Below are 90291 nucleotides of genomic sequence, written 5' to 3' on the forward strand. Positions count from 1 at the left end.
GACGGCGGCATCAACGGCAACGGCCCGCTGGACGTCGATCTGGCCGACGTGAACATCGACGGCCCCGACATCACGGCGGGCGGTGCGAACCTCACGGCCACCGGTGCGGACCTCACGGCGGGCGGCGGCACCTCCTCGGGGCCGGGTGGCGTCCGCACCCAGGGTTCGGCCACCGACAGCCCGGCGTCGCAGACGGCTCCGACGCCCGGGAACACGGCATCCGGCGACAGCACGGGGCTGGACGGGAACACGGTCTCCGGGGACAGCACGAGGCCGAGCACGAACACAGCCACGGGCGGGAATACGGGGCCGGGCAGCGACTCAACCACCGGCGCAGACACAATGCCCGGCGGGAACACCACCACCGGCGGAACGAACCCCGGCGGAAACACCACCACCGGCGGAACGAACCCCGGCGGAAACACGACCGCCGGCGGAACGAACCCCGGCGGAAACACGACCGCCGGTAACACGCCCCGCCCGGGTACCACAACGTCTCAGCCGCAGGGCGAGGGGGACGCCCAGGACACGGACACGTCGCAACAGCTGCCCTCGTCTGCGGTGCCCGACGACGACACCCCCGCGCCGGTCAGCACCGTTCAACAACAACCGTCCGGAACCGACGACGACAGCACCACCAGCAACGAAACCCGCACCGACATCCCGGACAGCGCGCAGGACACGCCGCTGCAGTCCGGGAACGGCGAGCAGACCGGCACCCCGGTCACCACCACCCCGGCCCCGCTGCCCTCCACCGCCTCCGGACCGACCGGAACGACGACCACCGGCAGTCCCAGCCCGGCCTCCTCCCCCACTCCGTCCACCACCAACCCGCCGCGCACATCGACCCCGGACCAGCAGGACGACACGGTCACCCCCACCACCCCGGCACCGACCCCGGACACGGACACGGACACGGACCCCGCGGTCTCCACGAACCCCAACGCGCCCACCGCCTCCGACCTCCCGACACCGGTCACCACCACCGGCGGCGACCACCAGTTCAGCGACCCGGGTGACCTTCAGGGCGGACACCCAGGCGACCTCTCGAACAGCCCCGCATCGACCACGCCGGACGCCACCCCGGCCGGCCGGGCAGAAGCCCCAGACACCGCCACCGACACCGTCGCCGTCGTGCCCCTGGACGACGGCCAACGGCGGTTCATCGCAACTCAAGTGACCGCCGCCGACGTCCCGGAGGCCCTGCCGGGGCCGGCCCCCGACGTGTCGGTCACCGTCCAGGATCTCGACCGTGCGGGCGTCCCGCTCACCTCCGAGCAGCGGGTGCGGTCCGTGCTCAGCGGTGGCCCGCTGTCCCTGACCCTCGGCGACCTCCCCGTCGTCGACCAGGTCAAGGTGCTGATGGCCGGGCCGGGTCCCTGGCCCGCGTCCCTCGACGCCGTGGCCGCCAACGCCACCCGGCGTCTGTGGCAGGACGCTCACGCGGACTTCACCCGGACCGCCCCGGCCGGCGCGGACGCACCCGGCGCGCGGCGCGACTGGGACACCGCGGTCGACCTCGTACTGCCGGCCCAGTCGCACCCAGTGCTCGACGACCCTCGGTACGCGGACGAGCCGTACCGGGACGCCGTACGGCAGGTCGCCGAACTGCTGGCGGACGGGGGCGGACTCGACGCCGCGGCGGGTCTCGCCGATCAGCTGCGACAGGGGCTGGGACTGCCGGACCGGGCAAGTGCAGGGCTCCCCCGGACGCACGGGTCGCCCGAGCCCGTCGTCACCACGGGTACCGCCGGCGCACACGTTCCCGTAACCACCGGCACGGCGTCGTCCCCGGTTCCCAGCGACCCGGCCCTGACCCCCGTCGCGGACCCGGCTGCCCCGGAGTCGCCCACGAGTTCCCTCGGCTCCGCCGCCATGGATCTCGACACTCCCGAGCCCGAGGACCAGCACCCGGCCCACGCCGCGGAGCACGGGCCCGGCCCCTCCACCGCGCAACGGCCCGACCCCGGGTACTCCGCCGAACTCACCCGCGTCTTCGGGGCCGGCATCACCAGTAACCCCCTGCACGCCTCTCTCCTGGACGCCGTGGGCCGGCTCGACGCGCTGCGGCAGGCCGGCCACGGCCCCGCGCTCGGCCCCGGGCCCCTCGATCTCGACGCCGTCGCACGGCATGTGCTGCTCCTCGAACCGGGCACCCCCGTCACCCACGACCACCACGGCGACCTCTTCCGGATCGCGCTGGACCCGGCGACGGAACAGGCCCCCACCCTGGCCGCGTTGGCCGCCTTCGGGCTCGCTCTCCGGGGCGGTCTGGCCACGCCCAACGCGCTCACCGGGCCGGACGGCACCCCGTACGGACGGGTGTGGACCGGTGCCGCCGGGGCCGGCCACGGGCTCGACATCGACCCCGGCACCACCACCGTGAAGGTGCGCCGTCCCGACGGGCAGGAGGAGGAGAGCCCGCCGCGCCCCGCCCCCTGGAGCCCGCGACCGGGACAGCCGCGGCCCTACGTCGTCATGGCGTCGGGCAACTCCCACGCGATTCTCGTCCGCACCAAGGACGGCACCCGGGTCTCCGCGCCGCCGGCCGTCGTCGCCGAACTACTTGCCCTGGACCCGGCGTTGTCGTCCCTGCCGCCGGAGGCTCCCGTCCTGCTGGTGGTGCCCTACGCCGGTGGCCGGCAGTTGGAGCTGCCGCGCGCGCTCGCCGACCGGCTCGGGCGCGAGGTGTGGTCCACGAGCGGTCATCCGGTCCTGGGCCGCCGGGACGGGACCGCCCGGGTTCCGCTGTCCCTCCAGGACCGGCCCGGCGTGCCCCGGGGCGACTGGATCCGCAGCCGGCCGGGCGAGGTGGTGCCGGAGGACCGGGGCGACGTTCCGCAGTGGGAGCGCCGCATGATCAGCCACACCATCGTCGCCGACGAGAGCGGCAACCCGCAGCTCGGCCGGATGGCCTTCAACCCGTCCGAACTGGCCGGTGTGCGCGAGTTCCGGGCCCGCAACGTCCACCGCATCACGAGTTTCGCCCGGCGGCACCCCGGCGCTCTCGGGGTGACCTCGCAAACGCCGCTGACCGTGGGGGCGGGCCCCGACGAGCAGGTCTACCACCTGATCATGCACGCCTCGCCGCACACCGTCTCCGTCCCGCAGGAGGACGGCAGCACTTACCACGCGTCCGGCGAGGAACTCACCCGCTGGCTCTCCCGCCGGCCGAGCGTACGGCGCCTGCGCGAGTCGGACTGGATCTACCTCGACGCCTGCTGGACCGGCGGCAGTTACCAGCGCGGCAAAACCGGGAGCACCGTCGACCTGGCCGGTCGGCCGCAGCCGGCCGCCGACCCGCTCACGGACGTCCCCACCGCCCAGACCGTGGCCAACGGCACCCGCAAGCGGGTACGGGCGGTCGACCGTCCCGCCGGACACCACAACGACCCGGGCGACACCTCGCACTTCTGGCTGGAGGCGTACACCGACGCGCGCGGGCGGGGCGGGCAGGTACGGGAGTTCCGGCCCGAGCCGTCCGCCGGTGAACTCGCCGCCCACGCCCGGACCGCGGGCCTGCACACCGGCCCGGGGCCGGTGCCCGCCGAGACCACCGCGCGGACCCTGCGCCTGGTGCGCGCCCTGCGCCTGGCCCTGGGCCCCGGCATCGACGACGACCCGTCCTACGGCGATCTGCTGCGCGGCATCGGCGCGCTGGAGACGATGCGGCAGGCCGACCCGGCCCTGCTCGGCACCGGGCCCTTCACCATGGACCTCTTCCAGCGGCTGGCCTTCGCGCAGCTGCGGGACCACGGCGGCGGCCCGGGCCCGGTGGACGCCACCGCCTACCGGGACCTGCTGGCCCGGGCGGCCGCCGCGCCGGCCGGCACCCCGCTGAGCCGGTTCGCACGCGTGCCCCACCTCGTCGGAGTGGCCCAGCAGACCCGGAACCTCGCGGATCTGCCCGCGACGACCCGAAGAGTGCTCCGCCTGGACGCCGCCGAACCGGTCGGCGAGGCGGAGGTGGCCCGGCTGTACTGGGCGCGGGTGAAGGCCGTCGAGTGGCTCAACGGGCTGCCGGACGTGGCCGGCACCGCCGCCCGGGTGCTGCACCTGCCCGCGCCCGACGCCGGGCGCCGCGCCGAGCTGGGCGGGCTCGCCACCCGGGCGATCGCCGTCGGGCGGGACCCGTCCGATCCGGTGGAGCTGGCCGCCTTCCATCTGGAGGAGCTGGGCGCCTTCGCACCGCAGACCCTGCTGCCGGGGGCCGATGGCCGGCCGGCCGGCCGCAACTGGGTGTCCCCGGTGCCGGGCGCGCCACTGGACGGTTCGGTCCTCGGCACCACCACGCCCCAGCCGGACGGCACCCACCGGCGTACCGGCACCCAGGCGGCACCCTGGGCGGGTACCGGCCGGGGCCCGGCCTACGTCGTCGCGGCGGCCGACGCCGGGCACGGCCGGGTCCTGGTCACCCTGCCCGGCGGCCGGCGGCTCGCCGTGCCGTACGCGGAGTTCGCCGAGCTGGTCGCCCGCGACCCCGAGCTGACCGGCCGGAACCTGTGGAACACCGACGTCGTCCTGGCCGTCCCGCACGCGGGCGCCGCGGCGTTGCCGCAGGCCGGTGTCCCGCAGCCGCAGCCCCTGCGACTGGCGGTCGCCTCGGCCACCGCCCGGTCCGTCTGGGCGCCCGGGGGCGCGGCGGGCCTGGGACGGCAGGGGAACACGGGACCGCTCACCGTGGGCGCGGACCTGAACGCCGCCTGGACCCGCACCCATCCCAGGGACCTGTTCCTGCCCCGGCCCCCGGCGCCCGCCCCCGCGTCGGTACCGACCGGCTCCGCGCAGCCGACCACGACCGCCACGCCCCTCGACACAGGCACCCAGCCGACCACGACCGCCACGACCCCCGCCGCGGACGCCCGGCCGAGCGTGACGCCGCCCTCTCCGACGACCCTGCCCCCGACAGCGACGCCGCTCCCGCCGACGACGCTGACCCCAACAGCGGCACTGACGCCAACCGCCGCAGACACGGACTCCGCGGGCGGGGCCGACAGGCGCGGCACGAACACCACCACCCCACCTGCCGCCCGCAGGAAAGTCACCACGGCGGTGTCCCGCGCTCCCCTGGCGACCATCCCGGAGGACGGTCCGCCGCCCGGGCCGCCGGACCTGCCCGCGCCCCCCGGCCCGCCGGCGCCGCCGGTCCGGCCTCGCGGCGCGGACCGGGCCGGCTGGGTCGGCCGCGACCTCGACCTGCGCCGTCCGCCGCGCGTCGACCGGGACCTGCCCCCCGCGCCGGTGGACGGCGGCGGGCCGGTGCGGTTCTCCGACGGCTCCCGGCTGCCCGCGTACATGGGCGGTGTCGCCGCGCTGTACCCCGGTCTCGCACCCGAACTGCTGCGGCGGTCCTACGCGCTCGGTCAGAGCGACAGTGTGCTGCGCGGCACCGATCAGGTCGCGGCGGAGATCACCGGGCAGCTGGGCCGGGCCGGGGTGCGTCCCGGTGCGCCCGACAAGCGGTGGGGCGGGTCCGGGCGGAGCCTGGAGGAGGACCTCCGGCGGCGGCTGCGGGAGCGTCCGCAGGGCTTCTTCGGCGACGGCCAGCAGTTCACCTACCGGACCGCGAACGGCCGTACCCGCGTGCTCCGGGTGACGGCACGCCCGTACGGCAGGTGGAGCCGGTTCGCCTTCGGCTTCGCCAACCCGGTCAAGGTCGACACGATGGCGCGCACCACGACCACGACCGGTCGCACCGCCGTCAACAGCACCTCCACCTCTCTGGTGCCGACCGTCCCGCTGGGCCCCGCCAAGTTCAAGTACACGGTGTGGGGCCGGGTCTTCTTCCGCAAGAACTGGGGCAAACAGATCCAGTACGGTCTTCAGGACCAGACCATGAACCAGAACGAGACCCGCACCACGGACGGCTCGCACGCCCATCTCGACGACGTCTGGTACGACATCGAGGTCACCGACCGGCGAGGCCGGCCCGTCGACGCGGCCGACCGGAGTCTGACGGCGGACAGCCGGAGCGGGGTGGCGTTCGGCTTCGCGGTCCGCGCGGGGCTGATGGCCCGGCTCGCCGACAGCCTCACCCAGGACAAGCCGCCCGCCGACCGGCTGCCGCAGCACATGGACCTGGGCGGCCGGCCCGCCTACCGGCTCGTCACCACCGAGGCGTTCGGCCCCATGGCGCACGTGCGGGACTGGACGCTCCAGCAGCTCGGGGTCGCGTCGGACAGCCTGGCCGGCGCGCAGCTGACCGACTTCTTCTCCACCGACGGCTTCCAGCGCATGAGCCGGGTGCAGAACGCCGGCCGCACCACCACCCCGCCGTTGTTCCGTGACTCCGCGGGCTCCGCGCCGCTCGGCGTCTTCACCGTGGAGGTGCGTTCCGGCGCGGCGCAGCTGATCAGCGAGACCACCGCGGCGGAGCTGCGCGACATCACCCAGGCCACGGTCCGCAACGAGCGTGTCGTCGGCCACAGCAAGAGCACCGAGGCCGGCGGTGCGCTCGGCCCGTCCTTCCAGTTCTTCGGCACCGGCCACGGCAAGTTCGACCTGCGGATGCTGCTCGGCGGCAACATCCGCTACGGCAGTTCCCGCGGCCGCAGCGGCACCACCGGCGGCACCGGGGCCGTCAAGACGGCCGGGCAGGCCAAGGGCGACCCCACCGGTCTGTACTTCGTCCAGAAGACGGTCACCGTGACCGCGCCGCCGGACACCAAGGCCCCCCTGCCCGACCAGCGCGGCGACGGGGGCACCCGGCCGGGCAAGCTGCGCAAGAACCCGCCCGCCCGGTGGAGCGCCGCGCCGCGCACCCGGACCTTCCACACCTGGGCCGTGGAGCGGATGACCCGCACCGAGGCCCGCCGGCTGGCCGGTCTCGACCAGGGGCTCAGCCGCGGCACCGAGCCCGCCGTGCCGCCGTACCTGGCCGCGGACCGGCCGACGACCCTCGGCATGGCGCGCCCGGAGGAGTTCACCTTCGACGACGGCGCCTTCACCCGGACCGTCGACGGTGCCCAGCGCAGCTTTCCCGAGCACTTCGCGGAACAGGTGCTGACGCAGGTCGCCCGCGCCTATCCGGACCTCGTCGCCCCGCTCGCCGAACTCAACCCGGACAACCCGCGCTGGCGGGGTGCGGACCACTTCCAGATCGTGCTGAACAACACCCTGGAGGTACTGAACACGCTCAGCCACCACGGCATGGCGGGCAACCTGGAGGCGATGATGACCACCGGGCTGCGGATCCCGCTGGTCGAATCCGGCCGGATCGGACGCGGACTGCGGTACGTGTGGATCGACGCGGAGCTGACCGGGCGGCGCTACGAGGGCCGGCAGAAGGACCTGCGGCTGCGGTTCAGCGCGCCCGGCAGCGAGAACCTGGGCGGCCGGCAGAGCGGTGGCCGCGGTCTGCACGCCGGCTTCGAGGGCCTGCTCTCGCTGCGCGACTCCCGCACCGACGACATCGGCGGCCCGTCCCAGGCGGGCACGGGCAGCGCGGGCGTCCGGTACGGCGTCCGCGGCGACTCCGACAGCGGGTACGGGCCGAGCGTGACGCACGAGGCGATGGCCATCAACGCCAAGGGCGCGGACCTGTACAGCTACCGGCTCACCCTGACCGCGCGGCGCGGTGGCTTCTGGCGGTTCCGCAGCCTGCTGCGCGGTGTCCTCTTCCTCAACCTGCTCGGCACCCAGCCGTTCGTCTTCCGCGAGCGGGAGACCGATCTGCTCGGCGGTGCGGGCACCACCGCACCGCCCCCGGGCGGGACGCCGGACGCGGTGCCGCCCGGCGCGGCGGTGGCCGGCCGGGTGCTGCTGAGCATCCCGGTGGAACACGTTCCCACCCGCGGCGCCGGCCGTGTTCCCGGCCCGCTGCACGGTGTTCCGCTGCCGGTCCCGCGCCGGTCCGCCCGCGATCTGGCGCTGACCACCCGCACCCTGTTCGACCAGGCGGCCCGCCGCCGTACCCCGGACCACCACAAGCACCCGTTCCTGACGCTCACCGTCACCTCGCACCCCGGGCTCGCCGAAGCCGCGGAGCAGGTACTGAAGGAGGCGTCCGGCGGGTCGTGGCTGCTGACCCAGCAGGGCGCCCCCGCGCACGACGCCGCGATGCGGGCCTTCCAGAGCCAGTACCTCACCGCCAACTTCGACCAGACCTCCGCCGCCACCGGCTGGCGGGCCTCGGGGCTGTGGGCGAAGGCGCCCTACCTCAACCGCTCCTCGGTACTGGCCCACCGCACCAAGGTCGTGCCCGGCACCCTGACCGCGCTGACCGGCCCGGTCGGCGTCGACACCGAGACCACCCTCGGCGGCGCCACCCAGTCCGCCGGCCGCAACAGCCGCACCAGCACCCTGTTCGTCGGCGGCCAGCTGGTCTTCCTCAAGTCGCACGCCACCGGCCCGGGAGTGACCGGCAGTTACGGCGTCGTCGTCAGCCCCTACCGTCTGGACCGCTCCCGGGCCCGGCAGGTCTCCCGGATCGCTCTCGCCGAGATCAACCGCAAGGACTTCAACCGCCAGGTCCTGGTCACCGGCGACGTCCAGCACGAGATCGCGGCGGCCTCCACCACGGTCGGCCGCGGTGCCACCGGCCTGCGGCATCTGCCGCGCCGGCTGGCCGGTGCCGCGGGCCGGCGGGTGCTGGTCAACGACGGCTGGACGGCGCACATCCCGGAGCAGAGCGCCTACCGGCTGGGGCTGCTCAGCGACCGCTGGGGCGATGTGCCGCGCTACACCCGGCGCACCTGGTCGCCGCAGCCGTGGCTGCTGGACAACCCGTTCGGCGGTTTCACCGTCAACACCCTCAACACCGCGCCGGTCCTGCGCGACTTCGATCGCCGACTGCGTCCGCTCGGGCTGTCCAAGGCCGACCGGGACACCGTCCACCGGCTGGTCTCCGACCGGGTGGTGCGCGCCCTGGGCAAGGAGATGACCGGCTCCGGCGTGTCGGTGCCCGCGGAGATCGGCCGCTGGGGCTCGGACACGGTACGGACCTGGGTCGGTGACCGGCAGGTCGCGGTGCGGGCGGAGCTGATCCCCGTCAAGGTGCCGCGGTCCGCGGTCAGCGACGGCGACCGCCCCGGGTTCGCCGGTCTGGGACACAGCGTCGAACTGGAGGAACACCGGCAGGCCGTGGAGACGGTCGCCGAGACGCGCGGCCGGGCCTCCGGCGCGAGCGTCGGCACGACGGTCACCGAGGGGGTGCACACCGGGAACTCGGTGGCCCGGGCGGCCGGCCCCAGTTACTCCGAGGTCGGCGCCACCCAGCAGAGCGTGTCGCAGACCCGCGCCGAGGGCAGCGTGCGGATCGCCACCGCCACGACCACCCAGGCGCACGGCGAGTACGTCACGCGTTACCGGCTCCGGCTGAGCCTGGACATCACGGACACCGGCACCCCCGCGGGACCCGACGACACCGACCGCTCCGCCGCCGACGACACCGGTCGCGGCACTCGCGGCGGACCCTTCGGCGCCCTCGGGCGCCGCACCGGGCGGTGGTGGCGGAAGGTCACCGGCCGGACGCGGCTGACCGTCGACGCCGAGGGCGACGTCGGAGACCTGATCGAGCACTACCCCCTCAGCCTCATGCGCCCCGACCCCACCCCCGACCCCGCCTCCCCGGTACCGGCCGACGACGCCGAGTCGGCGCCGGACCCGCTCGCCCCGCCGGAACTGCCGCCGCCCGGCACGCCCCGCAAGGTCGCCGTGCCCCGCACCATGGGTCCCGGTGGCTGGCGCGACGTACGGCACCCGGGCGACGGCGGCACGAAGCCGTTCACCTTGCCGGAGGACGGGTTCAAGGTCCGCCGGATCGTCGGTCTGAAGCAACTGCGCGAGGCCAACACGCTCGCGCTGGCGTCGGCGTACGACACCGGCCTGGACCTGCCCGAGCACGGCACACCGAGCGCCGAGCTGCTGGCCCGGGCGGCGGACACCCCGCTGACCCGGGCCGGCACCGGCGCGGCGCAGAACCTGGAGGACGGTACGGGCAACGGAGCCCTCAGCGCCTTCTACGACCACACCCTCGACGCCGACGGCTACCGCATACCGGGTCTCACCGACCGGGGCTTCCTCGGCGGCGCCGACGGGGAGCTGGCGATGTACTCCAAGCCGGACCTGGGCCGGGCCCAGCTGCTGGCCGTCGCCGACGGCATGAAGCACGAGGCCCCCAAACGGGACACGCAGGGCGGCGGCATGTCGGCCGCCCGCGTCGGCACCACCGAGTCCTCGCTGGGCGGCGGGCCGCTCACCTCCTCCCAGACCACCGGCACCAACCAGATGGGCGCCACCGGCCCCGGTGACTCCGCCACCGACTCCGACGCCCTCGCCCAGCAGGGCGACCGGCTCGGCTCGGTCAACGTCAAGCCGAACACGACCCGTTCGTTCCTCTTCGCCGTCCCCACCACCTGGCTGAGCGTCGCCGGCGTGCACCACCACGTCAGGGACAGCCGGGTGGGGCGGGCCGTGCGCAGCCCGTTCGGCAATCCGCAGCGGGGACCGCAGGCGATGGAGACCGAGACCACGGTCCTGGCCTGGGTGCGCGAGGACGTGGCCCGGGACCTCGGGCTGATCGACGACACCGGTTTCCCGCCCAAGGTCGCCAAGGCGTGGGACGCGGTCACCAAGGCCGACAAGGAGTGGACGGCCGCCGACAAGAAGTACTGGGACCGGCGCCGCGCCGAGGGACCCGTGCGGGAGGCCGCGCTGGCCGGGGCGGAACGCACGCTGGCCGCGCTCGCCGCGCGTGACGTCGAGGGCCTGCCCGAGGTCGCCGCGGCCCGCGCCGCGCTGCGCCGCATCACCGACGAGGCCGCCTCCGCCGAGCCGGAGCACGACGGCTGGGCCCAACTCCAGGACGAGCAGCGGGAACAGGCCGCGGCACGGTTGGACGGCCTGCTGCGGGCGGCCGCCGAGGAGGTGTCGGCGGCCCGCGCGGCCAGGGACGCCGCTCAGCGACAACTCGACGGCCTGGGTGAGGAGTTGCGGCAACTGCGCGCCACGGCCGAGGCGCTCGCCGACGAGTACGCCCGGGTCCGCGAGGGAGCCGACCGGCTCACCCGCTGGCACCAGCTGCACGCCACGGAGGCCGGCCGCCGCACCCTCGGCAGCACGCCGGAACCGTCCGAGGTCGTCTTCACCCCGCCGGCCCCGGACGGGAAGAAGGATGACGGGAAGAGCAGCGACAGCACGAAGGACGACGGGAAGAAGGGGGACGCGAAGAAGGACGACGGGAAGAAGGCGGACGACGGCAAGGAGAAGGCGAAGGGCGACGGCGACGGTCCGCAAGGACGGCCCGCGCACGCCGGACCGCCGTGGCGACCCGGCGATCCGGGCTCCGCCGTGACCTTCGACGCCGCCTCCGACCACCGCACCCTGACCGCGACCGGGCTCGACGGCCGCACCCGCACCTACGACCTGCGGCGGCCGGACGGCGACGGCAACGGCTTCTACGCCGCCCTGGCCCACGCCCTCGGCGGCAACCGGCAGCCGGACCGGCTGGCGAGCCAGATCTCGGCGAGCCGCGCGCTCCCCGCCGACGCGCCCCTCGACCCCGGGGCGACCTTCCGCCTGCGCGAGCTGGAACTCAGGGCCTCGCTGGCGGGTCCGCGCAACGCCGCCAAGCGGGCCGCCGTCGAGGCGGCGGGGGGACGCCTCCCCGACGCCGTACGCGGCGCGCTCACCCCGTTCCAGCGGGAACGGCTGGTCCGGCTGCATCTGCGCCAGGGCCGGCACTGGGACAGCGCGACCGCCGACCTCGCGGCGTCCACCACCGCGCGCACGCTCGGCGTGCACCTGACGGTGGTCGGCGAGGACGGCTCCCACCGGCGTTTCCCCGCCGGTCCCGAGGTGCCGGCGGCACCGGAGGTGACGCTGTACCGACAGGGGGACAGCTATCTGGCCGCCCTGCCCCGCCCCCTCGATCCGGCCTCCGGCCGGCCACCGGTCCTGCCGGAAGAGTCTCCTCCCGCACCGCCGAAGCAGACTCTTCCGGCACCACCGAAGGCGTCCGCGCCCCCCGGCACCGGGACCGGAACCGGCACCACGGCCGGGACGCGGGCCCCGCTCACGGAAGCGCGCGTCACCACCGGTGACCGTTCCTTCGTGCTGCGGGAGGTGCCCGCCGACGGAGACTGCCTGATGCACGCGGTCCTCGGCGGCCTGGCGTCGCAGGCGCCCGCCTCGCCCGCGGCCGGTCTGACGGTACGGCAACTGCGCGACCGGCTGGTGCGCTGGTACTCCGGCGCCTCAGCCGCCGGGCTGCGCGCCCAGCACGCCCAGCGGGACCCGCTGGAGACCCTGGTCCAGGACCTCTTCCCGGACCTCGGCAGCCTGCTGGGCATCCTCGGTCAGACCCGCCCGCCGGAGCTCACCCAGCGGCAACGCGACCGGGTCGACGCGCAGCTGGCCCAGGCTGTGCGGCGCCGTCGGCTGCTCGCCCTGGCGGACCGGCCGGGGGACCGGGATCTGCTGGCCGACCTGCCGGGCGACGCCGTACGGGCCGTGCTGCCGGCGCCCACCGCGCCGGAGGTGGCGGCGGCCGCGGACCGGCGGCTCGAACAGCGCCTGGTCGCACGGGAGCAGGCGGACACCCTGCGTACCCGGCTCATGGACGTGCTGCGCACGCCCGGTCCGGACCCCGTCGCCGACGCCTTGTGGCGGCGGCTGCGCACCGGGCCGCTCGGCCAGGTCGGCGCCCGCGGCATCCCGTACGGCCGGGGAGAGTTCCTCGCCCTCGGCCACGACGCCCTCGTCGCACGCGCGCTGGCCGCGCCGGACCTGTGGCACACGCCGTTCTACGACGAGGTTCCGCTGCTGGTGGCCCGCGCGCTCGGCGTCGACCTGGTCGTCGTCGAGCCGGACGGCACCGGCGGCTTCGGCACTCGCTCGCTGGATCCGGCGGCCACCGGGCCCGCCCTGCACGTCCACTACAACGGCACGGACCACTACCGGTCGCTGGACCCGGACGGCACGACCCCGCAGCCCTCCCCCGCCGCGCCCGTCCCGGCCCCGCCGGCCCCGCCGCAGGCGCCGCCCGCGCCGCGCCCCGACCAGGGCGACCGCGACTGGCTGGCGGAGCTGGCCCGTCGGCACGGGGCGAGCGAGGCGTACGTGCGCCGGCTCACCGAGGGGCTGTCCGCTCCGCTGCTCGCCCGGCTGCGGGCCCAGGACCTCGAACGGGACGGCGACTTCGGGGACCCGGTGCAGCCCAAGCGCGTGAAGGACGAGGAGCGGGACGACCAGGGTGACGTACGCGTCAATCCGCTGTGGACACCGCTGGACGAGATCGATCCCGACCTGCTCCTGACGGGCGACCGGGACGCCGTGTGGCTCTACACGGTCACCCCGGACGGCCGCGTACTGGTGGGCAGCGAGGAGCCGTCCACCGTACTGAGCGACGACCAGACGGCCGCCCTGCTGGCCGGACTGCGCACCAAGCGCCCCGGTCTCACGGCGGAGCAGCTGACAGCGGAGCTCGACGGCCTCGGACACACCGGCATCGCCGCGGAGTTCGGCGGTGACGGCCGGGCCCGGCCGGGGGCGAGCCGGGTCTCCGGCGAGTTCCGGTGGAACGCCGCGCTGCGCTCCTGGACGGTCAACGACAAGTCCGGCCGCTACATGAGCAAGTCGGTCCGGCCGGGCGTGGCTCCCGAAACGGCCGCGGGCTGGCTGGACAACGTGGCCGGACTGTTCACCGAACGGCTCGGCGTCCATGTCCGTCCCGACCAGGTCAAGTCCGCGGCACCGCCGGTCACCGCCGAGCCCGCGGCCGGCTCGGCCGCCGTCCCCGCCGTCCCCGCCACCGCGCTGACCCTGACCCGGCCCGCCGGCACCGCCGACTGGCTGCCGCAGGCGCTGGCGGCGGCGGTCGCCGACCGGGCCGCCGACCGGCTGGAGCGGCCCGGCCTGGGCGCGCTGCTGGCCGGTCCCGACGCCGCCGACGCGCTGCACCGCTGGGTCGAATTCCGGCTGGCCGCGCCGGACGCCGCGACGCGCGTGCCCACGCGGCTGTCCGACCAGGGGTGGTCCGGCGCGCACACCACCCTCGCTCCCGGCGAACTGGAGGCGGTGGGGGTGACGCTGCCGGAGGACCAGCACGCGTTCGCGGCGCTGACCGGCGGGCTGCCGGTCGCGGAGGTCACGCTCACCCCCGCCCAGCGCTACCGGCTGCTGCGCCGCTGGGGCGAGGCCGCAGGGCTCGTGACCGTCACGGAGGTCGCGGCCGCCGTGGCCGCCGCGGACCTGGGGCTCGACCTCACGCTCGTCGGGCCGGACGGGGAGGAGACCCACTACGGACCGTCGTCCCCTGACGGGGCGCCGGGCGCCGCCACGGATCCGGTGCCGTCCCCGGCGGTCACCGGACGATGACCTCCACCGGCCGGACGTCGGCGACCTCGCGGCAACCTCCACGCCACCCGCGGCCCCTAGCGTGCGGAACGTCATGATCACAGCACACGACGACAGCACGCCCCGGGGCGTCGCCTCCGGCGGCGGGGCGTCCCAGGCCCTTTCCGCGTCCCAGGCCCTCCCCGCGTCACCGCCGCCTGCCCCTGCGTCTGCATCCGCGCCTGCGCCGCCCCGGGCGCCGGCGGACGTCGAGGAGATCGCGCGGCTCGCCCCGGACCACTGGATCAGCTCGGTCGACCCCGGCTGGCACGCCGGGAGCCCGCCGCCGGCCTCGGCGGTGGCCGGGCGCTGGCGGTCGGGGCCCGACGGCAGGGTCGAGGAGTGGGAGGGCAACGACACCTACCGTCCGACACCCGAGGCGCTCGGCTGGCCGGAGCCGACCGACCCCGTGGACGCCGCGCTGCACCTCGCGGTCACCGGCTACGGCCCGCTGGACGCGGTGCTCCACGCTCTGGCGGAGGCCCGGCTGCTGGTGCTCACCCTGCCGGACGGCGCACCGGTGACGGCGACGGTGACGGACGGCGGCCCGGTGGTTCCCGCCTACACGGCACCCCAGCACCTGGCCGCCGCCGGCGCCTTCGCCTTCGTCCGGCACACCGTGCCCGAACTGCTGTCCCGCCTTCCCCAGGGCCACCGCCTGTACCTGAACCCGACCTCCCCGGCGGGCACCGTAGTGGACCTCGACCACGAGACTCTGACGAAGGCGCTGGCGGACCTCACCCGGCCGGACCCGGACGCGGCCCCGCGGCGCGTGAGAACGGTCGCCCAACCGGCGGCCGGGCCCACCGCACCAGCGCCCCGGCCGCCGCGGCGGGCGGAGCCGCCGCCCGCCCCCTGACACAGCCCGGCGGGGCGAACCGGAGAGGACCACGTACCGGGTCGGACAGGTGCCGGCGCACCGTGCGCCGCCAGGGACCGAAGTGGGCCGCGCCGTCCGTCGTCCGTAGCAGGTGCACGCTGGGTGCGTGCGGAGTGCCAGCGCCTCGTCGGTTCGGCGTCACCCGCTTGCGCCGAGACGAGCCCCGCGGGGGCTACACGGTGGTGGCTGATCCGGAGGGAAGCGAGTTCTGCGTGGATTGAACGACGGGGAACCGCACCCCGGTGAGGTCTTCGGAGACGGCCCACAGTCGCTGCTGGACGGCTGCCTCGTACGACTGCGGGCTGGAGGTGACCAGCCGGGGGTGCCCCTTGACCTCCATGCGTCCGCCGGGGCCGTAGTACTGGCCGCCGAACGCGGCGGGGTCGGTGGCGGCGCGCAGGGTCGGCAGCGCGCCCATCGCCGGCGGCTGGGTGATCAGCGGTGCGAGCCAGGTGAGCGGAAGCCGGAGGGCCGCGGGGCTGTTGCGGGCGAGCTCGGTGCTGGACATGCCGGGGTGCGCGGCCAGCGCGACGGTGGTGCCGTGCGTGGCGAGCCGACGCTGGAGCTCGTAGGTGAACATGAGGTTGGCCAGCTTGGACTGCCCATAGGCGGCGACCCGGCTGTACGACCGCTCCCACCGCAGGTCGTCGAAGTGGATCGCGGCCCGGATGCGGTGGCCGGTACTGCTGACCGTCACCACCCGCGAGCCGGGTACCGGCAGCATCCGGTCGAGCAGCAGTCCGGTGAGTGCGAAGTGGCCGAGGTGGTTGGTGCCGAACTGCATCTCGAAGCCGTCCCGGGTGGTCTGCTTCGGGGTGTACATCACGCCGGCGTTGTTGATCAGCAGGTCGATGCGGTCGAGCCGGGACCGCAGCGCCGACGCCGCGGTCCGGACGGATTCGAGCGAGGTCAGGTCCAGCTCCTGCACGGTGACGTCGCCGGTCATGCGGGCCGCGGCCTGCTCGCCCTTCACGACGTCGCGCACGGCGAGCACCACGGACGCCCCGCGCTCGGCGAGCGCCTTGGCGGTCTCGTATCCCAGTCCGGTGTTGGCCCCGGTCACCACGGCCACCCGCCCGCGCTGGTCCGGAATGTCCGCCGTCGTCCACTTCTTACGCACGCCAGGCTCCCCACTAGATAACGTACCGGAAGTATCTTGCACCGACGACGTTAAAGTACTCCCGGTACGTTGTCAACGTACCGCAGGTACCTAAGTTAGGCTGGTGACCGTGAGTTTCCAGCGGGCGCGAACCGAAGAGCAGCGGGAGATCCGTCGACGGGCGATCCTGAACACGGCGTCGGCGATGCTGGATGAGATGCCCGTGGCCGCGGTCACCTTGAACGAGCTCAGCCGCCGGGTAGGACTGGCGAAGCCGAACGTGCTGCGCTACTTCGAGTCCCGCGAGGCGGTGCTGCTGGAACTGCTGGACCGCCTCCTTCAGGAGTGGCTGACGGAACTGGCAGGCGAGTTCGCCGCCGGCCTCGACGAGAATCTGCCCATGACCGAGCGAGCGGCAGGGGTGGCCGAGATCCTCAGCCGCTCACTGTCCGGCCGAGTGGTGCTGTGCGACCTCTTCGGCGCGCAGAGCAGCGTCCTGGAACGCAACGTCTCCGTCGAGGTCGTCGCCCGCTACAAGCGCGCCTCCCTGGACCGCTTGACGACCATGACCGACCTGCTCCTGAAGTACCTGCCGGAGCTGGGCGAGAACGCGACGCCGTTCAGCCTGCAGACCATGCTCGTGGCCGGCGCGCTGCCGGCGTACACCACACCCCCACCCAGCCTGCGGGCGGCCTACGAGGCCGAGCCCGACCTCGCCCGCTTTCACCTGGACCTGAAGGACTCCTTGAAACTGGGCCTGACCACAACCCTCCTGGGCGCGCTGCCCCGCAACTGACCTGCGACGCAGCGGACGTCCGGCAGCGCGGGCCCGGTCCGGCGGCAGCAACTGCGGTGCGATCACGAGAGAGCCCCGGGCCAGATCGTCGGGGCTGACTGGACGGTCCGCGCCGGAGTCACCAGCACCGCCGCACGAAGAAGAACGAAGCGCACATGACGACCACAGTGCCGGCACACGTCGCCGAGCTGACCGAGATCATGGCCTGCGACGGGCACCCGAGCCCCCTCCCCCCTGTCTGACCTGTCCCCGACAGGGTCCGGGTCAGCGGGCGAGGGAGACGGCGAAGGGCGTGAAGCCGTTGCGGCGGATGATGTGGGGGACGACGAGAATCATGGCTTCGGTGGCGCGGGCGGTGGTGATGTCACCGAGGTCCTCGATCCAGCCGGGCTGCCAGCCCAGGTCGCCGAGGAGAGCGGTGACGGTCTTCTTGGCCGGCTCGTCGTTCCCGGAGAGGTAGGCGGTGGGCGGGGTGGTCAGCGCCCCGGGGGCGGTCATGACCATGAACAGCATGGTGTTGAGGGTCTTGACGACATGGGTGCCGGGCAGGGCGGCCTGGAGCTGCTCGGCGAGGCTGCTGCCGGGGTAGCACAGGTCGCCGGGCAGTCCGTCGGCGGCATCGCGGGTGGCGTTGGAGACGTCGATGAGGATCTTGCCCGCGAGTTCGCCCCGCAGGGCGGTGAGTCGGTCCAGGGTGCTGTCACCGGGGGTGGCGTTGATCACGACGTCCGAGGTGCGGGCGGTGGTGGCGTGGTCGGCGTGGTGGAGGGCGGCGGCCCGCGCGGGCGGTGTGAGCGTCTCGTCGCTGTTCTCGCGGCGGCCGAGGGTGACGTGGTGTCCCGCCGCGGCGAGGGCGTGGGCGAGGGCGGTGCCGACGCGGCCGGCGCCCAGGATGCCGATGCTGGTCATGATGGTGTTGCTCCTTGCGGACTGAGGACTGAGGAGTTCGGGAATTCGGGAGTTCGGGTTGGGTCGGGTCGGGTCGGTCAGATCCGGGACAGGACGTCGAGCGCGGCGGTGTGGAGGCCGGGGGCGGCGGCCAGGAAGTCGCGGCTGCCCGCGTTCCAGGGCTTGCCGTCCAGGTCGGTGACGGTGCCCCCGGCCTCGGTGACCAGCAGGGCGCCGGCGGCCAGGCCGGAGCGGACGTCGGAGAACTGCCAGAAGGCGTCCATGCGTCCGGCGGCGACGTGGATGAGCTGCAGGGTGGCCGGGACGGAGACCCGCACGACGAGACCGGCGGTGAGCATGGCGGTGACCGACGCGCCGATCCGGCGGAAGGTGTCGGTGCTCTCGCCAGGGCGGGCCTGACCGGTGCCGATCAGCGCGGCCCCCAGGTCGTCCTTGGCCGACACGGTCAGCGGACGGCCGTTGAGACGGGCGCCGCCGCCGGCGGCGGCGGTGTAGGTGTCACCGGTCAGCGGGAGGTGCACCACCGTGAGCACCGGCTGGTTGTCGCGCACCAGAGTGGCGGTGACGGCCCAGTCCGGCATGCCGTGGACATGGTTGATGTTGCCCTCGGCCGGGTCGGCGACCCACCACTCGCCCGGCGGGAGCGCCCCGCCCGCCAGCTCGTCCTCCACCCACCGCGATCCCGGCCGGGCCGTCAGCAGCGCCTCGCGCATCACGGCCAGCACCGCTTCGTCATTGGCGTGGATCTCACCGACGACCTCCGCCAGGCTCACGCCCCGAGCATGGATCGTGTAGCGCTCCCGCAGGACGGATCCCGCGGCCTTCATCGCGGCCGTCACCGCGGGCAGCAGCGTGCTGTCGAGGCCGGAAGGCATGGCTGTGGTCATGACGTACTCCCTGGTTTCCGTTGGCAGCGAGGCGGCTTCGGGCGTTTTCCTCCCGGCCCCGCACCTCGACGGTAGAAGTCGCGACAGTTAACAACAAGTGCATGCTATTCACTTGTACAGTTACTGCCATGCAACTGGATTTGAATCTGCTCACCGCCCTGGACGCCCTGCTGGAGGAAGGCAGCGTGGCCGGCGCGGCAGCCCGGCTCCATGTCACGGCGCCCGCGATGAGCCGCTCTCTGGGCCGCATCCGCAAAGTGACCGGCGACCAGATCCTGGTGCGCACCGGCCGCCACATGACCCCCACCACCCGTGCGCTGGCCATGCGCACCGAAGTGCACGCCCTGGTGCAGCAGGCGCACCACCTGCTGTCCGCTCAGACCGAACTCGACCTGGCGAATCTGGAGCGGGTGTTCACCGTCCGCTGGCACGACGCCCTCGCCACCACCTGCGGGACCGCCCTGATCGCCGCCGTGCACCGCCAGGCCCCCGGCGTGCGGCTGCGCCTCACCGCCGAGCCCGGTGCCGACACCCCCCAGTTGCGCCGCGGCGAGGTCGACCTCGCCTCCAGTGCCGGTCCACCGTCCCAGCCCGACATCCGCCACCGCCTCATCGGCCGGGACCGGCTCGTCCTCGCCGTCCGTCCGGGCCACCCGCTCACCGGACAGCCCGTGACCGCCGAGGGGTACGCGGCCGCCGAACACGTCACCGTCTCCCGGCGCGGCAGCCTGCACGACCGGATCGACGACGCCCTGGCCGCCCTCGGCCACCGGCGCCGTGTCATCGCCTCCGCCCCCACCACGGCCACCGCTCTGCAACTCGCCCGTGACACCGACCTCGTGGTCACCCTCCCCGACGCGGCCACCCGCTCCTTTCGCCACCAACTCGGCCTGACCACCCTGCCTTCGCCGCTCGAACTGCCCGAAGTACCCCTCCACCTGCTCTGGCACCAGCGCCACGACAACGACCCCGCCCACACCTGGCTGCGCGAGACAGCCACCCGGACCCTCCAGTCCCTGTTCGCCCCGCCACCGACCCCGGACCGGTGACAACCGGTGCCGGACCGGAGTCGCGCGCACGGCGCCGCTGACCGCCGCCCTCGCCGGAGGCCGCGGTCCGTGTGGTGGAAGCGCCGAACAGCCGGGCACCACCCACCTGTTGCCGGGTAGCGTGGGCACTCGACCGGCTCGGTACGGCTGAGCCCGGCGGGACAAGGGGAGGTCTCAGGGATGGCCGGTGATTCCTCGGTGCACGGCGGCGGGCTGTCGCGGCGCGACCTGCTCGCGTCGTCGGCCGTCGCGGGCGGCGCGGTGTGGCTGCTGCGCGGACTGGTCCGGCCGGACGGCGCGTACGCCGCCGACGCACCCCCGACGCCGCCGGATTTCCCGGCCGGACCCGACCTCTACCGACGCGTCTACGAGAACTGGGCCGGCGAGATTCACACCGACCAGCTGTGGACGTGCGCCCCGCGCACCCCCCAAGACGTGCTCGACGTCGTCAACTGGGCGCACGGCGCGGGCTGGACGGTACGCGCGCAAGGCAAACGGCACGGCTGGGCCCCGCTCACGGTGGCCGACGGCACACCCGCCGCGGCCCAGGTCGTCCTGCTGGACACCACCGCGCACCTCACCGCCATGTCACTGGAGCGGCGGGCCGCCGACGGCTCGGCCGAGGTCCGGGCCCAGACCGGGGCCACCCTGGAGGACCTGCTCGCGCTCGCCGGCGCCGCCGGATACGGCGTCACCGCCGCGCCGGCCCCCGGACAGCTGTCGGTCGGCGGCGCGCTCGCCATCGGCGCGCACGGTACGGCCGTCCCCGCCACCGGCGAGAGCCCGCCGCCCGGCCACGGCTACGGCTCGCTGAGCAACCTGGTCACCGAACTGACCGCGGTCGTCTGGGACGCGGGCACCCACCGCTACGTCCTGCGGACCGTCGGCCGGGCCGACCCCGACTGCGACGCGCTCCTCACCCACCTCGGCCGTTCGCTCGTCGTCGAGGCCATGCTGCGCGTGGGCGCCGACCAGAACCTGCGCTGCCAGTCCCTCCTGGACATCCCGGCCGCCGAACTGTTCGCCGCCCCCGCGACCGCGGCCGGCAAGCGGACCCTGGCCCAGTTCGTCGACCGCACCGGCCGGGCGGAGGCGATCTGGTTCGCGTTCACCGACAAGCCCTGGCTGAAGGTCTGGAGCGTCACTGAGCGACAGCCGCTGGGCTCCCGCGCGGTCGACGAGCCGTACAACTACCCGTTCTCCGACTCCCTCCCCGAACCGGTGGCCCGGCTGGCCGGATCCCTGGTCTCGGGGGCCTGGGCCAGCGCGCCGCTCTTCGGCCAGGTGCAGTACTTGCTGGCCAAGGTGGCGCTGACCGGTGACATCACCGACGTCCTGCTCTCCGGCGACCTCGTACGGGACGTGCTGACCGGTGACGTCCTCACCCATCTGCTGGCGGGCGGGCTGCGGTCGGACCTGTGGGGCGCCTCCCGCAACCTGCTGGAGTACATCCGGCCCACCACGCTGCGCGAGACGGCCAACGGCTACGCCGTCCTCGTCCGCCGCGCCGATCTGCAATGGGTGGTCAGCCAGTTCGCCGACTTCTACCGCACGCTGCTCGCCGAGTACGCGGCGCGCGGCGAGTACCCGGTCAACGGCCAGGTGGAGATCCGCGTGACCGGCCTGGAGGACCCGTCGGTGTGCGGCGTGCCCGGCGCGCGGCCACCCCTGCTGTCCGCCCTGCGACCGCGCCCCGACCGGCCGGACGCCGACACCGCCGTATGGATCGACATCCTCTCCCTGCCGGCCACACCCGCCCTGCACCGCTTCTACCGGGAGATCGAGCAGTTCCTGTTCGCCCTGGACGGGGACCGGGCGACGGTCCGGGTGGAGTGGTCCAAGGGCTGGGCCTACACCGACACCGCCGCGTGGTCCGACCCGGACGTCCTCACCCGGGCCGTCCCCGCCGCCCTGCGCGCCGGGGACGATGCGGGCTGGGACGAGGCGGTCTCGGCCCTGGAACGGCTCGACCCGCACCACGTGATGTCCAGCCCCTTCCTCGACACCCTGCTGCGCTGATCCGCGCACGGGCCGGACCCGGACGGCCCGTGCGCGGGCATGACCTGGCCACCGCGACCGGGGCCGCGGTGAGCGGGCCGGGTCAGCGGTGGCCGAACCAGCTCGTCGCCGGCAGGGCCCGGTCGTCGTAGCCGAAGAGGGCCTGGTTCTCCCAGCCGTTGCCGGAGGCGGGGTCGGTGGGGTCCCAGCCGTTGCCGGTGACGGCGGTCCAGGTGGCCTCCCAGTAGAAGACGCCCAGTCCGCGGCCGTTCGGGACGGCCTCCACGACGCTCGCGATGTCGTTCATCCACCGTGTCTGCCCGGCGGTGGTGGCCGGGTAGCCGGCGACGAGTTCCCCGTCGAGGTCGATGATGTTCTCCTGCCCGTCCTCGCTGTCGAGCCGGAAGGGGTAGGCCGTCTCGGCGACGAAGACCGGCTTGCCGTAGCGGCTGGCGGCGTCGTCCAGGGTGGTCTGGAAGTCGGCCGGCGCACCGTGCCAGTACCCGTAGTACGACAGGCCGATGGCGTCGAACCGCACGCCGTTCGCGACGGCCGAGTCGAACCACCAGCGGGTGCCGTCCAGGTCACCGCCCTCGGCCAGGTGCAGTGCCACGGTCGTGGTGGAGCTGACCGCCTTGACCGCGTCGTAGCCGGAGTTGAGCAGGCCGGCCAGTTGCGGCCAGTTGCTGGTGGAGCCCTCGTTCCACAGCATGCCGCCGTTGATCTCGTTGCCGACCTGGACCATGTCGGCGGTGGTGCCCTGGGCCTTCAGCGCGTTCAGCACGTCGTACGTGTGGGTGTACACGTCCGTCTTCAGCTGCGCGTAGGAGTGCCCGGCCCAGGCGGCCGGCTTGGTCTGCTTGCCGGGGTCGGCCCAGGAGTCCGAGTAGTGGAAGTCGACCAGCAGCTTCATGCCCTGTGCTTTGATCCGCTTGGCCAGGGCGAGGACGTGGGCCTTGTCGTTGTAGCCGTCGGTCGGGTTCACCCAGACCTTGAGCCGGGCGTAGTTCATGCCCGCGGAGCGCAGAACGGTGAGCGGGTCGGCGGTGGAGCCGGAGGCGGTGCGGTAAGTCCCGCCCTGCGCCTCGCTCTTGGCGAGGGAGGAGATGTCGGCGCCGTGCACGGTGGTGCCGCCGGTGCCGGGGGCGAAGGTCAGGTCGTCGACGTTGATCCAGTTGCCCGCGTCGGCGTCGCTGGTGATGCTGACGGTGCACTGGTTGGTGGTGACGGTGACCGGTACGACGATCCGTATCCAGCCGCTCGCGGAGACCGGGAGATCGGTGCGCTGCTCGGTGCCGCCGCAGTTCCGCAGGGCCAGGTACGCGGAGTTCTGGCCGCCGCTGGAGCGGACCCAGGCGGTGAGCCGGTAGCTGCCGTTGGTGAGGCCGGACAGGTACTGGTAGGTCTCCACCTGGTAGGCGGTGGACGCCCAGTGGCTCAGCCGGTGGCTGCCCGCGTGGCCGCCCGCCTCGACGTAGGAGGCGCCGGCCGAGCCGTACTCCGACCAGCCGGCGGGGACCGCCGCGCCGGTGCCGTCGGCTTCGAAACCGCCGTTGGTCAGGGTGCTCGCCGCCTGGGCGGTGGGCGCGGGTGCCAGGGTGAGGGCGAGCCCTGCGGCCAGTGGCAGCAGCAGGGCTCTGAGGGTGCGTCTGGGATGGAACATCGTCGTTCGTCGTCCCTTCGACGTACGGGGAAACAGTGCCGGACCGAGGGCGGGTGGTCCCGCCCCCGGGTGGTGCGTTCGGTCAGCCGTCGAGCCGGACGACCCGTACGGCCCCCGCGGGAACCTCGAAGCGGCCCGCGGCGTTCTCGCCCGTCAGCAGTTCGGTGCCGGGCGTGTCCAGGGGCACCTTGACGTCGGTGCCGGTGTGGTTGACGGCGAAGAGGTAGCTGCCCGACTCGCCGGTGCGGCGCACCACCTCGACGTCCCGGGGGAGGTCGGGGCGGGCCGGGACGTGGGCGTCCTCGGTGGCCCGGGCCAGCACCGCGTCCAGGCCGTCGGCGGCCAGGCGGGTGGAGACGTACCAGGCGGTGCCCGCGCCGAGCCGGTGCCGGGTGACGGCGGGGTGGCCGGCGGCCGGGCCGTCCGCGTACGTCCACACGGTCTCGGCGCCGCGCGGGACCACGAACTCGGTCCAGACGTCGGCGGCCAGGCCGGTGCCGCCGGGGCCGGTGACCTCGACCGTGTCGCCCTTCAGCAGCGGTGCGAACTCCTCGACGGTCAGCCCGAGTACGTCCCGCAGTACACCGGGGCAGGCGCCCTCGTGCACGGCGTCGTGCTCGTCGACGATGCCGGAGAAGTACGACACCAGCAGCGTGCCGCCGCTCTCCACGTACTGGGTGAGGTTGCGGCCGGCCGCCTCGGTCATCAGGTACAGCGCGGGCACCACGACCAGCGGGTAGGCCGACAGGTCGGCCTCCGGGTGGGCGAAGTCGACCGTGAGGTGGCGGTCGTAGAGCGCCTCGTAGAAGGCGTCGGCGCGTTCCCGGGCGTCGTGGTCCTCGCTGGGCCGCCACTCCAGGTTCTGCGCCCACCACGAGTGCCAGTCCCACAGAACGGCCACGTCGGCGACCGTGCGGGTGCCCCGGATCTCGCTCAGGTCGTCGAGTGCCGCGCCGAGTGCGACGACCTCGCGCCAGACGCGGGTGCCGGTGCCGCCGTGCGGCAGCATCGCCGAGTGGAACTTCTCGGCGCCGCGCCGGGACTGCCGCCACTGGAAGAACATCGCGCCCTCGGAGCCGCGGGCCACGTGGGCCAGGGAGTTGCGGGCCATCTGGCCGGGGGACTTGGCGGGGTTGCGCGGCTGCCAGTTGACGCCCGAGGTGGAGTGTTCAAGGAGCAGCCAGGGGGCGCCGCCCGCCACCGAGCGGGTCAGGTCGGCGGCCATCGCGAGGTTGACGTGGGTGCGGCGGCCGTCCGTGATCAGGTAGTGGTCGTTGGTGACCAGGTCGACCTCGCGGCCCCAGGCCCAGTAGTCGATCGAGTCGCACTGGCTGAGGGCGGTCATGAAGTTGGTGGTGACCGGGACGCCGGGTGAGAGGCGGTGCAGGATGTCGCGTTCGGCGCGGAAGTTCTCGCGGATGGTGGCGTCGGCGAACCGCTTGTAGTCCAGTGCCTGGGCCGGGTTGCCGACCGTGGGGGTCAGCCGCGGCGGGTTGATCTCGTCGAGGCCGCCGTAGCGCTGGCCCCAGAAGGCGGTGCCCCACGCCTCGTTCACCGCGTCGGCCGTGCCGTACTCCGTCGCCAGCCAGCGGCGGAAGTGCGCGGCGCAGGAGTCGCAGTAGCAGGCGGAGACGGGGACGCCGTACTCGTTGTGGACGTGCCACAGGGCGAGTGCGGGGTGGTCGCCGTAGCGCTCGGCGAGCTTCGTGGTGATGTTGGCGGCGGCGGCCCGGTAGTCGGCGTTGCTGTGGCAGAGGGCGCCGCGGGAGCCGAACTCGTAGCGGCGGCCGTCGGCCGTGACGGGCAGTGCCTCGGGGTGCGCCCGGAAGAACCAGACCGGGGGGACCACGGTGGGCGTGCCGAGGTCGACCCGGATGCCGTTCTCGTGCAGCAGGTCCAGCACCCGGTCGAGCCAGCCGAAGTCGTAGGTGCCCGGGGCGGGTTCCAGCAGCGCCCAGGAGAAGATGCCCACGCTCACCATCGAGACGCCGGCCTCCCGCATCAGCCGGACGTCCTCCTGCCATACGCTTTCCGGCCACTGCTCGGGGTTGTAGTCCCCGCCGAAGGCGAGCCTGGCGAGGCCCTTGGGGGCGGTCTCCGGCATGTAAGTCTCCCGGTTCGGTCGATCATTTGGGAACGTGCACACACATGGTTGAGGGCGCGAGGCCAACATAACCGCACAGCAACAACCATTGACAAGTGTCCGGGACGTTTCTCTACTGTGAACGCTCACAGACGCATGGCAGGTCCCCGCGACGGGCGGGGGCTCTGTTTTCAGGGTTTCAGGGAGATTTCCATGCCGCACACGAAGCACCGTCGCCTCGTGGCCACCGCCGTCGCCGTCACGGTCGGTGCCACCGCGCTGGCCGCCTGCGGTTCGCAGGACGACGAGGCCCGGTCGGGTCCCGTCTCGCTCACGTACTGGACCTGGACGCCCGGCATGGACCAGGTCGTCGACCTGTGGAACAAGGGGCCGGGCAAGAAGCAGCAGATCACCGTCACGGTGAAGAAGCAGGCGTCCGGCGACACCCTGGTCACCAAGATCCTCACCGCGCACAAGGCCGGCAAGGCGCCCGACCTGGTCCAGGCCGAGTACCAGGCGCTGCCCACGCTGGTCAGCAACGACGCGCTGGCCGACATATCCGGCGAGGTCGGCGACGCCAAGGGCGACTTCGCCGACGGCGTCTGGCAGCAGACGACGCTCGGCACCGACGCGGTCTACGCGGTGCCGCAGGACATCGGACCGATGATGTTCTACTACCGCGCCGACCTCTTCAAGAAGTACGGCCTCGACGTCCCCACCACCTGGGAGGAGTTCGCCGACACCGCACGGGCGCTGAAGAAGAAGGCCCCGGACACCGACCTCACCACCTTCTCCGCAGGCGACTCCGGTCTCTTCGCGGGCCTCGCCCAGCAGGCCGGCGCCCAGTGGTGGACCACCGAGGGCGAGAAGTGGAAGGTCGGCATCGACGACGCGGCCACCAGGAAGGTCGCCGAGTTCTGGGGCGGTCTCGTCGAGGAGGGCGCCATCGACAACCAGCCGATGTACACCCCGGCCTGGAACAAGGCGCTCAACACCGGCAAGCAGCTCGCCTGGGTCAGCGCGGTGTGGGCGCCGGGCACCCTGACCACCGCCGCCCCCGACACGGCCGGCAAGTGGGCCATGGCGCCGCTCCCCCAGTGGTCCGCCGGCCAGAACGTCACCGGCAGCTGGGGCGGTTCCTCCACCGCCGTCACCACGGACTCCGGGAACAAGGACGCCGCCGCCAAGTTCGCCGCCTGGCTGAACACCGACGCCGAGGCACTGAACGCGCTCGCCAAGGAGAGCGGCATCTACCCGGCCGCCACCGCCGCCCAGACCAGCGGCGCCTTCGCCGAGCCGCCGGAGTACTTCTCGAACCAGGCCGACTTCTACACCAAGGCCGCCGAGATCGCGGGGACCACCGCGCCGTCCGCCTGGGGCCCGAACGTCAACGTCGCGTACACGACCTTCAAGGACGCCTTCGGCGCCGCCGCCAAGAACAAGTCCGACTTCACCGCCGCGCTGGCCGCCATGCAGCAGGACACCGTCGCCGACCTGGAGAAGCAGGGCTTCGAGGTCGCGAAGTGAGCGGTACGGCACGCCGGAGGGGGTACGGGGCCAAGGCCGCCCCGTACACCTTCCTCCTCCCCGCGACGCTCCTGTTCGCCCTGTTCTTCGCGCTGCCCATCGGGTACGCCCTCTGGCTCAGCTTCCGCAAGGTGCAGGTCTCCGGCCTCGGCCTGGGCTCCGGCGCCCGCACCGAGGTCTGGGCCGGCCTGGAGAACTACACCGACGCCCTCACCGACAGCGAACTGCTGAACGGCGCGCTGCGCGTCCTCGGCTACGGCGCGATCGTCGTCCCCGTGATGCTCGGTCTGGCGCTGCTGTTCGCGCTGATGCTCGACTCCGAGCGGGTCCGGCTCGCCCCGTACACCCGGCTCGCGATCTTCCTGCCGTACGCCGTCCCCGGCGTGGTCGCGGCGCTGCTGTGGGGCTTCCTCTACCTGCCGGACGTCAGCCCGTTCTATTTCGTCCTCGACCGGCTGGGCCTGCCGCAGCTGGACCTGCTGGACAGCGGGCCGCTCTACCTCGCCCTGTCCAACATCGCGGTCTGGGGCGGCACCGGCTTCAACATGATCGTCATCTACACGTCGCTGCGGTCCATCCCGGCCGAGGTGTACGAGGCGGCGAAGCTGGACGGCGCCACGCCGCTCCAGACCGCGCTGCGCATCAAGATCCCGATGGTGGCGCCGTCGCTGGTGCTGACCTTCTTCTTCTCGATCATCGCCACCCTCCAGGTGTTCAACGAACCGACCACCCTCAAACCGCTCACCAACTCCGTGTCCACCACCTGGAGTCCGCTGATGAAGGTGTACCAGGACGCCTTCGGCAACGGCGACATCTACGCCGCCGCCGCTCAGGCGACCATCATCGCCCTGGCCACGCTGCTGCTGTCGTTCGGCTTCCTGCGGGCCGCGAACCGTCGTCAGAAGCAGGAGGCGACCCGATGAGTTCCCTCGCGCTGCGCAAGTCCGTACCCGCCGCGGGCACCACCCCCGGCACCGCCCAGGGCCCCCCGCCGCGCCGCCGGATCGCCCTGATCCCGACCGTGACACTGCTGCTCGGCGCGGTCTACTGCCTGCTGCCCGTGGCCTGGGTGGTGATCGCCTCCACCAAGTCGGGCAGCGAGCTGTTCTCCACCTTCACCTTCCTGCCGGGCAGCGGATTCACCGAGAACCTCGCCGACCTCAGCGCCTACCGCGACGGCGTGTACTGGCGGTGGATGGGCAACTCCGCGCTGTACGCCGGGGCCGGGGCGCTGCTCTCCGCGGCGGTGTCGGCGTGCGCCGGGTACGCGCTGGCGGTCTACCGCTTCCGCGGCCGGGAGGCGATGTTCAACGTCCTGCTGGCCGGGGTGCTGATGCCGCCGGTGATCCTCGCCATCCCGCAGTACCTGCTGCTGGCCCAGGCCGACCTGACGGACTCCTACCTGTCCGTGCTGCTGCCGCAGATCCTCTCCCCGTACGGCGTCTACCTGGCCCGCGTCTACGCCGCCGCCGCGGTCCCGGCGGACGTGGTCGAGGCCGGTCGGATGGACGGCGCGAGCGAGTGGCGGATCTTCACCCGGGTCGCGCTGCCGATGATGACGCCGGGCCTGGTGACGGTCTTCCTGTTCCAGTTCGTGGCGATCTGGAACAACTTCCTGCTGCCGTACATCATGCTCAGCGACGACGAGAAGTTCCCGATCACCCTCGGTCTGTACACGCTGCTGGAGCAGGGGGCGAATACTCCCGCCCTGTACACGCTGGTGGTCACCGGCGCGTTCCTCGCGGTGTTCCCGCTGGTGGCGCTGTTCCTGGTAGTCCAGCGGTTCTGGAGTCTGGACCTGCTGTCCGGGGCCGTAAAGTCATGACCATGAGCACCACGGGGGGCCGGCCCAGACCGCCGACCATTCACGACGTGGCGCGCGAGGCGGGTGTCTCGCGCGGCACCGTCTCGCGCGTCCTCAACGGTGGGCACTACGTCAGTGCGGCGGCGCAGGAAGCGGTCAACGCCGCGATCCGCAGGACCGGGTACGTCGTGAACCGGCACGCCCGCTCACTGATCACCGGCCGCTCGGACTCGGTGGGCTTCCTCCTGACCGAACCCCAGGAACGCTTCTTCGAGGACCCCAACTTCAACGTGCTGCTGCGCGGCTGCACCCAGGCGCTGGCCGCGCACGACATCCCGCTGCTGCTGATGCTGGCGGGAACCGACGACGAACGGCGCCGCATCACGCGCTACATCACCGCGGGGCACGTCGACGGAGTGCTCCTGGTCTCCAGCCACTCCGGCGATCCCGTGGCGCAGGAACTGCGGGAGGCGGGGGTGCCGCTGGTGGCCTGCGGCAAGCCGATCGGGCTGGGTTCCAAGGTGAGTTACGTGGCCGCGGACGACCGGGACGGCGCCCGGGAGATGGTCCGGCATCTGCTCTCGCTCGGCCGGCGCCGGATCGGCGTGGTCACCGGTCCGCTCGACACTCCCGGCGGTGTCGAGCGGCTCGCCGGCTACCAGGAGGAACTGGCCGGGTCGGGACTCGCGATCGACGACCGGCTCATCGTCTCCGGCGACTACAGCCGGGCCAGCGGCGAGGCGGGCGCCGAGCTGCTGCTCGACCGGGCGCCCGACCTGGACGCCGTGTTCGTCGCCTCGGACCTCATGGCGCAGGGCGTGCTCTCGGCGCTGCGGCGGGCCGGCCGGCGGGTGCCGCAGGACGTGGCCGTCGGCGGCTTCGACGACTCCCCCGCCGCGCTGGCGGCCAGCCCCGCGCTGACCACCATCCGCCAGCCGTGGGACCGGATCAGCTCGGAGATGGTACGGGTACTGCTCGCCCAGGTGGGCGGCGAGGACCCGGCAGCGGTGATCCTGCCGACGGAACTGGTGGTGCGGGAGTCCACCTGAGCCGCGGCCCGCGCCCGAGCCGGCAGCTCCGAGCAGGCGGAGATCGAGTGACAGGCGTACGCTCCGCAGTTCGCGCGGTGGTGTCAGGAACGAAGAGGGCGCAGGCCGGTGCGGATTTCGCTGACCAGGGTCGCCGGCTGTTCCAGGGCGGCGAAATGCCCGCCCTTGTCGGCCTCGCCGTAGTGGATCAGATTGCTGTAGGTGTCTTCGATCCAGCTTCGCGGCAGGAGTGGGATGTCCTTCGGGAAGACGGTCACCGCGACCGGCAGCGTCAGCTTCGGGCCGGCGAGGGTGCCTGCCGCGTTCTCCCAGTAGATGCGGCCGGACGACGCCGCGCTGTTGGTGAACCAGTAGAGGGATATCGCGTCGAGCATGTCGTCCAGACTGACGTCCTCGGCGAGCCCGTTGTTGTCGGTCTTGGACTGGAATTTCTCGTAGATCCAGGCGGCCTGGCCGGCCGGAGAGTCCGCCAGGGCGAATCCGACCGTCTCCGGCCTCGTGCGCTGAAGGTGGTTCGACCCACCGAGTTCGCCGGTGTAGCGGGCGAGGGTCTCCACGGCGTGGCGCTGCTCGGGCGACAGGGTGTCGGGGATCTGCGCGGGAAAGGCGTACTGCGTATTCAGATGAATTCCGAGCAGCCCCTCGGGCCGCATGGCTCCGAGGGCGGTGGTGACGACGGCGCCCCAGTCACCGCCCTGCGCGGCCCATTGCGTATAGCCGAGGCGCTTTATCAGCTCCACCCACGCGCTTGCGACGCGCGACACGTTCCACCCGGTCTCCGTGGGCTTCTGGGAGAACCCGAACCCGGGGAGCGACGGGACGACGACGTCGAATGAGTCGGCGGCGTCTCCGCCGAACGAGACCGGATCGGTCAGCGGGCCGATCAGCTTCAGGAACTCGACGATCGAGCCGGGCCATCCGTGCGTGAGTATCAGCGGCATCGCGCCTGGATTCCTGGACCTGACATGGATGAAGTGGATGTCCAGCCCATCGATCTCGGTGAGGAACTGGGGGAAGCGATTGAGCTCGAACTCGAAGCGCCGCCAGTCGTAGCCGCGCTCCCAGTACTCGACCAGGGACCTGGCGTTCTCCACGCGGACCCCTTGCGACCAGTCGCCCACCGTTTCCGGAGCCGGCCACCGGGTCCTGGCCAGTCGCTGCTTCAGATCGTCGATCTCCGCATCCGGGATCGAGACGGTGAACGGGCGGACGGCGGCCGAGGCCGGCGGTGTCGGTGCGGTCATTGCCTTCTCCTCTTCTCCTGCGCTGCGGAGCACAGCACACCTGCTCGCTGCACACTGCTGTGCAACGTACTCCGCTGCACATGGGTGTGCAACACTGGTGGCCATGCCCACCGAGTCCTCCCGTGCGCGCTCGATGAACGAGACACGCGACCGCATCCTCGACGTCGCCCTCGATGTGCTGGGCGAGAACCCCGACGCCGGCATGGGGGACATCGCCGCCGCCGCCGGCGTCGTCCGCCGCACCGTCTACGGCCACTTCCCCTCGCGCCTCGACCTGATCCGGACGCTCACGGAACGGGCCGTCGCGGAGATGACGGCCGTGCTCACCGAGGTCAACGCCGCCGACGCGGAAGCGGACGCGGCGTGGGTCGCGTTCATCGCCCGCCTGTGGCCGGTGGCGCACCGGTACCGAGTGCTGCTGGCGCTGCGCCGCGGCGAGTACGGCGAGGCGATCCACGGTCTGCTCGGGCCCGTCGACGAGCTCCTCGCCGGCCTGGTGAAACGGGGCCAGGACAGCGAGGTGTTCGCACGGCACCTGCCGGCGGACATCCTGAGCCAGGTCGCCTACGGCGTCGTGTTCGCCATCGCGGACAGCGACCTGTCGGACGGGACCCGCGGCGCCCGTGCGGCGACGATCACGAGCCTGCTGATGCTGGGAGTCCCCGAGCCGCGTGCGACCACTCTCGCGGGCGACCAGCCCTGAGGCGCAGCCCTCGGGCGGACCCGGGCGGACCGGGGCCGCGACGGCACGGACGCGCCGACCTGGCCAGTGTCACTTCTGGAGTTCGTTCAGGTCCATGACCTCATCGGCGGACAGCGACGGGAGCGTCACAGGCTTGTTGAACGCCGAGAACTCGACGGTTTGCGGCTCGTCACCGCCCTTGGTGATCATCTTCAGCGCGTACGGCTCGCCCTGGGCAGCAATCACGAGAGACCGCGTCTCGGCGCCGTCCTTTCCTTTGAGCGTCACCGCCTGCGTGCCGTCGACCTCGGTGTCGTCACCCCGGGTGAGGCTGCTGTCCGTCTTGTCCTTCGTGAACATCGTGGTGGTGTCGCAGAACGGGAACTCCTCTTCCGCGCTCGACTCCTTGAGCCAGCGCCCCTCGATCACCTCGACCAAGGCGTCAGCCTGTTCGGAGGACATGCTCCCTTCACCGGCGGACTGCTGCCAGAACGCCTTGTCACCCTTGAGGTAGGTGGCACCGCCGAGCCAGCGGACCCGGACGGTCCCACCCTCGACCCCGAATGTTCCCAAACAGTTTCCCTTCCCGGCCACCACTACGTCGACGGTCATTTCCTTTCCTTCGGAAGTCATGTCGCCTTTGACTCTGAACGACTTCAGCCCCACCATGGCCAGCCGGGATTTCTCGGATATCTGGGCCGCACTCAGACCTTCGAACGGCTCCGCCGGCGAGGGGGCCGCCTTCTTGTCCTCTCCGCAGGCGGTGAGCGTCACCATCGCCGTCACACACAGGAGAACTGCTCCCAGAAGGGTGCGATTGTTCACTTTCACCTCTCACGTAATAGCTGGATTCCGAGGAGCAGACTCGACTGTCACGTAAAAGGATGCGGAAACCAGCCCGTGATCCGGATCACTCCCGGCGGCGCATTCCTGCTTCCCCGTTTCCACGGCCCCGGCGTTCTCTCCGCCACCGCGGACTCGTCAGCTGTCGGTGGGCTGGGCTCGCGACTGAAGGACCGCCGGTACGCGGTCGGCGTGGTGCTGAGGGTGCGCCGGAAATGCAGCCACAGGTGGGCGGCCGAGCCCAGGCCCGATGCGCGGGCGACCACGTCGACGGAGCGGTCCGTGGCTTCCAGCAGTCCGCGTGCCAGCCCCATCGACCGTAAGGGCGTGGCGCCGGTCTCATCGACGAACCGGCGCAGGAAAGAGCGTTCAGACATACCGGCATAGCGGGACAATCGGGGCACGGCGAGCGGCCCCCTCAAGCCGCGGCGAGGCCCTGCTCGGTGCAGCTCCCGCTCCCACTTGAAAACCGGAGCACTGCTCCGGGCCAGCGCAGGCTGGCGTCGACGGCGGCGCGGATGTGCGCGGGCCGGCCGTCGCGGCGCAGCCGGCTCTCCCCGGCGACGAAGCCGGCCTGGCCGGGCGCTCACCGGCCGGCGCGACTCGACGAGGTTCGCGCCGAGGTCGAGGGCGCGGTGCAGGACGGCGGTCGAGGTGGCGTCGTCGCGGCCGGCGGGGTCGTAGGCGTAGGACATGCCCATGCAGCCGAGGCCGACGGCACCCACCGGGGTGCCGTGCGGGCCGCCGATGTGCCGGGTGTGCACACGTGGTCCTTCCTCGGCGCGGTGCGCGCCGGGTGGCCGGGGCCCGGACCGGCCGGGCCCCGGAGGGGAGTCGCGCGGGGCACGGTCAGGTGACGGCGCCCTCGGTCCAGGCGCGCTTGAGGATCTCGTCGACGGTCTCCTCGACGGTCTGCTCTGAGGTGTCGAGCCACAGCCCGATGCGGGGGGTGCTGTCGCGCAGCACCTGGTCCATGGCGGCGGGCTGCCAGTCGGGGCCGTAGCCGGACTTGGCACGCCGCGCCTCGCGCCGGGCCACGACCTCCGGGTCGGGTGCCAGCATGACCACGGCGAGCGGGCGGCTGCGGATCAGCCGGGGCAGGTCGGCCAGGTACTCGCCGAGGAAGAGGTCCTGGACGACGGCCGTGAACCCGGCCTCGACGTAGGCGTCGGCGGTGGCGGCGGCCAGGCGGTAGCGCAGCCGCAGCTGGGCGACGGCCTCCGGCGGGGGGTCGGCGGTCATGTGCTCCTGGCCGTTGACGATCATGCGGCGGAAGGTGTCGCCGCGCACGTGGGCCGAGCGGGGCAGGCGCTCGGCGAGGGCCTGGGCGACGGTGGACTTGCCGGAGGCGGAGATACCGGAGACGACGATGACGCCGGGGGTGCCGTCGACGGGGGTGGAGGCGGGGCTGGTGAGGTCGGTCATGGGCGGTCGGGAGGTCCTTAACTCGTGGTCTGTGGTCTGTGGTTGGGGGAGGTGGTCGGGGGCGGCCCGTCAGTCGCGTTCGAGGACGAGCAGGTCCATCGAGGCCAGACGGCTCGGGGAGGTCCCCCAGGTCCCCGGCCAGGGTTCACGGCGCAGGCGCAGCCCGTGCCGGGACGCCATCGCCAGCAGGTGATCGGGGCGGTAGGCGATGGCGTACGTGGGTTCCTCCGCGGAGTGCACGTGGTGGTCGCCGCGGTCGTACGGGAAGGTGAACGCGGTCATGCCGCGCGCCATGTTCGCGGCGGCCCGGTCGGTGAGGAGGTAGGCGGTGGCGAAGCACAGCCCGCCCGGCCGCAGTACCCGGGCGCACTGGGCCAGGTAGTTCTCCGTCTCGGCCGGGCGCAGATGGCTGATGAGTCCGACCAGCGCGGCGATGTCGTAGGCCGCGTCCTCGGCGGGGAACCGGAAGCCGGCCGCGTCCAGTGTGCCGCCCGGTTTGTAGATCTCCTGGCGGATGTCGACGTGCGCGAAGCGGAAGCGGGGGTGGCGGGGGGGTGATGGTGCGCGCGCACCACTCGATGGCGTGCGGCACGATGTCGAAGCCGAGGTAGGAGCCCTCGGTGAGGACGTCGGCGAGCGGCACCGCGATCCGGCCCGGACCGCAGCCGGCATCGAGTACGTCGTGGCCGGGGCCCAGGCCGAGTTCGTCCCGCATGTACGCGGTGATCCGGCGGCCCACCTCCAGGAAGTCGCCGTTGCCGACGAAGCGGCGGTGGCGGCGGGGCGGCAGCAGCGGGTGCTCCTTGCCGCGCACGGCGTCCCATACGTCGAGCGCGCGCAGGCCGGTGTGGTAGCCGAGGCGCGCAGGCGTTCGGGGTGTCCGGCGGTGCGTTTTGACGAGGTGTACTTGGTCGCCCTGAGCGCGCTCAGTTCGGGCTTGCTGCCTGCCAAGGAGCGGCCCCTCTCGGTGGTGTGGTGCACCGGTACGGGTGCGAGGGGCCCGGCGCGGGCGTCCGGGCGACTCCCCGGCCCGGTGTTCAGGATGTCGGGCACCGGATGGGCGGTCAACCGGACTTGTCCGGACAGCGAATAGTTTCGCCCGTTACCCGGGGCTTTGGACGGACGGGTCGCCGCCCCGCGCGGACCGGCAGATTCACCTGTCCGGTGCGCCGTACTACATCTCTTCGATTGCGGCCGGGCAACGGGCGGGGGGCGGCCTCAGCAGCGATCTCCGGCTGCTCATGGTGAGTGCGCGGCCCGGCGTTGGGAAGATCAACAACTGCCTGCACCACTCCCGTGCCCTCTTGAAGTCACGCACCGCGATCCCCGAGGAGGAAACCACTCCTCCCGGAGGAAGGCAGACTCCATCGGCCGGCAGATCTCATCGGGTCCCCGGTGTACCGCAGCGTCCCGGGACGCGGCATGATCGCGGCCATGCTGATCGCTCATGAGGGTTGTTCGCCGACGGTCCATCCCACGGCCTATGTCGCTCCGACCGCCACGCTGTGCGGAGACGTGCGGGTGGGGGCCGGGTGCCGGGTGCTGTTCGGCGCGGTGCTCACCGCCGAGGGCGGGCCGGTGGAGCTGGGTGAGGGCAGCATCGTGATGGAGAACGCGGTCCTGCGCGGCACCCGACGGGATCCGCTGACGGTGGGACGGCAGGTCCTGGTCGGTCCCGTCTCCTACCTGACCGGCTGCCGGGTCGAGGACCAGGTCTTCCTGGCCACCGGCAGCCGCGTCTTCAACGGAGCGCGGATCGGCATCCGCTCCGAGGTGCGGATCAACGGCCTCGTGCATCTGCGCACCGTGCTGCCCGCCGACTCGGTGGTGCCGATCGGCTGGGTGGCCGTCGGTGACCCGGTCCGCATCCTGCCGCCAGACGATCACGACGCGATCTGGGCGGTGCAGAAGGACCTGGACTTCCCCGGCCATGTCTTCGGCCTGGCCCGCCCGGCGGAGGGCGAGAGTCTGATGCCGGGCATCTCCGAACGCTTCGGCCGCAGCCTCGGCCGTCACCGCGACGACCAGCAGATCTGAACCCGGCGGGCCGCCACCCCTCGCCCAGAGCGAACGTTCTACCTCACCTCTGTGTATTCTGGCAGGATGAGTACGCGTCCAGCGAGTGGCACCACCTCCGAAGCCCGGGAGCGGCTGCTCAACACGGCAACCAGGATCTTCTACGCGGAGGGCATCCACTCGGTCGGCATCGACCGGATCACCGCGGAGGCGAAGGTGACCCGGGCGACGCTGTACCGGCACTTCGTGGGCAAGGAAGACCTCGTTCTCGCCTATCTCGACCGGGCCGACCGGATGATGCGGGGCCAGGCCGACGCCGCGCAGGCGGGCGGCCGGTCGGCCGTCGACAAGCTGCGGGCGGTCGCCAGGTCCATCGCCGACGGCATCCAGTCACCCGGTTTCCGCGGTTGCGCCTTCCTCAACGCGGCGGCCGAATACCCCGATCCGGCCCACCCGGTCCATCAAGCCGTGCTGGCCCACCGCGAGTGGTTCCTGACCACCGTCACGGACCTGCTGGCACAGGCCACCGACGCCCCAGCCGACCCGGCCGCCCGGCACCTCGTCATGCTCAGGGACGGCGCCATGGCGGCCGGCTGCCTCTTTGACCCCGAGTTGATCCGCGAGACCTTCCTGCGGGGGGTCGACGGGCTCCTGCGGGTGCACGTCGGCGAGGCGGCGGCGCCCCCCGTCGCGGACGGGGCGGTCTGAACTCGCGCCAGGTGAACCGGGGGGGGCGATGGCTCCGCGAACCGAGCCGGCCGAGTCCGGCGTTCAGGCTTCCGACACCGATCGGGAGGCGGCCGCGGCCGTTCCCGACGTGAACGATGAGATCGGCAGCGGGCTTCTGGATCGCCACGAGCGGCCGCTTCCCCCGCACTCCCACCAGCACCAGTCGGGCCGCCCGCCCGGAGCGCCGCCGGACTCGCTCCGCAGCCGTGCCGTGGACGGCGGGCGAGCCCAGTAGGAGCACTCGCCGGCGCCCGATTCCCTCAGTCCTGCTTGGCGGCGCGGCCCAGGCGCAGGGCCGAGATGAGGAAGAAGACGGCGCCCGGAACGGCGTAGCCGATCGCGCTGGAGAGTGTCGGGTCGTCCGCGCCGGCCGACGCGAAGATGGACGCCCCGGCCAGCGTCGAGATGCCGCCGCTGAGGATCATCGGCCACTGGCCGCCCAGCTTCCGGCGCGGGACGGCCACGATCAGCTGGACCAGCCCGGCGACGACCGCCCAGGCGCCCCACACGCGCAGCACCGCCGGTATGCCGGACGCGCCGGCGACGCCCAGTCCGAGGGCCGCGGCGAGGCTGACCGCCGTGTTCACGTAGAGCAACGCGGGTGATCCCGTGCCGCGCGAGGCCTTCGCGTCGACGAGGGCCGCGCCGACATCGAACAGCGGATACAGCACGAGCAGCACGACCACGACGGGGCTCAGTTTCGAGGCCATCGGCAGCGTCACGAGCGCCCAGACGACGGCGAACGCGAACCGGACGAAGTACAACCGCCGCAGGGCAGCGGCCGTCCCGGTGCTGCGGGACGGCGCGGTGAGGGTGCTCACGGAGTTCCTTTCGGTGGATGAGCGGAGCGGCAGGCGGACCGCGTCGGCGCGACGTGCCTGACGTGGGCGCGGCGTTGCCCTGCCCGTGGGTGCCACGACGGGATGGCGTGGCTGACGGCCGGACAGAAGCGGCCGACCGGGCATCCGTTCCGCAAGACTGAACGTTCTGTATCGCCAGAATGGCAACGAGGGCAGGGAAATGTCAAGACCGAACGTTCTACCTCATCAGGCGTCGAGGTCGCCGGTCCACAGCGAGTGCTCCCGGGCCGCCCATTCCTCGCCGACCGAGCCGGTGCGCATGCCCCGGCGGGCCTCCGGATCTCCCAGGGCCATGCCGATGTGACCGGCCAGGACGATGCCGAGGGTGAGGGCCAGCCAGTCGTGGACGAACGTGGCCGAGGTGCGCCACGTGAGTGGGGTGAGGTGGGTGAACCACATCATCAGGCCGGTGCCGAGCATGACGAGCGTGGCACCGGCCGTCCAGGACGCGAAGAGCTTCTGTCCGGCGTTGAACTTGTGCGCGGGACGGGCCCCGGGCCGCTTGTCCCGCCGCAGGACGGCACGCAGCCACCGGGTGTCGTGCGGACCGAAGCGGTTCAGCAGGCCCAGGTCCGCGCGCAGGGCCCGGGAGCCGAGGCCGATCAGCACCGGGACCGGGAGGGCGACTCCCGACCACTCGTGCACGGTGACCACCAGGGCGCGGCGGCCGACGAGTTCGGCGAACAGCGGCAGATACAGGAAGGCCGCGGTCAGCACGCACACGCCCATCAGCACTGCCGTCGCGCGGTGGGCCCAGCGTTCGGCCCGGCTGAACCGCGGCAGCCGTCCGGCGGCCGGCCCGGACTCAGGTCGTGGGCTCATCGTCCCGCCCGTTCGAACGGCCCACCCAGGCGTCGATGTCGTAGCCACGCTCTTCCCAGTACCCCGGTCGCACGTGCTCGGTGACGGTGATGCCGGAAAGCCACTTGGCGGACTTGTAGAAGTACATGGGCGCCACGTAGAGGCGGACGGGACCGCCGTGGGAGTGCCCGATGTCCTTGTCCTGCATGCGCAGGGCGACCAGGACGTCCGGGCGGCGCGCCTGTTCCAGCGTCAGGCTCTCCGTGTAGGCACCGTCGAAGCATGTGAAGCGCACCGCGCCGGCGGAGGCGCGCACTCCCGCGGCGTCCAGCAGCCGGGACAGCCGCACTCCTTCGAACGGGGTCCCCGGGACCCGCCAGCCGGTCACGCACTGCACGTCGCGCACCATACGGGTCTGGGGCATCGCCTTGAGATCGGCCAGGGTGTACGTCGCCGGGCGGTCGACCAGGCCGTCGACGCCGAGCCGGTAGGTGTCGGCGTCCTTGTGCGGTACGGACGAGGTCACCGAGTAGTAGCGGAAGCCGCCACCGTTCGGCAGCAGGCCCGTCAGTCCGGTCGGGTCCCGCTCGGCGGCACCGCCGAGAAAGGACTCGAAACCACGTTGCAACGCGGGGGCGGCGAGGACGCCGAGCGTACCGGCGCCGAGCGTGCCGAGGAAGACCCGCCGTCCGACAGGCACACCACCCGGCTTCTCCGGCCTGTCCCGCCCGTCCGGCCTCTGTGGCCTCTGCGGCCTTTCGGAGCTCATGTTTTCCCCTCCCGTTGCTTCGCCGACCGGAGGGGCCGGTCCGCGTCAACCGGCTCTCGCCGACGCCACGCACGGCGCGTGTCGCTGCCTTGAGCGCCCCGTCGGGAGTGTATCCAGCCGGTCCGGCGTCGCTGTGGGCCCTCGGCATGCGGACAGCGATTCGTCATAAGTGACAGGGCAACGATAAAAATCGACGCGGTGTAGAGTTTGTGGCAAGGAGGCCGTCCTGCTTCCTCACCGGAGCTTTCTGGAGCACCCATGCAGCAGCGGAACTGGCTCATCACCGGCGTCAGCACGGGCCTCGGCCGGGCCTTCGCGCAGGCCGCCCTGGCCGCCGGCCACACCGTCGTCGGCACCGTCCGCGCGGAGAAGGACCTGCGCGCCTTCGAAGAGCTCGCACCCGGCCGCGCGCACGGCCGCATCCTGGACGTGACCGACGACGACGCCGTCTCGGCCGTGGTCGCGGAGGCGGAGCGGAGCGTCGGCCCACTGGACGTCGTCGTCGCCAACGCCGGCTACGGCCTGGAGGGCACCTTCGAGGAGACACCGCTCACCGAGCTGCGGCGGCAGTTCGAGGTCAACGTCTTCGGAGCGACGGCCACCCTGCGGGCGGCGCTGCCCCACATGCGCCGGCGTCGCCGCGGGCACCTGATGGCCGTCACCTCCATGGGCGGGCTCATGGCCGTACCGGGCATGTCCGCGTACTGCGGCAGCAAGTTCGCCCTGGAAGGCATCCTCGAGGCACTGGGCAAGGAGGTCGCGCAGTTCGGCATCCATGTGACGGCGATCGAGCCCGGCTCCTTCCGCACCGACTGGGCCGGACGCTCCATGACCCGCGCCGAGCGCACCATCGACGACTACGACGACCTGTTCCGCCCCATCCGCGAGGCACGGCAGAAGGCCAGCGGGAATCAGCTGGGCAACCCGGTCAAGGCGGGGGACGCCGTCGTACACATCGCATCCGTCGAACGGCCGCCGGCCCACCTCGTCCTGGGTTCGGACGCGCTGCGCCTGGTCACCGCCGCGCGCGCGGCGGTGGACGAGGACATCCGCGCCTGGGAGACCCTCTCCCGCACCACCGACTTCGCCGAAGGCGCGCAGCTCTGATGCCCGGCCGAGAACCCGCGCGGGGCCGACGTCCCACCGAACGCAAGGGCGATGTCCGGGAGCGGGCCATCCTCGACACCTGCGAGGTTCTGCTGGCGCAGAAGGGCTACGACGCCATGACCGTCGGCGACATCGCCCAGGGCGCCGGCATCACCCGTGGTGCCCTGTACTTCTACTTCGGCTCCAAGCAGGAGGTGGTCACGGCGCTCGTGGCCCGGACCGTCGAGCATCTGTGGGAGCGGTCCCGGGCCACCGCGCGGGCCGAGGAGCCGCGCCAGGCCGTCGCGGCGGCCATGCACCGCACGGTCGAACTGTGGAACGAGCACGGTCTGGTCATGCGCACGGCCATCGACCTGTCGTTGACCGTGCCGGAGATCGGTCAACTATGGAGCCACACGGCCGACTTGTTCATCGCGGCCATCACCGCCGTCCTGGAACGGGCCGGCGTGCCGGCCGGCACCCGACCGGATCAGGCCCCGGCGATGGCCCGCGCCCTGTGCTGGATGATCGAGCGGACCTTCTACCACGCTTCGCAGGAATCCCGCGAGAAGCTGCAAGAGGCGTCCGCGACCTGCGCGCACATCTGGCTGACCAGCGCCGGCCTGACCGGCTGAGGCACGCCGGGCGTCTTGCGCCGCGATCGCCACTCCGATCCGCGATTCCACGCACTGACGCCCGAATGGTACTACTGGTACCGTGGGTGCCATGCCGGATCCCAAAGCGATGAACCTACGCTTCCCCGACCCCGCGCAGCGGGCGGCCATCGCGGCGGCCGCCAAGCAGGCCGGGGTCAGCATGCAGGAGTACATCCTCTCGGCCGCCTACGACCGGGCGACCGCGGTGGAACAGCGGTTCCTGGAGGGCTTCAAGGCGTCCATGGCCCGCAGCGGCGCGGCTTTCGCGGCCGAGCCCAGCACCGTCGACGCCGACGCGGAGCAGCGGGCGAGCGAGCAGGAGGCACTGCGGGAACTGGCCGAGCAGGGGCGGGACCACGCCGCGTGAGCGAGCAGGAACCTCCGCACCCCCTCGACGTCACGTTCCTGCTGCACGCCGCCGAGCTGCTCGACGGTGATCCGCAGGTCGACGACTACGGACCGCTGTACGCGGCCGTCGCCCGGGTCAACGCCCGGGCGATGGAGCGGGACATCTACGGATCGCCGCATCTGCAGGCCGCCGCCCTGCTGCACACCCTGGCCAGGCTGCCGTGCCTGGAACACTCGAACGAGGCCTTCGCCTGGCACGCGACCGAGGCCTACCTGACCCTCAACGCGCACGCCCTCGACTACCCGCCCAAGGCAGCGGTCACGCTGGTGCGCGACGCGGCCCGCGGAGCGCTCGGCGTCGCCCGGATCGCGCGGCAACTGCGGGACTGGGCTACCGCTTGAGCCACTGCGGGCGGGCCGGGACATGAGATCCATGGACGGACTCCCCGGCCACCGCGGTCGCGTCTCGACCGTCACACCACGGGCACCATCCCCATCCCCGGCTCGGGTTCTGCCGCGCGCCCCGGTCGCCAGCGCCCCGCCGACGGCGCCCGGTACCTGATACTGGGCCTCGGCCCGGAGCAGGAGACCGGTCCCTGCCTGCCGCCCGACAAGGACGACCTGATCGCGTACGGCCCCCTGCTGTCCGACGACGCCACCGCCTGGCTGGGTACTGCGGTACTCGTCCGGGCGACGGACACGGCCGCGGCGCGTGCCGTGCCTTCCTGGCACCGGTCGGCCACGCCCATGTCGAGGTGCACGCCTGGCGGCCCGGCGGGCGTCCGTGACACACCGGGCGCGGGTCGGCGCGGCGTCGGCGGGGTCGTGGCCGCGGGCCCCGGCGCGGACGCCCCCGCGCGGTGCCGCGTCGGGCGATGGCCTCGGCGGCCTCGTCGACGGCGGTGCGGATCAGTTCGCCGCAGGGGCCGGGCCTGCCAGGAGGCCGGGGCGTGCGGCCGGGCCGTGCCGATGTGTGCGGCCACGCCGGCGGACCAGCTGTCCGCCGTGCTCGCCCTGCTGGGCCGCCACGGTGCAGTCCCCGGAGCCGTCCGGACCACCGGACCCATCGCCGTGATCACCGGAACCCCTGCGGAAGGCGGAACTGGGCGCGGTTCGTGCGGGGTTGCACGGCGCCGCGCACGGTGCGGGTCTGCTCGAATCCGTCCCTGACCACTACCAGCCCGTGCGAACCACCGGCAGGAGGCAGCGGTGAAGCCCTGCCCCCGGCGCGCGGGGCTTCGGCCCGGTGCGGTCCGGGTCACGTGCGGCGCGGGCACGGCGGGGCGTAGTCGAGACGGGGGAAGTGCCGGGTCCACTGGGTGCGGCTGATGGTGCGGTGGACGCGGTCGCAGGCGTCGGCGAGCACCCGGTCCAGGGCGGTGTACCAGATCTGGACGCTGTAGTGGGCGGTCACGGTGAGGAACGTGCCGTCCGAGGTGAGGTAGCGCACCTCCTTGACCGTCCCGCGGGGATTGATGAGGTGGGCCAGGGGGGCGGGGCGGGTGCGGTCGGTCACGTCCCAGATGTTCACCACGCCGTCGATGCCGACGGTCGCCGCCGTGCGTCCATGGGCGGCGAAGGCCACGCCGGTGACAATGTCGGCGTGCCTGGCCAGCTCACCCAGCTCACGGGGCCGGGAAAGCTCGCTGATGTCCCACAGCTTCGCCGTGTGGTCGTCGCTCCCGCTCAACAGGGTGCGGCCGTCTGGACTGTAGGCGAGGGCGTCGATGAAGTGCCGGTGCCCCTTGAGGATGGCGAGGGGGGCCGCGTGGCGCGGGTCGGTCACGTCCCAGAGGCGGACGTGGCGGTCGTCGGAGCCGGAGGCCAGAGTTCTTCCGTCGGGGCTGAACACCACGGGTTTGACATTGCCGCCGTGTCCGCTGAGCGCGTCGAGCATGCGGGGGCGGGCCGGGTCGGTGATGTCCCAGAGACGGATGGTGTCGTCGTAACTGGTGGTGGCGGCCATCCGCCCGTCGTGGCGCACGGCGATGGAGTAGACGGCGTCGGTGTGCCGCGTGGGCGGCTTCGACAACAGCCTGGGGTGGCGCGGGTCGGTCACGTCCCAGGACCGCAGTACGCGGTCGGCGCCCGCCCCGAGCAGTGTGTCGCCGTCCGGGGTGAACTGGATCGGGCCCACGCCGACTCCGCCGAGGTCGGTGCCGCCGAGCCGGCGGGGCTGTCGTGGATCCTTCAGGTCCCACAGGACGACGCGCGAGCCGTCGGTCATGGCCAGCAGGCGGCCGTCGGCGGTCACGGCCGGCGTCTGTCCGGTAGGGATGTCCAGGACGGGTGTGTGCCCGGCCGGTGTGGACCCGGTCGGTTCGGGGCCGGGCGGTTCGAGTCCCATCGACGTGACGGACAGGGTGCTGAGCAGGGCGTCGTGTGTGCGTTTCTGCGGGGTCTGGCGGTAGGCGGCCAGCGCGATCTGGACGGCCAGTGACGGATCGTGCGGGCTGAGCCGCACGGCCTCCTCGCCGGCCCGCAGGGCCACGGCCTCGTTGCGCTGCTGGGCGACGGTGCTCTCGGCCCGTACGGCGAAACCGGCGGCGGCCACGGCACACACGAGCAGGACGGCCAGCGCCCCGACCAGCCGGCGCAGGCGGCGCAGCCGGCGGCGGTCGCGCCGCTGCGCCTGTTGTGCCGCCGACTCGCCGGCCTCGAGGAAGGCGCGTTCCCGGGCGGTCAGCGTCTGCGCGGGGAGGTCCCTCGCCGCGGCGAGGCGTACGCCGCGGTACAGGGTGTCGGGGTCGTGGTCCAGGGATTCCCAGAGGGTGGTGGCCTCGGTGAGCGCGCGTCGCAGACGTTCCTGCCCGCGGTCCTCCTCCAGCCAGCCGCCGAGCCGGGGCCAGCAGCGGATCAGCGCCTCGTGGGCGATCTCCACGTGGTCGGTGTCAGCGGTCAGCAGCCTGGCCCTGGTCGCCTGTTCGAGGACGAACGCGGTGTCCGGACCGCTGTCGAGTTCCTGCCGCGGCACCCGGCGCTTGGTGTCCTCGGTGCCCTCACCCAGCGCGACAAGCCGCAGGAACAGCCGCCGCGCGGCCGTCTGCCGTACGTCGTTCAGCGCGCCGTAGAACTCCTCGGCGGTCTGGGTGAGGGCGCCCTCGATGCCGCCCGCCGCGCGGTAGCCGGCCAGCGTGAGCGCGTTGCCCCGCCGGCGCTTCCAGGTTTCCAGCAGCGCGTGCGACAGCAGCGGCAGCGCCCCGGGCCGGCCGTGGGCGTCGGCCGTGAGGGTCGTCAGCAGGGCACTCTCGACGGTGAGCCGGGAGCGGACGGCGGGCTGGACGATCGCCGCCCTCAGTTCCTCGGCGGTCATCGGGCCGACCGGATGGTGGGCCCGGGGCAGGGCCTCGACGAGGCCGGTCAGCCGGGTGCAGTGCGTGTAGAAGTCGGACCGCACGGCGATGGCGACCCGGGTGCGGCTGTCGGGGACCCGCGTCGCGTGCACCAGCGCGGCGACGAACCGCTCCCGTTCGTCCGCGTCGTGGCAGACGGTGAACACCTCCTCGAACTGGTCGACGACGATGAGCAGTTCGTCCGCCGCGGAGCCCGCCTCCTGCTGCCCGGCGAGGATCTGCCGCACCATCCGGTGGAAGGTGTGCGGTCCGGCGGCGAGTCCGGCGTGCACCGGCCCGGGAGCGGTGCCGGCCCGGGCCGCCAGTCGTACGGCGCATTCCTCCAGCGGGTGCGGGCCGGGAGTGAAGACCAGTGCGGCGTCGTCGGGAAAGGCCGGGAGTACTCCCGCGCGCAGCACCGACGACTTACCGGATCCCGATGCCCCGAACAACACGAGAAGCCGGTTTCCCTTCACATGTTCGACAAGGGTGCCGGTGAGTTTCTCGCGCCCGAAGAAAAACCCGGCATCGGCCTCGCCGAACGGGAACAGACCGGCATAGGGGGGCTTGGCGGCGTTCCTTTTCCGGTTTTCCGCGTCGGCCTCGGCCGACGGGTTCGTGCCCGCGCACGCGTCAGCCGTCCGTTGCCAGATCAGCTTCCATTCCCGCTCGTCGCCGCCGCAGGCACGGACGTAGGCAAGGGTGACGGCCAGGCTGGGGAGTTGACGCCCCGCCGCGGCCGAGGACAGCGTCGCGATCCCGTAGTGGGTGTCGCGCGCGAGATCCCGGTAGGTGGGACGGCCGGCCTGCTCCCGCAGTTTCCGTAACCGCGCGGCGAATTCGAACAGAGGACCGCCGTCCGGGTCCAGAGGACTTTCCCCCCGTGGCACGTACTCGTCCTTTCCCCCGGGACACGCCGATTGTTCGGCATCCGTTTGTTCAGCGTCGGGCGCCCCGACTTGAACAACAGATTAGCGGCTACAAACGGTGCATCAGGTCCCGCACCGAGGACCGGACAACGAACGGAAACGAGGAATCCCATGAACATGCGCACGCTGGCCGCGGCCTTCCTGATCAGCGGGCTCGCCCTGACCGCCGGCCCCCTCGCCCAGGGCGCGCAGGCCGTGACGGCGGCCGTGCCGTCCGCTGCCGCGCAGCAGCAGGTCATCATCTGCACCGTCAACGACAACGGGGTCAACTTCCGCGGCGGCCCCGGCACCGATTACCCGGTCCTGGGCCAGGTGAACAAGGGGCAGCAGCTCAACTACCGCGACCGCAAGGGCGAGTGGGTCATGGGCGATCTGGTGGGCGGGCGCACCGGCGTCTGGATCCACGACGCCTACCTCGACGGCTGCTGACCGCACCGTCCCGTAGGTACCGCGGGGTGCCGTCGCCACGTGTGACGGCACCCCGTGCCCTCCTTGACCCGTTACCCGTTGCCCCAGCCCTTCCACGAAGGACCGTTCATGCACGACAGCACACCGGGCGGCGGCGCCGCACGTCCGCCCCAGGCCCCCATCCGCCCGGTCCACCCCATCCGCCCGGTCCACCTCAGCCGGGCCGGTTTCCTGCGCGCGGCCGCCACGGCGGCGCTCGCGGGCACTCCCCCGCTCCGCACTCCGGCCCACGCGGCGGCCGACCCCCTGCGCGTCTCCAAGGTCGCCGACCTCACCGGTCCAGGACTCACGAACCGGTTCCGCATGGCGGCCACCGACCTGGGCGTGCCGGCGCGGACACCCGACGGCCGGCTGCTGTTCGTCTTCGGCGACACCTTCGAGGAAGCAAGGGTCGGCGGCGGGTGGTGGCGCTCGCCGGTGGCACTGTACGGGCGCTTCGGCGGTCCCGGCCGCCCGGTCGTCTGGACCGGCGCGGTAGGCGGACGGCACGCCCGGCAGCTGTGGCCGTACGACCACGACAACCCCGAGTACTCCACCGTGCTGCCGTCCGACGTGATCACCCTCGGCGACGCCATGTACCTGCACGTCATGGTGAACAAGGGCCTCGGCAACGTGGTGCGCACCGAGATCTGGCGGTCGGACGACTCGGGCGCGACCTGGGCTCCCACCGGAGCCGTGTTCGCCCCGCAACTGCACGGCGGCATGTTCCAGCTGCTCACCTGGGCCCTCGGTGACGACGGCTACGTCTACGTACTGTCCACCGGGTTCCAGCGGGACAAGCCGGTCATCCTGCACCGGGTCCGTCCCGGCCGTCTGACGGACCCCGGCGCCTACGAGCCGTGGGGACGGGCCGCCGACAGCCGCTGGGGCTGGGGCAACCCGCCCACGCCCGTCCTGGACGGCGCGTTCGGCGAGCTGTGCCTGCGGCCGCTCGACGGCCGGTGGCTGCTGACCTGGTTCAACCAGGGCGACTACCGGATCGAGGGCCTGGTCGCGGACCACCCCGCGGCGGACCTGCGCACCGCCCACCGCCGCACCCTGCTGCGGGGCACGTCCTGGGGCCACGAGGACGACACCCACGTGGCGCAGCTGTACGGCGGCTACGTCATTCCGGGGTCGACGCTCGACGACCTCCACCTGTCGGTGAGCCAGTGGAACACCAAGGAGGGCTGGCCCTACCGCGTCATGCAGTTCCGCGTTCGCGGCCTTGCCCGCTGAACACCGGAACGGACCGTCCGCGTCTGCGCCCCCGGGTCCGCGTCCGATGACGCCGCCGGGGGTACTCGGCCGCGTGATCATCACTGGGCGACGAGGAGGCGGGTGGGTCATGGAGCAGCACGTGCGGCCGGACGGCTGGATCGAGGCGATCGGCTGGTTCAGCCTCTGCGTGGCCTTCGCCAGTGCCCTGGTCATCGCGGCCGACGTGGTCCTCCTGGGGCGCCGCCAGAAGATGTGGATCATGAATCTGGTGTATCCCGTCACGGCCCTGTACTGGGGCCCGGTCGCTGTGTGGTTCTACTTCCGGCACGGGCGGCGCACCTCGAAGGCGGCGGTCGGGGAACACGGGATGCCCGACCCCGACGAGCTCGCGCCGTGGAACGTGCGGTCCAAGGCCGTCAGCCACTGCGGCGCCGGGTGCACCCTCGGTGACATCGGTGCCGAGTGGCTGGTCTTCGCGGCGTCGCTCACCCTGGCCGGCAAGGCGCTCTACGCGGACTTCGCCCTGGACTTCGCGTTCGCCTGGGTGCTGGGCGTCGTCTTCCAGTACTTCTCCATCGTGCCGATGCGGAACATCGGCAGGGTCAAGGGCATCTGGGCCGCCGTGAAGGCGGACACCCTGTCCATCGTCGCCTTCCAGATCGGGCTCTTCCTCGGGATGTGGCTCTACCAGGAGGTGCTCTTCTCGCCCGGTCTGCCCAAGACCACCGCCGCGTACTGGATGATGATGCAGCTCTCCATGGTCCTCGGCTTCTTCACCGCCTGGCCGGTCAACGCCTGGCTCGTGCGGGTGGGCTGGAAGGAGAGGATGTGACCCAGGGCGTCGTGACGGGCGGCGGCCGTCAGCCCTTGCCGCGTCCGGTCAGGGCGTCCCGCACGCGGTCCACCATGCCCGCGCCGGGAGCCAGCAGCTTGTTGGCCGGCGGGGTGTCCGAAGCCGACGGGTGCGGGCGGGTCGGCGCGGTCTTCTTCGCCTGCCGGACCTTGTCGCCCAGCTTCATCAGCTCGTCCGCGGAGGCCGCCGTCCGCAGCCGGGGGAAGAGGGTGTCCTCCTCGTCCCGGACGTGGGAGCGGATCTCCGTCATTCATCGAGTCTCGTCGAGCGGTACGGAGCGCGGGCTGGGTATCCCTGCCGCGGCCCACGCAAACCCCGAAGCCATACCGACCGGGTGGTATGCAGACGGGTCCGCCGTCGCCTAACCTCCTACCAGCCGCCGGCGCGAAGCCGCCGCGCCTGAGCCTCCGACGACGACAAGGAGACGGCCATGGCTGTCGATCCCTCCGGGACGGCCCTCAGCGAGCTCGGGGCGCACGGCCCCGGGGAGCCCTTCGTCATGCTCAACCTGCTTCGGTTCGCACCCGACGGCCGTGCGTCCTACGAGGAGTACTCACGCCGTGCGGCCGTCTTCCTGCGCCGGTACGGAGGCGAGCTGCTCTACGCCGGAGACGGAGCCACTCCCCTGGTCGCCGAGCAGGGGCAGGCGTGGGACGCCGTGCTCCTCGTGCGCTATCCGAGCCGGGAGGCGTTCAGCCGCATGGTGGCCGACCCCGACTACAGGAAGATCACCCCGCTCAGGTCCCGGGCGCTCACCGAAGCCGTACTCCAGCCGACCACCCCGTGGACGCGGCAGACCGGTGACGGCAGCTGAGCCCGCCGGCCCGGGTGCCCGCGCGCGGTATCCGTGGCGGGAGGCGCGTCACGGGGTCAAGTCGCGCTGCTGTCCGCCGCGCCACTCGGTGAGGAGCACGGTGGCGTCGTCGTCGAGAAGGCCGTCATGATGGGCCATCACGGCCGCCATCAGCCGCCGCAGCGTCTCGTGCAAGGTGTGCCGGCCCGAGTGCTGGCGCAGGACGAACTCGATGAACCGGTCCCGTCCGAACTCCCTGCCCCGGGCGTCCCGCGCCTCGACCACCCCGTCGGTGTAGAGCAGCAGCCGGTCCCCGGGCTCCAGCTGATGGACGCACTCGGTGACCGGCAGTCCGAGGTCGGCGCCCATGGGACCGGCCGGCGGGCACGCCGGCTCCGTGGTCCACCGGTTGCCGCGCAGCAGGATCGGCAGGTGGTGACCGCGATTCACCCAGCTCAGCCGGCCGGTCTCCAGGTCGAGATCAGCCAGGATGCCGGTGACGTACCGGCGGCCGCCGAACTGCTCGATCAGGGTCTTCTCCACCTGCCGGCTGGTCTCGGCCAGGGACGCGCCCTGGCGCCGGGCGTTGCGGCAGGCGGCCACGGCGACGTTGGCGGTGATCCCCGCGGCCGTGTCATGGCCCATGGCGTCGAAGACGCTCAGACTCAGCACGCGGTCGGCCACGGCGTAGTCGAAGGCGTCCCCACCGACCTGATAGGCGGGCTCCATCACCGCGCCGACCGTGACGTCATGACCGGCGAAGGCGGGCGGCGGGGTGAGGTTCCACTGCATCTCCGCCGCCACGTTCATCGGCTCGGTCCGCACCAGTCGGGCGAAGGAGTCGCTGAAGGAACGCTTGCTCAACAGCAGCAGCGCCGTCATCGACGCCCAGTGCCGCAGTGTCTCCCGGACGGCCTCCTCATCGGTGCCGGTGTCCGTGTCGGCCCGCAGCACGCCCAGGCGCTCCACACCGTCGGTGACAGCCACCCACCACCGGTGCCGCCCGGCACCCGCGCTGTGCTCGGGGAGTACGTCCACACGCTGATAGGCCCGGCCGGGCAGGCTGTTCTCGACGGTGAACGACTGCCCACTCTCTCCTGCGTCCAGCCCCTTGCCGGTGAGCCGGCGCAGCACCGTCTCACGCACATCGACGACGAAGACGGCGACGTCCCACAGACCGGCTTGCGCCGCGTGCGCCGAGATCGCCTGCGGCAGTTCCTCGAGAGTGGCGGTATGACTGAGCTGCATCAGCCGGATCAGCGCTGCTGAGGATGGTTCGTTCATGCGTCACGCCTCTCGACGGGCCGACCCGGGACCGTCCCCCGCTCCCGCCGGACACGGTCCTGCGCCCCTGGAGCGGCCCCTTCCGCAGCGGCTACCCCTCTGCCGCCGGGTTACGCGGACACGTGGCGGCCGACGGTGGTGGGCCGGCCCCGGACGACCAGGGCCAGGGCCAGGGCCAGGACCAGGGCCAGGACCAGGACCGGGACCGGGACCGGGACCGGGACCGGGTCAGTGGCGAGGGGTGGGGCGGATCGTCGGCCCGTTCGCGGGGGCGGCGGTGGTTCCGCTGTTCCAGCGGAGCAGCAGAGTACCGGCCGTGACGGCCGGCACGGTGAACGTCGCGGGCACCAAGTCGTCGGGCCACCGGCAGGTCGAGGAGGAACAGGCCCAGGCCGGTCGGCCAGTGGCGGCGAGGGGACTTCTCCCTGACGCCTGAGACGATCAGGACCGCGGGGACGACCAGCATCAGCAGCGTCACCAAGGCCCGGCTCGGGCGGGGCTCGGAACTGTCGCCGGGGATGAACAGCGCCACAGCGGTCAGGCGAGGCCCAGCAGGATCCGGCCGGTGCCGGGCCGTATCTCCCGGGGCGGGCCGGGAGGCGGCGTGGGGGCGAGGGCCGGAACCGGAGGGGGCGGAGCCGGTGCCGTGGCGATGCGGCGGGCCGAGAAGTATCGCCGACGCGAAACTGACCGGGCCCGGCGGCGGCCCTCCGCCGGCATCGGCCTGCACCTGGCGCGGCTGCGCGAGACGTTGCGCCCGGCGGGCGGTGCGGAGCGGCCCGTGCGGCGGTGAAGTGTCCTTTCCCCGTGGGGGCCGGACCACGCAGCTGACGTGATCACGTGCTGCTCGGCGGCAGTTGCGCCGGGCTGACCAGTTCGCCGAGCACCCCGGTCATGAACTGGACCAGCCAGCGTTGCGCGGGGCTGCGCGACGACTCGTGCCGGGCGTAGAGCGCCACCTCGATCGGCTCGGTCTCGAAGGGGAGTCGCACCAGGCGGAGCCGGTGGGCGGCGGTGAACACCTCGCCGACGTACTCGGGGACGATCGCGATGAGGTCGGTCCGCTCCAGCAGGTAGGGGAGCATCGAGAAGCGGGTGGCCTCGACGGCCACCCGGTCCAGGAGGCCGTACGCCGCGAGCAGCGACCGAGGCACCACGTGGCCGCCCGCCGCCCGGCGGGCCCGCGCCAGCACCCTGACCATGACCGGCTACCACACCGGTGCGGTGATCACCTCGCTGCTGGCCCTACAGGTCACCGAGAACTGGCAGGTCCTCTTCTACGTCCTCGGCGTCGCCGGTCTCGGCATCGCGGTCGTGCAGTGGTTCCGGCTGCCGGAGTCGGAGGCGTTCGTCCGCGCCAAGGAGGCGTCCGCGTCCCAGCGGGTGCCGTTCTCCGAACTGCTCAATCCGGCCTACCTCGGCGCGGGCATCGGCATCTGGGTCGCCTCGTTCATGGGCCTGCTGCTGGTCTACGGCCTCAACACCTGGCTGCCCAAGCTCATGAACGACGCCGGCTATCCCGTCCCCACGGCCGTCACCCAACTGCTCATCCTCAACGTCGGCGGTGTGGCCGGCCTGATCCTGGGCGGCTACGTCGCCGACCGGCGGGGCATCAAGCTCACCACGCTCGGCTGGTTCGCGGTCTCGGTGGCCATGCTGGCGTGCCTCAGCATCAAGATGCACAGTGATCTGCTGCTGAACGTCGTCGTCTTCCTGACCGGCGTGTTCGTCTTCTCCGCGCAGGTGCTCGTCTACGCCTACGTCACGAACTACTACCCGGCCGCCGTCCGCGGCACGGCCCTCGGCTCCGCCTCCGGCATCGGCCGGATCGGCTCCATCGTCGGCCCGTCCATCACCGGCGCCCTGGTCGCCTCGGGCATCGGCCACCCCTGGGGCTTCTACTTCTTCGCCGTCGTGGCGGTCGCGGGCTTCCTGGCCGTACTCACCCTGCCCGCACGACCCGCCGGCGCTCCCGCGGCGGCCGCCGAGCCCGCCGTCTGATCGCGAACGGGAGGCGGCACGTACGCGGGGAGCGTCCGTGCCGCCTCGGTACGCCAGGCAGGCGAGTACGAAGTCCGTCGTGCTCGGTGTGCCGAGTTGAGCGCGGCGTCAGCCCGTCAGCCCGTCCGGACGATGAAGCGCTGGTCGGCCGCGCCGGTGCAGGGTTCCTCGATCGCCTCGGCGCCTGCGGCGGTGTCGTCGCCGACGATGCCGATGCATCCGCTGCTGGTGGCCGGCCGCAGCCGGAACGCCCCCGTGGTGGGCTCCAGATGGAAGAGGGTGCCCTGCGCGCAGTCCTCCCGGGGCTCGAGCATGCCCTTGATCTGGTCCTCGCCCATGACGGTCAGGCAGCCCTTTCCCAGCTGGGGGTGGTGCCACTGGATGCGGTACAGCTCCTCGCCCATGGGCTCGAGGTACGTGCGGGGCACGGGCGCCTGCGCGCAGGGGAGCTGGACGGCGACGGCACTGTCGTAGGCGCCGTCGCGGTCGCGTCCGTCGGTCAGGCAGAGGTCGGCCGTGCGGGCGGGGCGGATGGTGACCCAGCCGTCGGGGGAGCGGCGGCCACTCCTGACCTGGCGGAGTCGCCGGAAAGCAGTTGTACCTCGCGGTCCGCTTCCGCCGGCGCTTCGGTGCCGCGCCGTCGGCGCGCTTCCCCACGACGTGCTCATTCTCGTCGGTGGCTTGGCCTGGCTCGGCAAGCCCGTCGACGGAGTCTTCCTGGCCGCGGTGCTCACCGTCATCGGCTACTCGGTCAACGACTCCGTCGTCCTGTTCGACCGCGTCCGCGAACCGCTCGCCCGCGACCGCGCCACCGAGCTGTCGCGCCCGACCGACAACGCGATCCTCCAGACCCTGCCCCGCACGGTCAACACCGGCGTGGGAGCGGCCATCACTCTCACCGCCCGCGCGGTACTGGCCGAGGACACCCTCACCGACTTCGCCCCTTCGGGTCGCGGGCCGGCGAGAGGCGAGGGCGCCGAGGCTCACTCCTCCACCACGGGTGCCGGTGTGTGCGTGATGCCGTTGACGAGGACGTCGAAGCCCCAGCGGAACCTCTCTTCCGGGGTGCCGCCGATCAGTGCGGGCAGGTGCGCGGCGATCGCCGGATGCGTGGCCGCGCTCGCGGTGCCCAATGCGTGCACGGTGGCGTTCCAGTCGTCCGCGGCGGCGGGATCGTGTTCGCGCGTCGACTGCTCGGCAGCGGTGGCCGTCGCGCTCTGAAGCAGCTTGTCCACCCCCCAGGCCGCCTGTTCACGGCCGGCCCCGCCGCGGGACAGCAGGCCGAGGGCGCGCTCCACCAGGCGCAGGTAGTTCTCCCCGCTCGGACGGGCGACCAGCGCGGACCGCGCGAGCTGCGGGTAGGCGAACAGCACCAGGGTGTACGACCTCATCACCGCGCGAAGCTGCTCCCGCCAGTCCTCGCCGCCCTCGTCCCCCGACAGGTCGACCTCGCCCAGCAGGGCGTCGAGCACTGCCGCGTGCAGAACGGCGGTGTTGGCCACGTAGACGTACAGCGAAGCCGGGCCGGTGTCCAGTTCCTGGGCGATGCGGCGCATCGTGACCTTCTCCAGCCCCTCCCTTCGCATGATCTCCACTGCGGTCTCCACGATCCATCGCCGGGAGAGGGCGGGTTTCGCCGGACGGTCCCGGCGGCTCGTCGGTTCTCTTCTGACGGTCATGTTTCCGATCGTAACGAACACGTTCGCCGCAGCCGGCAGCCCTCTTGAGCGGCTGATAGAACTTGTTCGTAACGAACATGTTCGTTACGGTGTAGGTGTCGCGCCCGTTTCCCACACCTTTCGAAGAGGCATCCATGAGCACCAGCCATGTCCCCGTCGCGATCATCGGTGGCGGTCTGGGCGGCCTGACCGCCAGCCGTGTCCTGCATGTCAACGGCATCGAATCAGCGGTCTTCGAACTGGAGGCATCGCCCGAGGCCCGTACCCAGGGCGGCATGCTCGACATCCACGAGGCGAACGGCCAGAAAGCGCTGCACGCCGCCCACCTGTACGACGCGTTCCGCAAGATCGTCCACACGGGCGGGGAAGCGATGCGCCTGCTCGGCCCGGACGGCACCGTGCGGGTGGACGAGGCGGACGACGGCACCGGCGACCGGCCGGAGGTGGACCGCGGCGAACTGCGCGACCTGCTGCTGCGCTCCCTGCCCCACGGCACGGTCCGCTGGGGCCGGCGGGTCACCGGAGCCCGGGCGCTCGGGGACGGCCGTCACGAGGTGACGTTCGCCGACGGCTCGACCCTCACGACCGACCTGCTGATCGGCGCGGACGGCGCCTGGTCGCGCGTCCGGCCGCTGCTCTCGGACGCCTGGCCCGCGTACACCGGCATCTCCCTCGCCGAGACCGACCTGTTCGAGGCCGATGCCCGCCACCCGGACAGCGCGGCGATCGTCGGCACCGGCTTCTTCATGGCCCTGGGCGACGAACGCGGAATCCTCGCGCACCGCGAGAGCGACGGCAGCCTGCACGCCTACACCGCACTCAAGGTGGACGAGGGCTGGCTGGACACCGTCGACTTCTCGGACCCCGCCGCCGCCAAGGCCGCGGTCCTCGCCCACTTCGAAGGCTGGAACGAAGGACTGCGCAAGCTGATCGCCGACGCCGACGCGATCGCCCCGCGCCGCATCCACGCCCTGCCCGTCGGGCACCGCTGGGAGCGCGTCCCCGGTGTGACCCTGCTCGGAGACGCCGCGCACGCGATGCCGCCGTTCGCGGGCGAGGGCGCCAACCTCGCCATGTTCGACGGCGCCCGGCTCGCCCTGGCCCTCGCCGCCCACCCCGGCGACACCGAGGCCGCGCTGCGCGCCTACGAGAAGGAACTCTTCCCGCGCAGCGAGGAGACCGCCCGCGACTCCGCGGACAGCCTGGCCACGATGTTCGGCGAGCGGGGCCTGCGGGAGATGGCCGCGTTCTTCACCGCCGGCCCGGCCGGACACCAGGAGTACTCCTGATGCGCGCGCCCCGCTCCGTTTCCGTACGCCCGGGACTCGACCTCGCCATACGTGAAGCAGGTCATGGCAGCCCAGTCCTCGTCCTGCACGGCGGCCCCGGCCCCGCCGGCATCGCGCCCATGGTCGACCACCTGGCGAAGGACCACGCGGTCGTGGCGCCCACCCACCCGGGCTGGGACGACACCGTACGGCCCGACGACCTGGACTCCGTACCCGCACTCGCCGCCGGCTATCTGGACCTGCTCAGCCGCCTCGCCCTGCACGGCGTCACCGTCATCGGCACGTCCTTCGGCGGCTGGGTCGCCACCCAGAGCGTCCTGGACGACCGCGAAGGCCGGATCGCGCGGCTCGTCCTCGTGGACGCCATCGGCCCCGTCGTGCCCGGCCAGCAGGTCACCATGCCCGCCGGGCCACCGCCCACGGCCCGTGTCCCCGTCACGGGACCCTCGCCGGCACCACGGCGCGGCCCCTCCCCCTCGTCGATGGCGGCCCTGCGCGCGTACGCGGGACCCGCGATGGCGGACCCCGGTCTGCTGGCCCGGCTGCCGTCCGTCACCTGCCCGGTGCTGGTGCTCTGGGGCGGAGACGACACCGTCGTCAGTCCCGACTTCGGCCGTGCCTACGCCGCGGCCTTCCCCCACGCACGGTTCGAACTCATTCCAGACGCGGGGCACCAGCCCCTGCGGGAGAGGCCCGAAGCGGTCCACGCCGCCCTGGACTCCTTCCTCACCCGACAGGACCGGACCACCCGCCACTGACCTGCCCAGCGGGCTCGGGGTGACCCGCCCACCCATCGGCCATTCTCGTCCTCTTGACGATAACGACGATCTCCCCTTATCGTCGAAGCGACGAGAAAAAGGAGTTCTCCATGGCCGACATCACCCGGCGCCTGGGCTGGCGCCATCTGCGCGCCACGCCCACGGCCCACATCCGGCACCACCGCGACGGCAAGCTCGTGCACGACGGGACCGGACTCGGCTTCTGGTTCCGCCCGTTGACCGCCGCGCTCTCCGAGGTGCCGGTCGAGGACCGGGAACTGGCCATGACCTTCCGCGCCCGCACCGTCGATTTCCAGGACGTGTCGGTGCAGGCGACCGTCACCTACCGGATCGGCGACCCGGCCCTGGCCGCCGCCCGCCTGGACTTCTCCGTCGACCCCGACACCGGGGCCTGGCGCGGGGCCCCGCTGGAGCAACTGGGCACCCTGCTCACCGAGACGGCCCAGCAGCACGCGCTGGACGTGCTGGCCCGCACCTCGCTGGCCGCGGCGCTGGTCGACGGGGTGGCCGCAGTGCGCGACCGGGTCGCGGCGGGCCTCGGCGCCGAGCCGCGGTTGCCGGCCACCGGGATCGAGGTGGTGACCGTACGGGTCATGGCGGTGCGCCCCGAGGCCGAGGTGGAGCGCGCGCTGCGGACGCCCGCCCGGGAGCTGATCCAGCAGGAGGCCGACCGGGCGACGTACGAGCGGCGGGCCGTCGCCGTCGAACGCGAGCGGGCCATCGCCGAGAACGAACTGGCCAGCCAGATCGAACTCGCCCGCCGTGAGGAGCAGTTGGTGGAACAGCGCGGGGCGAACACGCGCCGCGAGGCGGAGGAGGCCGCGGCGGCCGACCAGGTGCGGGCCCGGGCCGAGGCGGCGCGCACGGTCGGGCTCGCCGAGGCCGAGGCGGCCCGTGCGGTGGCGCTGGCCCGTGCGGAGGCCCAGGCGGCGCGTGAGGTCGGCGCGGCCCGGGCCGAGGCCCAGGCGGCCTGGCTGCGCGTCCACGGTGAGGTCGACGTGGCAACGCTGCACGCGCTCACCGGGACGCGGCTGGCGGAGAACCTGCCGCACATCGACAGCCTGACCGTCTCCCCGGACGTGCTGACCGGGCTGCTGGCCCGGCTCGGCGGCGGAGCCGGGGGATGAGCCTCGCGCCGCGGGCCGTCCTGGTCCACCGCACCACGCAGTACGAGGAGTTGGTGGCCCGGCACGGTACCCACGGTCAGGCCGCCTTCTTCCTCTCCTCCCGGGGCCAGGACCTCGGGGACGTCGCCGAACGCCACCGCCGGGCGCACCGGGCGCTGGCCGAGGTGGCGGCCGCGGTCCCGCCGACCTGGCGGCAGGCCCGGGTGGAACGCGGCGACCTGGACCGTTTCCTGTTCGCCCCGGAGGACGTCGTGGTCGTGGTGGGGCAGGACGGGCTGGTGGCCAACGTGGCCAAGTACCTCGCCGGGCAGCCGGTGATCGGCGTGGATCCCGAACCGGGGCGCAACCCCGGCGTACTGGTACGGCACCGGACGGCCGACGCGGCGGCGCTGCTGCGCGGCGCGGCGGCCGCCCGGACGGACGAACTCACCATGGTCGAGGCCGTCGCAGACGACACCCAGCGGCTGGTCGCGCTGAACGAGATCTACCTCGGCGCCGTCGGACACCAGACGGCCAGATACCGCCTGGGCCTGGAGGGCGACGGGGGTGTCGTCGAGGCCCAGGCCTCCTCCGGGGTGCTGGTGGGCACGGGCACCGGCTCGACCGGCTGGCTCGGGTCGGTGTGGCAGGAGCGGGGCAGCGCGCTGCGCCTGCCACACCCCACCGAGGACCGGCTGCTCTGGTTCGTCCGCGAGGCGTGGCCGTCGCCGGCCACCGGGACGTCCCTGGTGGCCGGCGAACTCGCCGCCGCGGGCCGGCTGTGCCTCACCGTCGAGTCCGAACGTCTCGTCGCCTTCGGGGACGGCGTGGAGGGCGACGCCCTGGAGCTGACGTGGGGGCAGACGGTACGGGTGGGCAGGTGCGAGCAGCGGCTGCGGCTGGTGACGCGTGTTCCGGGGCAGCGGTGACTCGACGAGGCGGGGCGGGGCGGCGGGTGCGGGTGGGTGCGGGTGCGGGAGGTGACCGGCGTGGACCGGCCGCTGGGTGTGGCCCGCGCCCGGGTCACCGTACGCCGGTCAGTTCGGCGGTGAGGGTCCACAGGCGGGCGGCGGTCGCCTGGTCGAGGGAGGCCGTGGAGGGTTTGCCGACCCTGGGGTGGCTCTTCATGCCGCCGTGCCGGTCCGGGCCGACGTAGGAGTTGCCGGGAAGGTCCTGGCAGGCGGCGTACAGGGTCGGCAGGGCGCCGTGCTCCGCGTCGTTGTTGAGCCGGGCCAGCAGTGCGTGGCCCAGCTTCCCGGCGGCGGAGTGGCTCATCAGGCCGGTGGTGGCGATGCCGGGGTGGGCGATGAGCGAGCGGACCGGGCGGCCGGCCGCGGTCAGGCGCCGTTGCAGTTCGGCGGAGAACAGGTTCAGGTGCAGTTTGGAGTCCTGGTAGGCGCCGGATGCCTTGTAGGGCCGGTGCGCTCCGGAGAGGTCCGCCGCGTCCTTGGTGCGGGCCGTGCCCATGCGGTGCGGCTGGGAGGAGACGGAGACGATCCGGCCGGTGACGCCCGCCGCCCGGCGGATCTACCCGGCCGCGGACCACCCCAGGCACTCCCGCTTCTACACCGCCCAGCTACGGCAGGCGGCGGCCCGGCACGGTCCGGGTTCCCCGGCCGCGGAACTCGTCCGCCGCCTCCTGGCGGGCAGCGAGGAGTTCACGGCCGTCTGGAACGAGCACCAGGTCGACGTCGGCTTCAGCGAGGAGAAACGTGTGCTGCACCCCGAGGTCGGCCGGCTCACCCTGCACTGCCAGACCCTCCTCGACCCCGACCAGGAACACGCCCTCCTCGTCTTCACCGCCACCCCGGGCACGGAGAGCTACGACAAACTCCAGCTGCTGAGAGTCGTCGGCACCCAGCGGCTGGCCGACTGAGCCGCGCCCAGACGTCCGCAGGAGTATGGCAAAAGGGGGTAAAAAGGAAGTGTGATGCGATCTTCCGGCCGGTGGTGGGGGCTGCGGTCCCTGGCGAGTCTGCGCAGTGTGGTCGGCCAGATGCTCGTGCTCCAGGTGGCGATCGTCGTGCTGCTGGCCGTCGTGGCGGTCGTCCTGCTGGTGGTGACGGTCAACCGCGAGGCCACCCGGGCCGCCAACGACCGGGCATTCGCCGTCGCGGAGGTCTTCGCCCACGACCCCGGCGTCGTGACGGCCCTGAAGTCACCGGATCCGGCGGCCGTGCTCCAGCCGCGGGCCGATGAGGTCCGAAGGAGTGCCGATATCGACTTCATCGTCATCGTCGACAAGGACGGCATCCGCTGGGCCACGCCGGATCCGAGCCTGATCGGCAAGCGTGTCTCCGCGGATCAGGACCTGGACGCACTGCGGTCCGGGCGCACCGCCACCGGGCGCAACGTGACGGGCGACGGCACGGCCGTGCGTACCTTCATGCCGGTCAGGGACAGCGACGGTTCGGTGATCGGCGGAGTCGCCGTCGGCGTCCAGGTGACCAGCATCAGCGCGGAGGCGAAGCGACAGTTGCCGACGCTGCTCGGCATCACGTTCGCCGCCGTGGCCGTGAGCGCGGCCGGCGCCGTGCTGGTCTCCAGACGCCTGCTGCGCCAGACCCACGGCCTCGGCCCGGCCGAGATCACCCGCATGTACCGGCACCATGACGCGGTGCTGCACGCGGCCCGGGAGGGCATCGTCATCGTCGACGCCGACCGCCGGCTGCTGCTGGTCAACGAGGAGGCGCAGCGACTGCTGGAGCTGCCCCCGGGAGCGCGGGGCCACCATGTGGCGGAACTGGGTCTGGCGCCGCCCGTCGCCGACCTGCTGGTCTCCGGCCGGACGGCCACCGATGAGGTACATGTGGCCGGTGGCCGGGTGCTGGCGGTGAACCAGCGGCCGCTGGAGCAGTACGCGGGCGCCTCCGGCAGCGTCGCGACCTTGCGGGACACCACGGAGCTCAGGGTGGTCTCCGGTCACGCGGAGGTGGCCCGGGAACGTCTGAAGATGCTGTTCGACGCGAGTGTCGGCATCGGCACCACCCTGGACGTGACCCGGACCGCCGAGGAACTGGCCGGGGCGACGGTGCCGCAGTTCACCGACTACGTCACCGTCGACCTCGCGGAACCGGTGCTGTCCGGTGAGGAGCCGACCGGCAGGGAGCAGTGGCTGCGGCGCGTGGCGGCCGCCGGTGTCCGTGCGGACGCTCCCTTCACCCCGGTGGGGGAACGCGTCACGTTCGTGTCGCCGTCGTTGCGGGCGGGCCGCCCGACCGGTGGCCGCGGGGTGATCGAACCCGATCTGCGCGCCGTGTTCGGCGACATCCCCGGTTACCTCCCCGGCATCGCCGCCCAGGACTCCGAGCGGGTCCGGCAGCTCGTGGACCACGGCATCCACTCGCTCATCACGGTCCCGTTGCACGCCCGCGGGGTGATCCTGGGCGTGGCCCGCTTCTGGCGCGCGGAGAAGCCCGAGCCCTTCGAGGTGGACGACCTGGAACTGGCCGAGGAGATGGCGACGCGGGCGGCGGTGGCCATCGACAACGCCCGGCGCTACACCCGGGAGCACACCATGGCGGTGACACTCCAGCGCAGACTGCTGCCCGGGACCCTGCCCACGCCCAGTGCGGTGGACGTCGCCCACCGCTATCTGCCCGCCGAGTTCGGCGATGTGGGCGGCGACTGGTTCGACGTCATCCCGCTGCCCGGCGCGCGGGTCGCCCTGGTGGTCGGGGACGTCGTCGGCCACGGCCTGCACGCGGCGGCCACCATGGGCCGGCTGCGCACCGCCGTGCACAACCTGTCGGCGCTGGACCTGGCGGCCGACGAACTCCTGGCCCACCTGGACGAGCTGGTCACCCGCATCGACACCGACGAGGCCGGTGAGGACAGTGACCGGAGCGTGACCGGAGCGACCTGTCTCTACGCCGTCTACGACCCCGTCTCCGGCCGGGCCACCATCGCCCGGGCCGGGCATCCGGCGCCGGTGCTGGTCCGCCCCGACGGCTCGGCCCAGGTGCCCGAGGTGCCGGTCTCCCCGCCCCTGGGACTGGGCGGCGCGGAGCCCTTCGAGACGGCGGAGCTGCCGCTGGCCGAGGGAAGCCGGCTGGTGCTGTACACCGACGGGCTCATCGAGGAACGGGGCCGGGACGTCGACGCGGGCATCGGCCTGCTGCTGGACGCGCTGGCCGGTCACCCCGAGCGGGATCCGGAGGAGACCTGCCGGGCGGTCTTCGACGCCGTGCTCCCCACCCGGCCCCGCGACGACGTCGCCCTGGTGGTGGCCCGCACCCGGCTGCTCCCCCCGGAGCGGATCGCCCAGTGGGACGTACCCGCCGACGCCGCGGCGGTGGCACCGGTCCGCGCCGCGTGCGGACGGCAGCTGCGCGCCTGGGGGCTGGACGACATCGGCTTCGCCACCGAGCTGATCCTCTCCGAGCTGGCCACCAACGCCATCCGCTACGGGATCCCGCCGATCACCGCACGTCTCCTGTACGACCGCACCCTCATCTGCGAGGTCTCCGACGGCAGCAGCACCTCGCCGCATCTGCGCCGGGCGGCCACCACCGACGAGGGCGGCCGCGGACTGTTCCTCGTGGCCCGGTTCGCGCAGCGCTGGGGCACCCGCTACACCCCGCGCGGCAAGGTGATCTGGACCGAGCAGGCCCTGCACGACGGACCGGTGGAACCCGGTGCGGACACGGCCGACGCCTTGCTGGACCAGTGGAGCGACGACGCCTTCCCCGACCCGACGGCACCGTGACGGGGGGCACGGTGCCGTCGGCGGTGTCGCCGGTGCGGCCTATCCCCGGTCGCCCGGCCGGGAGGTGAGCGGGTCGCCGGCCTTGCGGACGGCCTGGGCGATCCAGGCCATGGCCTCGGGCACGTCGTAGTTCCCGGCGTGCGGCTGGTTCCAGGCGAGCTGGTAGTTCAGGTCCTTGACCTGCTTGTCCGCGGCGAGCGCCCGGTCGAGGTTGACCGAGACGGTGAGCGCGGTGTCCCGGTCCCGGGTGCCGTGGCGGACGTACCAGTTCGGCGCGGTGTCCGCGCCGGTGCCGACGAAGTCCATCGGGTTGATGAGGTGGGTCTGGTCGTCGACGATGGTGCCCTTCTTGCTGGTGTACTGCTTCCAGGTCAGCCCGGTGTCGTCGAGGCCGCTGCCGTCGCCGGCGACGTCGTTGTGGTTCCAGCTGTACTCGGTGTAGTTCAGGTACTTCTGGCTGGGCGGGCCGAACAGGTCGGTCTCGGTGCCGCTGGTGGTGTTCCCGTCGACGCCCACCGCGTCGAAGGCGGGGGTCGTCTTCAGCGTGGCCTGGGTGGCGACGAAGGCGAGGTACTTCGTCATGTCGACGGAGCGCACCGTGCCGGTGGCGGTGTCGACGTCGATCCAGTCGTTGACGTACGACTTGGTGGTGCCCTGGGAGGTGATCTGGAAGGTGCCGCCCAGCGACGGGATCGTGTGCGCCGGGTCCGCCGCGAGGTAGGTCTCGGCGGAGCTGATGACCTCCTTCTCGATGGTGTCGAGCATGGTCGCGGCGGTGAGCCTGGAACCGTCGGGGTTGCGCAGTCCGAGGCTTTTCTCGTACGCCGCGAACTTGGCCGCGATCTCCTCGGCGGCCTCGGGCGAGGGGTTCGAGCCGGTGGCGTCGCGGGTGGCGAGGACGTTGTACAGCCACTCGTAGGCCACGTCGGCGTTGCCGAGGTCGGTGATCGGGCAGTACGCGTTGACCGCGAAGACGTCGTCGCGCAGGGTGCTGCGGCCCTTGGCGTCGATGCCGGCGGCGCCGATCGCGGCGAGGTACGGGGCGTACTCGGCGCTGTTGCCGGAGGCGCCCAGGATCGACACCAGCGCACCGCCGCCGCTGGTGCCGTTGATGACGATCCGCTCCGCGCTGCCGGGCATCGCGGCGTCGTTGAGGCGCAGGTAGCGGACGGCGGCCTTGGCGTCGACCACGGCCGCGGGGGCCTTGCCGGGGGAGGTGCCGTCGGCGCCCACCAGACCCCGGCTGCGGTTCGCGACGTCGACGAAGACGTACCCCGCTTTCAGGGCCGCGCCGACGTTGCTGGTCGAGCTGTTGTAGGAGGTGCCCGCGGTGACGCTCGCCCTGAGGTAACTGGCCTTCCAGCCACTGTTGTTGACGGCGAAGTAGACCGGGGTCCGCTGGTCGCCGAAGGCGCTCTCGGGGACGAACACGTTCATGCTCTGGTAGCCGCAGGCGGTGTCGGTGATCGTGGTGGTGCCGCCGCCGGGACCGCCGGGCTGCCGGGCCGCCGCGGCGACCGGGTTGGCGACATAGCAGATCTGCTGGTACCAGCGCACGTCCAGCGGCCGGCCGTCCACCGTGACGGTGATCGTCGTGTAGGCGGCGGAGTCGAAGTCCAGCGCGGCGTCCTGGGGGTCCGCGGCGTGGCCGCGGGCGGCCGACGTGGCCGGGCCGGCCGCGGCGGCCGCGACGGAGGCGGGCACCGCGACCGCCGTGAGAGCGAGGGAACTGGCGAGCGCCATGCCTCTCAGCAGGCGGGTGCGGGGCACCGGACGTTCGTTCCGCGTGCCCGTCGAGTGGGTGAGCGCGTCGCGTCCGAAGGACGCAGAGAGCCGCTGCACTGGGTCTCCCCTCACTGAGCATCAAGTGCTGCCGATCGCCCCGGGATCGAGGCGTGACGCAGGCTACAAGATTGTTAACAATATGCACAGCAATCGTGCGGTCATTGTTTCCGGGTCACCCGCCCACCGGCAGCCGGGGCACGCTGTCGAGCAGCCGGCGGGTGTAGGGATGGGCGGGTGCGCCGAGGACCTGGGCGGTGTCGCCCTGTTCGACGACCCGGCCGTGTTCCAGTACGGCGGTGCGTTCGCACAGGGAGGCGACGACGGACAGGTCGTGGGAGACCATCACCAGGGTCAGACCGCGCTCCCGCTTGAGTTCGGCCAGCAGGTCGACCACCTTCACCCGGGTGGTGACGTCCAGCGCGCTGACGGGTTCGTCGGCGAGCAGGACGCGGGGCTCGCAGACGGTGGCGCGGGCGATGGCGATGCGCTGGCGCTGCCCGCCGGAGAACTCGTGCGGGTAGCGCCCGGCCGCGTCGGCGGGCAGACCGACCCCTTCGAGGGCGGCGGCCACCTTCGGCGCGGCGCCCGCCCGCGAGTTCAGGCCGAGCGAGCGCAGTGGTTCGGCGACGATCGAGCCGACGCGGCGGCGCGGGTCGAGCGAGGAGTACGGGTCCTGGAAGACGCACTGGACGCTGCGCCGGAAGCGCCTCAGCTGCTCCCGGTTCCGAGGGGAGAGGGGGGCGCCGTCGAAGCGGACCTCACCGGTGGTGGGGCGGGCCAGGCCGAGCAGGAGGCGCAGCAGGGTGGTCTTGCCGGCGCCGGACTCGCCGACCAGGGCGAGGCTCTCGCCGGGCCGTACGGCGAGGGACACCTCGCTGACCACGTCGGTGCGGGCACCCCGGTAGCGCGCGGCCACGTCGGTGAGTTCCAGCACGGGGGTCACGGCGCGCTCCTCAGGTCCAGGGCGGACTCCAGCGTGCGGGCGCTGGCGACCAGGTCGCGGGTGTACTCCTCGCGCGGGGCGCCCACGATGTCCCCCACCGGGCCCGCTTCGACGGACCGGCCGTCCTTCATGACCAGCACCCGGTCGGTGACCTTGGCGACGACCGCGAGGTCGTGGCTGACGAACAGCACCGCCATCTCGCGGTCCCGCACCAGGGTGTCGATGAGGTCGAGCATCTCGGCCTGGACCGACACGTCGAGCGCGGTGGTGGGTTCGTCGGCGATGAGCAGGGCCGGTTCGCAGGCCAGGGCGACGGCGAGGGCGACCCGCTGGCGCTGGCCGCCGGAGATCTCGTGCGGGAAGGCCCGGGCGACGCGGTCGGGTTCGGGCAGCCGGACCCGGTCGAGGGCCTCGTGGGTGGCGGCGCGCAGCGCGCGGCCCTTCAGTCCGGTACGGCGGGCCAGGGGGCCGGCGATCTGGCGGCCCACCCGCATCAGCGGGTCGAGAGCGGTCAGCGGCTCCTGGAAGACGACGGCGGCGTCCCGGCCCCGGACGGCGGTCAGCCGCTTCTCCGGGGCGCCGACGGTCTGCGTCCCGGCGAGGACGACGCTGCCGGTGGCCGTCATTCCCTCGGGCAGCAGTCCCAGTACCGCAAGGGTGGTGAGCGACTTGCCGGAGCCGGACTCGCCGATCAGGCCGAGGCGTTCACCGCCCGCGACGGTGAAGGACAGGTCGGTGACGAGCGGCCGGCCGTCCGCGGCGGTCACCGACAGCCGGTCGACGTCGAGCAGGGTCATGACCGCCTCCCGCGGGTCGCCGGATCGAGGACGTCGCGCAGTCCGTCGGCGATCAGGTTGACGCCGATGACCAGCAGGACGAGGAGGACGCCGGGGGCGAGGGCGCCGGCCGGTGCGGTGGTGAAGGTGGCCTGCGCCTCCTGGAGCATGCGGCCCCAGGACGCGTTGGGCGGCGGGGCGCCCAGGCCCAGGTAGGACAGACCGGCCTCGGCGAGGACGGCCAGCCCGAACTGGAGCGCCAGGTTGACCACCAGGGTGGGCCAGATGTTCGGCAGTACGTGGCCGGCGACGGTGCGCGGCCAGGAGGTGCCGGAGGTGCGGGCGGCGGTGATGTAGTCCTGGGTGAGGACCCGCTTGACGAGGATGCGGACCAGCCGGGCGACGACCGCGCTCTGGGCCAGGCCGATGGCCAGCACCGCGGAGCCGAGGGTGGCCGACCGGGCGGCCACCACCAGCATCGCGAGCAGCAGCGTCGGGAAGGCGATGAGGATGTCGAGGAACGCGGAGAGCGTGTCGTCGAGCCAGCCCTGCGCGAACGCGGCGAGCACGCCCAGCGTGACACCGATCAGCGCGGCCACCGCGACCGAGCCGAGGCCCGCGCCGAAGGCGATCCGGGCGCCGGTCATCAGCTGGGTGAACAGGTCGCGGCCCAGCTTGTCGGTGCCGAGCAGGTGCCCCTCCCCCGGTCCGGCGAGCCGGCCGCCGGAGGTGTCGTCGGGGCCGTAGGGCAGCCACAGGAAGGAGACCAGCGCGAGCACCGCGACCAGGCCGGTCAGCACGCAGCCGACGGTCAGGGTGAGCGACGTGCGGCGGGTGGGGCGCTCGGTGCGCGGTTCGGTGCGGACGGGGGCGGTCATCGGGCGCCTCCCGAGAGCCGGCCGCGCAGCCGCGGGTCGACGATCCGCTGGACCAGGTCGGCGAGGAAGCCGATGAGCAGTACCGCGAGGGTGGAGACGAACAGGACGCCCTGGATGACCGGGTAGTCGTGCTGGGCGATGCCGGTGGCCAGCAGGGAGCCGAGGCCGGGCAGCGCGTACACGGACTCCACGACCACCGCGCCAAGCAGGGTGGAGGCCAGTTCGATGCCGAGGATGGAGATGACGGGCACGGAGGCGTTGCGCAGGCCGTGGCGCCACATGGCGGCGGGGAAGGACTCGCCGAGGGCGCGGGCGGTGCGCAGGTAGTCGCTGCCGAGCACGTCGAGGGTGGCGGAGCGGACGTAGCGGATCAGGGAGGCGCTCATCACCAGGGCGATGGTGACGACCGGCAGGACCAGGGAGCGGATCGCGTCGGCCGGGGCGGCCCAGCCGACCTGTGGGAAGCCGCCGGCCGGCAGCCAGCCCGCGTTCAGCGCGAACACCGCGATCAGGATCATGCCGAGCCAGAACACCGGGATCGCGATGCCCAGTTGGGAGACGCCGCTGAGCAGGGCGCCGTACCAGGTGCGGCGCTTGTGGGCGGCGACGAATCCGGCGGGTACGGCGATCAGGACCGCGAGCACGAAGGCGGCCAGGGTGAGCGGCACGGTGACGTTCAGGCGGGCGGTGACCTCGGGGCCGACCGGCAGCGAGCTGACGAAGGACGTGCCGAGGTCGCCGGTGGCGAGCTGCCCGAGCCAGTGGGTGAACTGCTGGGGCAGCGGCCGGTCCGAGCCGATGGAGTGCCGGGCCACGGCGATCTGCTCGTCGCTGGCGCCGACCGCGGTGAGCGCGTTGGCGGGGTCGCCGGGCAGCATCCGCAGCAGCACGAAGAGCACCACGCTCGCCAGGGCCAGCGACACCACCAGGAAGGCGAGCCGGCGCAGCAGGTAGCGGGCCATCAGCCCCTCTAGCCCTTCTTCTTGATGTCGTAGGCGAAGAACTGCGAGTTCAGGCCGTTGAGCGGGTAGCCGGAGAGCTTCTTGTTCGCGACGACGAGCTGCGGATACAGGTACAGCCAGTCACTGGCCGCGTCCTCGGCGGTCTTGCGGTTGACCTTCTTCAGCAGGGCGGTCTGCTCGTCGGTGGTGGCGGCCTCCTCGGCCTGCTTCACCCACTGGGTGACCTGCTTGTCGTCATAACCCCAGTAGAAGTCGGGGTTGCCGTACCAGACCAGGTCGCGGTCGTTGACGTGCTCCTGGAGGGTGGCCGTGAAGTCGTGGTTCTTGTAGACCTTGGTGTACCACTCGTCGGGCGTGATCGTGTTGATCTCGACGGTGATGCCGACCTTGGCGAGTTCGGACTTGATGAACGTCGCGGCGGTGGGGTGCGGGTCGTAGTTGGGGGTGTCGAGGGTGAAGCTGAAGCCCTTGGCGTAACCGGCCTCGGCGAGCAGCTTCTTGGCCTTGGCGACGTCGTACGCGTTGACGTCGGTGAGTTCCTCGTACCAGGGGTCGGTGGGCGGCACCATCGAGCCGATGAGCTTGCCGTAGCCGCCCCAGACGGACTCCAGGAGCTTCTTGTCGTCGATGGCGGCGGAGACGGCCTGGCGCACCTTGACGTCGGTGAACGGCTTGGCCTTGTCGTTGAAGGCGAGCAGCAGTTTGGTGGTCGAGTCGCCGTCGTTGACCGTGTAGTCGCCGTTGCTCTTGAACTGCTCCAGGGCGTCCGGCGACTGCTCGCTGGTGACCACGTCGACGGCGCCCGTCAGCAGCGCGTTGTTCAGCGCGGTGGCGTCCTTGTAGTAGTGGAAGACGACCTGCTGGTTGGCGGCGGCGTCGCCCCAGTAGCCGGCGAACCGATTGAGGCTGAGGGCCGAGCCGCGGGTCCACTTGTCCAGGGTGTAGGGCCCGGTGCCGTCCTCGCTCGTCTTCAGGTCCTTGGCCGCGGAGTTGATGATCCAGACGTAGGACAGGTTGTAGACGAAGGAGATCGACTTCTGCGACAGCGTGACCTTGACGGTCTGCTCGTCGGGGGTGGCGATGTCCTTGACGACTTCCAGGTTGCTCTTGCGGGCCGACTGGGAGTCGTCGGCGAGCACCTTCTCCAGGCTGTACTTGACGTCGGCGCTGGTGAGTTCCTTGCCGCTGTGGAACGTCACGCCGTCGCGCAGGGTGAAGGTGTAGGTGAGGCCGTCGTCGCTGACCTGGTAGTCCCGGGCGAGGAGTTTCTCCACGTCGCCGTCGTCGGTGAGCCGGAACAGGCCCTCGTAGACGTTGCCGTTGAGTGCCTCGGTGACGCCCTGGCCGCCGCCCGCGGTGTTGTCGAGGTTCTGCGGCTCGTAGAGCGAGCCGATGCTGACGGTGGCGTTCTTGTCCCAGGTACCGGCCGCGGTTCCGGAGCCGGTCGAGCCGCCGCAGGCGGTCAGGGCGAGGGCGAGGACGGCCGCGGAGGTGACGGCGTACAGGGAGGTTCTGCGCACGGACATGGGTGGCTGCCTTCGGACTGCGGGAGACGGTGTGGAGAGGGGGCGATCAGTGCTGCGCGGGGAAGCCGTCGCGGAAGACGGGGCGCTTCTCGCCGGCCTCGACGGGCAGGTGGAGGCGGTTCTGCCGCGGCGGCATCGGACAGTTGTACTGATCGGAGAATCCGCAGGGCGGTACGAAGGCCCGGTTGAAGTCGAGGATCACCCGGTGTCCGTCGTCCGTGCGCTCGACGAACAGGAAGCGGCCGGCGCCGTAGGTGGTGTCGCCGTTGGTGGGGTCGCCGTTGGTGGGGTCGCCGAAGACCAGGAGCAGGGTGCCGTCGTCGTCGAAGGCGCTCAGGGTGTAGTCGCGGCCGTCGACGGTGAGGGTGATGTCGCCGGGGACGACCAGGTCGCGGGTGCCGCCGTTGTCCCTGATGTGCTCGAAGGCGACGCGGCGGGCGCCGGGGACCGGGGTGTAGGCGGCCTCCAGGACCCACGCCGGGTCGTAGGGGAAGGCGGCCACGTGGTCGAAGGCGGCGAGCGCGGGCGCGGCGGCGTCCCAGAAGCGCAGGCCGTGCTCGGGCTCGCCGGTGACCGGGTCGGTGCGGCTGAGCGTGGTGACGGTCACGGTGTCGGGCAGGCCGGTGCGGGCCGCCGCCGCGTCGGGGCGTTCGCCGGCGGGCAGCCAGCGGGTCTCCACGAGGGCGAGGTTGCCGGTGGGCGCGGTGAGCGCCGTACGGCGCCCCGCACACCACGCGTTCCACCGCTCCACAGGGTCGGTGGGAGAGGGAACTGCGGCGGGCTGGGACACGGCGTACTCGTCATTCGGCTGGAAGGAGGGCCATCGGCGCGGAGCGTCAATACGTGGCCAAAGCAGCTTCTTTATCAGCCATAAGGTCATCTAATGTCAAACCATCGTTTCACCTGGTGAGACGGCTGTCCGGGGTCGCCGCCCCTCGCCCCGGTCACTCCGCCCCTTCCGGGTCGTCGCGACCGGACGGGGCGGCGGGCGGCACCGGGCGGAAGCAGGCGGTGACCGACTTGCCGTAGGGGCAGGGGCGGGCCTCCCAGCTGTCGGCCACGGCGTCCACCAGCAGCATGCCCCGGCCGCCGGGACGGTCCGGGCTGAACCCGCGCGGCGCGGGCAGGTCCGTGTCGTCGTCGTGCACGGTGATGTGCAGGCACTGACTGTCCCAGGCCATCACGAGCCGGGCGGTGGAGCGGGCGTGGACGTGCGCGTTGGTGACCAGTTCCGAGACGGTCAGCAGTATGTCGTCCACCGTCTGCGGGGCGCTGCGGGTCCAGCCGAGCGTCTCCAGATGCGCCCGCGCCCAGTCGCGGGCCGCCTTCGGGCCGGTGTGCGTCGGCAGCGAGCGCGCCCAGCCCACCGCCCGCACTGATGATTCGTCCATCGTGTTCCCTCCCTGACGGGCCGTCGCAGCGACCGCTGGGCATGCCTTCACACGGGTGGGCCTGTCTCTCGCCCCGGCGGCGTTCGGCCGGCGAGCCGACGCAGCAGCGATTACCCCGTCCGGTGGTCCGCATGCCGTCGCGCGGGGGCCGGGACCATTGAGCGCCGGCCGGGTCGTGCGGCTTACGCCACCGGGGCGGGGCCGGTCCGGAAGCGGTTGCGGTACTCGGTCGGGGTCGTGTCCAGTCGTCGGCGGAACGCCCTGACCAGGGTGTCGACGGTGCCGAGTCCGCAGGTGGCCGCGATGCGTTCGAGCGTGGCGTCGGTGGTTTCGAGCTGGTTGCGGGCCCGCTCGACGCGGACCGACTCGATGTAGGCGTGCGGGGTCATGCCCAGCTCGGCCTTGAAGATCCGGGTGAGCTGGCGGTCGCTGAGGTGGGCGTGTGCGGCGAGCCGCGCGACGGTGAGCGGCTCGGCGACGGCGCCCAGGATGTAGTGGCGCAGTTCCTCGATGCGCCGGGTCGTGGCGACCTGTTCCAGCGGGACGCTGAACTGACTCTGGCCGCCCGGCCGTTTCAGGTACATCACCAGTTGCCGGGCGACCCGCAGCGCGACGGCCTCGCCGAGGTCGTCGGCGACGAGCGCGAGCGACAGGTCCAGGCAGGCGCTGATGCCGGCGCCGGTCCACACGTCGCCGTCGCGGATGAAGATCGGATCGGGGTCCACCTCGACCGCGTCGTGGTCGGCGGCGAGCTGCCGGGCGGTGGACCAGTGGGTGGTGGCCCGCTTTCCGTCGAGCAGCCCGCAGGCCGCCAGCACATGGGCGCCGACACAGACCGAGGTGACTCTCCGGGTGCGCGCGGCCAGTTCCCCGACCCGCTCCACCACGACGGGGTCGACGACCGCGCGCACCCGGCGGTCGCCGCCGGACTCGACCGCGCCGGGCACCACCAGGGTGTCGACACTCCTCGTCCGCAGCTCCTCGAAGGTCGCGTCGGGCAGCACCCGCACGCCGGCGGCGGTGACGACGGGCTCCCTCGTCTCCGCGACGAGGACCACCTGGTAGCCCGCCGCCTCCCGCGTCTCGCGTCGGGCGAGGGCGAAGACCTCCGGCGGTCCGGTGACGTCGAGGAGGTCGACTCCGTCGAAGAGGACGATGACGACGAGTCGTTCGACGGTGTTCACGAGCGCTCCCCCCGGCCGACGACGGCGATGTCGGTTTCTGCATGTTAGACGACATTGCCGACGCGTGCGCCGGGCCATAGCGTCAGGAGTGCGGGACACGGCACCGCCGTCCCGCGCTCCCAACTCCCTTCTGCCCAGGTGGTACTTCATGCCCGGAACGACCCTGCGCCGGCTCAACGGCTTCGACGACACGCCTGCCGAGCTGGCCGCCTCGACCCTGCTCCTGATCGACTGCCAGAACACCTACACGACCGGCGTCCTGGAACTGGACGGCTGGCGGCCCGCCCTCGATGTCGCCGCCCGGCTGCTGGAGCGGGCCCGCCGGGACGGCGCGAAGGTCATCCATGTCGTCAACGACGGCGGCGAGGGGACGCTGTACGACATCCGCGCCGACATCGGCCGGATCCACCCGAGCGTCGCACCGGCCGACGACGAAGCCGTGGTCGTCAAGCGGGTCCCCGACGCCTTCCGCGGCACCGACCTGGGCCGCCTGGTCGACGAGGCGGGCCACAACGATCTGGTCGTCGCCGGTTTCATGACCCACATGTGCGTGGCGTACTCCGCCCAGGGCGCCTTCCTGCGCGGCAACCGGCCCACCGTCGTGGCCGACGCCTGCGCCACCCGACCGCTGTCGGCACACGGCACGGAACTAAACGCCCGCCAGGTCCACCTCGGCGCCCTCGCCGCCGTCGCCGACCTGTACGGGGCCGTCGTACCGTCCGCCGCGCTGCTGTGACGGACGGCGGGGCGCGTCGGCAGCGTGCCTGACGCCCGACCCGGCCGTCACGGTCTCGGCGGCGCCACCCCGGCGCGGTGCGCCAGGCCGTTCAGAATGAGGGCGAGGCCCGCCTCGAACGCCGACTCGTGGTCGATCACCGGCACCTCGGCGGGCAGCTCCGCGCGGTCGGCCGCGGCGGCTTCCGCCTGCTCCTCCAGCACGCTGCCGACCGTGTAGCGCCCGGCCGCCAGCATCGCCATCCGCGCGTCCCGCTCGGGCACGCCGGCGGCGACGAGGAAGTCCATCTTGCGGCGCAGCCGGTCGAGGTCACCGGTGGGGGTGCTGCCGGCGTGCAGCCGTGCCCCGTCCCGGCGCATCAGCAGGGTGCGCCGGAAGCTGCGCGTGTTCGCCAGGAACCACTCGCGCCAGTCGTCGCCGGGCGCCGGCAGCGGCGCGGTCGCATGCGGCGCCATCGCCGCCTCCGCCATCGCCGCGACGAGGTCCTTCTTGGTGCGGAAGTACCAGTACAGCGACGGCTGTTCGACGCCCAGTCGCTTCGCCAGCCGCCTCGTGCTGACGGCGTCCAGGCCGACCTCGTCGAGCAGGGCCAGTGCCTCGGCGACGACGGTCTCACGGTTCATCTTGGTCACGTTGACAATCTATCGCCGATAGATGACTCTGGAAAGAAATCATTCACCGATAGATTTTGGGGAATGGCCATGACAACACGGACAGGTGCGCGGTCGCTGCGGATCCTTGTCGCCGGTGGCGGGATCGCGGGGCAGGCGCTGGCCTTCTGGCTCACCCGGGGCGGCCACCGGGTGACCGTCGTCGAGCGCTTCCCGGCGCTGCGGGCCACCGGGGCCCAGGTCGACCTGCGCGGACAGGGCATCGAGGCGGTCCGGCGGATGGGCCTGCTCGACGCCGTCCGCGACAAGCTGGTGGACGAGGCGGGCGTCGCTTTCGTCGACGCCCGCGGCAGGGCCAGGGCGACGATCATGGCCAACACCTCCGGGCAGGGCCGGCAGACCCTCACCTCCGAGTACGAGATCATGCGCGGCGACCTGGTGCGCATCCTCAACGACGCGACGAAGGACGACACCGAGTACGTCTTCGGCACGAGCGTCGACGGCTTCGAGCAGGACGGACACCGGGTGGTCGCCCACTTCTCCGACGGATCCGCCGGCGAGTTCGACCTCCTGGTCGGCGCGGACGGACAGGGGTCACGCATCCGGCGGGCGCTGCTTCCGGCGGACTTCGACCCGTACTGGCGGGTCGGCATCCACACGGCCTACTGGTTCGTCCCGCGCATCGCCTCCGACAGCAGCATCCGGGACACGTACATGGCCCCGGGCGGCCGCCAGATCATGCGCCGCAGCCACAACCCGACCGAGACCCAGGTGTACTTCGTGCTGCGGGAGGACTCCGAAGAGGCCACCGCCATCCACCGCGCGCCCGTCGAGCGCCGCCGGGAGTTCTGGGCCGGACGGTTCCGCGACGCGGGCTGGCAGACCGGGCGCTTCATCGAGGGGATGGCGGCGAGCCCCTTCTTCCACTCCCAGGAGGTCGTCCAGGTGCGCACCGGCACCTGGTCCGAGGGCCGGGTGGTGCTGGCCGGCGACGCCGCGCACTGCGCCTCCCCCTACAGCGGCATGGGCGTCTCCGGCGGTCTGGTCGGCGCGCACGTCCTGGCCGGTGAGATCAACCGGCACCCGGACGACCTGCCGACCGCGCTGGCGAACTACGACACCGTGCTGCGGCCCTTCGTCGACGAGATCCAGGGCGGAGTCAATCCGCGTCTGCTGCGCCTGGCCCTGCCGCAGACCCAGCGCGCGATCGACGCCTTCCGGGCCGCCACCTCCCTCGCCTGTTTCCTGCACCTCCCCGACCTCGCAGCGCGCTGGGCCAAGGAGGACCGCGGCGGCGGCTGGCAGCTGCCCGAGGACCCGGCGCCGGCCGGCGGCGCGCGCGGACACCGCGGCCACCCGAGGTCCGTACGTGAGGATTCTCCGGTTCTGGTCCTTTCGTTGGTCATGAACCGGTTCTGTTCCGGTGCGGACGGCGTTCCCCGTCCTGCCGGGTTTCACCCGGCCGACCGCGCCGGGGCGCGGTAGACATGTCCCGTACCCCCTCGTCGCTCTCGGCGACCCGGCGCAGGACAGGCGGCCATGGCAGCGAAACGTACGGCGATGAGCACGGTCCTCGCGAGCGCGGTACTCCTCTGCGTGGCGGTGGGCACCGCAGCCCCGGACGTCCCGCGCGGGCCGGGGCCGGCCGGCGCGGGCGTCACGGCGCGCACCGACACCGGCCTCGTCCGGGGCGTGCGGACGGGGGCCCACACCCACTACCGGGGCATCCCGTACGCGGGACCGCCCGAAGGCGCCCACCGGTGGGCCGCGCCGCGCCCGGTACGGCCCTGGAAGGGGGTACGGGGCGCCACGAAGCCCGGCCCGCTCTGTGCCCAGGTCGCCTCCTCCTACGCGGACGCGCCGAGCCTGGAGGAGGACTGTCTGGTCCTCGACGTCACCGCACGCGCGCGGCCGGCCGCGAGACGGCCCGCCCCCGTCCTGGTGTGGATCCACGGCGACGGCACCGTGGGCGGCGGCAGCTTCTTCGACGCCCGGCGCCTCGCCGACCGCGGTCTGGTCGTCGTCACGGTCAACTACCGCCTCGGTGTGTTCGGCGGCTTCGGGTATCCGGGACTCAAGGGGTCGGGGACGTTCGCCCTGCTGGACCAGCAGGCGGCGCTGAAGTGGGTGCGGCGCAACGCCGGCGCGTTCGGCGGCGACCCCGGCAACGTCACCGTGGCCGGCTCCTCGTTCGGCGCGGCCGCCATCAGCGGGCACCTCACCTCGCCCGGCGCCCGGGGGCTGTTCCACCGGGCCGTGCTGGCCAGCGGCGAGGGCATGATGGACATGCCCGCCGGGGCGATGGGCGAGGGGGTACCGGCCTACCCGTACTACATCTGGCGCTCGGCGCGGGAAGTACGCGCCGCCGGCGTCGAGCTGACCTCCTCCCTCGGCTGCGCCGGGCCCGACCCGCGGCGGGCGCTGCGGTGTCTGCGCGCGCTGCCGGTGCGCGAGCTGCTGGCGGTGCCGCACATCATGAACGCCTTCCAGGCGTTCGCCCACGGCACCGAGGTGCTGCCGGAACTGCCGGAGAAGGCGCTGCGGGCGGGCCGGTTCGCCCGGGTTCCGGTGCTGACCGGGGCCACCCGGGACGAGCACCGCCTGTTCGTCGGGGCGGCGCACGACGCGGTCGGTTCCCCGTTCACCGCCGCCCAGTACGAACGGGCGCTGGCCACGGCCTTCGGCCGCCGGGCGGCCGCGGTGCGCGCACGCTACCCGGTGACGGACTTCCCCTCCCCCGCCCTGGCCTGGGCCACCGTGGTGACCGACCGGATGTGGGCCCGGGGCACCTACGCGCAGGCCGTCGCGTTCGGACGGCACGCACCCACGTACGCCTACGAGTTCGCCGACCGGGACGCCCCCATGTACCTCCCCTTCCCCGGCGACTTCGACTTCGGCGCCTATCACGCGGCCGACACCCCGTACGTCTTCGAGGACGCCGCCGCCCAGCGGCACTTCACCCCGGCCCAGCTCCGGCTGGCCGACACCATGACCGGCCACTGGGCGCACTTCGCCCGCACCGGCACCCCGAACCGGCCGGGGCTCCCCCGGTGGCCCCGGTTCGATCCGGACCGGGCCGTGCCGCACACCCAGTCCCTGGCGCCGGACGCCGTCGGACCGGTCGACTACGCCCGGGAGCACCAGCTCGACTTCTGGCACCGGCTCGCGCGACCGGACGCCGTCCCGCAACCGCGGCCCACCGAGGGCAAGGAGCCGGTCTCATGACCGCCGTGCCCTCTCCCCCGACCCCGTCGGTCAAAGTCACCCACGACTGGGGAGTGCTCAGGGAAACCGTCGTGGGCCGCGTCATCGACTTCACCGTCCCCGCCGGGCTGGCCGCCGGTGTGCCGCAATCGCTGCGGTTCCTTCCCGAGCGGACGAAGGAGAACCTGCCCCGGTGGGCGGGGAGGCCCTGGTCGCAGGCCGACCCGGAGGGCTACGGGCGGTGTGTCGAGCAGGTCGAGGGCCTGGTCCGCTTCCTCACGGCGCGCGGCATTCGGGTGCACCGCCCCCGCGCGCTCGGCGAGAGCGAGCTGAGCGTGTACGGCGGCGACGGGTTCGGCTCGCAGACCTTTGTCCGCGACCCCATGATCGTCGTCGGGGACCGGGTGATCGAGGCGGCGCTGCGGCTGCCGCCCCGGTTCAAGGAGCGCTTCGGGCTGCGTCCGGTCTTCGAAGAGGCCGAAGCACGCGGCGCGCGCTGCTCGGTCATGCCGCCCCCGGCTCCCGTACCGGTGCCTCAGCCGCGTACGGCCCGGGGGCCCTTCCTGGAGGGAGGCGACGTGCTGCCGATGGGACGGGACATCCTGGTCGGCACCGGCCGGGGCGGGGCGGCGTCCGACACGGCGGGGGTCCGGTGGCTGGAACGGCTGCTCGGCGACGAGTACCGGGTCCACCAGGTGCCCCTGTCGGAACACGTGATCCACCTGGACGACGGTCTCAGCACCGTCCGCGAGGGCCTCGCCGTGGTCTGCCGGGAACAGTTCACCCACGGGCTGCCCGGGCCGGTCGCCGACTGGGAGCTGATCGACGTCGGCCTCCGGGACGCCGTCGACCTCCTGGCGGGCAACAGCATGGTGCTGGCCCCCGGCGAGGTGGTCGTCGACGAGCGCCTGACGGGACTGGCCGAGGCGCTCACCGCGCGCGACGTGACGGTGCACACCCTGCCCTACGACGCGGTGACCCCCTTCGCGGGCGGCTTCCGCTGCTCCCACCACCCCTTGGTACGGGAGCTCGGGAGCTGACCACGCGGGGGGACGGCCGCCGGCCTCACTGGAAGTCGACGGGCTCCGTACGCTTTGGGAACCGGCCGAACCCCCGGGCCGGGACCACGGTCGTGCCGCGGGCCGCGGCGCGGGCGGGGCCGTCGGGGAGGGTGAAGGCGAAGACCGCGGTGACCGCCGCCAGCGCGGCCAGCACCAGGTACGCCTGCTGGTAGGCGGTGACCGGCGGGTCCGCCACGGCGGCCGGCGCGGTGCCCAGCACCAGGGCGGTGGTCACCACGGCCGGGGCGAGGGCGCCGCCGGTCTGCCGTACGACGGTGTTCAGCGTGGTCGCCTGCGACAGGTCCCGCCGGTCGATCGTGGCGAGGGAGGCCACCGTCGTCGGGATGAAGAAGCAGCCCATGGACAGGCCGAGCAGGAACATGTAGAGGCGGAACGTCCACAGTCCGGTGTCCGCGTCGCAGCCGGCGAACAGCAGCAGCACGACACAGACGCCGGTCATGCCGCAGCCGACGATGACCCGGGGACCGATCCGGGCGTACAGCACACCGACGACCTGCACGGTCAGCAGCACGCCGAACGCCTCCGGGAAGGTGGCCAGGCCGGACTCCGAGGCGCTGCGGCCCTGGGCCTGTTGCAGGAAGAGCGGCCCCAGGTACATGGCACCGAGGACGGGCACCAGTCCGACCAGGTTGAGCAGGTTGGTGTCGCGGAAGAGCCGGTCGGCGAACAGCCGTATCCGCAACAGCGGTTCGGACACGCGGAGTTCGTGGCGGACGGCGGCGGCCAGCAGGACCGCGCCGGCCACCAGGGAGACGACCACGGTGGCCGACGACCAGCCCCGGCCCGGGCCTTCGCAGACACCGAGCATCACCGCGCCCAGGCCCGCCGCGCTCAGCAGCAGGCCGGGCAGGTCGAAGCGGCCCGGCCGGCCGCCCTCGTGCCGGGCCAGGAAGAGCGCGCCGAACAGCACGGCCGGCAGCCCCACCGGCACGTTGACGTAGAACACCCAGCGCCAGGACAGGTGGTCGACCAGCAGTCCGCCCAGGATCGGGGCGACGGCCGGGGCGATCTGCTGCGGGATGATCGTGTACCTGGAGACGCGCACCTGCTCGGAGGCGGTGAAGGTGCTGAACAGCAGTGCCGCCGAGGCGGGCAGCAGCAGCCCGGCGGACAGGCCCTGGACGGCGCGGTAGGCGACGAGTTGGCCGAGGTCGGCGGCGGCGCCGCAGAGGGTCGACGAGACGAGGAACCCGAGCAGCGCGGTCACCAGTACCCGTTTGCCGCCGAACCGCTCGACCAGCCACGCCGAGGCGGGTATCGCCATCGCCAGGCAGACCGGGTAGACCACGACGACCCCGTCCAGGGCCGCCGTCGTCAGGTCGAACTGCCGGGCGATCGAGGGCAGTGCCACGGTGGTGATCGCGCCGTCGACGATCGCGATGAAGGTCACGCAGACACAGACGACGGGGACGACGAGGCGCTGACGCATGTGCTGAGCATACACACTATGTGTCTGCTCAGTACCATGGTTCCACGGTGGCGCAACCACATCAGGGACAACGGGACGGCGACGGACATGGCGGCGGTACAGGGCAGCAGCGACATCCTGATCGACGAGCTGTACGAGACGACGTACCGCTTGCGGGACTTCGTGGAGACCCGGCTGCGGGAGAAGGGGGCGTCGGTGGCCCGGCTGCGCGCGCTGCGCATGCTGGCCCGCGCGCAGGAGCCGCTGCGGATGCGGGACCTGAGCGACCTGGCGGGCATCGCGCCGCGCACCGCGACCAGCATCGTGGACAGCCTGGAGCGGGACGGGCTGGTGGAGCGGATCCGCCACCCCCGCGACCGGCGGGCCTTCCTGCTCCGCCTCACCACCGAGGGGGTGCGCTGTCACGGCGAGGCGGAGGAGATCGACCGGCTGGCGCTCGCCGAGGCGACGGCCGCCCTGGACGCCGGTGAGCGCGAGCGGTTGCGCGTCCTGCTCGCCCGGATCAGGGAACACACGGTCTGACGGCGGCCGGGGCCGGCCCGGTCACGAGGCCGGCGGCCGCTCGCCGGCCGGCTCCGTGGTCCCGGCGGCCTCCTCGCCCCCGGCGGCCCGCGCGGGATGGCGGGCCCGGCGTACGGCGACCAGCGCGGCGAGCACCGCCCCGGTCGCCAGGACCAGCAGACCGCGCAGCCACACCTCGGCCTCGACCTGCGTGGCGAGCAGCACGCAGGAGGCGGCGCCCAGGACCGGGAGCACGGTCGGAGCCCGGAAGTGGCCGGCGTCCCCGGGGTCGCGGCGCAGCACGAGCACGGCGATGTTGACCATGAGGAAGACGACGAGGAGCAGCAGCACCAGGGTGGACGCCAGAGTGGCGACACTGCCGGTGAGGGCCAGCAGCATCGACAGCGCGGTGGTGACCGCGATCGCCGCCCACGGTGTACGGCGGCCCGGCAGCACCCTGGCCAGGACGCCGGGCAGCAGTCCGTCGCGGGCCATGCCGTAGGCGAGGCGGGAGGACATGATGCCGGTGAGCAGCGCGCCGTTGGCCACCGCGACCAGCGCGATCGCGCTGAAGAGGCGGGGCGGTACGCCGCCGGCCTCCTTGACCACCTCCAGCAGCGGGCCGCTCGACCCGGCCAGCCGGGCGGTGGGCACGGCGGCCGACGCGGCGAGGCCCACCAGTACGTACACGGCCCCGGCGGTCGCCAGCGCGCCGAACAGGGCGCGCGGGTAGGAGCGGCGCGGGTCCCGGGTCTCCTCGGCGACGTTCACCGAGGTCTCGAAGCCGACGAAGGAGTAGTAGGCCAGTACGGAGCCGCTGAGCAGCGCCGCGGCGGCCCCCTTCTCGGGGGTGCCGAGCCGGCCCAGCCGCCCCAGATCGCCGTCGCCGCGCAGCAGCAGCCAGCCGCCCAGCACGACGATGACGAGCAGACCGCCGACCTCGATCACCGTGGCGACGACGTTGGCCCGGGTCGACTCCTTGACGCCCCGCGCGTTGACCAGGGCGAGCAGGGCGAGGAAGAGCACCGCGACGAGGCCCACGGGGAGGGTCACGAAGGCGGACAGGTAGTCGCCGCCGAAGCCCCGGGCCAGCGCGGCCACGGAGACGATGCCGGCGGCGAGCATGCAGAAACCGGTGACGAACCCGGCGAAGGGCCCGAAGGCGCGGGTGGTGTAGTGGGCGGCGCCGCCCGCGCGGGGGTACTTCGTGGCCAGCTCCGCGTAGGAGGCCGCGGTCAGCAGGGCCAGCAGCAGGGCGACGGCCAGCGGCGCCCACACCGCTCCCCCGGCGTCGGCGGCCACTTGGCCCACCAGGACGTAGACGCCCGCGCCGAGGACGTCGCCGAGGATGAAGAAGTAGAGCAGCGGGGTGGTCAGGGCGCGCTTGAGCGCCGGGCCCTCGGGGTCCGCGGACGGGGGTTTCGCGACTCTTGCCATGCCCGGACAGGTCCCCCGCGCGCCGCGCGTCACGCCTCGGCGTTCGCGTCGGTTCCGGCGCCCGGCCGCCCCGCGCCGCCCGGCCGGGGGCGGCTGCGCGGCGGGGTCAGCGCGGCCGTCGTTGTACGACGTCGGCGAGCACCGTGGTCACCAGCTTGTGGACGGTCGCCGCGGTCGGTGGGGCAGGGTCGTCGCGGTCGGCGAACAGGAGGTGGCCGCCCCCGACCAGGGAGAGGGTGAGTGAGTCGATGTCGGCGTCGGCCGCGATGCGGCCCAGGCCGCGTTCGTCGGCCAGGTAGGCGGCGACCGCGGTGGAGACCTGGGCGAGGATCGCGATGCCGCCCCCGGGCCCGGCCCGCCGCAGCCGCGCGCGCAGCTCGTCCCGGAAGGTGATGAGCGGGATGATCGCCACGGGGACCGGTCCGAACAGGGTGGTCAGCGCGGCCGTGAGGTTGTCGGCCACGGTGTTGGTGCCGGCGGTCTCGCGCAGCGCGTGCGTCTGCGCCTCCAACCGGCCGGCCCGGTCGAGCACGAGGTCGGCAAGGAAGGCGTCGAAGTCGTTGAAGTAGCGGTGCAGGACGCCCTTGGCGCAGCCCGCCTCGTCGGTGACGGCGCGGCTGGTCAGCCCGTTCGGGCCGGCACGCAGCAGCACGCGTTCCGCGGCGTCGAACAGTTGCTGCCGCGCGTCGCGAAGATGTACCCCGGTCGGCACTTACCGATCCTCTCGTGGGCCGAGTCACTGGAATCCACTGGCTTATGGGCGCTCGCCCACTAGAGTGAACGCATGCCCACTCTATCGCGAGAGCAGTTTGAGCAGCCCGAGCAACCCCAGCAGCCCGAGCGGCCGGAACCGGCGCAGCCCCATCAGGCCCGGCTGACGGCCGAGTCGTTCGGCGCGGACGCGCGCCGCTACGACCAGGCCCGCCCCGGCTACCCCGCCGATCTGGTGGCCCGGGTCGTCGCCGGGAGTCCGGGGCCCGACGTCCTCGACGTCGGCTGCGGCACCGGGATCGCGGCCCGCCAGTTCCAGGCCGCCGGGTGCGCCGTCCTCGGGGTCGAGCCGGACCCGCGGATGGCCGGCTTCGCGCGGGCCCGTGGTCTGCGGGTCGAGGAGGCGCCCTTCGAAACCTGGGAGCCGGCCGGCCGGACGTTCGACGCGGTGATCGCCGCCCAGTCGTGGCATTGGGTGGATCCGGCCGCCGGCGCGCCGAAGGCGGCCCAGGTGCTGCGTCCGAACGGCCGCCTGGCGGTCTTCGGGCACGTATTCGAACCGCCGGCCGAGGTGGCCGAGCCGTTCGCCGCCGCCTGTCGGCGGGCCGCGCCCGACTCCCCGTTCAGCGCTCAGCCGGCCCGGCGTCCCGTGGAGCTGTATGAAGCGGGGTACGCGAAGATCGCCGACCGGCTCCGCGCGACCGGGCGGTTCGACGAGCCGGAGCGGTGGCGCTTCGACTGGGAGCGGTCCTACACCCGCGACCAGTGGCTGGACCTGCTCCCCACCACCGGCGGCCTCACCCGGCTCGCCCCGGGTCCGCTGGCCGAGATACTGGACGCGGTCGGCCGGGCCGTCGACGCGCTGGGCGGCCGCTTCACGATGCGCTACACGACTCTGGCGACGACCGCCGTGCTGAAGTGACCGGCCGGCGTTGTGGCGCGGGCGGCCCGCGGAGGGCCTGCCTGCCGCACGCTCCCTGGGCGGTCCCGGAGTCCGGGCTCCTCACTCAGCCGCCGCGCCGTACCCGGGCCGCCCGGCGGGCCTCCGCGAGCTTCTGGGCCTCGCTGCTCTTGCGGGACGGCCGGCCCCCGGAGCCGCTCTTGGCGTCCTTGGTGCTGCCCAGGCCACGGAACGGGGCGTTGTGGTTCTTGGGGCGCGCCGCGGCGGGCCCGCCGTCCAGAGGCGCCCCCGAAGGTGCCCTGGCGCCGGTGATCCGGCTCAACTCCGCCTCGCCGGACCGCACTTTGACGACCTTGGCGGCGACACCGGCGTCCGCCATCACCTGGCTCGTCTCGCGGCGCTGTCCCGACAGGACCAGTGTCACCACGGTGCCGGAGCGGCCGGCCCGGGCGGTCCGGCCGGCGCGGTGCAGATAGTCCTTGGGGTCGGTGGCCGGGTCGACGTTGACCACCAGGTCGAGGTCGTCGACGTGCAGGCCACGCGCGGCGACGTTCGTCGCGACCAGGGCGGTGACCTGCCCGGTCTTGAACTGGGCCAGGGTCCGGGTGCGCTGCGGCTGGGACTTGCCGCTGTGCAGGGCGGCGGCGGCCACCCCGCTGGCCCGCAGGTGCCGGGTCAGCTGGTCGACACCGTGCTTGGTGTCCAGGAACAGCAGGACGCGGCCGTCCCGGGCGGCGATCTCCGTGGTCACGGCGTACCGGTCGGGGCCGTGCACGACGAAGACGTGGTGCGCGATTTCGGTGACCGCGTTGGCCGCGGGGTCCACGGAGTGCACGGCGGGCTCGCGCAGGTAGTCCCGCACCAGCTGGTCGACATCGCGGTCGAGGGTCGCGGAGAACAGCATGCGCTGTCCGTCGGGACGCACCTGGTCCAGCGCTTCGGTGACCTGCGGCAGGAAGCCCATGTCGCACATCTGGTCGGCCTCGTCCAGGACCGTGATCCGCACCTGTCCCAGCCGGCACGCCTTGCGGTCGACGAGGTCGTGCAGCCGGCCGGGGGTGGCGACGACGATCTCGGCGCCGTCCCGGAGCGCGGCGGTCTGCCGGCCGACGGACACCCCGCCCACCACGGTCGCGAGCCGCAGCCGCAGCGCCTCGGCGTACGGGGTGAGCGCCTCGCCGACCTGCTGCGCCAGCTCCCTGGTGGGCACCAGGACGAGCGCCAGCGGCTCCTTGGGCCGGGCCCGCCGCCCGGCCGTCCGGGCGAGCACTGCCAGGCCGAAGGCGAGCGTCTTGCCGGATCCGGTGCGGCCCCGGCCCAGCACGTCCCGGCCGGCCAGCGCGTGCGGCAGTGCCGCCGCCTGGATCGGGAAGGGCACCGTCACACCGTGCTCGTCGAGCACCCGCAGGATCTCGGCCGGCAGCCCCAGCTCCGCGAAGGACGCCGCCGGGGACAGCACCTCGGGGGCGCCCGGCACCCCGTCCGGCTGCCGGGCATCGGCACGTGCTGATTCGCTCACAGAGAGCCTTCCTCCGAAGGGACCGTACCGAGGAAGGCGCGGCGGGGACGCGGCCACCGGCCGGGGACCGCGAACCGGCACCGGCACAGCGACGCTGCAAACGCCCCACGCTAGCACGGGGCACACCGCACGGGCCGCCCACGGCCCTGCCGCACCGCGTGCTCCCGCGATGTCGCAGGTCAGGCGCGAACGACCCGGACGACGGCGAGAGCTCGAAAAAAAGTCGGCCGCCGATGTCGAGAATCCGTCGTCCGCTGCGTCCCAGAGGTGCGAGCGGCCACAATGGGCCGCACCCGTACCGAGGAGAGCCACGATGGCCAAGTATCTGCTGCTGAAGCACTACCGCGGCGCCCCGGCGGCGGTCAACGACGTGCCGATGGACCAGTGGACGCCGGAGGAGATCTCGGCGCACATGCGGTACATGCACGACTTCGCGGCCAAGCTGGAGCAGAGCGGCGAGTTCGTCGACGGCCAGGCGCTCGCCCCCGAGGGGGCCTGGGTGCGCTACGACGGCGAGGGGCGCCCGCCGGTCACCGACGGGCCGTTCGCCGAGACCAAGGACCTCATCGCCGGCTGGATGATCATCGACGTCGACGGCTACGAGCGGGCCGTCGAACTGGCCGGCGAACTGTCGGCCGCGCCGGGCGCCGGCGGCCGGCCGATCCACGAGTGGCTGGAGGTGCGCCCGTTCCTGACCGCGCCGCCCACCGTCACGGACTGACCGCTCAGGTGACCGAGCTGACCGAGGCCCTGCTGCGGAGCCTCACGCCGGGCGTGCTCGGGGTCCTCGTCCGCCGCGGAGCCGACTTCGCGGCGGCCGAGGACGCCGTGCAGGACGCGCTGGTCGAGGCGGTGCGGGTGTGGCCGGCCGATCCGCCGCGGGACGCCAAGGGCTGGCTGGTGACGGTGGCCTGGCGCAAGTTCCTCGACGCGACCCGGTCGGAGGCGGCCCGCCGCCGGCGTGAGGACCGCGTCGAGGAGGAGCCGGCCCCCGGCCCGGCCCCCGCGGTGGACGACACGCTCCAGCTCTACTTCCTGTGCGCGCACCCGTCGTTGACGCCGTCGTCGGCCGTCGCGCTCACCCTGCGCGCGGTCGGCGGGCTGACCACCCGGCAGATCGCCCAGGCGTATCTGGTGCCGGAGGCGACGATGGCGCAGCGGATCAGCCGGGCCAAGCGGACCGTCTCCGGTGTGCGGTTCGACCAGCCCGGGGACGTCGGCACGGTGCTGCGGGTCCTCTACCTCGTCTTCAACGAGGGCTACTCCGGCGACGTCGACCTCGCCGCCGAGGCCATCCGGCTCACCCGGCAGCTCGCGGCCCGCATCGCCCACCCCGAGGTCGCCGGGCTGCTCGCCCTGATGCTGCTGCACCACGCCCGGCGGGCCTCCCGGACCGCGTCCGACGGGGGCCTGGTGCCGCTCGCCGAGCAGGACCGCGGCCGGTGGGACACGGCGCTGATCGCCGAGGGCGTGCGCATCCTTCAGGCGGCCCTCGCCCGCGACCGGCTGGGCGAGTTCCAGGCCCAGGCCGCCATCGCCGCCCTGCACGCCGACGCGCCCGCCGCCGAGGAGACCGACTGGCCGCAGATCGTCGAGTGGTACGACGAGCTGACCCGGCTGACCGACAGCCCGGTCGTCCGGCTCAACCGCGCGGTCGCGGTCGGGGAGGCCGACGGGCCGCGGGCCGGTCTGGCGGCGCTCGCGGAACTCGACGCCGCGCTGCCCCGCCGCACGGCGGTCGCGGCGTACCTGCACGAGCGCGACGGGGACCTGGTGACCGCGGCCCGGCTGTACGCCGAGGCGGCCCACCAGGCCCCCGGCCTCGCCGAGCGCGACCACCTGACCCGGCAGGCCGCCCGGCTCAACACCCGCCGCGGCGAGCGACCGACGCCGCCGGGAGCCGCGACGTCCTGACGCCGCGCGGGTGGCCCGTATCACGGGGGTGGCCGCATCAACGGTGTCGGGGACGAGCGTGTCACTCCCGGAGGACGGCCGCCGTGCCGTCCGCCCTCGGGTCGCTGGCCGCGTCGGTCCGGGTGCCGCGCAGGCGGGCCGTCTGAACGTGGCCCGCCTCGTCGTGCGGACCGGCCGCCCGCGCCACCGCCAGGCCCAGGCGGCCGGCGACGGTGGTCAGCCGGCCGGCGTCCGGGGTGCCGGGTTCCAGGACGAGGGTGGGACGCGGGCGGCCCAGGTCCCGGGAGCCGATGATCCAGCGGGGGCGGGCCAGCAGGGCCCCCGGGTCGGGGGTGTCGAGGATGTCGTCGGCCACCTGGGACAGGATCCACGCCTGGGCCCGGCCGCCCTGGCAGCCCAGCGCCACCACCCGGTCCGGCGCGGTGGCCAGCGCCGGGCACAAAGTGTGCGGGGGCCGCGCGCCGGGGCGCAGTGTTCCGGGGTGCGCCGGGTCCAGGCTGAACGCCGAGCCGCGGTTGTGCAGCACCACGCCGGTGGCCGGGTCGGCGATGCCGGAGCCGAAGCTCTGGAACACGCTCTGGATCAGGCTGACCGCGTTGCCGGCGTCGTCCACGGCGGTGACGGCGACCGTGTCCCCGGCCGGGCGGGGGCCGACCGGCAGGGCGGCGAGGTCGCGCGGCGCGCGCAGCAGCAGGCCGTCGGTGTCCACGGGGCCGGTGCGGGGGTCGCCGAGCAGCGCGTCCCGGCTCAGCTCCGCCTGCCGGGCGGCGGTCAGCGGGTCGCCGCGGTGTCCGAGTACGGCGAGCAGGGCCGCGCCCTGGGTGGGGGGCGGGGCCGCCCACCAGGTGGCGCCGTCCCGGGTCAGGGACAGGGGGGCGGTGTTCTGTGCCCGGTGGGCCGCGAAGTCGGCCGCGTCGAGCAGGCTGCCGCGCTCGCGCAGCGCCGTCACGAGCCGCCGGGCGGTCGGGCCGGTGTAGAAGTGCCGCCAGTCGTCGGCGAGTTCCGCCAGGGTCGCGGCGAGCGCCGGCTGGCGCAGCGGCGCACCGGCGGGCAGCGGGTCGCCCGCCTTGTCCAGCAGCAGCGCGGACAGGCCCGGGTCGGCCCGTACGACGTCGAGGCGGGCGCGGATCGCCCGGGCCAGGCCCGTGCTGACGGCGACGCCGGCCGCGGCCAGGTCGCGGGCCGGGGCGAGGGCGCGGGCGAGCGGCAGCCGGGCGCCGAGCCGGGCGAGTTCCGCCCAGCCGGCGACGGCTCCGGGGACGGTGACCGTGTGCGGTCCGCCGGCCGGCATCCGGTCGGCGGCCGCCCGCAGCCGCGCCGGGTCGGTGGCCGCGGCGGCGGCTCCCGCCGACAGCACGGTCCGCACGGTGCCGCGGGTGCCGTCGCGGACCAGGGCGACCAGGTCGCCGCCGAGCGAGCACTGGTGGGGGTAGGCCACCGTGAGCGCCGCGGCGGCGGCGAGCGCGGCGTCGATCACGCCGCCGCCCTCGGCGGTCACCCGGCGGGCCGCGTCGATCCCGGCGGGATGGGGTGCGGCGATCGCGATCGTGGCCATGGTCAGTCCCGGGTGGTGAGGATGGCGCGGGCGAACGAGCCGTCGGCGCCGACCAGTTTGGCGGGCAGGCAGGTCAGGTCGTACTCGCCGGCCGGTACCTGGTCGAGGTCGGCGTTCTCCAGGATCAGCACACCGGCGCCGAGGAGAGCGTGGTGGACGTCCCAGGTGTCGGTGCGGTGGTGGCTCTCGATGGTGAGGTAGTCGATGCCGATGAGTTCGACGTCGTGCGCGATCAGCCAGTCGGCCGCCGCCGGGGACAGGCCCACCCACCGCGGGGCGCGCTCGGTCTCCCTGAGCGGGCCGGCGGAGTTGGAGGTCTTGAGCAGGACCCGCCGGTGTCCGGCGGCGCCGCCCGCCTGGAGGTGGTGCGGTTCCACATCGCCCTCCACGCCGGTGAGGTCGATGACCAGGGCGGGGCCGACCAGGGAGTGCAGGGACACCTCGTCGATGGGGGTGGCGCCGTCGCGGAAGTGCGCGGGGGCGTCGACGTGGGTGCCGGTGTGGGCGCCGAGCCGCCAGCGGGTGACGTTGGAGGCGTCTCCCGCGGCGAGCGACTCGACGGTCTCCACCTCGGGTTTGCGGCCCCAGTGCAGCATCTGCGGGTGGATGGGCAGGGTGATGTCGTAGATCTTCACGCGGGTGCTCCGGGGCGGTGGGTCGGGTCGGGCCAGGGTTCGCGGACCGCGGCGGACACGGCGCGGGCGGTGGTGAGCAGGCAGCGGTCGAACTCCCGGCCGCCGTGCCCGGCGTCGGCGTCGGTGACGTCGCGGCCCCACACGCCGGTCTCGCTGACCTGGTCCATCCGGTAGTCCCAGAAGGAGTCCACGTCGATGTGCGAGGTGGCCTGGTCCATGCGGACCAGTTCGGGGTGGAGGTGGAGCATGACCGAGGTCTCGAAGAAGTTGGCGTGCATCAGCGCCCGGCCGTAGCGGACGTGCCCGTCGACCTCGGGGCCGGGGTACATCGTCACGTAGCCGAGAGCCCGTACCCGGGCGTCGCGGTGGCGCACCCGGAGTTTCTCGGCGGACACGTCGAGCGCGCCGTTGTTCCAGATGTGCCCGTTGAGCAGGATGAACTGCCGTACGCCGGAGGCGTGCAGGGAGTCGATGACGTCCTCGACGACGGCGATCATCGTCTCCGGGCGCAGCGCCACCGTGCCGCCGAAGTCGCCGTGCGAGGCGGACACCCCGAAGCTGAGCGGCGGCAGGACCGGTACGCCGGTCAGGGCCGAGACGCCGAGGGCGACGGCGTGGCAGATGAGGGTGTCGACGGCCAGCGGCAGGTGCGGGCCGTGCTGTTCGGTGGCGCCGACCGGGATGATCACGGCGTCGCGGGCGGCGGCGGTGGTCTCCGCCTGCCGCCAGGTGAGTTCCTCCCAGCGGACCGGGGTGCCGGTGCCGCCCAGTTCGGCGGCGAGGGCGGCCAGGTCGAGGCCGGTGGGGACGGGGGTGGCCGGTGGTGTCACGCTGTTTCCTTCTCCTTTGCGGCGGCCGGTGGTCACCAGGCGCGCCGGCTCTTGTCCGGCAGCAGGTCCAGGGCCCGGACCGGGACGACCCGGCCGTCCTCGACCGCGGTGATCCAGACCGTCGCGTCCGGGCTGTAGTCGCTGATCAGTTCCCGGCACACGCCGCACGGCGCGATCACCCGGAACCGGCCGGCCGGTTTGACCTGGACGGAGACGACCGAGACGACCTCCAGCGGCCGTTCCCCCGGGTACGCCCCTCTGGCGGTGCCCAGGGCGACGCCCTCGGCGCAGACCGAGCTGCGCCGGCAGGAGCCCTCGACGTGCACGCCGGTGTGCACCGCGCCGTCGGCGGTGCGCAGCGCGGTGGCCACCTCGTGCCGCCCCTCGCGGCGTACCCGGCCGAGCAACTCCTCGGCCCGGCGCAGGAGTTCGGCGTCCGCGTCGCTCATGCCGGCCGGTACGGCGACGGGTGCGACGCCGGGGTGGGCGGCGCTCACGCGTCGATGCCCAGCAGCCGGGCCATGTTGCCGCCCTCGATCAGGGCGCGGTCCTTCTCGTCCGGTACCGCCTTGGCGATCTTCATGCGTTCCAGGTCGAAGTCGGAGCCGGGCCACTCGCTGCCCAGCAGGATCTTCTCCGGGCCCAGCCGGGCGTAGGCCCGCTTCACGTCGCTCATCAGCGTGGCCGAGGTCTCCAGGTACACGTGCGGCTGCCGCTCGGCGACGATGATCGCCTCCGGGACGTTCCACACCGCGCCCATGTGGGCGATGATCGTGGGCACTCCGGGGTGGTCGCGGGCGATCTCCTCGATGGCCAGCGGGGCGCAGAAGGAGTCGTCCAGCGCGTTGACCAGCACCATCAGGCCACGCCTGGCGCAGGCGTCGAACAGCGGGTCCAGCAGGCCGTGGTCGGCGACGTGGTAGCCGTGCAGGCTGGGGTGGAGCTTGAGGCCGACCAGTCCGGCGTCGGCCATGCGGTCGATCTGCTCGACGGCGTCGTCGTCCCCCGGCAGCACCTGCCCGAAGCCGAAGAACCGGTCGGGGTGGGCGGCGACCAGGGCGGCGATGAAGTCGTTCTCGATCCGCTGGGCGAGCGAGCAGACCATCGCCAGGTCGACGCCGGCGGCGTCCATCCGGTCCAGGATGCGCCGGGGTTCGAACGGTGTGTACGGCGGCGGTGCCTGGCCCTTGCGGACGCCGGTGAGGTAGTCGGAGCGGCCCCGGACGTCCTGGGTGGTGTTGTACGCGTCGATGATCACGCGGGTCAGCCTTTCTCGCCGGTCACCAGGGGGAGGTGGCAGCGGACGGTGCGGCCGGGCGCGATCTCGCGCGGTTCCGGCATACGGGTGCGGCAGTCGGCCTCGGCGAAGGGGCAGCGGGTCTGGAACAGGCACCCCGCGGGCGGGTTCGCCGGGTCGGGCAGTTCGCCCTCCAGGACCCGGCGTTCGCGCCGCCCGCCGGGGCGCGGGGACGGCACCGAGGACAGCAGCGCCTCGGAGTAGGGGTGGGCGGGGCCGGCGAAGAAGTCGTCCCGGGAGGCGACCTCGATGATCTGCCCCAGGTACATGACCGCCACCCGGTCGGCGATGTGCCGCACCACGCCCAGGTCGTGGGAGATGAACAGCATGGTCAGGCCGCGTTCGCGGACCATGTCCGACAACAGGTTCAGCACCTGTGCCTGGATGGAGACGTCCAGGGCGGAGACCGCTTCGTCGGCGACGACGAACTTCGGTCCGGAGGCCAGCGCGCGGGCGATGCCGATGCGCTGGCGCTGGCCGCCGGAGAACTCGTGCGGCCGGCGCCGGCCCGCCTCGGCGCCGACGC

Annotated in this window: 73 protein-coding genes and 5 pseudogenes; 37 read left to right on the forward strand and 41 right to left on the reverse strand. The window is 73.0% G+C overall.

The genetic code is table 11. The features are described from left to right. A pseudogene (locus ACTT8P_RS11290) lies at nt 1–473 on the reverse strand (hypothetical protein); the annotation flags it as partial. 88 nt (nt 474–561) lie between these two features. Between ACTT8P_RS11290 and ACTT8P_RS11295 the strand changes: the two are divergent. Continuing rightward, the gene (locus tag ACTT8P_RS11295; protein WP_442831441.1) at nt 562–14316 is read left to right on the forward strand and encodes a lonely Cys domain-containing protein; all 13755 of its coding nucleotides are present in this window, start codon (nt 562–564) and stop codon (nt 14314–14316) included. Between the two features lie 73 nt (nt 14317–14389). Next, nucleotides 14390–15193: a type VII secretion system-associated protein gene (locus ACTT8P_RS11300; RefSeq protein ID WP_442831442.1), complete on the forward strand. Its 804-nt coding sequence runs from the start codon at nt 14390–14392 to the stop codon at nt 15191–15193. A gap of 193 nt (nt 15194–15386) precedes the next feature. Here the strand turns inward: ACTT8P_RS11300 and ACTT8P_RS11305 are convergent, their stop codons facing one another. Further along, the gene (locus ACTT8P_RS11305; protein ID WP_442831443.1) at nt 15387–16334 is read right to left on the reverse strand and encodes an SDR family NAD(P)-dependent oxidoreductase; all 948 of its coding nucleotides are present in this window, start codon (nt 16332–16334) and stop codon (nt 15387–15389) included. Nucleotides 16335–16443: 109 nt separating this feature from the next. On the opposite strand from ACTT8P_RS11305, the gene ACTT8P_RS11310 reads away from it, so the two are divergent. After that, nucleotides 16444–17109 carry a TetR/AcrR family transcriptional regulator gene (locus ACTT8P_RS11310; RefSeq protein ID WP_442831507.1) on the forward strand — a complete coding sequence of 222 codons (666 nt, stop codon included), beginning with the start codon at nt 16444–16446 and terminating at the stop codon, nt 17107–17109. Between the two features lie 264 nt (nt 17110–17373). On the opposite strand, the gene ACTT8P_RS11315 is transcribed toward ACTT8P_RS11310, so the two are convergent. Both ACTT8P_RS11315 and ACTT8P_RS11320 read right to left on the reverse strand, forming a co-directional pair. Then, on the reverse strand, nt 17374–18018 hold the full coding sequence (locus ACTT8P_RS11315; protein WP_442831444.1) for an NADPH-dependent F420 reductase: 645 nt from the start codon (nt 18016–18018) through the stop codon (nt 17374–17376). Between the two features lie 77 nt (nt 18019–18095). Further along, nucleotides 18096–18905, reverse strand: coding sequence for an inositol monophosphatase family protein (locus ACTT8P_RS11320; RefSeq protein ID WP_442831445.1), 810 nt, complete (start codon nt 18903–18905; stop codon nt 18096–18098). A gap of 128 nt (nt 18906–19033) precedes the next feature. On the opposite strand from ACTT8P_RS11320, the gene ACTT8P_RS11325 reads away from it, so the two are divergent. Together ACTT8P_RS11325 and ACTT8P_RS11330 are read left to right on the forward strand one after the other, a co-directional pair. After that, nucleotides 19034–19954, forward strand: coding sequence for a LysR family transcriptional regulator (locus tag ACTT8P_RS11325; protein WP_442831446.1), 921 nt, complete (start codon nt 19034–19036; stop codon nt 19952–19954). A 180-nt stretch (nt 19955–20134) separates the two neighbouring features. Continuing rightward, on the forward strand, nt 20135–21973 hold the full coding sequence (locus tag ACTT8P_RS11330; protein ID WP_442831447.1) for a cholesterol oxidase substrate-binding domain-containing protein: 1839 nt from the start codon (nt 20135–20137) through the stop codon (nt 21971–21973). 82 nt (nt 21974–22055) lie between these two features. Here ACTT8P_RS11330 and ACTT8P_RS11335 read toward each other — a convergent pair whose 3' ends face one another. Together ACTT8P_RS11335 and ACTT8P_RS11340 are read right to left on the reverse strand one after the other, a co-directional pair. Continuing rightward, on the reverse strand, nt 22056–23615 hold the full coding sequence (locus ACTT8P_RS11335) for a glycosyl hydrolase 53 family protein (RefSeq protein ID WP_442831448.1): 1560 nt from the start codon (nt 23613–23615) through the stop codon (nt 22056–22058). 82 nt (nt 23616–23697) lie between these two features. Then, on the reverse strand, nt 23698–25719 hold the full coding sequence (locus ACTT8P_RS11340) for a beta-galactosidase (RefSeq protein WP_442831449.1): 2022 nt from the start codon (nt 25717–25719) through the stop codon (nt 23698–23700). A gap of 192 nt (nt 25720–25911) precedes the next feature. Here ACTT8P_RS11340 and ACTT8P_RS11345 point away from each other — a divergent pair, with 192 nt between their 5' ends. The 4 genes from ACTT8P_RS11345 to ACTT8P_RS11360 are packed head-to-tail and all read left to right on the forward strand — an operon-like array spanning nt 25912 to nt 30078. Next, the gene (locus ACTT8P_RS11345) at nt 25912–27225 is read left to right on the forward strand and encodes an ABC transporter substrate-binding protein (protein ID WP_442831450.1); all 1314 of its coding nucleotides are present in this window, start codon (nt 25912–25914) and stop codon (nt 27223–27225) included. Continuing rightward, nucleotides 27222–28148, forward strand: coding sequence for a carbohydrate ABC transporter permease (locus ACTT8P_RS11350; RefSeq protein ID WP_442831451.1), 927 nt, complete (start codon nt 27222–27224; stop codon nt 28146–28148). The genes ACTT8P_RS11345 and ACTT8P_RS11350 overlap by 4 nt, the downstream gene beginning before the upstream one ends. After that, entirely contained in the window at nt 28145–29050 is a 906-nt protein-coding gene (locus tag ACTT8P_RS11355; protein ID WP_442831452.1) for a carbohydrate ABC transporter permease, read from the forward strand. Before ACTT8P_RS11350 ends, ACTT8P_RS11355 begins: the two co-directional genes overlap by 4 nt. Then, the gene (locus tag ACTT8P_RS11360) at nt 29047–30078 is read left to right on the forward strand and encodes a LacI family DNA-binding transcriptional regulator (protein WP_442831453.1); all 1032 of its coding nucleotides are present in this window, start codon (nt 29047–29049) and stop codon (nt 30076–30078) included. Before ACTT8P_RS11355 ends, ACTT8P_RS11360 begins: the two co-directional genes overlap by 4 nt. Before the next feature lie 83 nt (nt 30079–30161). Here the strand turns inward: ACTT8P_RS11360 and ACTT8P_RS11365 are convergent, their stop codons facing one another. After that, on the reverse strand, nt 30162–31322 hold the full coding sequence (locus ACTT8P_RS11365; protein ID WP_442831454.1) for an epoxide hydrolase family protein: 1161 nt from the start codon (nt 31320–31322) through the stop codon (nt 30162–30164). A 103-nt stretch (nt 31323–31425) separates the two neighbouring features. Between ACTT8P_RS11365 and ACTT8P_RS11370 the strand changes: the two genes are divergently transcribed. After that, nucleotides 31426–32025, forward strand: a complete 600-nt coding sequence (locus ACTT8P_RS11370; RefSeq protein WP_442831455.1) for a TetR/AcrR family transcriptional regulator — start codon at nt 31426–31428, stop codon at nt 32023–32025. 69 nt (nt 32026–32094) lie between these two features. On the opposite strand, the gene ACTT8P_RS11375 is transcribed toward ACTT8P_RS11370, so the two are convergent. From ACTT8P_RS11375 to ACTT8P_RS11390, 4 genes are all read right to left on the reverse strand, one after another. Further along, nucleotides 32095–32829 carry a hypothetical protein gene (locus ACTT8P_RS11375; RefSeq protein WP_442831456.1) on the reverse strand — a complete coding sequence of 245 codons (735 nt, stop codon included), beginning with the start codon at nt 32827–32829 and terminating at the stop codon, nt 32095–32097. A gap of 47 nt (nt 32830–32876) precedes the next feature. Beyond that, nucleotides 32877–33611 carry a helix-turn-helix domain-containing protein gene (locus ACTT8P_RS11380; RefSeq protein ID WP_442831457.1) on the reverse strand — a complete coding sequence of 245 codons (735 nt, stop codon included), beginning with the start codon at nt 33609–33611 and terminating at the stop codon, nt 32877–32879. A gap of 85 nt (nt 33612–33696) precedes the next feature. Continuing rightward, entirely contained in the window at nt 33697–34272 is a 576-nt protein-coding gene (locus tag ACTT8P_RS11385) for an AAA family ATPase (RefSeq protein ID WP_442831458.1), read from the reverse strand. 69 nt (nt 34273–34341) lie between these two features. Then, the gene (locus ACTT8P_RS11390) at nt 34342–34944 is read right to left on the reverse strand and encodes a class I SAM-dependent methyltransferase (RefSeq protein WP_442831459.1); all 603 of its coding nucleotides are present in this window, start codon (nt 34942–34944) and stop codon (nt 34342–34344) included. Nucleotides 34945–35706: 762 nt separating this feature from the next. Between ACTT8P_RS11390 and ACTT8P_RS11395 the strand changes: the two genes are divergently transcribed. Together ACTT8P_RS11395 and ACTT8P_RS11400 are read left to right on the forward strand one after the other, a co-directional pair. Further along, nucleotides 35707–36309 (forward strand): gamma carbonic anhydrase family protein, encoded by a 603-nt coding sequence (locus ACTT8P_RS11395; RefSeq protein WP_442831460.1) that lies wholly within the window; start codon nt 35707–35709, stop codon nt 36307–36309. Nucleotides 36310–36375: 66 nt separating this feature from the next. Further along, nucleotides 36376–36996 carry a TetR/AcrR family transcriptional regulator gene (locus ACTT8P_RS11400; protein ID WP_442831461.1) on the forward strand — a complete coding sequence of 207 codons (621 nt, stop codon included), beginning with the start codon at nt 36376–36378 and terminating at the stop codon, nt 36994–36996. Between the two features lie 281 nt (nt 36997–37277). Here the strand turns inward: ACTT8P_RS11400 and ACTT8P_RS11405 are convergent, their stop codons facing one another. The 3 genes from ACTT8P_RS11405 to ACTT8P_RS11415 form a co-directional block, all read right to left on the reverse strand. Then, a complete protein-coding gene (locus ACTT8P_RS11405; RefSeq protein WP_442831462.1) occupies nt 37278–37838 on the reverse strand; it encodes a hypothetical protein in 561 nt (186 codons plus the stop codon). A gap of 225 nt (nt 37839–38063) precedes the next feature. After that, a complete protein-coding gene (locus tag ACTT8P_RS11410; protein WP_442831463.1) occupies nt 38064–38699 on the reverse strand; it encodes a cytochrome b/b6 domain-containing protein in 636 nt (211 codons plus the stop codon). Then, complete coding sequence (locus tag ACTT8P_RS11415) at nt 38683–39447, reverse strand: molybdopterin-dependent oxidoreductase (RefSeq protein ID WP_442831464.1); 765 nt, start codon at nt 39445–39447, stop codon at nt 38683–38685. The genes ACTT8P_RS11410 and ACTT8P_RS11415 overlap by 17 nt, the downstream gene beginning before the upstream one ends. A 258-nt stretch (nt 39448–39705) precedes the next feature. On the opposite strand from ACTT8P_RS11415, the gene ACTT8P_RS11420 reads away from it, so the two are divergent. From ACTT8P_RS11420 to ACTT8P_RS11435, 4 genes are all read left to right on the forward strand, one after another. Beyond that, the gene (locus tag ACTT8P_RS11420; protein WP_442831465.1) at nt 39706–40554 is read left to right on the forward strand and encodes an oxidoreductase; all 849 of its coding nucleotides are present in this window, start codon (nt 39706–39708) and stop codon (nt 40552–40554) included. Beyond that, complete coding sequence (locus ACTT8P_RS11425; protein WP_442831466.1) at nt 40554–41168, forward strand: TetR/AcrR family transcriptional regulator; 615 nt, start codon at nt 40554–40556, stop codon at nt 41166–41168. The genes ACTT8P_RS11420 and ACTT8P_RS11425 overlap by 1 nt, the downstream gene beginning before the upstream one ends. A gap of 91 nt (nt 41169–41259) precedes the next feature. After that, nucleotides 41260–41556: a type II toxin -antitoxin system TacA 1-like antitoxin gene (locus ACTT8P_RS11430; RefSeq protein WP_442831467.1), complete on the forward strand. Its 297-nt coding sequence runs from the start codon at nt 41260–41262 to the stop codon at nt 41554–41556. Continuing rightward, nucleotides 41553–41939 (forward strand): fic family toxin-antitoxin system, toxin component, encoded by a 387-nt coding sequence (locus ACTT8P_RS11435; protein WP_442831468.1) that lies wholly within the window; start codon nt 41553–41555, stop codon nt 41937–41939. The genes ACTT8P_RS11430 and ACTT8P_RS11435 overlap by 4 nt, the downstream gene beginning before the upstream one ends. Before the next feature lie 856 nt (nt 41940–42795). Here the strand turns inward: ACTT8P_RS11435 and ACTT8P_RS11440 are convergent. After that, the gene (locus ACTT8P_RS11440; protein WP_442831508.1) at nt 42796–45420 is read right to left on the reverse strand and encodes a WD40 repeat domain-containing protein; all 2625 of its coding nucleotides are present in this window, start codon (nt 45418–45420) and stop codon (nt 42796–42798) included. On the opposite strand from ACTT8P_RS11440, the gene ACTT8P_RS11445 reads away from it, so the two are divergent. The 4 genes from ACTT8P_RS11445 to ACTT8P_RS11460 all read left to right on the forward strand — a co-directional run bounded on the left by ACTT8P_RS11445 (nt 45346) and on the right by ACTT8P_RS11460 (nt 48298). Then, a complete protein-coding gene (locus ACTT8P_RS11445) occupies nt 45346–45696 on the forward strand; it encodes a hypothetical protein (RefSeq protein ID WP_442831513.1) in 351 nt (116 codons plus the stop codon). The two genes, ACTT8P_RS11440 and ACTT8P_RS11445, sit on opposite strands and share 75 nt — an antisense overlap. A 213-nt stretch (nt 45697–45909) precedes the next feature. Continuing rightward, a complete protein-coding gene (locus ACTT8P_RS11450; protein WP_442831469.1) occupies nt 45910–46227 on the forward strand; it encodes an SH3 domain-containing protein in 318 nt (105 codons plus the stop codon). A gap of 108 nt (nt 46228–46335) precedes the next feature. After that, complete coding sequence (locus tag ACTT8P_RS11455; protein WP_442831470.1) at nt 46336–47484, forward strand: DUF4185 domain-containing protein; 1149 nt, start codon at nt 46336–46338, stop codon at nt 47482–47484. A gap of 109 nt (nt 47485–47593) precedes the next feature. Next, nucleotides 47594–48298 carry a DUF4396 domain-containing protein gene (locus ACTT8P_RS11460; protein ID WP_442831471.1) on the forward strand — a complete coding sequence of 235 codons (705 nt, stop codon included), beginning with the start codon at nt 47594–47596 and terminating at the stop codon, nt 48296–48298. A gap of 28 nt (nt 48299–48326) precedes the next feature. Here the strand turns inward: ACTT8P_RS11460 and ACTT8P_RS11465 are convergent. Next, nucleotides 48327–48569, reverse strand: a pseudogene (locus tag ACTT8P_RS11465) (hemerythrin domain-containing protein); the annotation flags it as partial. Nucleotides 48570–48749: 180 nt separating this feature from the next. On the opposite strand from ACTT8P_RS11465, the gene ACTT8P_RS11470 reads away from it, so the two are divergent. Next, nucleotides 48750–49133 carry a DUF1330 domain-containing protein gene (locus tag ACTT8P_RS11470; RefSeq protein ID WP_442831472.1) on the forward strand — a complete coding sequence of 128 codons (384 nt, stop codon included), beginning with the start codon at nt 48750–48752 and terminating at the stop codon, nt 49131–49133. A gap of 48 nt (nt 49134–49181) precedes the next feature. On the opposite strand, the gene ACTT8P_RS11475 is transcribed toward ACTT8P_RS11470, so the two are convergent. Further along, the gene (locus ACTT8P_RS11475; RefSeq protein WP_442831473.1) at nt 49182–50396 is read right to left on the reverse strand and encodes a PP2C family protein-serine/threonine phosphatase; all 1215 of its coding nucleotides are present in this window, start codon (nt 50394–50396) and stop codon (nt 49182–49184) included. 836 nt (nt 50397–51232) lie between these two features. Further along, nucleotides 51233–51559, reverse strand: a pseudogene (locus tag ACTT8P_RS11480) (LysR substrate-binding domain-containing protein); the annotation flags it as partial. A 1-nt stretch (nt 51560) separates the two neighbouring features. Here ACTT8P_RS11480 and ACTT8P_RS11485 point away from each other — a divergent pair. Further along, a pseudogene (locus tag ACTT8P_RS11485) lies at nt 51561–52397 on the forward strand (MFS transporter); the annotation flags it as partial. 116 nt (nt 52398–52513) lie between these two features. On the opposite strand, the gene ACTT8P_RS11490 reads toward ACTT8P_RS11485, so the two are convergent. Further along, a complete protein-coding gene (locus ACTT8P_RS11490; RefSeq protein ID WP_442831474.1) occupies nt 52514–52801 on the reverse strand; it encodes an RICIN domain-containing protein in 288 nt (95 codons plus the stop codon). Nucleotides 52802–52989: 188 nt separating this feature from the next. Here ACTT8P_RS11490 and ACTT8P_RS11495 point away from each other — a divergent pair. Further along, a pseudogene (locus tag ACTT8P_RS11495) lies at nt 52990–53339 on the forward strand (protein translocase subunit SecD); the annotation flags it as partial. A 41-nt stretch (nt 53340–53380) separates the two neighbouring features. On the opposite strand, the gene ACTT8P_RS11500 reads toward ACTT8P_RS11495, so the two are convergent. Continuing rightward, nucleotides 53381–54076, reverse strand: coding sequence for a TetR/AcrR family transcriptional regulator (locus ACTT8P_RS11500; protein ID WP_442831475.1), 696 nt, complete (start codon nt 54074–54076; stop codon nt 53381–53383). Nucleotides 54077–54210: 134 nt separating this feature from the next. Between ACTT8P_RS11500 and ACTT8P_RS11505 the strand changes: the two genes are divergently transcribed. From ACTT8P_RS11505 to ACTT8P_RS11520, 4 genes are all read left to right on the forward strand, one after another. Continuing rightward, on the forward strand, nt 54211–55365 hold the full coding sequence (locus tag ACTT8P_RS11505; RefSeq protein ID WP_442831476.1) for an FAD-dependent oxidoreductase: 1155 nt from the start codon (nt 54211–54213) through the stop codon (nt 55363–55365). Beyond that, entirely contained in the window at nt 55365–56123 is a 759-nt protein-coding gene (locus ACTT8P_RS11510; protein ID WP_442831477.1) for an alpha/beta fold hydrolase, read from the forward strand. Before ACTT8P_RS11505 ends, ACTT8P_RS11510 begins: the two co-directional genes overlap by 1 nt. A 110-nt stretch (nt 56124–56233) precedes the next feature. Continuing rightward, the gene (locus ACTT8P_RS11515; RefSeq protein WP_442831478.1) at nt 56234–57271 is read left to right on the forward strand and encodes an SPFH domain-containing protein; all 1038 of its coding nucleotides are present in this window, start codon (nt 56234–56236) and stop codon (nt 57269–57271) included. Then, complete coding sequence (locus tag ACTT8P_RS11520) at nt 57268–58179, forward strand: hypothetical protein (protein WP_442831479.1); 912 nt, start codon at nt 57268–57270, stop codon at nt 58177–58179. The genes ACTT8P_RS11515 and ACTT8P_RS11520 overlap by 4 nt, the downstream gene beginning before the upstream one ends. A gap of 94 nt (nt 58180–58273) precedes the next feature. Here ACTT8P_RS11520 and ACTT8P_RS11525 read toward each other — a convergent pair whose 3' ends face one another. Beyond that, nucleotides 58274–58717, reverse strand: a complete 444-nt coding sequence (locus ACTT8P_RS11525) for a hypothetical protein (RefSeq protein WP_442831480.1) — start codon at nt 58715–58717, stop codon at nt 58274–58276. Here ACTT8P_RS11525 and ACTT8P_RS11530 point away from each other — a divergent pair. Together ACTT8P_RS11530 and ACTT8P_RS11535 are read left to right on the forward strand one after the other, a co-directional pair. Further along, the gene (locus ACTT8P_RS11530) at nt 58716–59126 is read left to right on the forward strand and encodes an MmyB family transcriptional regulator (RefSeq protein ID WP_442831509.1); all 411 of its coding nucleotides are present in this window, start codon (nt 58716–58718) and stop codon (nt 59124–59126) included. The genes ACTT8P_RS11525 and ACTT8P_RS11530 overlap by 2 nt on opposite strands. Nucleotides 59127–59180: 54 nt before the next feature. Beyond that, complete coding sequence (locus tag ACTT8P_RS11535; RefSeq protein WP_442831481.1) at nt 59181–61958, forward strand: SpoIIE family protein phosphatase; 2778 nt, start codon at nt 59181–59183, stop codon at nt 61956–61958. Between the two features lie 39 nt (nt 61959–61997). On the opposite strand, the gene ACTT8P_RS11540 is transcribed toward ACTT8P_RS11535, so the two are convergent. The 9 genes from ACTT8P_RS11540 to ACTT8P_RS11580 form a co-directional block, all read right to left on the reverse strand. After that, nucleotides 61998–63728, reverse strand: a complete 1731-nt coding sequence (locus ACTT8P_RS11540) for a subtype B tannase (RefSeq protein WP_442831482.1) — start codon at nt 63726–63728, stop codon at nt 61998–62000. A 187-nt stretch (nt 63729–63915) separates the two neighbouring features. Continuing rightward, a complete protein-coding gene (locus tag ACTT8P_RS11545) occupies nt 63916–64686 on the reverse strand; it encodes an ABC transporter ATP-binding protein (protein WP_442831483.1) in 771 nt (256 codons plus the stop codon). Further along, nucleotides 64683–65483, reverse strand: a complete 801-nt coding sequence (locus ACTT8P_RS11550; protein ID WP_442831484.1) for an ATP-binding cassette domain-containing protein — start codon at nt 65481–65483, stop codon at nt 64683–64685. The genes ACTT8P_RS11545 and ACTT8P_RS11550 overlap by 4 nt, the downstream gene beginning before the upstream one ends. Continuing rightward, nucleotides 65480–66340, reverse strand: a complete 861-nt coding sequence (locus ACTT8P_RS11555; RefSeq protein ID WP_442831485.1) for an ABC transporter permease — start codon at nt 66338–66340, stop codon at nt 65480–65482. Before ACTT8P_RS11555 ends, ACTT8P_RS11550 begins: the two co-directional genes overlap by 4 nt. Next, nucleotides 66337–67302: an ABC transporter permease gene (locus tag ACTT8P_RS11560; RefSeq protein WP_442831486.1), complete on the reverse strand. Its 966-nt coding sequence runs from the start codon at nt 67300–67302 to the stop codon at nt 66337–66339. Before ACTT8P_RS11560 ends, ACTT8P_RS11555 begins: the two co-directional genes overlap by 4 nt. An 8-nt stretch (nt 67303–67310) precedes the next feature. After that, entirely contained in the window at nt 67311–68828 is a 1518-nt protein-coding gene (locus ACTT8P_RS11565; RefSeq protein ID WP_442831487.1) for an ABC transporter substrate-binding protein, read from the reverse strand. A 46-nt stretch (nt 68829–68874) separates the two neighbouring features. Next, nucleotides 68875–69618 (reverse strand): DUF1684 domain-containing protein, encoded by a 744-nt coding sequence (locus ACTT8P_RS11570; protein ID WP_442831488.1) that lies wholly within the window; start codon nt 69616–69618, stop codon nt 68875–68877. Between the two features lie 154 nt (nt 69619–69772). After that, on the reverse strand, nt 69773–70219 hold the full coding sequence (locus ACTT8P_RS11575; RefSeq protein WP_442831489.1) for an ATP-binding protein: 447 nt from the start codon (nt 70217–70219) through the stop codon (nt 69773–69775). A 182-nt stretch (nt 70220–70401) separates the two neighbouring features. Continuing rightward, nucleotides 70402–71403 (reverse strand): GlxA family transcriptional regulator, encoded by a 1002-nt coding sequence (locus tag ACTT8P_RS11580; RefSeq protein ID WP_442831490.1) that lies wholly within the window; start codon nt 71401–71403, stop codon nt 70402–70404. Nucleotides 71404–71551: 148 nt separating this feature from the next. On the opposite strand from ACTT8P_RS11580, the gene ACTT8P_RS11585 reads away from it, so the two are divergent. Beyond that, nucleotides 71552–72139, forward strand: coding sequence for a cysteine hydrolase family protein (locus ACTT8P_RS11585; protein WP_442831491.1), 588 nt, complete (start codon nt 71552–71554; stop codon nt 72137–72139). Between the two features lie 47 nt (nt 72140–72186). On the opposite strand, the gene ACTT8P_RS11590 is transcribed toward ACTT8P_RS11585, so the two are convergent. Continuing rightward, nucleotides 72187–72762, reverse strand: coding sequence for a TetR/AcrR family transcriptional regulator C-terminal domain-containing protein (locus ACTT8P_RS11590; RefSeq protein ID WP_442831510.1), 576 nt, complete (start codon nt 72760–72762; stop codon nt 72187–72189). A gap of 78 nt (nt 72763–72840) precedes the next feature. On the opposite strand from ACTT8P_RS11590, the gene ACTT8P_RS11595 reads away from it, so the two are divergent. The 3 genes from ACTT8P_RS11595 to ACTT8P_RS11605 are packed head-to-tail and all read left to right on the forward strand — an operon-like array spanning nt 72841 to nt 76994. Beyond that, on the forward strand, nt 72841–74235 hold the full coding sequence (locus tag ACTT8P_RS11595; RefSeq protein ID WP_442831492.1) for an FAD-dependent monooxygenase: 1395 nt from the start codon (nt 72841–72843) through the stop codon (nt 74233–74235). Between the two features lie 54 nt (nt 74236–74289). Further along, nucleotides 74290–75975 (forward strand): carboxylesterase/lipase family protein, encoded by a 1686-nt coding sequence (locus ACTT8P_RS11600; protein ID WP_442831493.1) that lies wholly within the window; start codon nt 74290–74292, stop codon nt 75973–75975. Further along, on the forward strand, nt 75972–76994 hold the full coding sequence (locus ACTT8P_RS11605) for an amidinotransferase (RefSeq protein WP_442831494.1): 1023 nt from the start codon (nt 75972–75974) through the stop codon (nt 76992–76994). Before ACTT8P_RS11600 ends, ACTT8P_RS11605 begins: the two co-directional genes overlap by 4 nt. 25 nt (nt 76995–77019) lie before the next feature. On the opposite strand, the gene ACTT8P_RS11610 is transcribed toward ACTT8P_RS11605, so the two are convergent. Beyond that, nucleotides 77020–78465 carry a DHA2 family efflux MFS transporter permease subunit gene (locus tag ACTT8P_RS11610; RefSeq protein ID WP_442831495.1) on the reverse strand — a complete coding sequence of 482 codons (1446 nt, stop codon included), beginning with the start codon at nt 78463–78465 and terminating at the stop codon, nt 77020–77022. 87 nt (nt 78466–78552) lie between these two features. Between ACTT8P_RS11610 and ACTT8P_RS11615 the strand changes: the two genes are divergently transcribed. Beyond that, complete coding sequence (locus ACTT8P_RS11615) at nt 78553–78987, forward strand: MarR family winged helix-turn-helix transcriptional regulator (protein WP_442831511.1); 435 nt, start codon at nt 78553–78555, stop codon at nt 78985–78987. 21 nt (nt 78988–79008) lie between these two features. Here ACTT8P_RS11615 and ACTT8P_RS11620 read toward each other — a convergent pair whose 3' ends face one another. After that, on the reverse strand, nt 79009–80403 hold the full coding sequence (locus tag ACTT8P_RS11620; RefSeq protein ID WP_442831496.1) for an APC family permease: 1395 nt from the start codon (nt 80401–80403) through the stop codon (nt 79009–79011). Nucleotides 80404–80509: 106 nt separating this feature from the next. Then, complete coding sequence (locus tag ACTT8P_RS11625; protein WP_442831497.1) at nt 80510–81115, reverse strand: TetR/AcrR family transcriptional regulator; 606 nt, start codon at nt 81113–81115, stop codon at nt 80510–80512. Nucleotides 81116–81187: 72 nt separating this feature from the next. Here ACTT8P_RS11625 and ACTT8P_RS11630 point away from each other — a divergent pair, with 72 nt between their 5' ends. Continuing rightward, nucleotides 81188–82036, forward strand: coding sequence for a class I SAM-dependent methyltransferase (locus ACTT8P_RS11630; protein WP_442831498.1), 849 nt, complete (start codon nt 81188–81190; stop codon nt 82034–82036). A gap of 85 nt (nt 82037–82121) precedes the next feature. On the opposite strand, the gene ACTT8P_RS11635 is transcribed toward ACTT8P_RS11630, so the two are convergent. Continuing rightward, nucleotides 82122–83534, reverse strand: a complete 1413-nt coding sequence (locus tag ACTT8P_RS11635) for a DEAD/DEAH box helicase (RefSeq protein ID WP_442831499.1) — start codon at nt 83532–83534, stop codon at nt 82122–82124. Nucleotides 83535–83847: 313 nt separating this feature from the next. Here ACTT8P_RS11635 and ACTT8P_RS11640 point away from each other — a divergent pair, with 313 nt between their 5' ends. Together ACTT8P_RS11640 and ACTT8P_RS11645 are read left to right on the forward strand one after the other, a co-directional pair. Beyond that, the gene (locus tag ACTT8P_RS11640) at nt 83848–84255 is read left to right on the forward strand and encodes a YciI family protein (protein ID WP_442831500.1); all 408 of its coding nucleotides are present in this window, start codon (nt 83848–83850) and stop codon (nt 84253–84255) included. A gap of 17 nt (nt 84256–84272) precedes the next feature. Next, nucleotides 84273–85448 (forward strand): RNA polymerase sigma factor, encoded by a 1176-nt coding sequence (locus ACTT8P_RS11645; RefSeq protein ID WP_442831512.1) that lies wholly within the window; start codon nt 84273–84275, stop codon nt 85446–85448. 61 nt (nt 85449–85509) lie between these two features. On the opposite strand, the gene ACTT8P_RS11650 is transcribed toward ACTT8P_RS11645, so the two are convergent. From ACTT8P_RS11650 to ACTT8P_RS11675, 6 genes are all read right to left on the reverse strand, one after another. Then, the gene (locus ACTT8P_RS11650; RefSeq protein ID WP_442831501.1) at nt 85510–87003 is read right to left on the reverse strand and encodes a gamma-glutamyltransferase; all 1494 of its coding nucleotides are present in this window, start codon (nt 87001–87003) and stop codon (nt 85510–85512) included. Nucleotides 87004–87005: 2 nt separating this feature from the next. Beyond that, nucleotides 87006–87638 (reverse strand): cyclase family protein, encoded by a 633-nt coding sequence (locus tag ACTT8P_RS11655; protein WP_442831502.1) that lies wholly within the window; start codon nt 87636–87638, stop codon nt 87006–87008. Next, nucleotides 87635–88468: a creatininase family protein gene (locus ACTT8P_RS11660; RefSeq protein WP_442831503.1), complete on the reverse strand. Its 834-nt coding sequence runs from the start codon at nt 88466–88468 to the stop codon at nt 87635–87637. Before ACTT8P_RS11660 ends, ACTT8P_RS11655 begins: the two co-directional genes overlap by 4 nt. A 32-nt stretch (nt 88469–88500) precedes the next feature. Then, nucleotides 88501–88965, reverse strand: coding sequence for a cytidine deaminase (locus tag ACTT8P_RS11665; protein WP_442831504.1), 465 nt, complete (start codon nt 88963–88965; stop codon nt 88501–88503). Then, a complete protein-coding gene (locus ACTT8P_RS11670) occupies nt 88962–89726 on the reverse strand; it encodes an amidohydrolase family protein (RefSeq protein ID WP_442831505.1) in 765 nt (254 codons plus the stop codon). Before ACTT8P_RS11670 ends, ACTT8P_RS11665 begins: the two co-directional genes overlap by 4 nt. 5 nt (nt 89727–89731) lie before the next feature. Further along, the coding region (locus ACTT8P_RS11675) for an oligopeptide/dipeptide ABC transporter ATP-binding protein (RefSeq protein ID WP_442831506.1) at nt 89732–90291 on the reverse strand (560 nt) is incomplete at its 5' end.

This window comes from Streptomyces sp. JW3 (genome assembly GCF_052216785.1).
In the GTDB taxonomy this organism is placed as follows: domain Bacteria; phylum Actinomycetota; class Actinomycetes; order Streptomycetales; family Streptomycetaceae; genus Streptomyces.

Bases quoted from the DNA above. Each gene is read 5' to 3' on its own strand.
- ACTT8P_RS11300 (WP_442831442.1), top strand. From the start codon at position 14,390: ATGATCACAGCACACGACGACAGCACGCCCCGGGGCGTCGCCTCCGGC.
- ACTT8P_RS11315 (WP_442831444.1), bottom strand. From the start codon at position 18,018: ATGACCAGCATCGGCATCCTGGGCGCCGGCCGCGTCGGCACCGCCCTC.
- ACTT8P_RS11320 (WP_442831445.1), bottom strand. From the start codon at position 18,905: ATGACCACAGCCATGCCTTCCGGCCTCGACAGCACGCTGCTGCCCGCG.
- ACTT8P_RS11325 (WP_442831446.1), top strand. From the start codon at position 19,034: ATGCAACTGGATTTGAATCTGCTCACCGCCCTGGACGCCCTGCTGGAG.
- ACTT8P_RS11330 (WP_442831447.1), top strand. From the start codon at position 20,135: ATGGCCGGTGATTCCTCGGTGCACGGCGGCGGGCTGTCGCGGCGCGAC.
- ACTT8P_RS11335 (WP_442831448.1), bottom strand. From the start codon at position 23,615: ATGTTCCATCCCAGACGCACCCTCAGAGCCCTGCTGCTGCCACTGGCC.
- ACTT8P_RS11340 (WP_442831449.1), bottom strand. From the start codon at position 25,719: ATGCCGGAGACCGCCCCCAAGGGCCTCGCCAGGCTCGCCTTCGGCGGG.
- ACTT8P_RS11345 (WP_442831450.1), top strand. From the start codon at position 25,912: ATGCCGCACACGAAGCACCGTCGCCTCGTGGCCACCGCCGTCGCCGTC.
- ACTT8P_RS11355 (WP_442831452.1), top strand. From the start codon at position 28,145: ATGAGTTCCCTCGCGCTGCGCAAGTCCGTACCCGCCGCGGGCACCACC.
- ACTT8P_RS11360 (WP_442831453.1), top strand. From the start codon at position 29,047: ATGACCATGAGCACCACGGGGGGCCGGCCCAGACCGCCGACCATTCAC.
- ACTT8P_RS11365 (WP_442831454.1), bottom strand. From the start codon at position 31,322: ATGACCGCACCGACACCGCCGGCCTCGGCCGCCGTCCGCCCGTTCACC.
- ACTT8P_RS11370 (WP_442831455.1), top strand. From the start codon at position 31,426: ATGCCCACCGAGTCCTCCCGTGCGCGCTCGATGAACGAGACACGCGAC.
- ACTT8P_RS11385 (WP_442831458.1), bottom strand. From the start codon at position 34,272: ATGACCGACCTCACCAGCCCCGCCTCCACCCCCGTCGACGGCACCCCC.
- ACTT8P_RS11390 (WP_442831459.1), bottom strand. From the start codon at position 34,944: ATGCCGGCTGCGGTCCGGGCCGGATCGCGGTGCCGCTCGCCGACGTCC.
- ACTT8P_RS11395 (WP_442831460.1), top strand. From the start codon at position 35,707: ATGCTGATCGCTCATGAGGGTTGTTCGCCGACGGTCCATCCCACGGCC.
- ACTT8P_RS11400 (WP_442831461.1), top strand. From the start codon at position 36,376: ATGAGTACGCGTCCAGCGAGTGGCACCACCTCCGAAGCCCGGGAGCGG.
- ACTT8P_RS11410 (WP_442831463.1), bottom strand. From the start codon at position 38,699: ATGAGCCCACGACCTGAGTCCGGGCCGGCCGCCGGACGGCTGCCGCGG.
- ACTT8P_RS11415 (WP_442831464.1), bottom strand. From the start codon at position 39,447: ATGAGCTCCGAAAGGCCGCAGAGGCCACAGAGGCCGGACGGGCGGGAC.
- ACTT8P_RS11420 (WP_442831465.1), top strand. From the start codon at position 39,706: ATGCAGCAGCGGAACTGGCTCATCACCGGCGTCAGCACGGGCCTCGGC.
- ACTT8P_RS11425 (WP_442831466.1), top strand. From the start codon at position 40,554: ATGCCCGGCCGAGAACCCGCGCGGGGCCGACGTCCCACCGAACGCAAG.
- ACTT8P_RS11430 (WP_442831467.1), top strand. From the start codon at position 41,260: ATGCCGGATCCCAAAGCGATGAACCTACGCTTCCCCGACCCCGCGCAG.
- ACTT8P_RS11445 (WP_442831513.1), top strand. From the start codon at position 45,346: ATGTTCGACAAGGGTGCCGGTGAGTTTCTCGCGCCCGAAGAAAAACCC.
- ACTT8P_RS11450 (WP_442831469.1), top strand. From the start codon at position 45,910: ATGAACATGCGCACGCTGGCCGCGGCCTTCCTGATCAGCGGGCTCGCC.
- ACTT8P_RS11455 (WP_442831470.1), top strand. From the start codon at position 46,336: ATGCACGACAGCACACCGGGCGGCGGCGCCGCACGTCCGCCCCAGGCC.
- ACTT8P_RS11460 (WP_442831471.1), top strand. From the start codon at position 47,594: ATGGAGCAGCACGTGCGGCCGGACGGCTGGATCGAGGCGATCGGCTGG.
- ACTT8P_RS11470 (WP_442831472.1), top strand. From the start codon at position 48,750: ATGGCTGTCGATCCCTCCGGGACGGCCCTCAGCGAGCTCGGGGCGCAC.
- ACTT8P_RS11475 (WP_442831473.1), bottom strand. From the start codon at position 50,396: ATGAACGAACCATCCTCAGCAGCGCTGATCCGGCTGATGCAGCTCAGT.
- ACTT8P_RS11490 (WP_442831474.1), bottom strand. From the start codon at position 52,801: ATGGGCGAGGAGCTGTACCGCATCCAGTGGCACCACCCCCAGCTGGGA.
- ACTT8P_RS11500 (WP_442831475.1), bottom strand. From the start codon at position 54,076: ATGACCGTCAGAAGAGAACCGACGAGCCGCCGGGACCGTCCGGCGAAA.
- ACTT8P_RS11505 (WP_442831476.1), top strand. From the start codon at position 54,211: ATGAGCACCAGCCATGTCCCCGTCGCGATCATCGGTGGCGGTCTGGGC.
- ACTT8P_RS11510 (WP_442831477.1), top strand. From the start codon at position 55,365: ATGCGCGCGCCCCGCTCCGTTTCCGTACGCCCGGGACTCGACCTCGCC.
- ACTT8P_RS11515 (WP_442831478.1), top strand. From the start codon at position 56,234: ATGGCCGACATCACCCGGCGCCTGGGCTGGCGCCATCTGCGCGCCACG.
- ACTT8P_RS11520 (WP_442831479.1), top strand. From the start codon at position 57,268: ATGAGCCTCGCGCCGCGGGCCGTCCTGGTCCACCGCACCACGCAGTAC.
- ACTT8P_RS11530 (WP_442831509.1), top strand. From the start codon at position 58,716: ATGCGGTGCGGCTGGGAGGAGACGGAGACGATCCGGCCGGTGACGCCC.
- ACTT8P_RS11525 (WP_442831480.1), bottom strand. From the start codon at position 58,717: ATGGGCACGGCCCGCACCAAGGACGCGGCGGACCTCTCCGGAGCGCAC.
- ACTT8P_RS11535 (WP_442831481.1), top strand. From the start codon at position 59,181: ATGCGATCTTCCGGCCGGTGGTGGGGGCTGCGGTCCCTGGCGAGTCTG.
- ACTT8P_RS11550 (WP_442831484.1), bottom strand. From the start codon at position 65,483: ATGACCCTGCTCGACGTCGACCGGCTGTCGGTGACCGCCGCGGACGGC.
- ACTT8P_RS11555 (WP_442831485.1), bottom strand. From the start codon at position 66,340: ATGACCGCCCCCGTCCGCACCGAACCGCGCACCGAGCGCCCCACCCGC.
- ACTT8P_RS11560 (WP_442831486.1), bottom strand. From the start codon at position 67,302: ATGGCCCGCTACCTGCTGCGCCGGCTCGCCTTCCTGGTGGTGTCGCTG.
- ACTT8P_RS11565 (WP_442831487.1), bottom strand. From the start codon at position 68,828: ATGTCCGTGCGCAGAACCTCCCTGTACGCCGTCACCTCCGCGGCCGTC.
- ACTT8P_RS11575 (WP_442831489.1), bottom strand. From the start codon at position 70,219: ATGGACGAATCATCAGTGCGGGCGGTGGGCTGGGCGCGCTCGCTGCCG.
- ACTT8P_RS11585 (WP_442831491.1), top strand. From the start codon at position 71,552: ATGCCCGGAACGACCCTGCGCCGGCTCAACGGCTTCGACGACACGCCT.
- ACTT8P_RS11590 (WP_442831510.1), bottom strand. From the start codon at position 72,762: ATGAACCGTGAGACCGTCGTCGCCGAGGCACTGGCCCTGCTCGACGAG.
- ACTT8P_RS11595 (WP_442831492.1), top strand. From the start codon at position 72,841: ATGACAACACGGACAGGTGCGCGGTCGCTGCGGATCCTTGTCGCCGGT.
- ACTT8P_RS11600 (WP_442831493.1), top strand. From the start codon at position 74,290: ATGGCAGCGAAACGTACGGCGATGAGCACGGTCCTCGCGAGCGCGGTA.
- ACTT8P_RS11605 (WP_442831494.1), top strand. From the start codon at position 75,972: ATGACCGCCGTGCCCTCTCCCCCGACCCCGTCGGTCAAAGTCACCCAC.
- ACTT8P_RS11610 (WP_442831495.1), bottom strand. From the start codon at position 78,465: ATGCGTCAGCGCCTCGTCGTCCCCGTCGTCTGTGTCTGCGTGACCTTC.
- ACTT8P_RS11615 (WP_442831511.1), top strand. From the start codon at position 78,553: ATGGCGGCGGTACAGGGCAGCAGCGACATCCTGATCGACGAGCTGTAC.
- ACTT8P_RS11620 (WP_442831496.1), bottom strand. From the start codon at position 80,403: ATGGCAAGAGTCGCGAAACCCCCGTCCGCGGACCCCGAGGGCCCGGCG.
- ACTT8P_RS11630 (WP_442831498.1), top strand. From the start codon at position 81,188: ATGCCCACTCTATCGCGAGAGCAGTTTGAGCAGCCCGAGCAACCCCAG.
- ACTT8P_RS11640 (WP_442831500.1), top strand. From the start codon at position 83,848: ATGGCCAAGTATCTGCTGCTGAAGCACTACCGCGGCGCCCCGGCGGCG.
- ACTT8P_RS11650 (WP_442831501.1), bottom strand. From the start codon at position 87,003: ATGGCCACGATCGCGATCGCCGCACCCCATCCCGCCGGGATCGACGCG.